Raw genomic sequence first — 115,343 nt, 5'->3', positions numbered from 1 at the left:
GATCGGCGTGGGCGTCACCCTCGCCAACTGGAGGCACGTGGACTTCGGCGTCAGCTACAACCTCGGTTTCGGCAGCGGCTACCATGCCAGCTCGGGTATCGCCCACGTCGACTGGAAGTTCTGAGCCCTGATGAAATCCGCCAAATCCGACAATCCGCCCAGTGCCAGGCGCCGTACACCACTGCAGGAGCGTTCGCAGCAAAAGGTGGCGCTTATCCTCGAGGCTGCGATTCAACTGATCGACAAAGGCTCGCTGGAAGCGTTGACGACCAACGCCATCGCCGAGCGTGCCGGGGTGAGCATCGGCACGCTGTACCAGTATTTCGGCAGCAAGCAGGCAGTGCTGAATGCCCTGGCGGACCGGGAGATGACGGCGCTGACCGAGCGTGTGCTTTCCATCATGCACGGCTCGCGGGAGCTGCTTCCCGGGGAGCGGGTGCGGCTCGTGGTGGCCGCAGCCATGAAGACCTATGGTGGCCGAACGCGGGTTTACCGGCTGGTGCTGGCCTATGCACTGGCGCAAGGCGGTAGCGGCGGCCTCGCGCCGCTTATGGCCGCCCTGACGAGCGAGTTGTCCAGGGAGCATCGGCCCAATGCGCCGCCGGTGCGCAAGCTGTCACCGGCGGAGGCCTTTGTCCTCGCCCACGCGGTGAGGGGCGTCTTGCGAGCCATGTTGCTTGGCGGCGCCGCACCAGCCACCCGGCAGGAGATCGAGGATGCCCTCGTCGCGCTGGTAGGAGGCTACGTCGCCCGCGGTACAGGCGACGGCACGGCCACGCCTACGCCGCGGCGGCGGCGTCGCGGATAGCCTGCGGCAGTGGCACCGGACGGCCCGTCTTCGTGTCGATCCAGACCATCGTGACGCTGCCATCCGCGTGGATGCGGGTAGCGTCTTCGCTGTCGACGATGCGGTGGCCGACCGTCATCGAGCTGCTGCCGATGCGGTTCACGTACAGCTCGATCTGGATATCCGCCGGCCATTCGATCGGCAGGCGGTAGTTGATCTCGCTGTGCGCCATGACCGGTGCGGCCTCCGGGCTGTACCACGGGTCCGGCAGGTTCATGAGCCACTTCAGGCGCGCTTCCTGCAGGTACACGAGGTAGTTCGCGTTGTTGACGTGGTTGTAGGCGTCAAGGTCCTGCCAGCGCACGTCCATCGGCGTAATGAAGATGGGGTTCGGCGCGGGCGTCTGTGCGGCTTCGGTGGTCATGCGGTCTTTTTCTTCTTCGCGGCCGGGGCCGCCTTCGTGGTGGCTTTCTTCGTGGCTGCCGGTGCCGCCTTCGCAGGCGCCTTGCCGGTTGCTTTCTTCGCTGCCGCAGCGGCCGGCGCCGCCGGAGCGGCCGTCGGCTTCAGGTGTGGCAGCAGGAAGCGGCCCGTATGGGATGCCTTGGTCGCGGCGACCTTTTCCGGGGTGCCGCTGACCAGGATCTGGCCACCGCCGGCACCGCCTTCCGGACCGAGGTCGACCAGCCAGTCGGCGGTCTTGATCACGTCGAGGTTGTGCTCGATCACGACCACGGTGTTGCCGTGCTCCACCAGCGTGTGCAGTACCTCGAGCAGCTGCTCGATGTCGTGGAAATGCAGGCCGGTCGTCGGCTCATCCAGGATGTACAGCGTGTTGCCCGTGTCGCGCTTGGAGAGCTCCTTGGAGAGCTTCACGCGCTGCGCTTCACCGCCCGAGAGCGTGGTCGCGCTCTGGCCGAGCTTGATGTAATCCAGGCCCACCGCACGCAGCGTTTCCAGCTTGCGCGCGATGACCGGCACGTTCTCGAACAGCTTGAACGCGTCTTCCACCGTCATGTCGAGCACGTCGGCGATGGTGTGGCCCTTGTAGAGCACTTCGAGCGTTTCGCGGTTGTAACGCTTGCCGTGGCACACATCGCAGGGCACGTACACATCCGGGAGGAAGTGCATCTCCACCTTGATCATGCCATCGCCTTCGCACGCCTCGCAGCGGCCGCCGCGAACGTTGAAGCTGAAACGGCCCGGTGTATAACCGCGCGAACGCGCCTCGGGAACCTGCGAGTACAGGTCGCGCAGCGGGGTGAACAGGCCGGTGTACGTGGCCGGGTTCGAACGCGGCGTGCGGCCGATCGGCGACTGGTCGATATCGACGACCTTGTCGAACAGGTTCAGGCCTTCGATGGATTCATACGGTGCCGGCTGCTCGCTCGCGCCATTCAGTTCCATGGCCGCGATGCGATAGAAGGTGTCGTTGACCAGCGTGGACTTGCCCGAGCCGGACACGCCGGTGACGCAGGTGAACGTGCCCACGGGCACGCGCAGGTCGACGTCCTTCAGGTTGTTGCCGGTGGCACCCTTCAGCTCGACCCACTGGCCATCCTTCGCCTCGCGACGCTTCGCCGGCACCTTGATGCCGCGCTCGCCGCTCAGGTACTTGGCGGTCACCGAGTTCGGTGACTTCATGACCTGGTCCAGCGTGCCTTCGCCGACGATGGCGCCACCATGGACGCCGGCCCCCGGGCCGATGTCCAGGATATGGTCGGCCGCGCGGATCGCATCCTCGTCGTGCTCGACCACGATCACCGTGTTGCCGAGGTCGCGCAGGCGGGTGAGGGTGCCGAGCAGGCGCTCGTTGTCGCGCTGGTGCAGGCCGATCGAGGGCTCGTCGAGCACGTACATGACACCGACCAGGCCGGCACCGATCTGGCTGGCCAGGCGGATACGCTGGGCTTCGCCGCCCGAGAGCGAATCGGCCTGTCGGTCGAGCGTCAGGTAGTTGAGGCCCACGTCGTTGAGGAACGTCAGGCGCTCGCGGATTTCCTTGATGATCTTCACCGCGATCTCGCCGCGCCAGCCGGTGAGCTTGAGCGTGGCAAAGAACTTCAGCGCGGTATCGATCGCGAGGCCGGTGATCTCCGGGATCGCCTTGTCGGCCACGAACACGTTGCGCGCCGACGGGTTCAGGCGCTGGCCGCCGCAATCGGGGCACGGGTGGTCCGCGATGTAGCGCGCCAGCTCTTCACGTACCGCGGTGGATTCGGTTTCGCGATAGCGACGCTCGAGGTTGTTGATGATGCCCTCGAACTTGTGTTCGCGGGTGACCTTGCCGCCGCGGTCCGTGATGTAACGGAACGGGATCAGCTCCTTGCCCGAGCCGTACAGCACGGCGTTCTGCTGGGCCTTGGTGAGCTGGCGCCATGAGGTCTCCGGGTCGAAGCCGTAGTGCTTGCCCAGCGAGATGATCATCTGGAAGTAGTACGCGTTGCGACGGTCCCAGCCACGGATGGCACCGCCCGCGAGGCTGAGCTCGGGGTGGCCGACGACGCGCAGGGGATCGAACACCTGGGTGACACCCAGGCCGTCACAGGTGGGGCAGGCGCCCACGGGCGAGTTGAACGAAAAGAGGCGCGGCTCGAGCTCGGGCAGCGAGTAGTCGCACATCGGGCAGGAGAACCGCGACGAGAACAGCTGCTCGGGGGCCTTCGCGTCATCCATGTCGACCAGGATGACGATGCCGTCGCCCAGGCGCAGGGCCGTTTCAAACGATTCGGCGAGACGCTGCTTGATGTCGTCGCGCGGACGGAACCGGTCGATCACCGCCTCGATGGTGTGCTTCTGGCGCAGCGTGAGCGGCGGTACGGCGTCGAGGTCGTACACCTCGCCGTCGACGCGGGCGCGCACGAAACCCTGCGCGCGCAGCTGCTCGAACACCTGGACGTGCTCGCCCTTGCGCTCGCGGATCACCGGTGCCAGGAGCATCCAGCGCTTGTCAGCATCCAGCGCCAGCGCCGTGTCGACCATCTGGCTGACGGTCTGGGCTTCCAGCGGGATACCGTGGTTCGGGCAGCGGGGCGTGCCGACACGCGCGTAAAGCAGGCGCAGGTAGTCGTACACCTCGGTGATCGTACCGACGGTGGAGCGGGGGTTATGGGACGTCGACTTCTGCTCGATCGAGATGGCCGGCGAGAGGCCTTCGATCGTATCCACGTCCGGCTTTTCCATCATCGAGAGGAACTGGCGGGCATAGGCCGACAGTGACTCGACGTAGCGACGCTGGCCTTCGGCGTAGATGGTGTCGAAAGCCAGGGACGATTTGCCGGAACCGGACAGCCCCGTAATGACAATCAGCTTGTCACGGGGCAGGTCGAGGTCGATATTCTTGAGATTGTGCGTGCGGGCGCCGCGGATGCGAATGCTGTCCATGTGCCGACGTAAATGGGGGAAGAGAACGACTATACCAAGGCCGTCAAGCCTTCATCCCGCCTGCACTTGTGACGGTTCATCACAGGCGTTGTGTCGGGATGGTCGCCGCCCGGCTACCATGGCCCGGCCCCGGGGAGGGGCAGGGCACTCCACCGTGAATGAGGACATATGCATGCGTAAGTGGAAAGGGATCGCCGCCGGCCTCGCGCTGGCTGTCTGTACCGGCCAGGCCATGGCCGCGCCGCCGACCGAGGCGCAGGTGCGCCAGCTGATGGATGCCGTGGGCATGGGGCGCATGCTCAGCCAGATGAACAGCCAGATGGCCGGTGTGATGGCCAGCGCGCTGCCCTGCGTGCCGGCCAGCTACTGGCAGGGCTTCGTGGATGCGAATGCCACCAACCAGCTGATCGGCCGCATGGTCCCGGTCTACCAGAAGCATTTCACGGCCGAGGATATCGACGGCCTGCTCAAGTTCTACAAGTCACCGCTGGGCCAGAAGGTCATCACCCAGATGCCGGCCACCATGGCCGAGGGCATGCAGGTGGGCAAGCAGTGGGGCCAGGAACGCGGCCAGCAGATGATCAGCCAGCTCCAGAGCCAGGGCACCCTGAACGCCCAGGGCCAGTGCCCGGCCACCGGCGCCGCCGCCAAGCCGGCCACGCCCGCCCCGGCCCCGGCGCCCGCCAAAAAGAAATAACCACTCCGTTGTGGGAGCGCGCTTGCGCGCGATGGGTCTTGCGGCACCCCCATCGCGCGCAAGCTCGCTCCCACAAGGGTTTTCCAAGTCATTGATTTGCAAGGAATGGTCTTGGATGGTCACGATTTGTCCAAAGCTTAACCACCTGATTGACCTTGGCTTTTCCCTGCCGCTATAATTCGCGGTTCGTAACACCCGCAACACCCTAAAAAGAACTACATAACCAGGAACAGTCATGAGCTACGCAGTCATTAAGACCGGTGGCAAGCAGTACCGCGTGATGCAGGGCGAAGTCCTGCGCGTGGAGCTGCTCCCCGCCGAAGTCGATTCGACCTTCACGTTCGAAGAGGTTCTCCTCGTCGGCGAGGGTGAGTCGATCACCGTTGGTGCCCCGCTCGTCGCCGGCGCCACTGTCAGCGCCAAGGTCCGTGCACACGGCCGCGCCGATAAGATCCGCATCATCAAGTTCCGTCGTCGCAAGCACTACAAGCGCACGCAGGGACACCGTCAGCATTACACCGAAATCGAGATCACGGGCATCAACGCCTGAGTCGCCGGAGGATATGAGTCATGGCACATAAAAAAGGCGTAGGTTCCAGCCGTAACGGTCGCGATTCGAACCCGAAGTATCTCGGTGTGAAGATCTACGGCGGCCAGGCTGTTGAAGCCGGCAACATCATCGTTCGTCAGCGCGGCACCAAGTTCCACGCTGGCGTGGGCGTCGGCCTCGGCCGCGACCACACCCTGTTCGCACTGGTCGACGGCACTGTGTCGTTCAAGACCCGCGGCGACAAGGGTCGCAAGTTCGTCGACGTCGTCCAGGCGTAATTCGCCACGACGCGATAGCGAAGGCCCCGCCCCACGGCGGGGCTTTTCGTTTGTAAGGCTCCCCGATTCACTGCCCAGGTTTTCCCCATGAAATTCGTCGACGAAGCACAGATTCGAGTCACGGCCGGTAGCGGCGGCAATGGCTGCGCCAGCTTTCGCCGCGAAAAATTCATTCCGTTCGGCGGCCCCGATGGTGGCGACGGCGGTGATGGTGGCTCCGTGTGGCTGGTGGCCGACGAAGGCCTGAACACCCTGGTCGATTTCCGCCACATGCGCCAGTTCAAGGCCCCGCGCGGCCAGAACGGCATGGGTAGCCAGATGTACGGCAAGGGCGGTGAGGACATCACCATCCGCGTGCCGGTGGGCACCGTGGTCACCAACGTCGATACTGACGAAGTGATCGGCGACCTCACCGCGAACGGCCAGCGCCTGAAGGTCGCCGAAGGCGGCCGCGGTGGCCTGGGTAACATCCATTTCAAGAGCTCGGTGAACCGTGCCCCGCGCAAGGCTACGCCGGGTACGCCGGGTGAAGTGCGCGACCTGAAGCTCGAGCTGCGCCTGCTCGCTGACGTCGGCCTGCTTGGCTTCCCCAATGCCGGCAAGAGCACCTTCATCCGTGCCGTGTCGGCGGCGACGCCGCGCGTGGCGGATTACCCGTTCACCACGCTGCACCCGAACCTGGGTGTCGTGCGTATCGGCACCGACCAGAGCTTCGTCATTGCCGATATCCCCGGCATCATCGAGGGCGCCGCCGAAGGCGCGGGCCTTGGTATCCAGTTCCTCCGCCACGTCTCGCGCACCAGCCTGCTGCTGCACGTGGTGGATATCCGCCCCATCGACGGTTCGGACCCGGTGGAGCAGGTGCAGACCATCGAGCGCGAGCTGGCCAACTTCGACAGTGAACTGGTCGAGCGTCCGCGCTGGCTGGTGATCAACAAGATGGACGTGTTCGACGACGAGGAAGAGCTCGAGGCAGCGGCAAACGACATCGTCAACCGCCTCGGCTGGACGGGTCCGTCGTTCCTGATCTCCGCCGCCGGCCAGCAGGGCGCGCGCGAAGTCTGCCTGCAGGTGCAGCAGTTCTTCGACGCCGAGCGCGCCGCCCGCAAGCTCGAGCAGGAAGCCACCGACGACGTGCGCATGCGTACCGAGTAACTCTCGGGTGTTGTGGGAGCGCGCTTGCGCGCGATGGGTGCTTGCCGCAAGGCCTATCGCGCGCAAGCGCGCTCCCACAACAGCATCGCCGTTCCGATCCTGGGCCAACAAAAAAGCCGGCTTGCGCCGGCTTTTTCGTGAACAGCGATGTCGCGCAGGCTTTAAGCCAGGTCGCGGATCTTCGCGTTCAGGCGGCTCTTGTGGCGAGCAGCCTTGTTCTTGTGGATCAGGCCGCGGGCAGCGTAGCGGTCCATGACCGGCACGGCGACAGCGTAAGCCGTGGTGGCGGCTGCCTTATCCTTGGCGTCGATCGCCTTGACGACCTTCTTCAGTGCGGAACGCACCATGGAACGCGCGCTGACGTTGCGCAGCCGGCGCTGCTCCGACTGACGCGCACGCTTCTTCGCGGACTTGATGTTGGCCAAGGTAAAGCTCCAGAGTTCGGTGGGTTTTAAAAAAGACGCCCATTGTGCGGCCAAACTGGGGCTGCGTCAATAGGTTAGGCCCCGCGCGGGAACCCCGGGCGGGAAGGGCCCCGGGGCGGTGCCCCGGAAAAGCCAGAACGGGGACTGTCCGCTGACCGGCCGGCTTTGTCAAACTAGGGGTTTACCGGTAATCCCAGGTACGGATGAAAACCCCCAGCCTCCTGCGCGGCGTGCTGTCCTTCAGCAGCATGACCATGGTTTCGCGTGTGCTCGGCCTCGTCCGTGACATGTCCATCGCCCACGTATTCGGCGCCAACGCGGCCACGGACGCTTTCTTCGTCGCCTTCCGCATCCCGAACTTCATGCGCCGGCTGTTCGCCGAAGGTTCGTTCTCCACCGCGTTCGTGCCCGTCTTTACGGAGGTGAAGGAGAAGCGCCCGCACGCCGACCTGAAGGAACTGATGGCGCGCACCTCGGGTACCCTCGGCGGTGTGCTGTTGCTGGTCACGGCCATCGGGATCATCTTCGCGCCCCAGGTCACGGCCCTGTTCTCGCCGGGCGCCGTCGACACCCCCGAGAAATTCGAGCTGACGGTGGACCTGCTCCGCCTGACTTTCCCGTTCCTTCTCTTCGTCTCGCTGACCGCCCTGAGTGGCGGGGCCCTGAACAGCTTCCACCGGTTCGGCCTGCCGGCCCTGACGCCGGTCATCCTCAACCTGTGCATGATCGCCGGCGCGCTCTGGCTGGCGCCGAAGCTGCACACGCCGATCATGGCCATGGGCTGGGCGATCCTCGTGGCCGGCGTCCTGCAGCTCGCCTTCCAGCTCCCGTCACTACGCCAGCTGGACCTGCTTACCCTGCCGCGCTGGGGCTGGAAGTCGCCCGACGTGCGCCGGATCATGCGGCTGATGGTGCCGACCCTGTTTGGCTCCTCGGTGGCCCAGATCAACCTGCTGCTGGATACGATCATCGCCTCGCTGCTGATCGCCGGCTCGCAGAGCTGGCTGTCCCAGGCCGATCGCTTCCTCGAGCTGCCGCTTGGCGTCTTTGGCGTCGCCCTCGGTACCGTGATCCTGCCGTCGCTCTCCCGCCACCACGTCAGCGACGACCGCGATGGCTTCTCCCGGGCGCTGGACTGGGGCCTGCGCACGACGCTGCTGATCGCGGTGCCGGCGATGTTCGCCCTCTTGATCCTTTCCTTCCCCCTGGTGGCCACGATCTTCCAGAACGGTCGCTTCACCGCGTTCGATACGAAGATGGCCTCGCTCTCGATCTCGGCGCTGAGCTTCGGCCTGCCGGCCTTCGCCATGGTGAAAGTCGTGCTGCCGGCGTTCTACGCTCGCAAGGACACCAAGACGCCCGTGCGCGCCGGCGTGGCGTCGCTGGTCACCAACATGCTGCTGAACGTGGTGTTCGTGGGCCTGCTGTTCTATCTCTGGGCCACGCCGGAGCAGAAGGCGGCCCCGTGGCTGCAGGGCATCGCCAGTGTCCCGGGCCTGCATATGGCACTCGGCATCGCCAGCGCCCTCGCCAGCTACATCAACCTGGGCCTGCTCTGGCGCTGGCTGGGCAAGGCGGGCGTCTACGAGCGCCAGCCGGGTTGGGCGCGGCACCTCGTGCGCCTGGCGGTGTCCTGCGGCGTGATGAGCGCCGTGCTGCTGCTGGGCCTGTACGTGTGGCCGGAGTGGAGCGATGTGAACCACACCCTGCGCGTGGTGCGGCTTGCCGTGCTGGTCTGCGCCGGCGGTGGCGCCTACGTGGCCACCCAGTTCGCCATGGGTTTCCGGCCGAGCCACCTGCGCGCCCGCTGAGCGGCCACCCCCTGTGGGAGCGTGCTTGCACGCGACGGGACTGGCGGCAGCCCCTATCGCGTGCAAGCACGCTCCCACAAGGGCTGAGCACGCATTGTGCGGCGCAATGGGGCCGCTATACTGGCCCGATGGCTTTTATTCCGCATCGACCCCAAGGCGGCCGCGCATGACGCTGCGACTCCATCGCGACGTTGACGGCGCGTGCCTGACCCCCCAGGGCAGCGTGGTGGCGATCGGCGCGTTCGACGGCCTGCACCTGGGCCACCAGGCGATCCTCGCCGAGGTGCGCCAGCGCGCTGCCGCGAAGGGCCTGGCCCCCGCCGTGATCACGTTCGACCCGCTGCCGCGCGCCTTCTTTTCGAAGGAGCCCGTGCCACGCCTCTCCGGTGTCCGTGAGAAGGCCGAGGGCATGGCGGCCGCGGGCATCGTCGAGCTGCTCTCGCTGCGCTTCGATGAAGCCCTGACGCAGATGTCCGCCGAGGATTTCGTGCGCAAGGTGATCGTCGGCCGGCTCGCCGCGCGCGAGGTGTGGGTGGGCGAGGATTTCCGCTTCGGCCACCGCCGTGGCGGCGATTTCGCGCTGCTCGAGAAGATGGGCGCGGAACTGGGCTTTACCGCCCATGCCGTGGCCGCGGTGCTGGTGGATGGCGAGCGCGTGTCCTCCTCGAAGGTACGCACCCTGCTCGCCGAAAGCCGCTTCGCCGACGCGACGGTGCTGCTCGGCCGCCCGTTCGTCATCGACGGCCACGTCGAGCACGGCAAGCAGCTGGGGCGCGAGCTTGGCTACCCGACCGCCAACGTGCATTTGCGCGAGCGCGTGAGTCCGATCCAGGGCATCTTCGCCGTGCGTATCGGTATCGGCGATGGCCCTTGCAGCTGGCCTGGCGTGGCGAGCCTCGGCTTCCGCCCGACGGTCAACGAGGTGCGTGAGCCGCTGCTCGAAGCACATCTGTTCGATTTCTCCGGCGATCTCTACGGCCAGCGCATCGGCGTGGAGTTCGTTCGCAAGCTCAGGGATGAGGAAAAATTCGACGGCCTGGAAGCCCTGGTCGCGCAGATGCGCCAGGACGAACGGGACGCCCGGCAGGCCCTGGGGATGAACCCCATCCTTGCCGATGCATGACACACCACGGTTGCCAGCGATGACCCAGGACTACAAGAACACCATCAACCTGCCGCAGACGGAATTCCCGATGCGCGGCGACCTGCCCAAGCGCGAGCCGAACTGGCTGGCGAACTGGGAGCGCGTGGGCCGCTACCAGCAGATCCAGGAAAAGACCGCCGGCCGTGACAAGGTGTTCGTGCTGCACGACGGCCCGCCGTACGCCAATGGCGCCATTCACCTTGGCCACGCGGTGAACAAGGTGCTGAAGGACGTCATCGTCAAGTCGAAGCTGATCGCCGGCTACCGCGCGCCTTACGTGCCGGGCTGGGATTGCCATGGCCTGCCGATCGAGATTGCGATCGAGAAGAAGTTCGGCAAGGCGGGCGACAAGCTCGACGCCGCGGCGTTCCGGCAGAAGTGCCGCGAATACGCGCTCGCGCAGATCGACCTGCAGCGCACCGACTTCAAGCGCCTCGGCGTCCTGGGTGACTGGGAGAAGCCGTACCGCACGCTCGATTTCACCTACGAAGCCGACATGATCCGCGCGCTCGCGCGCATCGTGGATAACGGCCACGTGGTGCGCGGTGCCAAGCCCGTGTACTGGTGCTTCGATTGCGGCTCGGCGCTGGCCGAAGCGGAAATCGAATACGCCGACAAGACCTCGCCCGCCGTGGACGTGGCGTACGACGCCGTCTATCCGAAGGAAATGGGTGCGGAGTTCGGCGTGGACGTGGGCGATGCGATCGTCGCCGTGCCGATCTGGACCACTACGCCGTGGACGCTACCGTCCAGCCAGGCCGTGTCGCTCGGTGGCGAGATCGAATACTCGCTGGTCGAAGGCCCGTCGCGCGGTGGCAAGCGCGTGCTCCTGGTGATCGCGTCGGCGCTGGCGGAGAAGGCCCTGGCTCGCTACGGCGTCGAGGGCGCGAACGTCCTGGCCCGCAAGCAGGGCGCCGCGCTGGAGAACCAGCAGCTCAAGCACCCGTTCTACGACAAGCACGTGCCCATCATCCTCGGTGACCACGTCTCCGACGAGGACGGTACCGGTGCCGTCCATACCGCGCCCGACCACGGCGCGGAAGACTTTGCGGTTGGCCAGCACTACGGCATCGGCACGCTCAACTACGTCGATGGCCGCGGCGTCTACCGCAGCGACCTGCCGCTCGCGGGCGACACCACGTTCGCCGGCATGCACATCTGGAAGGCCAACGACGCCATCGTCGACCTCCTGCGCTTCCGTGGCGTGCTGCTCGCCTCGGCGAAGCTGACCCACAGCTACCCGCATTGCTGGCGCCACAAGACCCCGGTGATCTACCGCGCCACGCCGCAGTGGTTCATCGGCATGGAAACCGCTGGCCTGCGCGATACCGCGCTCACCTCGATCAAGAGCGTGCGCTGGGTGCCGGCATGGGGCGAAGAGCGCATCCGCGGCATGGTCGAGGGCCGCCCGGACTGGTGCATCTCGCGCCAGCGCACCTGGGGCGTGCCGATCACCCTGTTCGTGGACAAGAACACCCACGAGCCGCACCCGGATTCCGTGCAGCTCATGGAGAAGGTGGCGCAGAAGGTCGCGCACGAAGGCATCGATTGCTGGTTCACCCTGGACCCGCGCGAGCTGCTGGGCGATGACGCCGACAGGTATGAGAAGGTCACCGACGTCCTCGATGTGTGGTTCGACTCGGGCGTGAGCCACTTCGCGGTCGTGGGCCAGCGCCCCGAACTGCAGGCCGGCAACGCCAGCGAGTACAAGGTCATGTACCTGGAAGGCTCCGACCAGCATCGCGGCTGGTTCCAGTCGTCGCTGCTCACCTCGGCGGCCATCCACGGCCGCGCGCCTTACGACCATGTGCTCACCCACGGCTTCACCGTGGATGCGCAGGGCCGCAAGATGTCGAAGTCGCTGGGCAACGGCATCGAGCCGCAGGACATCATGAAGACGCTGGGCGCGGACATCCTGCGCCTGTGGATCTCGTCGACCGATTACCGCAACGAAATGTCGCTGTCGGACGAGATCCTGAAGCGCGTGGCGGACACGTACCGCCGCATTCGCAATACGGCGCGCTTCCTGCTCGGCAACCTCGACGGGTTCAACCCGGACAAGGATCTGCTGGCCACGGCGGCATGCCTGCCGCTCGACCAGTGGGCCGTGCAGCAGGCCGCCGATACGCAGGCCGCGATCATCGCCGCGTACGAGCGTTACGACTTTCCGGAAATCGTCCAGCGCGTGCAGAACTTCTGCACCAACGAGCTGGGCGCGCTGTACCTGGACGTGACCAAGGACCGCCTGTACACCATGCCGACCGAAAGCCTCGGGCGGCGCAGTGCGCAGAGCGCGATGTACCGCATCGCGGAGGCCATGGTGCGCTGGATCGCGCCGATGCTGAGCTTCACCGCGGAAGAGATCTGGCAGCACCTGCCGGGCTCGCGCAGCGAATCGGTGCTGTTCGAGACCTTCTACGAGGGCCTGGACGTGCGCCAGGATGCCGAGACCCGCGCGTGGTGGAGCAAGCTGCTCACGATCCGCGAGACGGCGTCCCGCGTGCTCGAAGGCATGCGCAAGGCCGGCCAGATCGGCGCCTCGCTGGATGCCACGCTGACCCTGCACGCCGACCTGCCCACGCAGTCGGCCCTGGCGGAATCGGCGGATGAGCTGCGCTTCTTCTTCATCACCTCCGACGTGACCCTGGCGCCGCTGGAAGGCCGCCCGGCCAACGCCGAGAAAGTGGAGCTGGAGGAGGGCGAGGTGTATGTCTCGGCCGCGGTCACCGACTGGGCCAAGTGCATCCGTTGCTGGCAGCACCGCGCGGATGTGGGCCATGACCCGGCCCACCCGGAAATCTGCGGCCGCTGCGTGGAAAACGTGGCAGGGCCCGGCGAAGACCGCCGCTGGTTCTAAGCTACGAAACACCCGTGGGAGCGCGCTTGCGCGCGATCGGCTTGCCGCGAGCACCCATCGCGCGCAAGCACGCTCCCACAGTCTCGACATCACTACCGGCTTTTCGCATGACTGAACGCCCCCGCCCGAATGCGCTCGCCTGGCTCTGGCTCACCCTGGGCCTGATCGTGGCCGACCAGCTCACCAAGTGGTGGGCCCTGGTCGCGTTGCAGCCCGCGGAGACCCCGCACCCGGTGATCCCTGGGTTCCTGTACTGGACGCTGACGTTCAATACCGGTGCCGCATTCAGCTTCCTGGCCAACAGCGCCGGCTGGCAGCGCTGGTTCTTCGCCTTGCTCGCCGTGACCATCAGCGCTGTCCTGGCCACCTGGCTGGCCCGCACGCCGCGTCGCGACTGGCGTACCGCGGCACCGCTGGCGATGATCATCGCCGGGGCGCTCGGCAATCTCATCGACCGGCTGTACGCCGCGAAAGTCACGGATTTCATTTCCGTGTACTTCGGCAGCTACCCGTTCCCGGTGTTCAACGTGGCGGATTGCGCGATCTCCGTGGGCGCCGCCGGCCTGATCGTGTTCAGCCTGTTCCAGCCCAACCCCAAGAAGGCCTGACCCCGCCCATAAGCCCGTGGGAGCGCGCTTGCGCGCGATGCCCGGCATGGACCGCGAACACCCCCATCCCGTGCGATAATCCCCGGCATGGATATCATCCTCGCCAACCCCCGCGGCTTCTGTGCCGGCGTCGATCGCGCCATTGCCATCGTGGAGCGCGCGCTCGAATCGTACGGTGCGCCGATCTACGTCCGCCACGAAGTGGTACACAACCGCTACGTGGTCGAGCGCCTGCGCGCCGATGGCGCCGTGTTCGTCGAAGAGCTCGACGAGGTACCGGATAACTCCACGGTGATCTTCAGCGCGCATGGCGTGCCCAAGGCCGTGCGCGAGGAAGCCGACCGCCGCGGGCTGCGCGTGTTCGACGCCACCTGCCCGCTGGTCACCAAGGTGCATATGGAAGTCGCCCGCCTGGGTCGCGCCGGCCAGGACGTGATCCTGATTGGCCACGCCGGCCACCCGGAAGTTGAAGGCACGATGGGGCAGTGGAACCGGGCCAATCCGGGCAATATCTACCTGGTCGAGTCGGTCGAAGACGTCGCCGAGCTGGTGCCGGTACAGCCGGACAAGCTGGCCTTCGTTACCCAGACCACGCTTTCGGTGGATGACACCATCGCGATCATCAACGCGCTGCGCGCGAAGTTCGCTTCGATCGAAGGCCCGCGCAAGGACGATATCTGCTACGCCACGCAGAACCGCCAGGACGCGGTGCGCCGTCTCGCCGACGCGGTGGACCTGGTGCTCGTGGTGGGTTCGGTCAACAGCTCCAATTCCAACCGCCTGCGTGAGCTGGCGGAAAAGCAGGGCGTCCCGTCCTACCTGATCGATGGCGCGGAGCACATCGAGAAGGCCTGGATCGATGGCAAGGCCCGGATCGGCGTCACGGCGGGCGCCTCGGCCCCCGAGAAGCTGGTGAAGGAAGTCATCGCCCGCCTGCAGTCGTGGGGCGCTGGTGACGTGCGTGAGCTCGACGGCGAGGCCGAGAACATCACGTTTGCCCTGCCGAAGGAACTCCGCCTGGCCTCCTGAGGCCTTGCGCAGGGGGCTCGCGTCCCCTAGAATTCCGCGTCTCGCCGGAATAGCTCAGTTGGTAGAGCGCGTCATTCGTAATGATGAGGTCGTAGGTTCGATTCCTATTTCCGGCACCAAACACTTCCCCGATTGCCGTGGCGCGTTCGTGGAAGCAACGGAAAAACCCGCTGACGCGGGTTTTTTTTTGCCTGTCCGAAGTTCCCATGGAAAGGTGCGGCCAGTATCTTGGCCGCACGCGTATAACACTGCCCGACCTGGGCGGTTTTCGGGTAATGCCTGCGTAAAGACATTTGCGAGGGATGCATGCAAGCGACACGAGACATGGCGATCGATACGGCGCGCCTGCGCCTTGATCGGCTGGAACCGGGTGACGCGCCCGTATTGTTTGCTTATCGGGGCGACGATGCCGTCGCCCGCTACCAGGGCTGGAAACCGGCCAGCCTGGCCGAGGCGGAGGCGTTCATCGCCGGGCAGGCCGACCTGCCGTTCCCCGCCACGGATGCGTGGTGCCAGCTCGCCGTCCGCGACCGTGCCACCGGTGAACTCGTCGGCGACCTTGGCGTGCATTTCCCGGCATCCACCAGTGACGCCATCGAGTTCGGCGTCTCGCTGCGTCCCGACAGGCAGGGCAGGGGCTATGCCCGCGAAGCCTTGGCGGCCATGCTTGAGCTGGCCTTCGGCGAATGGGGCTACCGCCGTTCGGTAGGCTCGGTCGACCCGCGCAACGTGGCCAGCATCGCGCTGCTGCGGTCACTGGGCTTTCGCCAGGAGGCCCACCACGTGGAGAGCTATTTCTTCCGGGGCGAATGGGTGGACGACGTCATTTACGCCATGCTGGCGCGCGAATGGCGGCGGCCCGGCTGAACCGCGGCCGGTGTTTTGCCTGAAATGTGCAAGCCCCAGGCGCGCTGGAACACAGGGCATTCATCCGGGTGATCCCTACACTGGCTGCTACCGGTCGGACGGGCGGCGCCGGGTAACCCAACTCGAGTAAACGAACGCCATGGATCACCCAGTGCACCACTACAGGGGCTATGAAATCCTCTGCAGCCGCTCCGGCTACACCATCCTGCAAGGCGGCATCGAAGTGCTGAGCATGGGGACGGGCAATGCCGACACCCTACTCGCCGACTGCGAGTCCACCGACGACTTCCTGCCGCACGCCAGGCTGGCGATCGACAAGATGATCGGCGAAGAGGCCTGAGTTCAGGCGGCGCTGGCCAGCCGGGCCAGGGCGGCCGGCGTCGGCGGGGGCAGATGGGCGAGGGCGCCGGCGGGCAGGTAGCGCCAGTCGGCCAGGCGGCGGGGGAGCCGGGTGCCAGGCAGGCATTCACACAGCCCGCGCACGGCGTCCTCGGCGGTATCGAACCGGCCCAGTTCCGCATCGGCGCGCAATGCGCGCCAACGATGACCGTGGCTGACGATGCGGAACATGGCGTCGTGGGCGGTGTGGACGTACTGGGCTTGCACGGTCGGGCTCCTGCGTGACGGTGCTATTGTCCCGGCCAGGTCGTGACCGCTGTGTTATCCGTAAGCTACGGCCACATGGCAGCCTCAGGCACCCCCTACCGTTTGTCGGAAATCTCTGACCGCACGTCGGCGCGCGCTGGCATTGCGCCAGGCTTTAGCTGATTTTAAGGCCGTCAGAAAAGGGGTAGGGGAAATGCATCTGAGTAAGTCCAGGACGCCGCGCGGCGAGCGCGGTGCGTCCCTGATCGAGGTACTGATGGCCGTGCTGATCTTCAGCATCGGCCTCATCGGCGTGGCCGGGCTCCTGATCGTGGCGACCAAGTCAAACCATACGGCCTACGTCCGTACCCAGGTCGCGTTCCTGGCCAACAACATGGCCGACCGCATGCGGGCCAACCCCTACGGCCTGTGGGGCCTGAAATACAACGGCAGCTATCCGTTGTCGGCGGGAACCGATCCGAAGTGCGATGGTGCCCATCCCTGCACCCCTGACCAGGTGGCGCTCCGCGACCAGCTCCAGTGGGGCGACATGTTGAAGGACACGGTGCCTGGGCTGGGTACGACCAAGATCACCTGCTCCAACGACGGGCTTAGCTACAACCCCTCGAGCCAGATCGGCATGCGGCCGCCGTACGGTGGCTCCTGCAAGATGACCATCACCTGGGCGGAGCGCGGCATTACCGGCAACGACGACCGCACGGCGGATGCCACCGACGGCCTGCAATCCTTCACCTGGGTGTTCCAGCCATGAGCTCGATGTCCTTTTCCCGGTCCGCCCGTGGCGTGACCCTCGTCGAGCTGATGGTCGCGATGGTGCTTGGCCTGCTGGTCGCGGCCGGCATCATCAGCGTGTTCCTCTCGATGTCCAGCAGCAACAGCGCGCAGACGCAGATGGCTCGCCTGCAGGAAGAGGGCCGCTTTGCCGTGCAGCGGCTTACCGATGACCTGAACATGGTGAATGCGCAGTACTGCAGCAGCACGGGTGGCGTCGCCAATACCACCAGTAGCGGTGTCTACCTCGACGGCCTGCGTACGCCCATCGTGTACGCGAAGACGTTCTCGCCGCTGCACAACACCACACCGTGGGGCTCTCCCTATCCAGACACGCCCGCAGCGCCTTATCCACTGCCGTCTTTCTTCTTCATGCGTGGCTATGACTGCGACACGAGTACCTGTACGCCGACCGCCCCGGCAGAGATCCCGGAGATGGGTACGGATATCGGCAACCGCGTGGTAGGTGCCGCCGTGCTCACCGTGCGCTACCTCGACTCGGCACAAGGCTGGGCGCTCGGTGGTGCGAGCACCATGACGTCCGTGAATGGCGAAATCACCGATGTCAGCATCACGCCGGGAACTGGCGAACCGCCGCTCACCGATTTCAAGGCGGGCGACCTGGGCATGGTGGCCGACTGCTCGAACGCCACCGTGTTTGCCGTAACGGGCAATGGGAACTTCAAACCCGACGCGGATAACAATCTCGCGGTGCCGCGTGCCGTACGCCTGACCGACCAGGCTGCACCGAAGTTCTTCGATTTCTCACGCGCCTTCCGTACGGTGACGTACTACCTGCAGGTGGTCAGCAACGACGGTACCGCGACGGGTAAGAAGACCGGTGCGCTCATGCGCTGCGATAACGACAACACCGATCCTTGCCAGGAAATCGCGCGTGGCGTGGAGCGCATGGATTTCCGCTACGGGGTGGAGGATGCCAACGGCATGGTCCGCTACCTCACGGCCAACGAAGTCGATACGGCGACCGCTGGCGGCACGCTGGCGTGCCCACCCGGTGCCGCCAACCAGCTGACACCGGACGCCGGTTGCCTGTGGCGCGCGGTCAAGGCGGTGGAACTGCACCTGCTGATGGATGGCCAGAAGCCCTTGTACTCGCTCCTCGAGCCGGACCTGGCGCACTCGTACCGCCCGGATGGCATCGCCACCCCGGCAGCGCCTTCGTCCTCGGGCTTCGCCGTCAAACCGTCCGACCAGGGCTTCGACGATCACATGATGCGCCGCGAGTTCAACGTGCTCGTGATGATGCGTAACTACAACCCCTAAAGGTAACGCGCCATGGCTACGTCTCCTTCTTCGTTCCATCCCCGGCAGCAACGCGGCGTCGTACTGGTCGTTGCGCTGATCTTCCTGCTGCTGGTGACCCTGCTCGCCGTCGCCGCCTCGGGCACCTCGCTGATGCAGGAGCGCCTCGCCGGCGGTCTGCGCAACTCACAGCTGGCCGAGTGGTCGGCTGAGTCGGCCTTGCGTGGGGCGGAGTGGCGCCTGTGGCGCGCCAGCGGTGACCCGACGACGCTGATGAAGTGCACCCAGGGGGCGTTGAGCGACTGCATTTCCTACAACGCCGCGACGCCGAGCACGATTGCCGCGAAGTTCCGCTCTAATGCCGGTTGGTTCACCGACGGCGGCACGGAGTACGTATCGACGGGCGACAAGTTCACCGACGAATCGGCAGATAACAGCTTCAAGCTGGCGCATAACCCGTACTACCTCATTGAAGACCTGGGACGCGAAGTGCCGCAGGGTGCCGGCTTGCAGCGTGAATCAGGCTCCACCGGCGGCACGGGCACGGGCTACACCAGCACCAACCGCCACATCTATCGCGTGACCGCCCGCGGCGTCGGCAACAGCGAAAACGCCGTGCGTGTCCTCGAAACCACCTTCGCCGCAAAGTCGGACTGACGAACGGACCTCCTATGACCACGCATTCGTCCAAATTGAAGGCTCTCGGCGTCGCGCTGCTTCTCACGCTCTCGGGGGCGGTTGGCGCGCAAACCACGCCGAACACGGTCGACCTTAGCTCGACACCGCCTGACCTGACGCTGGCAGTCGCGCCTAACCTCATCCTGACGTACGACGACTCGGGCAGCATGATCGTGTCGTACGTGCCAGGCATCCTCGGTGACGGCGATCCGAAGTGGGGCGCAAACAAGGGTTTGATTACGGACCCGGCGACGAACACCAAGATGTGTTCGTGGTACGGCGTCGCCAACGATCCCGTGCCAGGCATACACCCGTGGGCCTTTTCTTCGGCGGTCAACACCCTGTACTACGATCCCACCGTCACCTATGTTCCTCCGAGGAAGGTTGATGGTACGCAGATGAGCAACTCAACGTTCACCGCGGCGTGGACCGACGGCATTGCGGGTACGGGTAGTACGAATCTCGCAAACGCGTACTACGTGACCTGGGCTGGTTCGTCTACGACCCCGAAGCCGAATAACATCAGGATGGCCACGCCCCTTACCAAGAATGGCAATAAGGTATCTACGACATGTAACCCTACGGACGGCTACATGGCGTTTCCGTTCGTCGATAAATTGGGGACGGCCAAGGACGACCCTGTTGGTCCGCACGCGTTTTATTATCAACTGAAATCAACAGTTGACACGACGAAGACAGCGGAGCTGTACAAGCCGACGAACTATACTGCCGTCGACGTCACGACGCTCTCAGATACTGAGAAGACGAACTTCGCGAACTGGTATTCGTATTATCGAAATCGCACGCTTGCGGCCCGGAGCAGCGTGTCCCGCGCCTTCCAGTCCATTCCGAGCAATATTCGCGTTCAGTGGCAACGTATCAACAATAATACGGGCTCGTTCACGACGGGGAAATCGGTGCTGAAGCCGCTGTCGGATGATGCGCAGCGCAAGTCTTTCTTCACCTTTCTCTATGCATCGGGCGCAAGTGGTGGTACCGCTACGCGAAGCACCACGGAGCGCGTCATGCGGTTCCTGGGTCCGACCAATAACTCGAATGATGAGAAGAATCCGTATTACGACACGTTCTATCAGAAGGAACTGACGTGCCGACGCAACTACCACCTGCTCGTAACTGATGGCGGCTGGAAAGACGATTATGACGACAAGACCAACGTGGGCTATTCGCTGACGACGGTCGACACCAAAGTAGCGGTCGATCCCCAGAATGTAGATCAGGCGTCTCATGATCTACCGGACGGCCGCAAGTACGATCCGTCGTCACCCTATACGCAGGTGTATTCGAACGGACCGGATCAGGAAGGTCATGCTGGTTTCGCTGACCAGGCGTTCTACTATTGGGCGACGCCGCTTCGCACCTTCGCGAAGAACAATGTCGTTCCCTATATCCCTGACAAGACCACCGGTAAACTGGGCGCTCCCGTGACGGGCGCGATCGGTAACGACCCAACCAAGTTGCCCGATGAAGTCTATTTCAATCCTTCCAACGATCCCGCGACCTGGCCTCACCTGGTGCAGTTTATCGTGGCTTTTGGGCTGGGCGGCAATCTGAGTTTCCCGGGAGATCTTCCGAATCTCCGGAATGGCACCAAGCAGTGGTCGGCATGGCGAGTTGCTGGTGGCACCAATAATGAGAACGTCGACGTGCCGGCGAAAGCCGACGATACGTGGCATGCGGCGATAAATAGCCGCGGCGCCATGTTCAGCGCGAACAATCCGCAGCAGTTGGTCGATCAGTTGCTGGCCGTGATCAACAGCATCGTCACCCGCGAAACGGCGCCCGTCGCCAGTGCACTCAATACTGCCGTGCTCGGTGTGAACGCGGTGACCTACGTGACGGGCTTCAACAGTACGGACTACTCCGGTTCGGTCGTCGCGAAGAGCGTGGATGGAAGCGGTAACGTAGGTGCGCTGCTCTGGGATGCCGCGGCGCTGCTCGATGCACGTGTGCCTAGCAATCGCGTGATCCTTACCTCCGCATTCAACAGCGACAAGAAGCTCGTGGGAACGGCGTTCACCTGGAGTGACTCGAGCGACCTCGGTGTCAACCTGAAGGCTGTCGATCCCCGCTATACGTCCGACAAAAATGCGCAAAAGCGTACGGATTACCTCCGCGGCGTGCGTACGGACGAGAACACGTTGTTCCGCGCGCGCGGTTCGGTCGTGGGCGCCATCATCGACTCGCAGGCCGTATATGTGGCATACCCGGCTGCCGGCTATTCCGATACCTGGCCGTCCGGCGATCCCGAGTCCCAGCTCGACTCGTCGAATAAGCTGATGTACAGCTACACGACCTTCGCCAACACGTGGGCGAAGCGTGCCCCGACCCTGTACGTCGGTGCCAACGACGGCATGCTCCACGCGTTTGATGCCACGCTCGCCAGCGACAAGTACTCGGGGACGCCCGCGGACACCGTGGATCGTGCGCCGTCGCCCGGCCAGGAGCGTTGGGCGTACATTCCCAACGCGGTCTTCAACCACCTTTACGACCAGACGGTGCTGACGAACTACAAGTTCATCCCCACCGTGGATGCTACCCCGGTGGTCCGTGATGTGTTCTTCTCCTCGGGCACCAAGGGTTGGCATTCGATCCTGATCGGCGGCCTGCGCATGGGTGGCCGTGGCGTCTACGCGCTCGATATCACCGATCCGGGGGCGACCGAGGCGGGAGCCGCGAGCAAGGTGCTCTGGGAATTCAACAGCTCCGTGGCGTCGACGACAGCGGGTAACCCGGCCAACCTGGGTTACACCTATGGCCGCCCGAACGTCGGTCGGCTCGCGAACAAGAAGTGGGTGGTCCTGATCCCGAGCGGCTACTTCCCGACGGGTACGGACTGCAAGGACATTCCCGCGGCATGCAACAAGACCAGCTCGCTGTTCGTCGTGGACGCGCAGACGGGCGAGCTGATCAAGGAGCTCACGACGCCGGCGGGCACCACGAGCTTTGGCCTGTCGTCCCCGGTGCTCGGCGATTACAACAGCGATCAGGTGGATGACGTCGCCTTTGCCGGCGACCTGCAGGGGCAGTTGTGGCGTTTCGACCTTAGCGATCCGGATCCGAAGAAGTGGGCGGTCGATCTGGCCTACAATCCTTCCTCGGACAACCTTGGCAAGCGTCCGATTACCGTCATGCCGCGCCTGTTCGCCGACCCGAACACGCAGAACTTCATCGTAGTCTTCGGTACGGGCAAGTACTTGGGTGGTAGCGACAACACCATCGATTCCACGACTCCGGTGCAGGGTGTGTACGGTATTCGCGAACCCGGCAAGCCTGGCCAGGCGGCGGTTCAGGAAGCCTCGTTGATCAAGCAGAAGATGACCGAGGTCGACCAGATCCGTGGCCTCAAGGCGGACCCAGTGCCACTCGTCGACAAGGACGGCCATGCGGTGGGTGGCTGGTACTTCGACCTGGTCGTGACCGATGCGGACAACAAAGTCACCGATGCCGGCGAGCGCGTCGTGGTCGATCCGACGGCCCTGTTCGATAGCGGCCGCGCGATCGTGACCACGCTGATCCCGACCGGTAGCGATCCGTGCGAGCCCGATCGCCAGGGTGCGGTGCTGGTCATCGATGCTGCCACCGGCGGCGCGGGTGCAGGAGTTGGCTTCGGCACGATCAAGAACTGGCCGGATGGCTACTCCCAGGCAGGTGCCCGCGTGACCAACGTGCCCACCAACGGCCAGTTGCCGGCGGCGACCCAGGTGGGCGGCGGCCAGATCTACCTGCCGGGCATCTCGCTCTCCAAGAGCGGTGCGACGTTCGGCTTCGGCGATGCGATCTGGCGCCGTCGTTCGTGGCGCGTGCTCAATAACGGGAACAATTGATCATGACGAAGCACAGGGGGCAACGCGGGCAGGGCGGCTTTACCCTGCTCGAACTGATGATCGTGGTCACGGTGATCGCGATCCTTACGGCAATCGCCGTATCGTCTTACAACCGATATGCCTTTCGCGCGCGCCGTACGGATGCGCAAGGCATGTTGATGCGGGTCGCTACGGCGCAGGAGCGTTACTACGCGACCTACAACAAGTACGCGACCTCGGTGACGGGGGATCTGAAGTTCGGCACGGATACCACGGACAATGGTTACTACCAGATCAGCCTGGCGGCCATAAAGGACATCACCACCGACTACATAGCGACGGCTACGCCGCAGGCCGGCCAGGCGAAGGACACGTGCGCGAAGTTGACGATCAACTCCCTCGGCGTCAAATCGCAGAGCGGACAAGACAACGCCAATGGGAGGTGCTGGTGAAATCCCGGATGCCCATGCATTCTCGCGAGATCGCCGGCTTGTCGCTGGTTGAGCTGATGATCACCATCCTCGTGCTTGCGATCTTGTTGGCCGTGGCCGTCCCGTCGTTGCGCACGGCGATGCGTCGCGGGTACGTTTCGAATACGACCAACGACCTTGCGGGTGACCTGGCCTACGCTCGAGCCGAAGCGGCCGGGCGGCACAAATATGTCTCGATCTGCCGTTCCACGGATGCGGAGACATGTGATACCGGCACATCCAGTTCGTACGCCACCGGCTGGCTTATCTACGCTTACGACGGGGGCAGCACGGGTCCGAACCAGGCCTACAGCACCACCGCCGACCCCGCGCATGCGCTCCTGCGTGCATCGAAAGGGGATGACCGGACCTCCATATCGGCCACTGATGAGAAGGTGCTGACGTTCAACCAGAGCGGCCTGCCCGTGACCAACAACGGGCGCACGGCCGAGAACTTCGTCATCTGTGTGCTCAACAAGTCGGGAGATGGCGCGGAGAGCACGGCGGAAGTCCCGGGCCGGCAGGTTTCCCTGAATCCATCCGGAGGGGTCTCGATCGCCGAATTGGCCCCGGCGGCGGCCTGCACCCTGTAGCCCGGGGCCGTTGACGTGCCGGTCGCTCCCCCGTAAAATGCGCGGCTCGATGGGCGGTTAGCTCAGCGGTAGAGCACTGCCTTCACACGGCAGGTGTCACAAGTTCGATCCTTGTACCGCCCACCATCGAATCCTTGAAAACCCGGCCTCGCGCCGGGTTTTTTTTGCCCCGCCGTTCCCTAAGCCCCGGGGAAGGCGCCAGCCCTTAGAATCGCCGGACGCACGCCCCAGGACATCGCCATGCACGAAGCCCTCACCGAGCTCCACCTGATCACCCTTACCCCGTGGAAGATCATCGGCCTTATCGGCACCTTGCTCTTCACCGCGCGCTGGTTCGTCCAGTTCTACGCCACGAAGAAGAACAAGAAGGTCACGGTACCCATGTCGTTCTGGTACCTGTCCGTCAGCGGCAGCGTCCTGACCCTGGCCTATTTCATCTGGGGCAAGAACGATTCCGTCGGCATCATCCAGACCGCCTTCCCGATGCTCGTGTCCTTCTACAACGTGTTCGCGCACCTGAAGAACAAGGACAACAAGGAAACGGTGAAGCCGGGCGGCCCGGAAGAGACCTGACCCGGCTGCTGTGGGAGCGCGCTTGCGCGCGATGGGCGCCGCGGCATCCCCATCGCGCGCAAGCGCGCTCCCACGGGTGAGACTCAATCCGGGTCGTAGTCCAGGTTGGTGGCCAGCCAGCGTTCGGCTTCCTGGCGGTCCCAGCCCTTGCGCTTCGCGTAGTCGTCCACCTGCTCGCGGGTGAGGCGGCCGACCACGAAGTACTGGCTGTCCGGGTGTGAGAAGTACCAGCCGGAAACGGCGGCCGTGGGGTACATGGCCATGCCTTCGGTGAGTTCGACGGTGGTGTGCTTCGTCGCATCGAGCAGCGCGAACAGCGTGCGCTTCTCGGTGTGCTCGGGGCAGGCCGGGTAGCCGGGGGCAGGGCGGATTCCGCGGTAGGATTCGTTGATCAGCGCCTCGTTATCCAGCGCCTCATCCGGCTCGTAACCCCAGAATTCCTTGCGCACGCGCTCGTGCATGCGCTCGGCAAAGGCCTCGGCCAGTCGGTCCGCCAATGCCTTCAGCAGGATCGCCGAATAATCATCGTAGGCGGCCTCGAACCGAGCTACATGGGCGTCGATGCCGATGCCGGCCGTGACCGCGAAGCCGCCGACCCAATCCTGCACGCCGCTGGCCTTGGGCGCGACGAAATCCGCAAGGCAGAAGTCGGGCCGTTCGACCGGCTTGTCCACCTGTTGGCGCAACTGGTGCAGCACGGCCATGGGTTTACGCTTTTCGCCGGTGCCAGGCTCCGCGTAGACCTCGATATCGTCACCCGACTGGGCGGCCGGCCAGAAGCCGATCACGCCCTTGGCCGTGAGCCATTTCTCGGCGATGACCTTGTCCAGCATCGCCTGCGCGTCGTTGAACAGGTCGGTCGCCTGCGTTCCCACGACCTCGTCGGAAAGGATCGCCGGGAACTTGCCCGCCAGTTCCCACGCGTTGAAGAACGGTGACCAGTCGATGTACTGGCGCAGCTCGGCAAGATCGTAGTCATCGAATACTGTGATCCCCGGCGTCTTCGGCACGGGCGGCGCATAGGCGCTCCAGTCACACGTGAAGCGTTGCGCACGGGCCTTGTCCAGCGCCACCAGGGTCTTGCCGGTGCCGCGGCCGCGGTGGCGCTCGCGCACCTCGGCGTACTCCGAACGCACCTTCGCCATGAACTCGTCCACCAGGTCCTTGCTGACCAGTGACTGGGCCACGCCTACGGCACGCGAGGCATCTTTCACCCAGACGGTGGGCGACTTGTAATGGGGCTCGATGCGCAGGGCGGTATGCGCGCGCGAGGTGGTGGCACCGCCGATGAGCAGCGGCACGTGGAAGTCCTGGCGCTGCATCTCGCGAGCCACCTGGCTCATTTCTTCGAGCGACGGCGTGATCAGGCCGGAAAGGCCGATGATGTCGGCGTTTTCGGCCCGCGCGGTGTCCAGGATCTTCTGCGTGGGCACCATCACGCCAAGGTCGATGACCTCGAAGTTGTTGCACTGGAGCACCACGCCGACGATGTTCTTGCCGATGTCGTGGACGTCACCCTTCACCGTCGCCAGCACGATCTTGCCGTTGCTGCGCACGGCTTCGCCGGAAAGCTTCTTTTCTTCCTCGATGAAGGGGATGAGGTGGGCCACGGCCTTCTTCATCACGCGGGCTGACTTCACCACCTGCGGGAGGAACATCTTGCCCGCGCCGAACAGGTCGCCGACGACATTCATGCCGGCCATGAGCGGGCCTTCGATGACATCCAGTGGCCGGGTCGCCTGCTGGCGGGCCTCCTCGGTGTCTTCAACCACGTACTGGTCGATGCCGTGGACGAGCGCATGGCTCAGGCGCTCCTGCACGCCTTTCTCGCGCCATGCGGCGGATTCCACGACCACGGCACCCTTGCCGCCCTTGTACTTGTCCGCGATATCGAGCAGGCGCTCGGTACCGTCGGGGCGGCGGTTCAGCACGACGTCTTCGACGCGCTCGCGCAGTTCCTCCGGCAGGTCGTCGTAGATCGACAGGCCGCCGGCATTCACGATGCCCATGTCCATGCCCGCCGCGATGGCGTGGTACAGGAACACGGAGTGGATCGCCTCGCGCACCGGGTTGTTGCCGCGGAACGAGAACGAGACGTTGGAGACGCCGCCGGAGATATGCGACGAGGGGAAGCGCTTCTTCAGCTCGCGCGTGGCCTCGATGAAGTCGACGGCGTAGTTGTTGTGTTCCTCGATGCCGGTCGCGATGGCAAAGATGTTCGGGTCGAAGATGATGTCTTCCGGCGGGAAGCCGAGTTCACCGGTGAGCAGTTCATACGCGCGCGAGCAGATCTCGACCTTCCGCTCTTTCGTATCGGCCTGGCCCGCCTCGTCGAAGGCCATGACGACCACGGCCGCGCCGTACTGGCGGACCTTGCGCGCATGCTCGAGGAACAGCGCTTCGCCTTCCTTCATCGAGATGGAGTTGACGATGCCCTTGCCCTGCATGCAGCGCAGGCCCGCCTCGATCACGCTCCATTTGGAGGAGTCCACCATGATCGGCACGCGCGCGATATCCGGCTCCGACGAGATCAGGTTCACGAAGCGCGTCATCGCGGCTTCGGAGTCGATCAGGCCTTCGTCCATGTTGATGTCGATGATCTGCGCGCCGTTCTCCACCTGCTGGCGGGCGACATCCACGGCCTCTTCGTAGCGGCCTTCCTTGATCAGCTTGCGGAACTGCGCCGAGCCCGTGACGTTGGTGCGTTCACCGACGTTGATGAAGTTGAGGTCCGGCGTGAGGACCAGCGGCTCGAGGCCGGAGAGTCGGGTGTAGCGAATGCTCATGCGGCTTCGACGGTGCTCTTGGGGGCGCGCGGGGCGTAGGGCGCGACGGCGGCCGCGATGGCCGCGATATGCGCCGGCGTGGTGCCACAACAGCCACCCACGATGTTGATCAGGCCATCCGCGGCGAAGCTGCGAATGGTTGCCGCCATGCTCTCGGGGCTTTCGTCGTACTCACCGAAGGCGTTGGGCAGGCCTGCGTTCGGGTGGGTGCTGACCGCAGCGTTGGCGATGCGCGCGAGCATGCCCACGTGCGGGCGCAGGTCCTCGGCGCCAAGCGCGCAGTTCAGCCCGACCGACAGCGGCTGGATGTGTTCCACCGAGTAGAAGAACGCCTCCGCCGTCTGCCCGGACAAGGTACGACCCGAGCGGTCGGTGATGGTGCCGGAGATCATGACGGGGACACGGGCGCCGAGCTCGTCGAACAGCTCGGAGAGTGCGAACAGAGCTGCCTTGGCGTTGAGCGTATCGAAAATGGTCTCCACCATGATCGTGTCGGCACCGCCTTCGATCAGCGCGCGCGCAGCTTCAACGTAGTTCGCCTTGAGCTCCTCGAACGTCACGTTGCGGAAGCCTGGGTCGTTCACGTCGGGCGAGATCGATGCGGTGCGGCTGGTCGGGCCGATGACGCCGATGACGAAGCGGGGCTTTTCCGGTGTCTTCAGCGTCATCGCGTCGCATACCTCGCGCGCGAGGCGGGCGCCTTCGCGGTTGAGTTCCGGCACGAGGTGTTCCAGGTGGTAATCGGCCTGGCTCACCCGCGTCGCGTTGAACGTGTTGGTCTCCACGAAGTCGGCACCTGCGTCGAGGTAGGCCTGGTGCACGCCCTGGATGATCTGCGGCTGCGTCAGCAGGAGCAGGTCGTTGTTGCCCTTCAGGTCGCACTCGCCCGGGTGGTCATGGCCGTGGTCGTGCGTGCTGTCGTGGCCGCCGGCGAAGCGTTCGCCACGGTAGCCATGCTCGTCCAGCTTATGGTTCTGCAGCATGGTGCCCATGCCGCCATCGAGGATCATGATGCGTTCGGCGAGGCCCTTCTGGATCAGGGCGACGCGCTCGGGGTGGAGCCAGGGAAGGCTGCTCATGGGTGCTCTCCTCAGGCCTTGCGTGCGAGCAGGCTGATGACTTCGAAATGGGGTGCGCGGCGCTCGCGGCTCAGGCGGTCGCAGCTGACCACGTCCAGCCCGGCGTCGCGTGCCATGGCAGTGAGCCCGTCGCGGCTGAAGCCCAGGTTGCGGTGGTCGAACGGCTCGACGACGGCGCGGTGGTCGTGTTCGCCCAGGGTCACGGCCAGCACGCGGCCGCCGGGCTTGAGCACGCCGGCAACCTGGCGGAAGACGTCACCCGGGCGCTCGGCGTAGGTCAGGGCGTGCATCATCAGCACGAGGTCGAAACGGCGCTCGCCCAGGTCCAGCTGCTGCATGTCGCCCTGCCGCACTTCTACGTTGGCGAAGTGGGCCAGGCGCTGCCGGGCGGCCTCGACCACCCGGTCGGAACTGTCGACGCAAAGGATCGAGTGAGCATGCGGTGCGAGCAGTTCGGCGGTGACGCCATCGCCCGAGGCGATATCGAGCACGTCGCCGGTCTCCAGCAGCTGCAGGAGTGAGCGAGCCAGGGTTTCCCAGGTGCGCCCGGGGGAATAGTGCCGCTCCATGTCGCCGGCAACGGTGTCCGCCCATCCCTCCGTGCTCGCCCGCTGGGCCAGTACGGCCGGGAGGCGCTCGGCGTCTTCGCGGAGCAGGGCGTCACTCAGGGTGTCGCGGAGCGTGCCGACGAGGGCGACCAGGGTGGGGTCGGCTTCGCTGTTGGCCCGGTAATAGGCCGACACCCCGGCGCGGCGATCGCGCACCAGCTCGGCCTCCTTGAGTTTCGCAAGGTGGGTTGAGACGCGGGGCTGCGCGAGGTGCAGGACGGCAGCCAGCTCGGCCACGGTCAGTTCTTCGCGATCGAGCAGCGCCAGCAGGCGCACCCGGGTGGGGTCGGCGAGCAGCCGCAACACCGTCGAGGCCGTCGTCAGATCCATCCCACATCCTTTCATCGCGATACAGAGATACTAAGGATGGGGCTGAACGGGCCCAACGTCAAGTTGGGATGTTGCGGTGCAGGGCGGGAAAACCTCGAACGACCGTTAGAATGGGCGGATCGCTTTCCCCAAAGACTAACCGAGCCGCCTGTCGGCCCGAGGTATGACCCATGGATTTCCGCTACACCGACGACCAGCTGTCGATCCAGTCCATCGCCCGCGATTTCGCCCAGAAGCGTATCGCCCCGGTGGCCGCCGAGTTCGACGCCAAGGGTGAATTCCCGCTCGAGAACATCCAGGAAATGGGCCAGATGGGCCTGATGGGCATCGAGGTGCCGGAAGAGTACGGCGGCGCCGGCATGGATCCGGTTGCCTACGTTCTGGCCATGGTCGAGATCGCCGCGGCGGATGTTGCTACCTCCACCATCATGTCGGTGAACAACTCGCTCTTCTGTAACGGCATCCTGAAGAACGGCACCGAAGAGCAGAAGCAGAAGTACGTGCGCGCCATCGCCTCGGGCGAAGCCATCGGTGCCTACGCGCTCACCGAGCCGCAGTCCGGCTCCGATGCGTCGAACATGCACACCCGCGCGGTGAAGAACGCCGACGGTGACTGGGTCATCAACGGCAAGAAGAGCTGGATCACCTCCGGCCCGGTGGCGCGTTACATCGTGCTGTTCGCCGTGACGACGCCGGGGATCGGTGCCAAGGGCGTCTCCGCGTTCATCATCGATACCAAGCGTCCGGGCTTCCTGGCCGGCAAGACCGAGCCGAAGCTCGGCATCCGCGCCTCGGCCACCTGCGAAATCGAGTTCCACGACTACGTCTGCCCGGCGGAAGACCTGCTCGGCGCGGAGGGCAAGGGCTTCGGTATCGCCATGGGCGTGCTCGACGCCGGCCGTATCGGCATTGCTTCGCAGGCCGTGGGCGTCGCCCGCGCGGCGTATGAAGCCACGCTGCAGTGGTCGCGCGACCGCAAGGCGTTCGGTACGCCGATCGGTACGTTCCAGATGACGCAGTCCAAGATCGCCGACATGAAGTGCAAGCTGGATTCGGCCCTGCTGCTGACCCTGCGTGCCGCGTGGACCAAGGGCCAGGTCGAGAAGACCGGCGGCCGCTTCGGCACCGAGGCCTCGATGGCCAAGCTCGTCGCCTCCGAAGCCGCCATGTGGATCACCCACCAGGCCGTGCAGATCCACGGCGGCATGGGCTACTCGAAGGAAATGCCGCTCGAGCGTTACTTCCGCGATGCGAAGATCACGGAAATCTACGAGGGCACGAGCGAGATCCAGCGCATGGTGATCGCCCGTGCGGAGACGGGGCTGCGCTAAGCGAACCGTTATAGCAATACACAAAGACCCCGGCCACGTGCCGGGGTTTTTGCTTCAGAGGATCGACATCTGTACGCAGTAGACGCTGGTTACTTGAGCGAACGCATTACCTTCCCCGATGCATCCAGCATATCGACGCTCGGTGTACCGTCGTTGCTCACGCCGAGGGTTAGCCTGGGCCGGCCTTGCGGATCGCTGAGGATGAGCGACACCTTGCCGTCGCGCGTTCGACCTAGCCATGCTCGCTGTGCAATCCCGACATTGGCTTTCCTGGCTGCTGCGATGGCCTCGTCGCGTGGCAACTTCGCCGCGTCCAGCACCCCTTGAATATCCATGAATCCGTCAGGGCGGTCGTTGATGGCGAGGCCGGCCTTGCGATCACTTCCGTCCTCCTCACTCACGAGTTCCAGCGTCTGATCCTGGCGGTAACGATCGAAAGTGAGGCCTCCGCTGTTAGTGGGCTTTCCATCCTTCATGCCGCCATCGAAGGAGAGGCCACCGTTTTCGATGCCCTCATCGTTGTAAAACAGCATGCCTGCCATGGAGCGATTCGGGTGGGGATACTCCTTATTCCCGACGATGATCCCCGGCAGGGCTCCGCGACTGGATAGCACCAACCGTAGGGTGCCATCCGGTTCGCGCACGTTGATGCGCTGGACGTCGATCGTCGTGAACTTCGATGCCGCCGGCTGCGGCGCCGGTGCTGCCATGGCCGATGTGCCCAGCCAGATGACCGCCAGGGTCATCACGGCCGCGTAGCCGCCGATTGCGTGGGAAAGGGTGACTCGCATGTACTACCTCCAGGTTGTAGTGATCCATAGCCGTGCCCGTGTGGCAGATGGTCGCAAAAAAAGGGCCGGTATACCCGGCCCCATGGAAGCTCGTACCCCAAACAGCGTCTGTTTGTCCGCGACTCCGATGGCGACATTGCGATGCTCGCTGTAATGGCGATCATTAGTAGCCTTAGTGATGTAGCCTTGGGCGAGACAGCCGACACGTCCGAGTTCGAGCACGTTCTTCGCAAGCTTCGGCGGGTTCGGTGACACCCAAAGGGGAGCAGGGATGAGTGGATTGACGGTGAAGTTCTGCGCGGCAGCGATGAGCATCGTGTCGGCTTTGATGCTGGGTTCCTGCGCCGCCCCGACGGCAAGGCAGGGTGCGAACAAGGGCGGTGTCGACTGGAAAGCTGTCGTCGACATGGGCCAGGCGCGCTACACGCTCAAGCCCGAGCAGGCCGCGACCGCGGTTGCCCCGATCGACCATGCATCCCCCATCTATCCTCCCGAGCTTCTCGAACGCGGGCTACCTCCGCGGGATATTCGCGTAAAGGTTATCGTGAGCGCCACCGGCGAGGTGACGGAAGTTCGCAGCGGTAATGTCGATAGCGTCAGGGACCGTGACTCCATCGTTCTTTTTGATGCGGTGGTCGCGGCTGTCGGTGCGTGGCGCTACAACCCCTTGCTCCTGACCGATTGGGTTGATGGCCCGGATGGAAGCACGCACCGTGTTGCGGCAAAAGCCGTACCGTTCTCGATGGATTACATCTTCCACTTCGAGGTGAAGCGGGGAATGCCGCAGGTCGGCGTGAGAAAGGCTGACAGTACCTGACGCGCAGTCCTTGTGTGTTCGCGAGCCCAGTGGCGAAGTGACGGTTTTCACTATAGTCATGTACATCAGGTTCTTCTACAACGCAGTGTCTCCATGCTGCAGCTTTTGTATGTGGCCACTAAGGGCTCGGTCGCCTAACGCCGAATGACGCTCCGCGAGTGCGAGCGCCCACTCGGGTCGGTGCCAGGTCTCGTCGACGACTTGTGGCGGAATGTCGCTGAAATCGATCGGCCGATCGTTCAGTGCGTCAAGTCGCGCAACGGCTTCCTCGCTCGGGGGAGCGTCAAGATCGAGCGTGTAGTAAACGGTTCTTCCAATAGCTTTCGGATTCATGGCGAGTTGCCTTGCGGGCTGAGATGATTCGGATGGCGTTGCGACGCGCCGTATAGACGACGAACAGGATCTGATGGCTTGCCGAGCCAATGGCGCGACGCCTTTCCTCTTTATGGTCACCATCATCTGCTTGCTCGGACGCCCACTTGTCCCGGAAGACGAGAGTCGCGTCGTCGAACGAAACCCCGTGTTTCGATTCGTTGCTTCGAGCCTTGTGGACGTCCCATTCGAACGCAGACCTGTTCACAGCAGGTCGCGACGCATGTGGCCACATAGCGGCGATAAAAGTAAACGATTGCGTGACGTGACCGGCATGGCATTCGGCTTTGGAGGCGAGATGCAAGCGTCTTCTAAGCGCGTTTTGCGATATGCCAGCGAGTGACGCGGCTCGGTGTAGGAGCCGCTCACGAGGTCGTGTCGGGTAAGTTGGCCTTACGAAGTGACTCAATTTGTGTGCGCGATCGTCCGGGCTAGCATCTACCACCGGTAAGCAACGCGCGTGTACAGGTAGCGGCCGCTGTAGCCGAACGGCGAGTAGTCAGGGTATGGCCACGTGCCCCCTACCGCGCCATCGCTACCTGCCTTGTACTTCTGCGGATAGACGTTGGTGAGGTTGTCGACGCCAGCGGTGAACGTCCAGCCGTCGACGTTGTAGTTCGCGGACAGGTCGAGCAGCCAGCGGGCCGGGAAGGTCTGGTCGTAGCCGGGGTTGCTTACCGGGTCCTGGTTTTGGGAGAACTGCCCATAGCGCGTCAGCGTCCCGTGGAAGGCCCAGCTGCCGAGTGTGTAGTCGCTACCTAGTGCGATCTTGTCGCGCGGTGCGCCGTTGGTGATGTACCCCTGCGCGATGTGGCCAACGCGTATCAGTTCGAGGCCATTCTGGGCTAGCTGCGGTGGATTCGGCGCAACTGAGAGAATGGACGTGTGGTTGCGGTTGTACGCTGCCGTGAACTGCCAGATACCCGACGCACCGAGATCCAGGCGATAGCCGCTGCTCAGGTCCACGCCGCGCGTGCGCGTCTTCAGCGCATTGGTGAAGTAACTGCCGCCCTGGATGTTCGCGTAGCCCTGGCTGGTGAGGTAGGCCTGTACGTCATCGCCCACGAGGTTCTCGGACGGGACGACGCGATCGCCGATCGTGATCTGGTACACGTCCAGTGAGAACGTCCACGCGCCCGGCAAGTACGTAGCGCCCAGTGTGTAGTTATGCGACTTCTCGGCCTTCAGTGGCTCGGCACCCAGGGCGCGCGCCACGGGGTCACTTACCGCGAAGTTGCGGATCTGGGTCGGGACGCCGCCAATCACATTTGTCGACGTGGTGGTGTAGAACTGCTGCGCGAGCGATGGAGCGCGGAAGCCGGTGCCCGCCGTCCCACGCAGGGCGAACGTGTCGGTGAAGTCGTAACGGGCAGATAGCGTGCCCGACGTGGTGTTGCCGAAGTCGCTGTAATCCTCATGGCGTACTGCCAGCGATCCGCTCAGCTTGTCGGTAATCTGGTTTTCGAGGCTGATGTATTCGGCGACGTCGTGACGCGAGTGATATCCCGCATCGCCCGGCGTGAAGCCCGGGAAGCCCTGCGAGCCCGTGCCGAAGTAAGAGGCCGGATCGCCGGCTTCGATCCCATAACGCTGGTAGAGGTACTCGACGCCAAACGCCAGCGTGACCGGATTCTCCAGCCACCCGACGGAAATATCCTTCGCGATATCAACGTCGAAAGCCTTCTGCGTCGATATCAGCCGCCCCGCGTTGAAACTCGTGGGGCTCGCCGCGCCGAGGTCGCGGTTCAAGGTGTGGATGGGATCGATGCTTACGTGGTCGCGGCCATAGTTGCCGCTGATATCCCAGCGCCACCCGCTTGCCGTGGTGCCGCGAACTCCGGCAACCAGCGCGCTATCGATCGAACGGACGTCATTGAGCGGCAGGAAGCCATTCGGATAGATCGCCGGGACGTTCCGCGTGCTGTTGTAGGCGCGGAACAGCGCGGGTGAGGTGCCTTCACGGCTGCTCGTGCTGGCGAACGCATAGAAATCAGCATGCGGTGTGAGTGCGTACTGGACGTTGAGCAACGCCTGATGATTGCTGATGTCGGGTTCACCAATGCGCTGGGTACGTGTGCCGTAGACCGGTGACGTGGGGTCGCGAAAATCGAGGCCGCCGCGGTTTGTCGCGTCGGCATGGCCCTGAACCACACTCAGTCGCGCCCAGCCCTTATCACCGCCGAGTGGCACGCCGATGCTGGCCTCACCCTGGTATTGCTTGCCATCACCCGCGCTGTAGCGGCCCGCGGTGATGCTCGCTTCATTGCTTCCGGGTTTCGCCGCACCTTTCAGCACGATGTTGATCACACCCGCGATCGCGTCTGAGCCGTATTGTGCCGAGGCGCCGTCGCGCAGCACTTCGATATGGTCGATCGCCGAGATCGGGATCGAGTTCAGGTCGGCGGGAGCCGAGCCACGACCCAGCGCCCCTTGCAGGTTGAGCAGCGCGGTCGTGTGCCAGCGCTTGCCGTTGACCAGCACGAGCGTCTCGTCGGGCGAAAGGCCGCGTAGAGCCGCCGGCCGCACGATGCCCGAACCATCGTTGCCCGGTGCGCGCGGGAAGTTCAGCGACGGCACCAGGCGGGAAAGCACGGCGGCGAGCTGCGTATCACCCGCCGACTGCAGGTCCTTCGCCGTGACGATGTCGATCGGCGACAGCGAGCTTTCCTGGCTGCGGTTCACCGAGCGCGTGCCGGTGACGACCACGGATTCGAGTTGGGTGGGCGATTTGCCCTGCGTGTCGGGCGGTGTCTCCTGCGCAGCCGCGACGGGCGTGGCAAGCGCTGCGGCGATCAGGAGGGGCAGGGCAAGGCGGCGGTTCGGGGCGTAAGGCATGGGGCGATCCTGGTGGTCGAGCGATGGGTAAGCGGCGCCATTCGCGTAAACACACGCGAACGACGCTAGCTCGCCGGTGAGGGCGATGGCTTGTAGAAACGGAGGGGGAGGGGGCGAAACCGGCGGCTAGGTAGCGCCGATCGCGCGCGAGCGCGCTCCTACGGGGAGCGGCGGGGGCTTAGGCCCGACAACAGCAACAACACGCCGCGACCAGCGAGGTGGTCGGCAGGGAGGGCGTGTTGATGGCGTGCTGCATGGTCGGGGTCACGTAAGCCTCGTGTGGTTGGCCCGGTGAGACGTCTGGATGGCCAGATCGTTATTTCATGCTGGGGGTGCGCGGGGCGGATGTCAACCGGGGCTATCGCGTGAACAAAAAAAGAGCCCGGCTTTCGCCGGGCTCCTGGTTTTGCGTGATGCGGCTTACGGCCGATCCGTCCCGCGTCGCGGATCCGAATCGAAGGCCCTGACGTCACCGATGTTCGGTGCGTGGGGCGCCGCGTTCACCGGCGGGGTACCGCCACCGTGCGGGTTGTTGCCGCCGCCATGCGGGTCGTGGCCGTCGTCGCCACCGTCACCGTGGTGACGGATCGTGTGCGAGACCTCGTCCAGCTTGTCGCCCAGCATGCGGCGCACGATCACGTAGAACACCGGGATCAGCAGCAGGCCGAGGATCGTGGCGAACAGCATGCCGCCGATCACGCCGGTACCGATCGCGTGGCGGGAGTTGGCGCCCGCACCGGTCGAGATCGCCAGCGGCAACACACCGAGGATGAACGCCATCGACGTCATCAGGATGGGGCGCAGTCGCAGGCGCGAGGCTTCGACGACCGATTCCTTCAGCGTCTTGCCGTGGCCCTGCTGCTCCACCGCGAACTCGACGATCAGGATCGCGTTCTTCGCGGCCAGGCCGATCACGGTGATCAGGCCGATCTTGAAGAAGATATCGTTCGGCAGGCCACGCAGCTGCGAGAACACCACCGTACCCAGCATGCCGAGCGGCACCACGAGGAGCACGGCCACCGGGATGGACCAGCTCTCGTACAGAGCGGCGAGGCAGAGGAACACGATGACGATGGACAGCACCATGAGCATGGTGGCCGAGTTACCCGCCAGGATTTCCTGGTAGGACTGGCCGGTCCAGTCATAGCCGAAGCCCTTCGGCAGCTTGTCATTCACGATGCCTTCGACGATACCCATGGCCTGGCCGGTCGAATAACCCGGGGCCTGGTTACCCACGATTTCCACCGCCGAGTAGCCGTTGTAGCGGGTCAGGCTCGGCGACACGTTCGTCCACGTCGTGTGCACCACGCTCGACAGCGGGATCATCGTGCTGTCGGTCGTGGTCGAGGCGCTGGAAACGCCCGACGAGGTCGACGTCGACGACGAGGCCAGCGTGCTCGGGGTGAAGATGTGGTTGAACGAGTCGGTGCCCATGCGGTACGGCGCATCGGCCTGCAGCATGACGCGCTTCACGCGGCCGCCGTACTGGAAGTCGTTGATGTACACCGGGGCCAGGGTGAGCTGGATCGCGGTGTAGATATCGCTGACCGACAGGCCGAGGGTCTGCGCCTGGGTACGGTCGACATCGAGCTTCAGGGTCGGCGAATCTTCCAGCGTGTTCGGGCGGATACCCACCAGGCGCTTGTCCTGCGCGGCGGCGCCGAGCAGCATGTTGCGGGCCTGGGTCAGTTCCGTTCGGGACTGGCCGGCACGGGCCTGCAGGTACATGTCGATACCGCCGAACTGCGACAGGCCGCGGATGGTCGGCAGGTTCACCACGAAGATCGTGGCATTGCGAACCGCCTGCATCTTGCCGTTCATCTGCGCGATGAAGTCGGTGGCCTTGATGTCACGATCCGACCAGTCCTTCAGGCGGATGAAGTTCATGCCGACGTTTTCACCCTGGCCCAGGAAGCTGAAGCCGGAGATCTGGAACACGCCATCGACCGCGGAATCCTTGAGCAGGATATCGCGCATGTTCTTCTGCACCGCCTGCGTACGCGCGATGCTGGCGCCCGGCGGGAGCTGCACGATCGCCAGTGCGTAACCCTGGTCTTCGTCGGGGACGAAGCTGCTGGGCAGGCGCGAGAACAGGAAGCCGCAAAGCACCGAGATCAGCACGAACACCACCATCCAGCGCGGCGCGTGACGCACGGCCGAGGTGATGTGGCCGGCGTAGGTGTGCGTCGTCCAGTCGAAGACCTCGTTGAACTTGCGGTAGACGATGTTCTTCTTCTGGCCGTGCTCGTTCTTGAGAATCGTGGCGCAGAGCGCCGGGGTGAACGAGAGGGCGAGGAAGGCCGAGAAGCCCATCGACACGGCGATGGTCAGCGCGAACTGCTTGTAGATGATGCCCGAGGCACCCGGCTGCAGCGCCGAGGGGATGAACACCGCCGCCAGCACCACGGTGATCGCGATGACGGCGCCGGTGATCTGGCCCATCGCCTTGCGCGTCGCTTCCTTCGGGGGAAGGTTCTCCTCCGACATGATGCGCTCGACGTTCTCGATCACGACGATCGCGTCATCCACCACGATACCGATCGCCAGCACCATGCCGAACAGGGTCAGCTGGTTGATGGTGAAGCCCAGTGGCGACAGGCCCAGGAACGTGCCGAGCAGGGCGACCGGGATGACCAGGGTGGGGATGATCGTGGCGCGGAAGTTCTGCAGGAACAGCAACATGACGAGGAAGACGAGGATGATCGCCTCGATGAGGGTGTGCACCACCTCCTCGATCGAGATCACCACGAACTTCGTGGAGTCATACGGCACGAACCAGGTCACGCCTTCCGGGAAGCTCTTGGCCAGGTCGGCCATCTTCGCGCGCACGGCGTTGGCCACGTCCAGGGCGTTCGCGCCCGGGAGCAGCTGCACGCCGAAGGCGCCCGTCGGGGTGCCGTTCCACTCGGTGGCGAAGCCATAGTTCTGCGGGCCCAGTTCCACGCGGGCCACGTCCTTCAGCTTCACCACGGTGCCATCGTTGTTGGCACGCAGGATGATGTTGGAGAACTCTTCCGGCGTCGTGAAGCGGCCTTCCGCGGAGACGGTGGCGTTGAAGCCGGTGCCGTCGACGGCCGGGTCGGAGCCGATGGCGCCGGCCGCGAACTGCACGTTCTGGCTCGCCAGGGCCTTCTGCAGGTCGGTGGCCGACAGGCCGTAACCGCGCAGCTTGTCCGGGTTCAGCCAGACGCGCATGCCGTACTCGGCACCGAGCTGGCGGGTGCTGCCCACGCCCGGGATACGGGCGACCTGGTCGAGCACCTGCGACGACACGATGTCGGTGAGGCGGTTGCTGTCGATCGCCGGGTTCGACGAGGTCAGCGCGATGAACGCGAGGAAGTCGGGGTTCGACTTGGCCACCACGACGCCCTGCTGGGTCACTTCCGAGGGCAGGCGCGGGGTCGCCAGCGACACCTTGTTCTGCACCTGCACCTGGGCGATGTCAGGGTCGGTACCGGTATCGAAGGTGAGCGTGACGGTCGCCTGGCCCGACGAGCTGGACGACGAGCTGAAGTACAGCAGGTGGTCGATACCCGTGAGCTGCTGCTCGATCACCTGCGTCACGGTCGACTCGGTCGTATCCGCGCTCGCACCCGGGTAGTTCGCCGTGACGACGACCTGCGGGGGCGCGATGTTCGGATACGACTCGATGCCCATGTTGAGCAGCGAGATCGTGCCGGTAAGGCAGATCAGGATCGCCACGACCCACGCGAAGATGGGGCGGTCGATGAAGAAACTCGGCATGACGGAACTCCCTTACTGCTTGCCGGCAGGGGCGGCCGCGGAGCCCGCCTGTGCCGGTGCCGCGCCAGCGGCAGGCTGCGGCTGGGCAGGCTGCGCGTTGACCGGCGAGTTTTCCTTGGCCTTGGGCACGCCTTCGACAATGATCTTGTCGCCCGGCTGCAGGCCACCCGTCACTACCCAGTTCGAGCCGCTGATGCGGTCGGTCTGCACAGGGCGGCGCACGGCGGCGGATTCGACGGTCTTCTCCTCACCCGACTGCGGGTCCTTGACCTTGGCGGTGCCTACGACCAGTACATAGGCCGAGTTGGCGTCGCGCAGGACGGCAACCTGCGGGATCAGGAACACGTTGTGCAGCTCGCCCAGCGTGGCCTTCACGGTCACGTACTGGCCGGGCAGCAGGCGCTGGTTGTCGTTCGGCAGCAGTGCGCGCAGGTCGGTCGTGCCGGTCTGCGGGTTCACCGTGGCCGACGAGAAGTCGAGCTGGCCGGATTCGCCGAAGTCGGAGCCGTCCGGCAACTGGATGCGGACCTTCGATTCATCCGTCGACGACAGCGTCGCGGCGCCCTTGGCGGCAGCGTTACGCAGCGTATCCAGGTCGGCGACCGACATGCTGAAGTTGATGTAGACCTTGTCCAGCTCATCCACCTGGGTGAGCAGGGTGGTGTCACCCTGGCCCACCAGGGCGCCCTCGGTGACCTGCTGCTTGCCGGCGCGGCCGCTGATCGGGGAGCGGACGTCGGTGAAGCCCAGGTTGATCCGGGCCGACTGCACGGCGGCTTCAGCCTGCTTGACCGAGGCGTTGGCGGTGCGCTCGGTGGCTTCGGCGGTGTCCAGGTCGGCGCGCGAGACGTAGTTCTTGCCGATCAGGCCACGGGCACGGTCGGCCTGGGCCTTGCTGTTCACGGCCGTGGCCTTCGCCGAGGCGAGGTTCGCGGTCTGTGCGTCGAGCTCGGCCTGCAGCGGCGCCGGGTCGATCTTGAACAGCGACTGGCCTTCCTTGACGTCGGTGCCTTCCGTGTACAGGCGCTTCAGCAGGATGCCGGGCACGCGGGCGCGGACATCCGCGGTCCGGAACGCCGACACACGGCCGACCTGGTCCTGGACCAGCGGCACATTGGTCGGCTGGGCAGTGATGACACCCACCTGCGGCGGGGGCGGTGCCGGTGGGGCTTCCTGCTTGTGGCAGGCAGCCAGGGCGGCGACGAGGCCGGCGGCCAGCAGGGTGGTGCGCAGGGGCAGGGGTTTCATGAGAACTCCGTTCCTTTTCCAGGTTTCTTGTTCGTTCGCGTCCGGCCATCCGGGAGGATGTCGTACGCATGCATAAATACGGTTACCGCGTGCCGGGCCCAGTCGTCCTGTGCCTTTGGTCCCCTCGCTCGCAGGCCGAACAGGCGGCGGTCCCCTTCGAGTCCATGCAGCATGGACAGGAACAGTTCCGCGGCCGTGTCCGGGTCTTCCCGGCGCATCTCGCCGTTTTCCATCGCTTCGGCCATGCAACTCGATAACCGGGCTGCCACCGTTTCAATGGCGGTGCGGAAAAAGGTCCGCGCCGCCGCAGGGAAACGGGGCGCCTCGGCGATAAGCATCCGCCCGAGCGCTACATTTTCCTGGTCCATCACGTGGGTCTGGTGCGCCTGCGCCAGGGCCATCAGCGTGGCGGACAACCCGCGGCGCTCCGGGGAGAGGCTCGCATGCAGGGGTAAGACGAGTTGTTCGACGGCCGCGTGGAACAGGGTGTCCTTGTTTTCGAAATGCGCGTACACGGTCTGCTTGGAAACCCCGGCCTCGCGGGCCACGGCACCCATGCTTACCCGGTAACCGTCGCGCAGGAACAGGGCGCACGCCGCCTGGAGCACCCGCTGCTGCCGGTCTGACGCCGGGCGGTTATCCAGGTGCGACATTACCTATACCTGCTGGACTATACCGTCCAGTTTAGAATCTCCCCGTCGCTATCGTCAACGGTCATGACGCCCATTCGCGTGCGAATTGTTGCGACGCACATGCCGTGCCAATCGGCCATGCGTGGTGGGTGCGTCGCCAGTTACCGATTAATTGCCGCGCTGCGGTGAAAATCACTTGAATCACATGCACGCGCGGTGTGGCTACATGACACGTGCGGGAGCTATCCTTTTACGGTTTTCTCAACTTCCCCACATCGATATCTGCCCATGAATGCGATTCGCGCGGCCGAAAACGGCCAGTTCCAGACGCTCGTTTTCGATGAACTGAAGAAACTCGACTTCCCCGCAGAGCGCCTGAACGAGGCGCGCTTTTTTATCGAGGCCTTCTTTGAACGCATGGCGCAGGCCGATCATGCCCTGCATACCGAGGCCCGCTGGGCCGCGCTGATCGCCGACCTGCTCGGGTTCGCCCGCGAGCGCACCCCCGGCAAGGCGAAGGTGCGCGTCTATAACCCCGGCGTCTCCGGCACCCGGGCCGTGATTGAAGTCGTCACCGACGACATGCCGTTCCTGGTGGACACGGTATCGATGGTCGCCGCGACCCATGCGGATATCCACGCCATCATCCACCCGGTGGTCCCGGTCATCCGCTCCGCTTCGGGCCAGCTCGAAGCCATGGGCACCGGTGAACACACCGAATCGATCATGCGCTTCGAGATCGATCGCATGGACGACACCGAGCTGGACACGGTCCGGGCCAACGTCGAAACGGCACTGGCGGATGTCCGCGAGGCCGTGGCCGACTGGAAGACCATGCGCGGCAAGATGCAGGAAGTGGCCGACGACCTCGGCAAGCGTTCCTTGCCCTACACCGCGGAAGAAGTCAGCGAGGCCTCGGCCTTCCTGCGCTGGGTGGCGGAGAACCACTTCACCTTCATGGGCTACCGCGAATACGAAGTGGCCGCCGATGCGGGCGATGAAGTGCTGCGGACGGTGGAAGGCTCCGGCCTCGGCATCCTGCGTGGCGCCGAGCGCTCGCTGGCGCCGCGTTCGCTGCGCACCCTGGTGGCGAGCGAGCTGCCGCGCTCCGGTTCCACGGATGCGATCATCCTGACCAAGACCAATGCGCGTTCGCCCATGCACCGCGCGGGTTACATGGATTACATCGGCGTCCTCAAGTTCGATGCCAATGGCCGCCCGGTCGCCGAACAGCGCTTCCTCGGCCTGTTCTCCTCGAACGCCTACATGGCCCACCCGCAGCAGGTGCCGCTGGTCCGTGAGAAGTGCGAGACCGTGATGGCCCGCTCGGGCCTGAAGCGCGATTCGCACTCGGGCAAGGCGCTCCGCCACATCCTCGATACCCTGCCGCGCGATGAGCTGTTCCAGTGCAGCACCGACGAGCTGTTCGCCCTGGCGACCGGCCTGCTCGAGCTGGCCCAGCGCACCCGCACCCGCCTGTTCATCCGCCGCGACAGCTACGGCCGCTTCTTCTCCTGCCTGGTGTACATCCCGCGCGATCGCTTCAACACCAGCGTGCGCGAGCGCGTGGAAGCCGTCCTGCGCGAGGCGTTCCATGGCGAGCACGTCGATTCGGCCGTGCTGATGGGCGAAGCCGCCCTCGTGCGCCTGCACGTGGTGGTGCGCCCGCGCATCGGCGACCACCCGGTTTACGATGCCGTTGAAGTGGAGGCGAAGATCGCCTCGATCGCCCGCAACTGGTACGACGAGCTCCGCGACCAGCTGGTCACGACCTCGGGTGAACAGCAGGGCATCATCCTCGCCAACCGCTACGGCAAGGCGCTGCCGGCGGGTTACGTGGACGAAGTGTCCCCCGCGGTCGCCGCGGCCGACGTGCGTGCGCTCGCTGGCCTCGACGGCCCCGACGCGATCAGCATGTCGTTCTACCACCCGGCACACCGCCCGGAAGAGCTGCGTTTCAAGGTCTATCGCTCGGGCTCGGACATCGCGCTTTCCGAAGTGCTGCCCCAGCTGGAAAACCTCGGCCTGCGCGTGCTCACCGAGCACATGTACGAGGTGAAGGTCGGCGAAGCGTCGCTCTACATCCAGGATTTCGAGGTGCAGCCGGTCGGCCGCCTCGCGTTCGATGTATCGCAGGTCGGTACGATCTTCGAGGACGCGTTCGAGCAGATCTGGCGCGGCAACGCCGAAAACGACGGCTTCAACCGCCTGGTGCTCGGCGCCAAGCTCAACTGGCGCCAGGTCGCCGTGCTGCGCGGTTACTGCAAGTACCTGCTGCAGACCGGTGTCGCCTTCTCCCAGGCGTACATGGAAGACGCGCTCAACCGTTACCCGGCCATCGCCGGTCTCATCATCGAGCTGTTCAACGTGCGCTTCGATCCGCGCCGCGAAAGCACGGATGAAAAGGAGCGCGCATACGCCGAGGGCATGCTCTCGCACGAGATGCACGCGCTGATCGACCAGGACACGCTCGCCGCCCACCCGGCGCTGATCGGCAACCTCGTCGCCGCGCTGGCACGCCCGCGTGCCGAGCAGGCGGTCGCGGTCGAGGAGGCCATCAACACGCTGCTCGATAACGTCTCCAGCCTCGATGAAGACCGCATCCTGCGCAGCTTCATCGCGCTGGTGCACGCCACGCTGCGCACGAGCTTCTTCCAGGCCTGGGACGGTGCGTTCCGTGCCTACATCGCCTTCAAGTTCGATTCGCACAAGGTGCCCGACCTGGCCAAGCCGGTCCCGTTCCGCGAGATCTTCGTCTACGCGCCGCGCGTTGAGGGTATCCACCTGCGCTTCGGCTCGGTGGCCCGCGGCGGCCTGCGCTGGTCCGATCGCCGCGAGGATTTCCGCACGGAAGTGCTGGGCCTCGTGAAGGCGCAGATGGTGAAGAACACCGTCATCGTGCCGGTCGGCTCGAAGGGCGGCTTCTTCGTGAAGCGTCCGCCGGTGGGCGGTGACCGCGACGCGCAGCTGGCCGAGGGCATCGCGTGCTATCGCATGTTCATCAACGGCCTGCTCGACATCACCGACAACCTCGTCGAGGGCAAGGTGGTGCCGCCGCATGACGTGGTTCGCCATGACAACGATGACCCGTACCTGGTCGTCGCGGCCGACAAGGGCACGGCGACGTTCTCCGATATCGCCAATGCCATTTCCACCGAGCACGGCTTCTGGCTGGACGACGCGTTCGCGTCGGGCGGCTCGAACGGTTATGACCACAAGGGCATGGGCATCACGGCCAAGGGTGCCTGGGAGTCGGTGAAGCGCCACTTCCGCGCCATGGGCCGCGACAGCCAGACCCAGGATTTCACCACGGTTGGCGTGGGCGACATGTCGGGCGACGTCTTCGGCAACGGCATGCTGCTCTCCGAGCATATCCGCCTGCTGGCCGCGTTCGACCACCGCCACATCTTCCTGGATCCGAACCCGGATGCGGCGAAGAGCTTCGTCGAGCGCCAGCGCATGTTCGCCCTGCCGCGTTCGTCGTGGGATGACTACGACAAGTCGCTGATCTCGGCGGGCGGCGGCGTGTATCCGCGCTCGGCCAAGTCGATCCCGGTCTCGGCCGAGATCAAGGCCGTGCTGGGCATCCGCTCGGAAGCCACGCACATGGCGCCGAACGACCTGCTTTCGGCGATCCTGAAGGCGCCTGTCGACCTGCTCTGGAACGGCGGCATCGGCACCTACGTGAAGGCGAGCAGCGAAACGCATGCTGACGTGGGCGACCGCGCGAACAACGCGCTGCGCGTGAACGGCAACGAGCTGCGCTGCAAGGTGATCGGCGAGGGCGGCAACCTGGGCATGACCCAGAAGGGCCGCATCGAAGCCTCGCAGGCCGGCGTGTTGATGAATACGGACTTCATCGATAACTCCGCCGGCGTGGACACCTCCGACCACGAGGTGAACATCAAGATCCTGCTGAACGATGCCGTCCAGCGCAACGAGCTGACCTTCGAAGGCCGTAACAAGCAGCTGGCCGAGATGACCGATGAAGTGGCCCGCCTGGTGCTGTGGGACAACTATCGCCAGAACCAGGCCATCACCCTGATGGAGCACCAGTCGGTGCGCCGCCTGGGTTCCATGGCCCACTTCATCACGACGCTCGAAGCGGAAGGCCTGCTCGATCGCGCGGTGGAATCGCTGCCGACCCAGGCCGAGTTGAGCGAGCGCAAGGCGAAGGGGCAGGGCTTGACCCGTCCCGAGCTCTCGGTGCTGCTCTCGTACGACAAGATCCGCCTGTTCCAGCAGCTGCTGGACTCGGATGTGCCGGAAGATCCGTACCTGTCGCGTGAGCTGGTGCGTTACTTCCCCGTGCCGCTGCACGAGAAGTACGCCGAGCACATGCAGCGCCACCGCCTGAAGCGCGAGATCATCGCCACCGCGGTGACCAACTCGACGATCAACCGCATGGGCGCCACCTTCATGATGCGCATGCAGGAAGACACGGGCCATGGCCCGGCGGCGATCGCGAAGGCATACACCGCCGCCCGCGAAATCCTCGACGCCCGTGATCTGTGGGCCGAGCTGGAAGCGCTGGATGGCAAGGTGGCGGAAGACACGCAGATCGATGCGATCCTGCAGATCTGGTCGCTGCTGCGCCACCTGACCCGCTGGCTGCTGAATCGTCCGGGCGGCTCGCTGGATATCGCCGCCAACGTCGACCGCTATGCGGCCGAGGTCACCAAGCTGCGCAAGGCCCTGCCGGATGTCCTCACCAGCACCGGCCACGGCGATTTCGAAGCGAGCCAGGAGAAGTGGGAAGGCTTCGGCATGCCCACCGAACTGGCCGTGCGCCTGGCCCGTGTCTCGGTACTCCGCGCCGCGCTCGACATGGTCGAAGTCTCCAAGGCCAGCGGCAAGGACATCGCCACGGTGGCCAAGGTGTTCTACGAGCTGGGTGAGGCACTGGACCTCGAGTGGCTGCGCGGCCAGATCGAAGCGTTGCCGGTGGAAGGCGCGTGGCATGCACAGGCCCGCGGTTCGCTGCTGGACGAGCTCAATGCCCAGCATCGCGCCCTGGCCGTGCAGGTGCTCTCCATCGCCGGCGATCGCACCGACGTGAGCCCGGTGCAGGCCTGGCTGGAACGCGACGACGCCACGCTGAAGTACACCCGCGCGATGCTCGCCGAGATCCTGACCCAGAACGCGGACTACCCGATCGCCTCGGTCGCCGTCCGCCGCCTGGCCCAGCTGGCGCAGATCCCGGTGTAACCCGGTGGGGCCGCTAAGGCGGCCCCACCCCTGTAGTGGGAGCGCGCTTGCGCGCGATGGGGGATCACGCTAGCACCCATCGCGTGCAAGCACGCTCCCACAGCACGCTCCTACAGTTTTTAACGGCCGTGGGCTAAGCTCCGGGCTGGTCCTCAAAACACCCGCCCATGCGCCTAGCCTTCGTCGCCAGCGAAACCGAAGTCGCCCAGCGCGCCCGCACGGCGCTTTCCAAGCGCTATGGCGGCGTCGAGCCGGGTGATGCGGAGATCATCGTCTCCCTGGGTGGCGATGGTTTCATGCTGCGGACGCTGCATGCCCACCGCACGCTGGGCATTCCCTTCTACGGGATGAAGCTGGGTCGCCTCGGCTTCCTCATGAACAAGCACGAGATGGATGGCCTGGTGGAGCGCGTCGAACGTGCGCACCCGGCCGTGCTCCATCCGCTGGAAATGCACAGCATCTGCTGCGATGGTGTCGAGCACCGCGCGCTGGCCTTCAACGAGGTGGCCCTGCTGCGCCAGAGCAACCAGGCCGCCCACCTGCAGGTGCGCCTCAATGGTGAGGTGAAGCTCGACGAGCTGGTCTGCGACGGCATCCTCGTCGCGACGCCCGCGGGATCCACCGCGTATAACCTTTCCGCCCACGGCCCCATCCTTCCACTGGACGCGAACGTGCTGGCGCTGACACCCATCAGCCCGTTTCGCCCGCGCCGCTGGCGTGGCGCCATCCTGCCGCACGCGGCCAAGGTCGGTTTCGACACGAAGGATCCGAACAAGCGCCCGATCAGCGCCACGGCCGATTTCCACGAAGTGCGCGATGTCCGCACCGTCGATATCCGCCAGTCCCGCCGCCACGCGGTGCGCCTGCTGTTCGATCCCGAGCACAACCTGCAGCAACGCATCCTGGACGAACAGTTCGCCCCCTGACATATCTGTTCTACGATAGGGCAGCCCAGACTGCGGACTCGCCCCCATGAACGCCCCCGAGGACCTTCCGTCCACCAACGCACACGCCGAATCCTCGGTGCGCGATAACCGCCTGGTGGTGGCCATTTCCTCGCGCGCGCTGTTCGATATGGGTAGCAGCCACGAGCTGTTCGAGCAGGAAGGGCTGGATGCCTACCGTGCCTTCCAGATCGAGCATGAGAACGAGCTGCTCAAGCCGGGCGTGGCGTTTCCCCTCGTGCAGAAGCTGCTCGACCTGAACAAGCTCTCCGGTGATGTGCCCGCGGTAGAAGTCATCCTGCTCTCGCGCAATTCAGGGGATACCGGGCTGCGCATCTTCAATGCCATCCAGCACTACGGGCTGGGCATCTCGCGTGCGGCGTTCACCAGCGGCGCGCCGACGTCGGATTACATCGCGCCGTTCAAGGCCGATCTGTTCCTCTCCGCCAACGCCGAAGACGTCGGTCGTGCGCTGCGCGCCGGTGTCGCCGCGGCGACGATCCTGCCGTCGGTCGCGCCGCCGCGTTCCACCGAGCAGCTGCGCGTCGCGTTCGATGGTGACGCGGTGATCTTCGGTGACGAAGGCGAGCGCGTCTCCCGCGAGCAGGGCCTGGAAGCGTTCCACCAGAACGAAACGGAAATGTGGGCCGAGCCGCTCTCGGGCGGCCCGTTCCGCGGCTTCCTCTCGGCGCTGCACCGGCTGCAGGCCGCGTTCCCGGCCGAGACCTCGCCGATCCGCACGGCGCTGGTCACGGCACGCTCCGCACCGGCCCACAAGCGGGTCATCCTCACGCTGCGCCGCTGGGGCGTCCGCATCGACGAGGCGCTGTTCCTGGGCGGCCGTGACAAGGGCCCGTTCCTCGACGCCTTCGGCGCCGACATCTTCTTCGACGACAGCCCGGCCAACGTGGAATCCGCCCGCCAGGTGGTCGCCACGGGCCATGTGCCGCATGGTGTAAGCAATTCATGAGTTGAGAATCTTCGAATTTACGTCAGGCAAGTGGCCTTGCTAGAATCTCGCCCAGACGCGAAAGCGGATGGCCTTGCCAGCGTCGCCTGCCACCGTGTGGCTCCGCCCGGCGCGGACGCAAGAGGTTTCCGATCTAAGAAGCCCCGCTTTGGCGGGGCTTCGCTTTTTCCTACCTGGGGATCTTCGGTCGTGTTTCGCGCAGAGCGTGGCCGACCAAGGCGTTGAATGAAATGCGTCCGGTGGACGGAAGGCGTTTTCCAGGGTCAAGGCGATACGCGCTCTGCACGACGACCAGTACGGACGATGGTCCGGCTTTCCGCCAGCGCTTTACCTGAAAGAACACCGCGTAGACCGCACCGGCTTGGCTCAGGTCCAGCGTGACGTAGTTTTCGTGCTTGCCGAACCCGCACCGCCTCTCACACAGTGTCCGTACAATGGTCGGCAGTTCCTTGGAAAGCTCATAACGCTCCTTGTCGAATGCGCGGATTTCTCGATCGTCGCGATATGGCTCCGCGTCGCATTCGCTGTCGAGATACTTGCGTGTGAAGCAGTGAATGCCGAAACCAACGTGTACCGTGACAGTGCGTGGGCAAGCAGCACCGCCGACATTCAGCTCAAGCGTGAAGCGAAATGGGTGAAGATGCTGCAGGCAATGGCTTCTGGCTGATCGGTCGATGTGGGGACGCCAGCGCATGAGGCCAGCGTTCCAGTGTGTGCCCATCCTTCGCGCCTACGTCGAGGCGCGCTGGATGCATGTGGGACTTTCGCGCAGCATGGCAGGCTCCGAGATGCGGAGCTGTCATGGTCCGGATGTGTCGCGGGTGGCTGAATCAGGGAAACCTGATAGTCATGTCACCCGAGAGCTCTGCGGCGCTAGACGATATTCGTCCAACGCCACCAGTCGGTCTTCTTCTCTTCGCGTACGAACGTAAACAGGCCGGCGCCGAGGATCAGGACGATGCCCACGAGCATCCACCAGTCGAGGTGGTCGTGGAAGATCAGGTAGCCGAACAGGATCGCCCAGAGCATCTGGCTGTACTGCGTCGGGGCGACGCGGTTCGCGGGCGCGTGCTGCGTGGCGAGCATCAGCAGCACCGCGCCGGCAGCGGCGAACAAGCCGTAGCCCAGTACCAGGAACCACTGGTGCAGGTCCGGCCAGACGAAGTGCGGCAGCATCATGATGAAGCCCGCGATCATCGGGCCGACCACGCCCGCGCCGTACAGGGTGATGCGCTTTTCGCTGGCGCCCGCCATGCGCAGGGCGATGATCGACAGCGCGCCGGTGATACCGCAGATGATGGCGGCCACATGGCCGACACCGAGATGGCGGAAACCGGGGCGCAGGACGACCAGCACACCGAGGAAGCCCACCACGACCGCCGACCAGCGCCGCCAGCCCACGTGCTCCCGCAGGAACACGACGGAAAGAATCGTCACGAAGATCGGCAGCAGGAAGATCAGGCAGAACGCCTCGGCCATGGGCAGGGCGGTGAAGGCCATGACCGCCGTGACGTTGCCGATGGCGCCGGCCATGGCCCGGAGCAGCCACAGGCCCGGCAGTTTCGAGATCACCACCTCGCTCCAGCGGTCGCCGGGCTTCTTCAGGAAGGGCAGGGCGGCCAGGGCCAGCACGGCGCCGAAGAACACCGCCTCGTACGCCGGCAGGGTGCCCTCCAGGGATTTCACGAAGGCGTCGCTCCACGCATAGGCGGCGTAACAGGCAAAGCCGAGGATGACGCCCTTGAACATGGGGAAGGCCTGGTGGCTGGGAGCCCGGCCATTATGTAATCGATTACGGCCGGGCACACCCTTCGCGGCCGCATGGAACGGGTGTATCGCACGGAAATCGCGCGCGAGCGCGCTCCCACACGTGATCGGACGGTTTGCTGCGGGCCGCCATGACCCGGCCTTCACACGGGTCTACAATCAGGGGCTTTCCGGCAGCCGCTTACGAGTCCCCGCATGGCCCACCGTCTTGACCCGCTCGACCTCTACGACGTCCGCTCGCTGCTCACCGAAGAAGAGCGCATGGTGCAGGACGCCGTCGGCCGCTTCGTTGATGAAAAAGTGCTGCCGATCATCGGCGATGCCTTCGACCAGGGGCGTTTCCCCGCGGAGCTGGTGCCCGAGATCGCCTCGCTCGGCCTGCTGGGCGCCACGCTGCCCGAGGAATACGGCTGCGCCGGCATGAACGGCGTTAGCTACGGCCTGATCTGCCAGGAGCTGGAGCGTGGCGATTCCGGCCTGCGCAGCTTTGCGTCGGTGCAGAGCTCGCTGTGCATGTACCCGATCTTCGCGTACGGCTCCGAGGAGCAGAAGCGCGAATACCTGCCGCGCATGGCCGCGGGCGAGGTCATCGGTTGCTTCGGCCTGACCGAGCCGCACGGCGGTTCCGACCCGGCGAACATGAAGACGGTCGCTCGCCGCGATGGCGGTGACTGGGTCATCAATGGCGCCAAGATGTGGATCACCAACGGCAACCTGGCGCACATCGCGATCGTCTGGGCGCAGACCGAGGACGGGATCCAGGGCTTCATCGTTCCGACCGACACCAAGGGTTTCGCGGCGCAGGAAGTCCACAAGAAGATGAGCCTGCGCGCCTCGGTGACCTCGGGCCTGTTCTTCGATGACGTACGCGTGCCGGACAGCGCGCGCCTGCCGAACGTCAAGGGCCTGAAGGGGCCGCTGGGCTGCCTGACCCAGGCCCGCTACGGCATCACCTGGGGCCCGATCGGTGCGGCCCAGGCCTGCCTGAAGGAAGTGCTGGACTACTCGGCGCAGCGCATCCTGTTCGGCCGCCCGCTCTCCGCCAACCAGGCCGTGCAGCTGAAGCTGGCCGACATGGCCCGCCGGATCACGACGGCCCAGTTGCTCTCGCTGCAGCTTGGCCGCCTGAAGGATGCCGGCCACATGCAGCCGACGCAGGTTTCCCTCGCGAAGTGGAACAACGTGCGCATGGCGCTGGATATCGCCCGTGAGTGCCGTGACATCCTCGGCGGCGCGGGCATCACCACCGAGCATTCGGCGATCCGTCACGCGCTCAACCTGGAATCGGTCATCACCTACGAAGGTACCGAGACCGTCCACCAGCTGGTGGTCGGTCGCGAGCTGACCGGCATCAACGCGTTCTGATCGCGGCGCCATGCAGGGTCCGTGCATAGAAACCGATCGCCTGATCCTGCGCCCCACCGCGGCGGAAGACTTCGACGCGTGGGCCGCGTGCATGGCCGATCCGGAAGTGAACCGCTTCATCGGTGGCCCGCAGCCGCGGGCCATCGCCTGGCGCAATTTCATGACCATGGCCGGCTCGTGGAGCATCCTTGGCTTCGGCATGTTCTCCGTGATCGAGCGCGCATCGGGCCGCTGGGTAGGGCGCCTCGGGCCGTGGGAGCCGGAAGGCTGGCCCGGCCACGAGATTGGCTGGGGCCTGCTTCGTGAGACCTGGGGCAAGGGCTATGCCACCGAAGGCGCCGCCGCCTCGATGGACTGGGCTTTCGAGCACCTCGGCTGGAACGAAGTGATCCACTCCATCAACCCGGAGAATCACGCGTCCATCAGCGTGGCGAAAAAGCTGGGTTCCACGTTGCTCGGTCCAGGCACGCTGCCCGCGCCGTTCGAAGGCGATGTGGTCGACCTGTGGGGCCAGTCGCGCGAACAGTGGCTCGCGCGCCGTCGTTGATTCGTCTCGCTACCGGAGCATCCTGTGAGCCAGGGCACTGCCATCCCCACCGTGTACGGCCTTCGCGCCTCGGGCAACTGCTACAAGGTGCAGTTGTTGCTCGACCTGCTGGGTCGGCCGTATCGCTGGATCGAGACCGACAGCGCGGCCGGCGCCACTCGCACGCCTGAATTCCTGGCACTCAACCCGAACGGCAAGGTGCCGCTGCTCGTGTTCGACGATGGCCGCAGGCTCGCTGAATCCAACGCGATCCTCTGTTACCTGGCCGAAGGTTCACCCTACCTGCCGGCGGATGCGTGGGAACGCGCGCGCACGCTGCAGTGGCTGTTCTTCGAACAGTACAGTCACGAACCTTGCATCGCCGTTGCGCGCTTCGTCCGCCGCTGGCTGCCAGCCGACCATGAGCGCCAGGCCGAAGTGCCGGGGCTGCTCGAGCGCGGCGCACGTGCCCTCGGCGTGATGGAACAGCATCTGGCGAACGAGCCATTTTTTAGTGGTGGCGTGTTTGGCATCGCCGACATCGCTCTGTTCGCCTATACCCACTGTGCCGCCGACGGCGGCTTCGACCTCTCCCAGTGGCCACTCGTCGGCGCCTGGCTGGAGCGTGTACGCGCCCAGTCCGGCTTCACGCCGATGGTGGCCTGATCCTTCCCCGCAGAGCACGCCATGTCCGTCCCGCATCCCATCGCCGCCCGCCACAAGGGCTTCAATCGCGCCGAGATCGTCGATCAGAACTTCGTCGAATTCGTGCAGTTCTGGCAGGGCGATGTCGCCCGCCCACCTCGTGACGACGAACCGGTCCTGCCGGGCAGCGCACTCGATGCGAAAGGGTTCCGCGAGCTGCTGGAATCGCAACTGATCAGCCGCCACCTGGACCTGATGGCGCGCGTGCTGCGCGTGCAGAACAAGGTGTTCTACACCATCGGTTCGTCCGGCCACGAGGGCAACGCCATGGTGGCGCGCGCCACCCGCCACACCGATCCGGCGTTCCTGCACTACCGCAGCGGCGGCTTCATGGCCGAGCGCTTCCGCAAGCTGCCAGGCATGGATCCGGTGATGGATTCTGCGCTCTCGTTCGCCGCCAGCAGCGAGGACCCGGCATCGGGCGGCCGGCACAAGGTGTGGGGCAGCAAGCCGTTGTGGGTGCTCCCGCAGACCTCGACGATCGCCTCGCACCTGCCCAAGGCGCTGGGCACGGCCATCGCGATCGAGCAGGGCAAGCGCATTCGCCATGCGTTGCCGATCCCCGATGATTCGATCACGGTGTGCTCGTTCGGCGACGCATCGTCCAACCATGCGACCGCGCAAACGGCGTTCAACGCGGCCGCCTGGACGGCGTACCAGAAGCTGCCCGCACCGGTGTTGTTCGTCTGCGAAGACAACGGCATCGGCATCTCGGTGAAAACGCCCAGCGGATGGGTCGCCAGCAATTTCGAGCGCCGCTCGAACCTGGATTATTTCTACGCCGACGGCCTCGACCTCGCCGGCGGTTACGCGGGCGTGCAGCGCGCGGTGGAACACTGCCGCAATACGCGCCGCCCGACGTTCCTGCACCTGAACACCACGCGTGTCATGGGCCACGCCGGCACCGACTTCGAGATCGAATGGCGTTCGGTGGAAGAGTTGGTGGCGCTCGAGGCGACCGATCCGCTGTTGCGCAGCGCGACGATCGCGCTGGCGTCGGGCCTCTACGATCGCGACAGCCTGCTCGGCCTTTACGACCGCATCCGCAAGCGCTGCTTCGAGGCAGCCGACGAAGCAGACCGCCGCCCGAAGATCACCAGCCTCGCGGAAGTCGTGCGGCCGCTGGCGCCGTATACGCCTGATGCGGTGCGCGCGGAGGCCATGCGCGCCGGCGATGCCGCGGAGCGCGAGCGCGTGTTCGGCAGCGCTGAAAAACTGCCCGAGAAGCAGCCGCCGCGACACCTGGCGATCCAGATTGGCCAGGCCCTGCACGACCTCATGGCGAAGTACCCGGAAAGCCTGTTGTTCGGTGAAGACGTTGCGCAGAAGGGCGGCGTTTACACGGTTACGAAGGGCTTGCACAAGGCATTCCGCAATACCCGCGTGTTCAACACGCTGCTGGATGAAACGATGATCCTCGGCCTTGCCCAGGGTTACGCCAACATGGGCATGCTGCCGCTGCCCGAGATCCAGTACCTCGCGTATTTCCACAATGCGTGTGACCAGATCCGTGGCGAAGCGGCATCGCTCCAGTTCTTCTCGAACGACCAGTATCGCAACCCGATGCTGATGCGCGTCGCGTCACTCGGCTACCAGCGTGGCTTCGGTGGCCATTTCCACAACGACAACTCGATCACGGCCCTGCGCGATATCCCGGGCCTCGTGGTCGGTTGCCCCAGCCGTGGCGATGATGCGGCGACCATGCTGCGGACGCTGGCCGCGCTCGCGAAGGTCGACGGGCGCGTCACGGCGTTCCTCGAGCCGATCGCGCTGTACATGACGAAGGACCTCTACGAGGCCGGCGACGGCCAGTGGCAGTTCGGCTACCCGGCACCGGGTGAAGCGATGCCGCTGGGCGAGGGTCGCGTGTACAACGACGCCGCCGACGACCTGGTGATCTTCACCTTCGGCAATGGCGTCCCGATGAGCCTTCGTGCCGCGCGCCGGATCGAAGCTGCACGGGGCTGGAAGGTGCGCGTCGTGGACCTGCGCTGGCTGGTACCGCTCAACGACGCTTTCATCGCCGAACAGGCCAGGGGCGCGAAGCGGATCATGGTGGTCGACGAGGGGCGCAAGAGCGCCGGCGTGGGCGAGGGCGTGATCACCGCGATCGTCGAGGCCGGGCTGGGCGCGACCCCGCTGCAGCGCGTCGTGGGCGTGGATACGTTCACGCCGCTGGCGGGCGCGGCGTTCCTGGTCCTCCCGGGCGACGACGACATCGTGGCCGCCGCCGACAAGCTGGCCTGAGACCAGCAGAAGCGCGCTGTAGAAGCGTGCTGTGGGAGCGTGCTGTGGGAGCGTGCTTGCACGCGATGGGTGCTCGCGGCACGGCCCATCGCGCGCAAGCGCGCTCCCACAAATGCGTTGAGGGCCGACGCGCCTATGAAGTAGTCGTCGCCTTGCTGCGAACGAGGACGGGGCCAGTGGGACCCGAGCAGATCACCCGGTTACGGCCGCCCAGTTTCGCGGCGTACATTGCCTGGTCCGCACGCTCGATCAGCGACTGGACCGTGTCCGCCGGCGTGCGGATCGCGACGCCGATGGATACGGTGAGCGCCTCTTTCTCGCCGATGTGCACATCCAGGCGGCTGACGCGGCGGCACAGGCGCGTAGCGATCTGCACCGCGTTCTCGCGCTCCGCGCCCTGGAGCAGGGCCACGAACTCCTCGCCACCGTAGCGGCCAAGCAGGTCGCTCGGCCGCAGCTCATGGCGCAACGCGCCCGCCACGGCGACCAGGGCGCGATCGCCGGCTGCGTGGCCGTGCCGGTCGTTCAGCGATTTGAAATGGTCGAGGTCCAGGAAGAGCAGGGCGATCGGCCGGTTCATGCCTTCCTCGAGCGTCGCCAGCGCCGCATCCGTCCACGCCCGGCGGTTCAGCACACCGGTGAGCGGATCGGCATCCGCGAGCTGGCGGGCCTTGTCGCGATCATGGCGAATCGTGAGGGCGCGGTCCGAGAGACCGATGGAGAGCACGATCGCCTCGAAAGCACCGATGGCGATGGCGGCATCCGGCAACCATGGCGCGTCGGCGAACATGCCCTGCAGTTGTGCCCCGCAGGCCGCCGTAAGCAGGAGCAGTGGCGTCCAGCCGACCAGGAAGAACCACGCGTGGCGTGAGCCGCGCGCCGCCGCGATCGCGCCTGCGACCAGGAGCAGCAACGCGCCAAGCAACAGCAGCGGCTGCAGCAACAGATGGGCCGTGCCCACCAGCAGGGCAACCCCAGTCATCTGGCAGAAGGCGATCATGGGCATCCCGACGGCGAACGCCAGCACGGGCATGCGCAACAGGGGCACGTAATCGTCGATCTTGCAGAAGCGCAGCATGAACAACGCAGCGAATGTGACCGACAGGGCGGTCGCGATCGTGGCGAGGGCATCGCCCATTCCCGCAAGGCTCTGCAGTTCCATCGGGTGGAAGATGAAGCCGGTCTTCACGCCCTGGATCAGCGCGTAGCAGACCAGGTAGGCGGCATACCAGCCGAAGGTCATGTCGCGCAGGATCAGGGCGAAGCACAACGCCATCAACGCCATGGCTACCATGACGGCGAAGCAGCTGCTGGCGAACATCAGCCAGCCGGCGTCGTCGCGCAGGTAATCGGGCCAGCTGTCGATGCCGATGGTGACCGCGCCCGGAGGCTTGGCCGTAGGCTCGAACTTCAGCAGCAGCGGGCGTGAGGCAGGCACGTTATCCGGGATGGCGAAAACGAGCCGGCCGTGGCCGTGCAGCGCTGGACTGAAATCATCGAGCGATGTGGTCAGCTTCTGGCCGGAGCCGAGGAACAGGCTCACCTTGCCGGGTCCGGGGTTGTGTATGCTCAGCACCCGGCCACCCTCGGTCCAGGGCGGCAGTGCGCGCAGGATCACCCAGGTGCCACCCTCGCCCGAGCGAAACACCTGCATGCGCGTGGGGTCGAACGACGGCAGGGACGTGGTCCATGCCTCGGTCAGGACCTTGGCGGGGTCATCGCCGGGGCGGACGTCGCGGTAGTTGCCCGTGAGGGTGGTCCCCGCCTGGGTGTGTCCAGCGACGGCCAGCAGCACGCAGCAGAGCACCGCCTGGAAAAGGCGGGTGATCGCCGTATGTCGCTGCCCCTGCTTACCCATGCCCGAATCCTGCGAAAGACACCGCGGCGCGCCTGTGGCACGCGGCCTGGATCCGATGCGATCAGAAGAAAGCGCCGTCTCCCCTCAACAGCGCCCTCATTGTGCACTGGTGCCGAAACTGTGTCGCGTCTGCCGTTTGGGCTAGGTGAAGGCCCCGGCGTCAGGGCGCCGGGACAGTGGCGGCCAGGCCGGCGTAGCGCTCCAGGAGCTGGGCCTGGGCGTTCCGGACGGGGGCGCCCGCGGTCGGCTGGACCAGCACGTAGGTGCCATCCGCCTGCTGCAGCCAGGCCGAGTGGTTGTCGGCCAGGTACAGGTCCAGTTCCTTCCTGACCCGCTGGCGCAGCTTCTTGCCCTCGATGGGGAAGCAGGTCTCGACACGGCGGTCGAGGTTGCGCTCCATCATGTCGGCGCTCGCAAGGTACAGGTCCGGCTCGCCGTCGTTATGGAACCAGTAAACGCGGCTGTGCTCCAGGAAGCGGCCCACTACCGAGCGCACGCGGATGTTGTCGGAAACACCCGGTATGCCTGCCCGCAGGCAGCACATGCCGCGCACGATCAGGTCGATCTTCACGCCGGCCTGGCTGGCGCGGTAGAGCGCACGGATCATCTTCGGGTCGGTGATGGCGTTGAGCTTGCAGACGATCTCCGCCTTCTTGCCGGCCGCCGCGTTGGTGGCCTCGCGCGCGATGAGTTCGATCAGGGTCTTCTTGAGGGTGAACGGCGCGTACAGCATCCGCTTCATCTTCAGCGCCTTGCCCATGCCGGTCAGCAGCCGGAACAGCTTGTGCACGTCATCGCACAGGGCTTCGTCGGAGGTCAGCAGGCTGTAGTCGGTGTAAAGGCGCGCGTTGCCCGAGTGGTAGTTACCCGTGCCAAGGTGCGCATAGCTCACCAGCTTGCCGTTCTCACGCCGCTGCACATAGGCCAGCTTGGCGTGCGTCTTCACGCCCACGACGCCGTAGGTCACCACGGCACCGGCCTGCTGCAGGCGCGAGGCGAGGCTCAGGTTGGATTCCTCGTCGAAGCGCGCACGCAGTTCCACCACGGCGGTGACTTCCTTGCCGGCACGGGCGGCTTCGACCAGCGCATCGACGATTTCGGAATTCGCGCCACTGCGGTAGAGGGTCTGCTTGATCGTCAGTACCTGCGGATCCTTCGCGGCCTGGCGCAGGAAATCCACCACCGGCGAGAACGACTCGAACGGGTGGTACAGCAGGATGTCCTGCTTGCCGATCACGGCGAACATATCCTCCGCATCCGCCAGCGCCTTGGGCAACGCGGGGACGAACGGGGGGTATTGCAGGCGCGCGTATTCCGGCTTCAGCGTCATCTCGAACAGGCGCGCGAGGTTCACCGGGCCGTTCACTTCGTAAAGCGAATCCGCATCCAGCGAGTACTGCTTCAGCAGGTAATCGACCAGCGGCTTCGGGCAGTTATCGGCGACCTCGAGGCGGACGGCGTCACCGTAACGGCGCGAGAACAGTTCGCCGCGCAGCGTGCGCGCCAGGTCTTCCACGTCCTCCGGGTCGATCGAAAGATCGGCGTTGCGCGTGAGGCGGAACTGGTAGGAACCAAGCACGCGCATGCCCGGGAACAGATCGTCCGCGTGCGCGTGGATGATCGACGACAGCAGCACGTAGTTGTCGCCGTCCTCGCACACTTCGGGCGGCAGGCGGATGATGCGCGGCAGGATGCGCGGCGCCGGCACGATCGCCAGGCCCGAATCGCGGCCAAACGCATCGGTGCCTTCGAGCTGCACGATGAAGTTCAGGCTCTTGTTGACCAGCCGCGGGAACGGGTGGGTCGGATCCAGGCCGATCGGCGTGATCAGCGGCGCGACCTCGTGGCGGAAATAGCGGCGCACCCACAGCTTCTGCTTCTGCGACCACTGGTTGCGGCGGACGATGCGGATGCCCTGGTCCGCCAGCGCGGGCAGGATTTTCTCATTGAGGATCGCGTACTGGCGCTCGATCTGCTTGTGCGCGATCTCAGAAATTTCGGATAGGACGCGGCGCGGCGGAATGCCGTCGGCGCCGATGACCTCATGGTCGAAGGCAATCTGCTGCTTCAGGCCCGCGACGCGGATCTCGAAGAACTCATCCATGTTCGACGAAAAGATGAGCAGGAACTTAAGCCTTTCAATCAGCGGCTTGGTTTCATCCAGCGCCTGGTCGAGCACGCGGATGTTGAACTGCAGCTGCGAAAGCTCGCGATGGATGTAGAACGACGGGTCGTTCAGGTCGATGGCAGGCACTTCCACCGGGGGCGGGGCCGGCTTCGTGGCGGCCACTTTCGCAAGCGCTGTGGGTTCGGTGGCGTTCGTCATCGTGTCCAAGCGTCAGTCCTCATCGCGGTTCGCGACGCCCTGATGGTACGCCGCCCGGGGAGGATATGACCGTGCCTTGACACACTCGTGACACCGATGGGCCGGTGTAGGGTTGTGGGAGCGCGCTTGCGCGCGATCGCGCGCAAGCGCGCTCCCACAGGGTCAGACCAGGACCGGCTCGGGCTCGAGCGTCACGCCAAACTTCGCCTGCACGCCCGCGATGACCTTCTGCGCGAACGCCCACAGCTGCGGGCCCGTGGCCTTGCCGTGGTTCACGAGCACGAGGGCGTGGCGGTTGGACATGCCGGCGTCGCCGTCGCGCTCGCCCTTGAAACCCGCCGTTTCGATGAGCCAGCCGGCGGAAATCTTCGCCGTGCCGCCGGCATGCGGCCACACCGGCAGGCCCGGGTGGGCGAGGGCAAGTGCATCGGCCTGGGCCTGGCTTACGACGGGATTCTTGAAGAAGCTGCCGGCATTGCCGATCACCGCAGGGTCGGGCAGCTTGCGCGAACGCAGGCGCACGACCGCCTCGGCCACGTGATACGGCGTTGGGCGCGTGATGCCCATCTTCTCCACTTCCTCGCGGATGCCCGCGTAATCGAGCGACAGCGGGCGCTCGCGCGGCAGTGCGAAGGTCACGGCGACCACGATCCAGCGCCCGGCCTGCTGCTTGAAGCTCGAGTCGCGGTACGAGAACGCGCACGCCGCCTTGTCCAGCACGACGAACTCGCCGGCATGCGTGTCGTAGGCCTCGACGGTATCGATGAACTCGGCCACTTCCACGCCGTACGCCCCGATGTTCTGGATCGGCGCCGCGCCCACCGTGCCCGGGATAAGAATGAGGTTTTCCAGCCCGGCATAGCCCTGGCCCAGCGACCAGCGGACGAAATCGTCCCAGCGCTCGCCGGCGGCCACGCGGATCAGCACCCGGTCGTCCCGCTGGAACGTCTCCACGCCGGCATTGGCCATCGCAAGCACGGTGCCGTCGAAGTCACCCGTGATGAGCATGTTGCTGCCTTCGCCAAGCACCAACACCTTTCCGCCCTTCACGGCGGGATAGGCGAGGATCTCCGGGATCTTCAGCGGGTCGCGCACTTCGGCCAGCAGGTGCGCGCGGGCATCGACGCGCAACGTATTGCGGTTGCCGAGGGTGGCGTGGGAGGTGAGGGTGAAGCCGCCCATGTCGACGGGCGCGTTGTTGAGGGTCATGCGAGGATTCCGCGACGGCGGATTTCCGCGACCGCTTCGTTGATCAGTTGGGGGCCGCGGTAGACGAGGCCCGAATACACCTGCACGAGCGAGGCCCCGGCCTCAAGCTTGGTCGCAGCGGAATCGCCGTCGAGGATGCCGCCGACGCCGATGATCGGGAGGCGGCCGCCCAGGCGCGTGGCCATGCCGCGCAACACGGCGGTCGATTTCTCGAACACGGGCCGGCCGGAAAGGCCGCCGGTTTCGTTGGCGAAGCGGTGGCCCGCCACCTTGTCACGATCGATCGTGGTGTTGGTGCAGATGACACCATCGATGCCGGAGGCAAGCAACACCTCGGCGATCGCATCGAGTTCGGTTTCGGTGAGGTCAGGCGCGATCTTCAGGAGCATCGGCTTGCGCTTGCCGTGCTGGCCGGAGAGACGCTCCTGCGCCTCGCGCAGCGTGCCGATGAAGCGGCGCAGGGTCTCTTCCTCCTGCAGGTCGCGCAGGCCCTGCGTGTTCGGCGAGGAGATGTTCACCGTGATGTAGCTGGCCAACGGATACGCGCGCTCGAGGCACAGCAGGTAATCGTCCGTGGCACGCTCGTTCGGCGTGTCCTTGTTCTTGCCGATGTTGATCCCGAGCACGCCGCGGAAGCTGGCTTTCTCGACGTTGCGCACAAGCGCGTCGATGCCGCCGTTGTTGAAGCCCAGGCGGTTGATGACGGCCTCGTGCTCGGGCAGGCGGAACATGCGTGGCTTGTCGTTGCCGGCCTGCGCGCGGGGCGTGACCGTGCCGATCTCGACGAAGCCAAAGCCCAGGGCGGCAAGACCGTCGAGATGCTCGCCGTTCTTGTCCAGGCCTGCCGCAAGACCGACGGGATTGGGGAACGTGATGCCGAACACCGTCACCGGCAGGTCAGCTGGCGGCTTGTTCACCAGGTGCGAGAAGCCGCTGCGCTGGGCCACGTCGCTGGCGTACAGCGTGAGGCCGTGGGCCGTCTCGGCATCCAGCATGAAAAGGAGGGGGCGGATCAGGTCGTACATCAGGCGTCCGGGCGTCCCGCGAACACGCGGGTGTCGAAGTCGTAATCCACCGTGCCGTCTTCCTGCGTCGATTCGAACAGCGTACGCAGGGCGGCCAGCAGGGGCTCGTGGTTGGGGTGGCCGGGCTTGGGCGCGTACGACGAGGACATCAGCCGGCCCTTGAGCGCATCGAAGTCCAGCTTCTGCCCGTGCGGGAACGAGGCCATGCCGCGATAACCGTGGCCGAACCAGCGGGCCATGGCGTCGTCATCGGCATAGCGTTCGGTAATGCTCACGTAGTCGACGCCGTACTCGTGCATCAGCGCCTCGAAGCCCTCGAGGAAGGGCGTGCCGACGAGCCGGCGCGTATTCCAGAAAATGGCGACCAGCCCGCGCGAGGACAGGATACGGCGGCATTCGGCGCGCATCCGGTCCTTGTCGAACCAGTGGAAGGCCTGGCCCGCGGTCACGAGGTCCACCGAGCCGTCTGGCAGCCCGGTGGCTTCGGCGCTGCCGGCCACGGTACGGAACCGTTCTTCATGGCCAAGCCAGCGCACGGCTGCGTCACGCATCGACGCGTTCGGTTCCACGGCGGTGACGCGGTGGCCGGCATCGAGGAACAACCTGCTCGATATCCCGGTTCCCGCGCCGATATCCGCCACGGCCCAGTCGGGCTTCACGCCCAGGCCATGCAGCCAGTCGACCAGCGCCCGCGGGTAATCCGGCCGGTAACGGACATAGTCCTCAACGCGGTCGGAGAAACGTTCCGTAGGGCGCAGGTCGGCCATGGCGTGGGCTCCCGAGGGGTCAGAACTCGAACTTGATGCCCTGGGCCAGCGGCAGCGCGTCCGAATAGTTGATCGTATTGGTCTGGCGGCGCATGTACACCTTCCAGGCATCCGAACCCGATTCGCGGCCGCCGCCGGTTTCCTTCTCGCCACCGAACGCGCCGCCGATCTCGGCGCCCGAGGTGCCGATGTTCACGTTGGCGATACCGCAATCCGAACCCGCCGCCGAGAGATACTGTTCGGCGCCCTTCAGGTCCTGCGTGAAGATCGCCGAGGACAGGCCCTGCGGCACGGCGTTCTGCATGTCGATGGCCTCATCCAGCGAGTCGAACGACATCACGTAGAGGATCGGGGCGAACGTCTCGGTCTGGACGACTTCGTCGGTGTTCTTGAGGCCGGTGATGATCGTCGGCTGGACGAAGTTGCCCTTGCGATCGGCCAGGGCCTTGCCACCCGTGCGGACGTTACCGCCGGTGGCGCGGGCCTTTTCGACCGCGGCCTCGAACGCCTTCACGGCCTCCGGGCTGTTCAGCGGGCCCATCAGCGTGGTCGCAAGGGTCGGGTCGCCGATCTTCTGCTCCACCTGGCCGTACGCCTTCACCAGCGTATCCACCACCGCATCGTGGATGGACGAATGCACGAGCAGGCGGCGGGTCGTGGTGCAGCGCTGGCCAGCCGTACCGACCGCGCCAAACACGATCGCCGGGATGGCCAGCTTCAGGTCAGCCGACTTGTCCAGGATGATGGCATTGTTGCCGCCGAGCTCGAGCAGGCTGCGGCCCATGCGGCGGGCGACGCGCTCGCCGACCATGCGGCCTACCTTGGTCGAACCGGTGAAGCTGATCAGCGGGATGCGCTTGTCGTCCACGAACTTCTCGGCCAGTTCCGTGCCGGCGTCGTTGAACAGGAAGAAGATGTCCGGGAAGCCGGCTTCCTTCAGCGCCTCGTTGCAGATCTTCAGGGTCGCGATGGCCGAGAGCGGGGTCTTCGGCGACGGCTTCCACAGGCAGATATCACCGCAGATGGCGGCGAGGAAGGCGTTCCACGCCCAGACGGCGACCGGGAAGTTGAAGGCGCTGACGATGCCGACCAGGCCGACCGGATGCCACTGCTCATACATGCGGTGGCCGGGGCGCTCCGAATGCATGGTGTTGCCATAGAGCATGCGGCTCTGGCCCACGGCGAAATCGGCGATGTCGATCATTTCCTGCACTTCGCCGTCGCCTTCCGGCTTGATCTTGCCCATTTCCAGGGCAACCAGCGAACCGAGGGCATCCTTGTGCTTGCGCAGGGCCTCGCCGCAGAGGCGCACGGCTTCGCCACGGCGCGGGGCAGGGGTGTTGCGCCAGATGGCGAACGCTTCCTGGGCGCGCTGCACGATCGTCTCGTAGTCCGCCGCGCTCGAGGCGTTAACCGTGGCGATCACCTCGCCCGTGGCCGGGTTGGTGGGCGACAGCGTACCGGCGCCCGTCGTGGCGGCCCATTCGCCGCGGCCGAGGTAGGTGCCGGACTCGGTCGCATTGAGACCGAGCGCTTGGAGGATCTTGGCGGACATGATGGCTCCTTTGACGAGATGCGGACACCGCGTCCGCGCCCCATGTGAAAACCGCGATTCTAGCAAACGACCCCTTCACCTCCCGTTGTGCGGCGCGGGACGGATGTCGCGGGCGCGTGGACACCGCACGTTCCTGCGCCGACCCTGCGATGACGAACGCAAGTGCATGCTTTAGCTGTGTTTGTTGGCTCCCGGAGGGCCGCTATGACGCAGGTATACGAGGTTCCCTACCATCCGGACGACGAGCTGGGGTGGGCGGTCCGGCTAAACGGGAGGATCCTGGCCCGCTGCAACTCGCGCTATGAAGCCCTGGCGACCGCCATGAACGAGGCGGCGTCGGCCGGTGGGAACGCGAGCATCGGCATCGAGGGCGCCGACGGGGTCTGGCGGCCGTTCGGGACGGATGCGAAGCGGCCGGGGAGGGTGCCGGAGATGCCGGGGAGGCGGTTCGCTACTCAGTGATCTTGTCGAGATTCTGCTCGAAGTTGTCACCGTTTCGCTCATCGGTGAGCGAGTACAAGTTGTAGCGGCGACCCAGGCGGGCGCCACCGTCGCGATAGAGCGGCTGCCAGGTGACACCCACGCGGCTGGGCGAGGATCGTTGCGACATCAGGTCGAACGGGATCTGGAAGTAGATGCCCTTGTCGAAACTGCCCTCACCGAACTGTTTGGCCGACACGTTCGTCTTTGTGGCCCAGGCGCCCATGCGGACCCCGTTGGCAAAGCTGCGAGAAATATCCACGGTGACGCCAAGGTCACCGGCAAGGTAGCGCCCGGCGCTCGCGGAAAGCGTTACGCCGTGATAGCCGGTGTCGAGATAGCCGGTGACATGTCCCGTTGCGACCGAGTAGTGGCGGAAGCTGAAGTTCTGCGAGAAGTCACGCTGCTTGACCCAGTTCGCGTCAACGCCGATCGCGAAGTGTTCGCCGGTCGGACGGTACATGAGTTCGCCACCTGCGCCGCCGTACATCGACTCCAGCATGCCTGCGTAGACCATGCCATACAGGTCTGTATCCAGGCGTTGCGCATGGGTGAGCTGGAACATCGGCATGGTGATGCGCGACGTGGTCATGTATCGACGGATGTCCGTGCGCACGCGCGGCAGGTTACTGGGCGCGTCGTACTTGAACTTGTCGTAGTTATTGACGATGTTCCCGTAGATTGCGCCGCTCCACCACGTATGTTTCGTGATCCGGAAATCAGCGTCGTAGTTCGCGTACACCTGGTAGAGAACAAACGCATCGGGGCCACCCACCATCTGGGCGTAGCCGAGACCGAACGCACCGTCGAATCGCTTCGGCGGATCGGTGAAGAGCACCTCTTCCTTCTGCTGCGCGGGCGCATCGCGCTCCGTGCCCCGGCGGAATGTCTCCAGGTCGATCCGGTGGGCAACAAGCGCATCGAAGTCCTTGCGGCTGATCGATGTCGCGACGATGGGCATCTCGTGGCGATCGGTGATCACCGTGTACCAGTCGATCGTGCCATCCAGCTGGTTATCGAGCACGCGAGCGGCCCGGCCCATGCCCTTGGCGCTGTAGAAGTACTTGCCTTGCGTGCCGGTCACCAGGAGCTCGCTTCCGCGCCTCGTGATCTTGGTGACGGTAAGGCCCGCGTTCTGCCGCAACTCGTCGCTCACGGCATGCCAATCCACCTGTTCAGGAGGCAGGTTTGCCGGGCGTGACGCGGGAATCGGTGGATCGAAGATCTTCACCGGTTCAGCGTGATTGGCCAGATTCGTGTGCAGCGTGATGCCCGCCATGATGGCGCGGCCGCGCTCAACGGCAAGGCTCAGATCGACGACCGGTGCCACGCGATAAACCACGCCGAGATTGACGGGGGTGCGCTGAGGCTGGTTGTTCTGCTTTGGTTCGTGTTTGTAATCGTTGCCTTCGTATTCAAGCTTGACCACCAGCGGCTTCCACGGGGTCTGCCAGGCGATGCCGCCAAAGAGGGCGGTGCGGCCCCTGAAATACGAGTTGCTGCTGAATTCGCCGCCCTGGCCGAAGTCCGATGGGCGGGTCTTGAATCGATCATCGAGCAAGGATAGCGGGTTCGTGACATCACCACGGTTACCCAGGTATCCCCAACCCATGCCCAGCGATGCGTCGAAAGGCCCGAACCGCTTGTTGGCCACGACGTACTCGCCAGAGAAGAGGCCAGTACCACCGATATCACGGAAGCCGAGCGACACGTCGGGCAGCCAGTGGCTCTCGCGCCACAGGTGCGCCTTGATGTCGATGGATTTGTCTTTGTACGACTGGTCGCCGCTCAGACCTGACGGGCCGTATTTCCGGTTACTCACCGACACATAGCGGAACGTCGCTTCGAACCAGTCCAGTGGCTGCAGGGTGATGTTGTAGCGACTGTAAGGGCTGGTACGCGTTGCCGTGAATGTCAGTTCCCCCTCCGGAGCCATGCGCGCGCTAGGGGTCTGCCAAAGACCCGCGCCACCAAAGTCCGAGGTGGTCGGCGGCTCGGCCGCGTGGAGGCTTGCGCAAACCAGAGCGGCGAGCGGCGATACGCGCAGCGCGAGGCGGCGAGCAGTGGTGCGGCCCTTCACGGGATCACCTGGGTCGCGATGTATGCCGCGGCTTCGCGATCCATCGTCGCATCCACATCAGCCGTGGCGGCGACCTTGATCGGGATGTAAATGACGGCCCCCGGTGCCAGAGACTGAGGTTCGTCGCGATTCCACAGTGCGCGGCCCAGCTCCAGCACGTGTCCGTCGGGCTGAATAACGAAATAGTTGTCCTTATCCGCGACCGGCGAGAGTGGGCAATCGGCCAGATACCGCCGCGCATCGCGCATGGGCTCAAAGGCGACGGTGCACGCAGCCGCCACCGCGCCAACGATGCGAACGGTATGCGGCCTCTGCGGATAGTGCAGCACGTCGCCGTTCTCAACGGGGACGTTGGCGTCCGGAGAAATTTCCACGCCACGCGGATCGAGATCCGCGACCATGCGGCCCGTGACTGGCAGGGAGTTCATCCACAAGGCCATACGAGTCGCAACATCGGCCACGTCGTTGTCGCCACGGTTGCTTGCCCGCCTTGCCACCTCGCCGAGGTCGTACACCAGGCCGGCCTTGAGGCCGGTCTGGCGAACCCGCAGTGACTCCCGGAGCAGGCTGGCACCGAGAACATAGGCATCGCCGGTGGGCCACGCGGCGATGGCGGCATCGGCTATCCGCGGATCGCCGGGGAGTTCGCGCCTACCTGGATGAGTCACCTGGCCCTCGAGCTTCACCTCGAGCGTGCGATCGGCGGCCGTGGTTTGAACCGCGACAGCGAGGGACAGGATGCATACGAAGCGGCGCATCAAGGGCCACCTTGCAAGCGTGGCTTGAGTTGCGTCAGTTCGATCGTCACGCCGGGTGCGACCTGCTGGACCGACTTCCAGATGAAGCCCGTCGCGGGGTCGACCCAGTACTGATTTCGTGCGGACCAGCGTCCGGCGCTACTGCGGCGCTCCTCGTCGATCCTGAGAAGTCGATGTGGCTTATCGAGGATGGTGACGTCCTCGGGCCCCACTGCCACCATGCGGCTGTGGACGGGGACGGCGTAACGGTAGCCGGGCGACCAGTCGTCCTCGCTGTCGAAGTCGTCGGATCCGGCGATATGGTTCAGCCCCAACTTGAAGGGATTGGCGCCCACCATCCGCGACCCGTCCAGGTTGGCGTCCAGGTTGATCGTCTGGACCACGCGCCCATACTCGAGGACGAGCGCCGTCTGCCGCGGGCCGTACCAGACCTCACGGTTGCCGTCGACGTTGCCCAGGATAAGCAGCGCATCGCCGTGTTCGGTCTTTGCGACCATCTGGAAGAGGGGACGTTGGGCAACCTCAGCCGGTGAAATGGGTAGCGCGTCGCCGCCGCTCACCGTCCCTCGCACGGTCTGGCCGATGCCCTTCGCCATTTCACCGCAGCCGGCCAACAAAAGTGCGACGCACAGCAACGTGGACGCGGTGCAACCGCGTCTCAAGAATCGGGTTGGTTCCGACATCCGGTCGGACAAACGAGCGGTGTGCAAACAAGTCCCCAGCAGGTCGACTGCATCGCAGCCTACCCACGTCTATTATTGGCTGCGATCGATGTTGTAGTTCGCGCTGGCAGCGTTGCTGATCAGGCCTGAAAGCGGCAGCAACTGGCTGAGCAAGCGATTCCAGCGGGTGACGCCGGCGGGGCCGACGAAGACCACGTCGCCGGGCAGCACACGGAACTCGTCAGCAAGCGAAAATGCCACGGGCGACCGGGCATCCAGGTTGAAGACACGCGCCGGTTCGCTGTCGAGGCCCTTCATGCCGCGGATCACGTACACGGCCTTGCCCTTGGCCGTGGTCTGGTTAAGACCACCCGCGCGGCCCAGAGCCTGACTGAGGGTGAGGTCTGCGATCTTGAAGGGCAGGGGGCCGGGCCGGTTTACCTCGCCGACGACATAGGCTTCCTGCCGGTCGTTGTAAGGCAGGAAAATCCGATCACCGTCTTTCAGGTAGATATCGCTCGCGAGGTGGCCACCATGCCGCATCGCGTCGAGATCGAGGTGGTAGTCGACGCCATCGCGCTTGAGGATCAGCCCCGAGATATTCGCCTGCTCGGTGTTGATCACTGCCGTACCCAGGGCTCGTGCCAAGGTGAGCGGCGTGACGTCGATGACCTGCGCATCGGTTTTCACGAACGCGCCTTCGAGCACCACGCGCTTGCTGGTGTAGCCAATGACGGTAACATCGACCTGCGGGTTCTCGACGTACTCGGCCAGCCGCTTTGCGATGGTCTGGCGCAGTTCGGCGATGGTCAGGCCCGCTGCCTTGACGTCACCCGCATACGGATAGAACAGCATGCCGTCAGGGCCAACGAGGCGCCCGTTGGCCAGCGTCTGCTGCTGAGGGCCTGCTGGCGCCGTCAGCTCCGGGTGTTCCCAGATCGTGATGTACAGCGTGTCGCCGGCACCGATCCGGTAGGCATCAGGCTTGTAATCGAGCAGCTCGTGCGGCACCTGGAACTGGCCGCGCATCGCGGTATCCATGGCGACGAGCTTCGGCGTAATCGCGACAAACTCGACGCGGCCCTCGGTTGCATCGTCCTGGCGCAAAAGCGTGGACGTGTCGAGATGCTGCCCCGGTGCGAAAGCGCAGCCGTGCAGAAAAGCGGCGCCGATGAACAGCGCGCATGCGTGTAAGACTTTCATTGGCCCCTGGCCCCTGTCGCCCGGAACGTCCCGTTACGAGCTTTCAAAACAAAGCGTGCCGGGGAGGCCCCCGGCACGCGAACTGCGAACTTCTAAAACAGCTTAGCGCGTGCCCGTGGTACCGGTGGTACCCGTCGTGCCCGTGGTGCCGCCCGGAGGAGTCGTGCCGCCGTTGCCACCGTTGCCGCTGTTGCCGTCGCCGTTATGGTTATGGCTGCCACCGCCATCAGCGGCGCCCACTGCCACCGCGGCAACTGCCACAGCTGCGCCAACGTAAAGGGCGGTCAGGGTGCCGGCCGTAGCCGTACCAGCGCCACCAGCGCCAGCGGCCACTTCCGGGGTCGCGTCGGCGGGCTGGCTGCCGGCGGTGGCCTGGGCGGCCTGCTGGGCGAATGCCGAGCCGACGAGCGAGACCGAGAGCAGCGCTGCGAGAACTTTCTTCATGTTTCCCCTCCATGAGTCAGAATTAAGGATAATGTGAGTATAGCCAGTAGTCTCGTGAAATTGCGAGAACGTTTGGCACCTAATTCTTGAAAGAGGAGCCCTGCCGGGTGTTTCAACGGATCCTGACGGTGTGCGTCGGTAATATCTGCCGTAGCCCCACCGCCGAATACCGCCTCAAGGCGGCGCTTCCCCCGACGATCAGCGTATCCAGCGCCGGCCTGTCGGCCCTGGTGGGCAAGGGTGCCGACGCGACGGCCCTTGACGTCATGGCGGAGCACGGCATTGATGGCAACCCACACGTGGCAAGGCAGCTGACCGCTTTGATGCTGCGCGAGGCCGATCTGGTCCTGGCCATGGAGAAGTCCCACATCGCTGCCATGGTCCGCATGGCGCCCGAGGCGAGCGGGAAGATCTTCATGCTCGACAAGTGGACCGGCGACCGGGATGTCCCCGATCCCTACCGCCAGCAGCGCGTCGCGTTCGAGCACGTTTACCAGCGCATCGACGAGGGCGTGGCCGCCTGGCTTCGTTACCTCTGATCGAAGGGACGACGCCCCGATGGACAAATCAGCGTCCTGGCGATGGCGGCGATGGGGTGCGGCGCTGGCCGCCCTGGTCGGTATATGTCTCGCCATGGCGATGACCCTGGCGCTACCCGATGTGTCGGAGCGCCTGAAGTCCGGACTCACGCGGCAATACCCCGCTCGAGAGGCCGAGACCTACCCCCAAGCGGACGCCATCGTCGTGCTGGGCGGAGGCGTGGCTCCCCGGGCTACCTTTGACTGGGGTGAAGACGATCCGCGGGTGCAGGAGACTCGCCTGGGATTCGGCGTGGAATTGCTTCGCGCGGGGAGAGCACCGCGCATCGTGCTTTCCGGTGGAAAGGGGGAGGCGCTTGCGATGGCCGCCTCGCTGCGCAAGCAGCGCATTTCGATGGACGAGGTCTCGCTGGAGACCGCCAGCCTGACGACCCATGAGAACGCGACCCACACGGCGGTACTGCTGCGATTGCTGGGTGTACATCGCATCCTGCTGGTTACGTCGACACAGCACATGCCACGCGCGTTACCGACCTTCCGCAGGCTGGGCCTCGACGTGGTGCCTGCCTCGGCGTTTGATCCGCCCGAGCGCGCACCGGTCACCCGCTGGCCGTCCAGGGCCAGCTTCAACCGGTCGATGCGTTACCTGCGCGAATACGTGGGGCTGTTGGCCTACCGAGCCCAGGGCTGGGCCTGACCGTCAGTTGGCCGTTGCGTGTACCTGCCGGAAGACTTCGAGCATGTCAGCGGCCAGACGGTCTCTTGAAAACCGCGGCGCCGAGGCGCGCGCGTCGTCAGCGAGCTTGCGCAGTGCCACGGGGTCGTCGGCGATCGATGCAATGGCGTAGGCCATCGCATCACTGTCTTCCGGTGGCACGCAAATGCCCGATGCGGTTTCGCGGATAATGCCGGTGGCCTCGCCCTCGGGCAGGCTCATGAGGATGGGTACGCCCATGCCCATGGATTCGAAGATCTTGGAGGGAATGACGGTCGCGAAAACCGGGGTGTCGCGTAGCGGAACGATGGACACGTCGCAAATGCTCCACAAGCCGGGCATACGCTCCTTCGGCTGGCGCGGCACCATGCGCACGTTGCTCAGGTTGCGTTCCTCCACCATGCGTTCGACGCGCTCGCGATCGGCGCCGGCCCCCGCGAACACGAACACGATGTCATCGCGATGCTTCAGTTTCTCTGCCGCCTCGACGACCTTGGGCAGCGCATGGGCCAGCCCGTGCGTGCCAAGGTAGCCGGCGACAAATTTCCCGTGGAGATCGAATTCCGACGACAGTTCGGGGTCCCTGTCGCGGGGCTCGTATTTGTCGAGGTCCACGCCGTTGATGACGACATGGATCTTCTCCGGACGGATCCCGCGTGACACGAGGTCTTCCTTGAATGAGCGGGTCACGGAGACGATCGCCGTCGCACGCCGGTAGAGGAACATCTCGATTTTCTCGAGGACCCGGATGACGAGGCTTTTCTTCATCGCGCCTACGGCGATGATCGACGCAGGCCACAAATCCCTCAGCTCGAAAACAAACGGACGACGGCGAATGACCGACAAGGCCCAGCCGCCAATCGCGGAGAAGAACTGGGGCGAGGTCGCCACGATGATGTCCGGCTTCGCTTCGAACAGGCCCATGATGAAGCCCATGACCATGAAGCTCATGTAGTCGAGGGTTCGCTTCAGAAAGCCTTCGTTCGCCGTGATGTAGGTCTTTACACGAACGACGCGGATGCCTTCGAGCGTTTCGACCTGACGCCAGCGGTTCTGATACCCCTTGAACAACCGACCTTCCGGGAAATTCGGTGCGCAGGTAATGACGGTAACGTCGTGGCCGGCCTTAACCCAGCGCGTCGCGTGCTCGAAGAGTCGCGTGGCGGGCGCGTTTCCTTCGGGCGGGAAGTTGTCGGACAGAAACAGGATGCGCATGGCGCGGTCAGCTCCAGGAAAAAGTCATCGTCAGGCGGCCGGACGTCAGGTCCGAACGGACGATGTGGGTGGCGACGACCTCCCCGAAACGGGGTGCCCAGTCGCCAGGTTCAGCATGGATAGGTTGCGTTGCTTCCCAACGGACGACGGTGCCGTTGGGATGTCGTGCGGAGTCGTTTTCACCTGGCGAGAGCGAGGGCGCCAGGCGGAATCGCGCCGTCGCGGACGCGTGCTTGCCCGCGACGGCGTCCTCGACCGTCAGGCGTCCGGGACGGAGTTCCCAACGACGTTTGTGCGTGGGCTTGCCTGCAAGGCGGTGGTAGCCATCGTGTGCGGCCTCGACCCACGAAACATCGCCCGTATGCCCGGCCTGGATCGCGATCGGGCGCGCGCGTCGTGCCACACGGAATCCGCCCCAGACCTCCGAGGAGTTCTCTCCGTCGACCACCACGGTGTTGTGGGCAGCGGTGCCTCGTTCCCAAAACCGGCGTTCGCCAGTCGCATACGTTGATGTGCCGCCGTTGACGATGGCGCGCACCCCGCCGAACGAAGCCTCGAAGCTCAGTGTGTCGGCGTGTGCGTGTCCCGGGAGGTAATCCGGGCCCACTGGAGCGACGTCGACGATGACCACCGCACCCCCTGCCTCGAGGCGGATGTACCCGGATGCGTCCAGCCTTACCAGCGACTCAGCCGGTGGCGGCAGTGCCTCAATGGCGAGAGCACTCGCGTAAGTAGCGAGTGCGGCGGGCTCAGGCGAGATGCCGAAAGCGGCGTCATTAAAAAACGCGATCTGGCCATCGGGATGGGTCATGACACGCAGCCACTGGCCCATCCTCTGGGCGAGACCGGACCAGCCTGCCTTCGCCCTCGCCAACGTCGCGGGGTAGCGGTCCGCGAGCTGCACCAGGTCCAGCATGTCCTCCAGCAGGATCGCGTGGTACATGGGGCTGCGTTCGAAATGACCGCCATCGGACAGGAACTGCTCTTTCATCTCGCGTGCGATGAGCGACAGCCCCCGTGCGAGCCAGCGATCGCCTTCCTTGCCACCGAAGAAGGCACCCGCGAAAGCGAGGGCTTTCGCGTTCGCCCAAAGGTGGTTGCCCAGCAGGTGGTGCTCCAGCCGGCCGGTCAGATATCGCGTCTGGATGGCGAGGCTGGTTAGCGCCTCGGACGATAGTTGATTACCCGCGAGGGACCACTTGATCCAGTTGGCGATACGTAGCGAGGTAGGGTAGGGCTCCCAGCCATTTCCTTCGCCAGGAGGGTTCTCACGTATCCATCGTTCGATCAGGTCAGCGTGCCATGTCGCGCGTGATGGCGCGCCATCGGCGACCAGGTCATCGAAGTAATGCGCGTTGTAGAGCCAGAGTTTCGGCCACGCCGGGTGGTTCCAGTCTCCCGCTGTCGCCATACGGCGAACGACATTGAGGAAGCGGAACTCGTCCGCCGATAGCATGCTGGGTGTTCTGGCGCACGCAAGCCACCGGCCTTGCGCCGTCCGCAAGGGCGGTGCAGGACGCAGGTCAGGCTTTGGGTGGGCCAGCCGGAACCAAACGCGCCCGTAGAATTGAACGGGGCGCAGGTATTTCAGCGTATGCCAATAGCGGGCCAGCCGGGCAATCGACATCGGGTCAGGCCAGGAGTTTCTCGAGTGCAGCGACGATGCGCTGCCCCGTCTTGCCGTCCCACATCGGGGGAATCGCACCCTGCTTCCACTGGCTGTCGAACAGGCGATCCAGCGCAGGCTTCAGCCTGGACGGGTCCGTGCCAATCAGCTCGTTGGTGCCCATGCTGACCGTCTCAGGGCGCTCCGTGTTGTCGCGCAGGGTCAGGCAGGGCACGCCCATTACCGTGGTTTCCTCGGTAATGCCGCCCGAGTCCGTGATCACGCCCTTGGCATGCTTCACGAGAAAGTTGAACTGCAGGTACGGCTGGGGATCAACCAGCAGGATATTTTCCGGGAAACCTGGGAGTGCCTTCAGTGTCTTGGCGGTACGGGGGTGCACAGGAAACACCACGGGCATCCCGCGCGTGCCTTCGCCGACGGCGGCGAGCAACCGCGCGAAACCGTCGGACGAATCCACGTTGGCCGGGCGGTGTAGGGTGGCGACGAAATATCCGCCTGCCTTCAGGTTGTGTTCGTCCCAGAACGAAGGGGGCGACAGACGATCCATGTTCGACAGCAGTGTATCGATCATCGTGTTGCCCACGAAGAAGATCCTGTCATCGTTGATTCCGCTGCGACGCAAGTTGTCGTTGGCTACGTCACTCGTGGTGAAGAACCAATTTGTAATGGCGTCCGTCACGAGCCGGTTGATCTCTTCCGGCATGGTCCAATCACCTGAGCGAATGCCGGCCTCGACGTGGGCTACGGGGATGCATAGCTTCTGCGCCGTGATCGCGCATGCCATCGTCGATGTGACATCGCCCACCACGAGGCAAGCACTGCTCCGTTCCTGGAGAAGCAGGGCTTCATACCGGGACATGATCGCGCCGGTCTGCTCAGCCTGAGTGCCGGATCCCGTCTCGAGATTCACGTGCGGCTCGGGGATGCCGAGCTGGGTGAAGAAGTCACCCGACATTTTGGCGTCGTAGTGCTGTCCGGTATGCACGAGGCGGAAGCGCAGCGGGCCACCCTCAGCCTCGCGGGCCTGAAGCGCCTTGATGATCGGCGCGATTTTCATGAAGTTGGGGCGGGCGCCCGCGATGATGTCGATCAGAAGCGGCATATTCATGCGTCAACCATTTCTTGCAGTTCAATACTTACGCGACTCACTTCCAAAATCTCATCCAGCGGGATCGGACATGGAGCGTCGTTGATCAGGGCCTGCACGAAGGCTAAAGCGCAAGCCTCCTGGCCCTTGTCTTGTTTCCATAGATTCATGCGCGAGAAGCCTTTCCAACCCCATCCGCGCAGCTTGCGGAAGTTGTCGAGTTGGAGCACCTTGCCGGCGCAAAAGACTTCAAGTCGTTCCTTAGGGAACGACTTATCGCCGTTGGCGAAGTAGTGAATCGTGCCGATCGAACCGTCTTCGAATGCGAGAGAGATAGTCGCTTTGTCGCCGGGGATGTCGATGGAGGGGTGGCGCCCAATGCTGACGGCATGCGCGGAGACAATGGGTGTACCGGCGAGGTGTCGAAGTAGGTCCACGAAATGGCAGCCCTCGCCGACGATGCGGCCGCCACCGGTGACCGGATCTTGCGTCCAATGTTCGGCGGGAATCGCACCCGCATTAACGGTCATCACGAAGCACTTTGGCTCCACGATTGGCGTAAGCAGTTGCTTTATCTTCTTGACTTGAGGGGCGAAACGTCGATTGAAGCCGATCATGAGCTTCTGCATCGGTCGATCAAGTGCCAATTCGCTAATTTCAGCAAGCTGACCGAGGGTGAGGCAGAGAGGCTTTTCGCAGAATACGTGTTTTCCTGAACTCATTGACTCGGTCACCTGCGTAGCGTGAGCGTTGTGTTGCGTGGCGATTACCACAGCGTCAATGGATGCGTCAGATAGCATGACTGACGCGTCAGTGGATGCCATCAGGAAGCCTTGCTTTTTCCCATGATGTATTGCGGTGACGCCACCGCTGCTAACTATGGTTCCCAGCCTGGCGCCGGCTTTTCGGAAGGCAGGGATAAGCACGCGTCCGGCGTAGTTGCCCGCACCGAGGAAGCCCAGTGTGATTCCGCTTCGCGGCTGAATGCTCTGGTCTAGATTTACTGCGCGCTCTGCGACAACCAACTCGGGTTCAGCTGCACGCGGATACTGTAGGAGAATTCCAAGGGATGGGTCACCCGATGAAAGAAGCTCATAAGCGTCGACTGCGTCAGTAAAGTCGAAGCGGTGCGATACGAGAGGTTCGACATCGAGCTGACCTGAGGAAAGCAAGTCGAGAACTGCTTCAAAATTGCGTTGCTCGGTCCAGCGGACGAATCCGACTGGATAGTCGTTGCCCTTCTCCTCATAACCAGGGTCATAACGACCGGGGCCGTAGCTACAGCTCACCTGGAATGTCAGCTCCTTTTCGAAGAAGTCGGCGCGCGATAGCTCCAGGCCCGTCACTCCGACGAGCACGATGCGTCCCCGCTTGCGACACATATGGGCAGCTTGAGCAACGGGTTCGTTGCTCTTCGTGGAAGCCGTGATTATGACGGCATCGACACCGCGGCCGCGGGAGAACGCCTTCGCAGCCGCTTCTACGTCTTCCCCTGATGCCGGATTTACCGTCTCCGCGCCGAACTGGCGAGCCAGGGCGAGTCGAACGGGATCGTAGTCAATGCCCAGAACGCGGCATCCTTGAGCGCGCAGCATCTGCACGGTGAGAAGACCGATGAGTCCGAGTCCGGTGACTACGACACACTCGCCGATTGTCGGTGCTACGAGGCGTATGCCTTGAAGGCCAATAGCGGCCAGGACGGTGAACGATGCCTGGTCATTCGTGACATTGTCCGGAATTCGGACAACGAGATTCTTCGGAACTGTAACGGCTTCAGCGTGCTTTCCGTTACTCACAACGCGGTCGCCAACGCGAAGATTTTGGATATCCGCGCCGACCTCGACTACCTTGCCGACGTTGCAATACCCCAGTGCAAGCGGCTGATCGAGCTTGCTCATTACGGCATCCATGGTCGCCGAAAGACCGTCGGTCCGAACTTTGTCCAGCACCATGCGTACTTTGTCGGGCTGCTGCTTCGCCTTCGAAAGCCAATTTGCTTTCCCAAAGTCAACAAGCATACGTTCGGTTCCGGCGGAAACGAGCGTGACGGCTGTCGCGATCAATACTTCCGAGCGCCGTGGGAGTGGTGTCGGCACATCGGCAAGCGTCGTACTGCCGTCCTTGAGGCTCTGTAGAACTTGTTTCACGGCGATATCCTTACCAAAACTAAATATAGATTGAGTGGATCAGTTAGATCCGGTGCTGGTGCTGGCCAGTCGGTCAAAGCATTCATCAACAATCCGTCGCATTGCGACATCCCACGCCTCGAAATGCAGTGCGCGAAGGCGCACCGCCTTGTCTCGTAAGAGCGAACGGTTGCTCGCTAGGTCGGCCAGGAGTGTCGAGAGACGCTCAGAGTCATCGAAGGGGACGACGAAGCAGGCGTCCTCCGACGTAAATGTGATGCTCGTCTCCAATCCCTGGTTGGTGATGAAGGGCACGCCTAGCGCGGCACAATCGAACCACTTGTTGGGCTCAGCGAGGCGGTTTATCTCGAGCTTTGGATCGTAAAACGCGAGCACGATGTCGGATTGAATTAGCATCGCTAGCGCTGCCTCATTCGTTACGATGCCTCGATATCCATCTCCAAGCTTCTCGGAAATGGAATGCGCGGAATCGCCCAGCAGCCTTCCCGCCCCGACGAACTCAACGGATGCCGGGTCGACGGCAGATATGACCGAGCTCATCATGCCCGCACCACGCTCGTCTGATATTAGTCCGCTGATCAGTACGCGAAGACGGCCATCCGGAGTTGGCAGGATGTCGTCTATTCGCTTCGCGAGCTCGATGACATCGGTGTGCGGGGTGTTTCGTATGATGCGCGTGTTTGGCGCAGTTCCTTCGCCATCAAGCCGCGAAACGCCCGGGACAACGTGTAGGAGTGCCCGGCGCCCGAGGTCACGCTCGATGCGTTCGATGACGCGCTTCAGTTTGGGGTTCCAGTTGTAGCTCTTTGAGAGCTTGTCTCGATCGAGAAATACGAAGTCGCATCGACGAAATCGCGCCGCGATTGCGCAGGGTAACGCGGCATCAAGACGTGAGCAGAAGTAAATGCGGTTTTTCGGAGCGAAGATTAGCCTGACGGTCAGGACCGCCATCCAGATGCCATAGCCAAGAAGGCCGCCAATGCCGCCGCCCCACGTCCCAAAGCGGAGGAGGACTCGGACGTTCGCGGGCACCTTCTCACGACGGTCGCGCATCCAAGTCCAGAACTCGAAGGGTATGGATGCGTCTCCAAGAACACGAGCAAGTTTGCTCAAGTACGGATTCTTGATGTATGGGTTGCCTTGGCCGAGGATTATGGCTTTCACGAAATTTTCCATCTGTTCTAGCGAGCAAGCCGAATGGTGCGATTACCGAGTTGCGCCACTACGACCAGAAAGACCATTGTGACAAGGTATCTGCTCCATCCGCCGAGAAGCTCCATGTAAAGAAATCCGAATGCGAACGTAAACACTGAAAATGCGTAGATGACCAGACCTAGCGGGGTCGTCACCTCGCGCCGCGCATACCAGTTGCGACAGAATGCGATGATTGCGCCGTCAATCAACCCAAAAAGGAGCACGCCGGCGAAGCCGAAGTTCATATAGCCTTCCGTGGGCAAGCCGGTCGTGTACGAAGTCAGGTTTTCTCCGTCGGCCGTATAGCTCCCTGGGTATATAAAGTTGCGTAGCGCTGGGCCGCCCCCAAAGGGTTTGTCGGGCCAAATCGCACGTGGCACCGGATTCACGGCCGCCGCGACCACCGTACTCCCGTAGAGTGGAGTCCATCGCGTGCTGTACTGGTCGAGCCAGACGAGGTTTTCGGCGTTGCCGAAGGCTCCGTTGAGGCCGTAGGTGAGCAACGACACCGCAGTCTGATTGGACACAGCAGTATAGTCTTTGTGGTCAAGGTGTGTTCGGATCTTCGCCCATGCTGACATCGCAAGCGCAAACGCAAGTAGCGCAGGAATGACCAATATTGCCTTTCGCATATCCGCCCTCGTTAGTATGCAGAGGGCCAGGAGCGTCACGACAATTAGGATGAATACAAAGTTTCGATTCCCCATTAGGGTGAATCCGATTGAAACACCAAGAAACATGCAAGCGATCACAACCAGGCGCGAGGCCCCTGGTGTTCCTCCTGCTCTGCGCTGTGCTACATAGTTCACAATGGAGACGGCGGTAAAGCAAACGGCGTTGAAAGACAGGACTACGGCCGGACCGAGGCCGCGCCGGAGCATAATTCGGTCCTTCATGTAGTCTGCGAGCGCGTAGGCACTTAGGGAATGAGCCAGGTAGGCGATTGCTGCCACTGATGGCGCACCGACGACCAGCGTTATGCGAAGTCGCTCTCGTCGGGTGAGAGGCCTGACGGTCGGGAACGTTCTAGCGGCAAGGCCACCTGAGGCGACGTAGCCAGCGATTCCCGCCATCATGAAGGTCAACGCATTCCAGAGCGATGTGGCTTCCGACGCAGAGGTGTACTTGAAATCGTAGCTCTGAACGTCGGTCAGCGACTTGATTAGAGGCATGAACCCGTAGATGAACGCCATTCCCAGGATGAAGACGTAGATTGGCGAGTGCAGCGTTCGGTCGAGCCTTCCTCCGATGCGGAAGAGCACGATGACAAACGGTATCGCGAAGAAGAGGAAGTATGCGACGTACACAATGAAATATTCAGGCGATAAGGGTGCGATGGGGTGATGCTTTTGCGTATGTGGCAGGACGGCGTGCCTGCAGGGGCGCGCGCAGAAATTCGTGCGAGACAGCCCGGCGCACAGTCGCTCGCGGTGCGGGAACGGCGAGCGCGCACGTCTCAGGCACGTCGTGTGTCAATTCACGTTGTTCGAGTCTCGGTACGGTGCTCGATCCCAAGTTTGTCAAGGTAGTCCGCCACCGTCCCGGCCACGAATGCAGGGTTGCCCATCACGATCGCGTGGTCCGGGATCTTCCCCCGCACCACGCTTCCTGCTGCGACGATACAGCCGGAGCCAATTTCAGCGCCCGGCATCACGATAGCCCCGGTTCCGATGAACGTATGCGCGCCGATCGCTATGGGCCGAACGCGGATCAACGGCTGGTCAAAGCGAACACCAAGGGCCTTAGCTGCGGTGTTTGCCGCAGCATCGTGCGTCAAGATGCGCACGTTGCTGGAGATTGTGCATCCATTCCCCAGTGTTATGAGTGAATAATCAGTGCTGTCGAACCAAATCTTAGCCGAGAGATAGTTTGGGGTGCCCTCGATCTTTGCGCCTTCCGAACGGAGAAACCAGGCATAAAGTCTGGTTACGAGGCCTGGCTTGAGATACCAGCCTAAGCGCACGGCGCTTAGGACGACTGCCTTCTTTATTATGCGAGTAGCACTCATGGCGTGACTCCAGCTGACGCGCGCTCTCGCGTCATTCGACGCTTGGTTAGAAGCGCATAAGTAATTAGTTGTAGGGAACAAGCGGCGACGTGCGCGATGGCGAGGCCGTCCGCGCCATGCCGGTCGATCAATAGCTGCGCTGCAGCGAGCAGCGAAGTGGAGTAGATTGCGTTTCCGACAACGAGTGTCCGTGCATCACCAGCGGCAGTTGAGCCCCTCATCAGGACGGCGGTTGGCGCCGTTAGGACAACTGACACGAGCAGGATTTGCAGTGGATGTATCGACTCGCTGTACTTCGGCATGAAGTGTGTGACGAAGTAGGGTGCAACGACCATCGCCGCCGCGGACCCCACGAGGGTTACGATTGTCAGCCACTTCACTGCATCCAGTACGTGGCGTTGGCCACCTGAATCGCCATGAGAAATCCGGGTCGATGCAAAGAGTGGCAGCAGGGCATTCGAAACGACGCCTACCCCGAAAAGTAGGAGCGTCCTAGCCTGATTCCCAAGCGCGAAGTTGCCGAGTTGCGACGGCCCATCGGGAGCCTGGGAGAGCATCACCATCGAGTACCACATGGCAGGAACGGTAAAGAGGCCTGCGACCGATGAAGGAAGTCCAAGCTTCCATACAATTGACCATTCGTTTCGCGCGATGTCGCGAACGCTGAGAGGCGCGGCGGTTCGCCTCCTATGGCGATAGAGAGGGATTTCTTGGCCGCCACAGATGATCAGCTGGGCTGCGATATATCCACCCATCGCCCAGTTCAGGGTGTTGGGTACCGAGCATGCGGCCATCACAAGCAATGCCAGCGGGGCCGATGCGAGATTCGCTACTGCCTGTTGCTTAAGCGTGCCCTGGGCGAGGGCGACGCCGTTCTGAATTGACGTAACAAAGCCGGTGAAGACCAGCAACGAAGACCACGCATACAAGCCGGCGAGATCACTTGTGCCGTTAATCCAGACAGCAAGGTGCTGAGCCATTCCGACCATTACGAGCGAAAAGACTATCGATATCGAGATGGCAGAAAAGTAGGCGACGGAAATGGCATGGCCAATTCGTCCGTCGTTCCTTGCAACGGCCTCAGCGACGATCTTTGTGGCCATCTGACCAAGGCTTAGTGCACAGAACGTGGTGAACAGCAGCGCAGTAGATTGGAGAAGGGACAATTGTCCAAATGCTGCCGGGCCGAGACGACTGGCAAAAATGAGGCTTCCTAGGAACGTGATTCCTCGTGACGCGATCGCGCTCGCGCCAGATAGTGCCGCGGTCGAAAGAAGCTTCTTCATATCTACGTGAGAACGGATGTCTTAAGAGTGCTACCTGCACTCAGAGACGCCCGTCAACCTCTTGCTTCGGAAGGATCCCCTTGATGTCGTAGACCACGGCCCGGCCATTCGCCAGAGCGCGCACGCCTTGCGCGCCACTAGCTCGAAACTCGTCATGGGCGACAGCTATTACAATGGCGTCGTATGAGCCAGGTTCCGGACGACGTTCAAGGAGATCAACCCCGTATTCGTGCTTTGCCTCAGCGGCATTCGCCCAGGGGTCGTAGATATCTACGTTTGCGCTGTAGCCTTGGAACTCCCGTACGAGGTCGATAACCCGCGTGTTGCGGAGGTCGGGGCAGTTCTCTTTGAATGTGAAGCCGAGGACCAGAATCCGGCTGTCCTTGATGGCATGACCCTTCCGGATCATGAGCTTTACGACCTCGCTTGCTACATGGCTACCCATCGCGTCGTTGATGCGGCGGCATGCGAGCAGAATATCGGGGAAGTACCCGACAGATTGAGCCTTTTGAATGAGGTAATAGGGGTCAACACCGATGCAGTGACCGCCGACCAAGCCCGGACGAAATGGGAGGAAGTTCCATTTAGTTCCTGCAGCCTCAAGCACATCGGTCGTGTCGATGCCTAGCCGTTGAAAGATCATCGAAAACTCGTTGATGAGAGCAATGTTTGCGTCTCGCTGCGTATTCTCTATGACTTTTGCAGCCTCAGCGACCTTAATTGATGGCGCCTTGTGGGTCCCCGCCAGGATGATTCGACGGTACAACGTGTCAACAAAGTCTGCTGCCTCGGGTGTCGAGCCAGAAGTGATCTTCGGAATGTTCGTTAGTCGACGTTGGTGATCGCCTGGATTGATACGCTCGGGGCTATAGCCGACGTAAAAGTTGACGTTGAAGGTGAGACCGGACACCCGTTCGAGTTCCGGTACGCAGATCTCTTCCGTTGCGCCCGGATAGACTGTGGACTCATAGATAACGACGTCGCCATCTGAGAGGACGCTGCCAATTGCTTGGCTGGCCTTGATGAGCGGGAGGAAGTCGGGTCGCTTATGTTCATCGATCGGCGTGGGTACCGTGACGATGTAAACGGTGCAACCGGCTGTATCACGAATATCCGTGGTGAAGCTGAGATTTGGCGAGCCTGAAAGCTCTTCGGACGTGGTCTCTTTCGTTCGGTCGGTACCCGCGCGTAGTTCGTCGACACGCAGATGGCTGATATCGAAACCGACTGTGGGTACGGCCTTTCCGAATTCCACGGCGAGCGGGAGCCCAACATATCCGAGGCCGACGATCGCGATCTTCGTGTTTTCTTGCGCGTGCATGATGTGTCCGTACGTCTAATTGGGTGATGTGCTGCTTGCGGTAGATCTGGATGATTTGCGCTAAGTCGCTGGTTTGTATTCGTAGTAGCCGTAGGAGTAATAGCCAGCGGAGCGCTTTTCTACAGCATTGAAGATTGCGCCTTTCAGTTCGACGCCATTTTGGTCGAAGCGCTGCTTCGCCAGTGCAATCTCCCGCGCTTGATTCAATCCGAATCTACAAACGAGGAGACTCGTACCGGCGTGGTGTCCAATAACCGCCGCATCGGTGACAGCGAGGATGGGGGGCGTGTCCACGAGTACGAGGTCATACTTTGTTTTCAGATCTTCTAACACCGCGGTGAACCGGGCATTCATGAGAAGCTCGGAAGGGTTGGGTGGGACTTTGCCGCGGGCAATGAACGAGAGACCTTCGACGCCCTGGACAGGGCGCAGAACATCTTCGAGGTTCGCTTGGCCGGAGATTAGCTCGGAGAGTCCGTTGTCGCTGCCGCCACCAAGGACCTTATGTAGCGCGCCCTTTCGCATATCACCATCGATCACAAGGACACGCTGTCCCCCTTGCGCGATTACGGCAGCCAAGTTCGCAGACACGAACGTTTTTCCGGCTTCTGGACTTGAGCCGGAGATCATGAGGATATTGTTCTTGGCTTCGAGCCGAGCGAAGTGCAGGCTGGTTCGAAGGCTACGAAGCGCTTCGGCGGCGAGGTCAGCCGGCTCATTTACCACGAGAAGCTTCTGCCGGCCATCGCCGCGAGTGTTCTTACCTCGAACCGAAGTGGTTTTCTCGATTGCGCTTACCGGGATTGAAGCGTAAACGGGAAGTCCAAGCTCTTCGATCGTAGCCGGGTCTTCAACACCACGACGGAGCATGTTGCGTAGCAGCACGATACCCACGGAGAGGCATCCGCCCAAGAATGTGACGCCTATAACTACCATTGCGCGCCTGGGCCTGACCGGTTGCGTCACGTCAACTGCGGCAGCATCGATAACGCGAACATTTCCGACGGTACCTGCGCGTGCGATATCCAGCTGCTGCGCCTGGTTCAACAGCCCGGTGTAGGTTTCGTTGCTGACTTGGACGTCACGAGTTAAGCGAAGGAGCTCTTGTTGAGTATCCGGCAGTGCTCCGACCTGCTTTTCCATTGCATTTTTCTGGGCCTGCAACTGATCGATTTGCTGCATGAGCGTCTTGTACGCCGGGTGTTGCTTGGTGTACCGCCGCTCCAAATCAGCCTGTTGCATACGGAGCTGCTGGATGCTTGACTCGACCGTTACCTCTTGGTCCAGCAGGCCTTTCGTCTGAAGGGTGATGTCAACAGATTTAGCTGTCGTCTGATAGGCATTAAGAGCGGCCGTTGCGCGCTCGAGTTGTTGCCGAATCTTCGGCAGTTGTTCCTTTACGAACTGCAGGCTTTGGGCAGCTTCAGCTGCGTTCCGATCCACATTTTGCCGAACGTAAAGGGTGCTTACTTGATCGAGGAGGCTGGTCGCCTGGTCTGGATCGGCGCTCTGATACGTTAGCTCGATAATTCCCGAGTCTTTCCCCTGTTCTGCGGCACCGATATCTGTTTGAAGCTGAGTAATGACGGTGAGCGGCCGATGCCTGATCACCAAGAACCTCGTGCCTTTGTTTGCACGAAGTTCCTGCACTTCGATAGTCACACCGTGACCCTTCGCCAATTTTCCGACTTCGCCGGCCACTAGAAGTACGCCGTCGTCGCTGAATAGCTTAAAGGTTCGGTCTCCGTCAGCCTGCAGCCATGTAGGCTGGTCGAGGAGCGTGCGGGGGACGTCAAGCTTGAATACCTTTAGCGTTGAGCCGCCCCAGTCGTAGCTGTTCATGCCCATAAGAGGCGACGCAGCCGCTCCGCCATCGTCAGGTATAAACCGACGCGCGACAAAGTTGCCGATTAGCGGAAAGCGGGCCGGAACAATCTCTATGTCCATTCCGAGATTCGATACCGACTGCCCGAGAACGGATCGCGATGTGAGCAGCGCAATTTCAGTGGTCGCTTCAGAACTGGATGCGCCAAGCGTCTGCGACAGCGCGCTGAGGCCCGGCAGCTGAGGGACCTTCTGCTCTACCTGAACAATTGCGCTGGCTTGATAGATCGGCGTCGCGAGAATTGCGTATGCGACGCTCACGACGAAAAAAACTGTCGTAAGTGCAACGATTAGCCACTTGTTATCGAGCAGCGTCCCGAGCAACTCGCCCAGGTCGATGTCGTTGTCGCCCTGCGACGCCTTCTGTATTTCAGCCATGAGTCAAGCTTGTCCAGTACTTAAGATGTTCGCCCGGCCGGCGGTGTTGCCGCCCGTGCGAGTGAGTTGCGCCGAGCGAAGTCCAATGCGGACAGGCGGCGCGTTGCCAATTCTAACGACGTGACAATGCGCTGCCGTGCCAACCGATGGATGGCTTGCTTCGGCTTCTTGGGGCCCCTTGCGCCGCCGTAGGGCGGGCGCCAGATTCGTGCAACACCCTTCCGAGCGCGGAAGGCGCGGGTCGCCGAATGGGCTGATGGTAGCTGATGCGACAGCTATTCGGGGGCTTGGCCGCCCGAATTCACCTTCGTTGTCCTGCATGTCCGGCTCAGTCGGCGATTGCCGGTTCGGGCACATGGGTAGGCGCGGACTGCGGGGGCGCTAGCGCCTGGGGGGCGGTGGATTCGAATTTGAGGGTCCGTGCCCTGCGGGTCTGTCGCCGGTATTCGCCCACGGCTAGCGTTGCGTAGGCCGATGCGACAGCAACAAATACCACCAGACGAGCCTCTCCTGGTAGGCCGTGCGTCGCGTACCCCAGCGCCGAAGTACAGCAGGCAAGTGCGACGAGAGCGAGAAGCGTTTGGCGTGCACTGAGCCCGCGCGCGAGCAGCATATGATGGATGTGCCCGCGGTCAGCCTTGAATGGCGACGTGCGCTCCAAAATGCGCCGGGTCATTACTGTAAGCGTATCCATGATCGGAAGAGCCACGCACCAGAGCACATCCGTTGGGCTAACGGGCGAAGTGTCAGCCTCGGCCAGACGAATAAGCGCCCAAGCCAACAGATACCCGACAACCATGCTTCCAGCATCGCCCAAGAATACTTTGCGTCCGGTAAGGCCTAAGTTCACAAGAAGATACGGTACGGCTGTTGAAGCTACGACTGCCAGCATGGCTACGATGCCAGGTACGGTGCCGCCCCTGTGGAACAATAGCAGCGTGCAAACGCTCACCAGCGCCTGCGAGCCGGCCAGGCCATCGATCCCGTCCATCATGTTGAATGCGTTGAGCAAGCCGATGACGGCTACGGCTGTGAAGACATAGCCGAAAGGACCGAGTTCAACCGGAGCGCCGAAGAGGTGCCCCAGGGAAGAAATATGCACACCCGTCGAAACCATGACGCAGGTAACGCAAGCGATCTGAGCCAGCACCCTCACGCGGACGCTCAGGTCATGGCGGTCGTCCAGCGCTCCGATAAACGCCATAACCGCGGCCGTCTCGATGACCACCGAACGGAACGGGCCCAGATGCCCGAAGTAGACGGTGCCTGCAACGATGCCGCCAAACATGGCAAGCCCACCAATGAGCGGCACAGCTCCCTGGTGATGCTTGCGATCATTAGGGTGGTCAACGAGACCAACGTAGCCAGCGATCGGCCGCAGCGCTGCGATAAGCAGGGCAGTAACAACGCCTGCGACGAGGCACGCCTGCCAGAAATGAGCATCTACCACTTCGACATCCCTATCAGTGATGAATAGGGGTTGGCGTGGTTCAGGCGCGACGCTGGCGCCGGGTGTGAAACCTCCGCACCAGCGGACGCTCCTCACACTTGTATCAACCATCCAGAATTCCCCTATGCAAATTTTTGCACGAATCGGGTGCGGTCGACAATAAACGTGTCGAGATTCACGCTTTCCGCCCTTCGGTTATCTGGACAAATGTGACGACCCTTCCGTCCAGTCAAAGTTTTGACGCGCCCTGGTTCGAGTGCGCTTGAAGTTGCCGCTGCCGACGCGAAGTCCTGCGGTGCTCATGATAGGGCGGCGATCATCTTGCGACTGGTCGTTGACGCCACCGCCTGCTGAGCGCCCCGGCCTCGGCCTATGTAGGCTTCGCTCATTCCCAGCCGCAGCGTCACCCAACCGCCCAGTCCGTTAGGCCAGTCCATGACCCATAGGCCCGTGCGGTAAAATGCCGATCCAGGCGAGCCGGTGGCCGGCTCCGCTGACAGAAGGCGTTTACCCATGAAAGTTCTGGTCACCGGCACCGCCGGCTTCATCGGCTCCCACGTCGCCATGAAGCTCCTCGAGCGCGGCGACGAAGTCATCGGCTTCGACAGCATGAATGACTACTACGACGTGACGTTGAAGCAGGCCCGCCTGGCCCGCTTCAGTGACCACCCGGGGTACACGCACGTCCAGGGTGACCTGGCTGACCGCCAGGCGGTGGAGCACCTGTTCGCCGAGCACAAGCCCGAGCGGGTCATCCACCTGGCCGCCCAGGCTGGCGTCCGGTATGCCGCCCAGAATCCCCACGTCTACGTGGCGAGCAACCTCACAGGCTTCCTCCATATCCTGGAAGGGTGCCGCCACCACGGGGTGCAGCATCTGGTGTTCGCGTCCACGAGTTCGGTCTATGGGGCCAACCGCCTCATGCCGTTCTCTGAGCACGAGTCGACCGAACACCCGTTAACCCTCTACGCGGCAACGAAAAAGGCCAACGAGCAGATGGCGCATAGCTATGCGCACCTCTATGGCATCCCCTGCACCGGCCTGCGCTTTTTCACCGTGTACGGCCCGTGGGGTCGCCCGGATATGGCCCTGTTCCTGTTCACCAAGAACATCATCGAGGGCAAGCCGATCGATGTGTTCAACCACGGCCACCACAAGCGCAGTTTCACCTACATCGACGATATCGTCGAAGGCGTGGTGCTGGCGATGGACCGCCCGGCGGAGAAGGACGCGGGCTGGGATGCGCTGACGCCCGATCCGGCCACGAGCGGGGTAGGGCCGTACCGCATTTTCAACATCGGCAACGAGCATCCGGTCGAGCTGCTGACCTACATCCAGACCATCGAGGAATCCGTGGGTCGCAAGGCAGTGATGAACCTGCTCCCGCTGCAGGCGGGCGACGTGCCCGACACCGAGGCTGACGTAACCGACCTGCGTGAGCAGCTGGGCTATAGCCCCAGGGTTTCCGTGGCCGAAGGGGTGGCGAACTTCGTGGACTGGTACCGCGCGTACTACAAGGCGTAGCCCGCCGTTCTGGCCGTCCCGCCCCTCAGCCGGTATCCTTAGCCCCCATTGGCCCCGTAGCTCAGCTGGATAGAGCGTCCCCCTCCTAAGGGGAAGGTCGCCCGTTCGAATCGGGCCGGGGTCACCAGCATCAGGCGGCGGCAGGTGGTCACCCACACGATTCCGAACACGCCCTTGCAAGCCACAACCCGCCTGGCCGTGTATCAAACACGATTCACCCGGCCCGTTGTGCCACCTGCAGGAGCCCGCCCATGCCCCGTTCTTTTGACGCGATCATCGTAGGTGCCGGTCAGGCCGGCCCGGCCCTCGCGGCCCGGCTCACCGCGGCGGGCAAGACGGTCGCCATCATCGAGCGCCACCTGGTCGGGGGCACCTGCGTCAACACGGGCTGCAAGCCGACCAAGACACTGGTGGCGAGCGCGTACGCGGCCCATGTGGCCCGGCGTGGCCAAGAATACGGCGTGCGCTATGCCAACGACCCCGGTCCGATCCAGTTCGACCTGCCCACGGCGGCGGCACGCGCCCGCCAGGTCATCCTGGACTCGCGCAAGGGTAACGAGGACTGGCTGGCGTCCATGCCCGGGCTCACCTTGATTCGCGGCCATGCCCGGTTCACCGGCCCACGCCGGATCGAGGTGAACGGCGAAGTGATCGAGGCGCCACAGGTGTTCCTCAATGTCGGCGGCAGGGCTAACGTGCCCGACTTCCCCGGTATCGACGAGGTCGATTACCTGACCAACAGCACCATCATCCCGCTGGAGCAGTTGCCGGAACACCTCGTGGTCGTCGGTGGCAGTTACATTGGCCTCGAATTCGCGCAGATGTATCGACGTTTCGGTTCGCGGGTCACCGTCGTCGAGATGGGGCCGCGCCTGGTCGGCAGGGAAGACGAGGACGTCTCCGCGGAGATACGTGCCTTCCTGGAAGCCGAAGGCATCGAGGTCCGGACCAGTGCGTGCTGCATCACGCTCGGGAAGAACGGGAAAAACGTGACCGTCGGCGTCGACTGCACGGAAGGCGCACCGGTCGTGGAGGGCTCGCATGTCCTGCTCGCCGTAGGCCGCCGTCCGAACACCGACGACCTTGGCCTCGACAAGGCCGGCATCGAGACCGACGAGCGTGGCTACATCAAGGTCGACGACCACTTGAAAACGACCGCGGAGGGCGTCTGGGCCATGGGCGATTGCAACGGCAAGGGTGCCTTTACCCACACGGCGTGGAATGACTACGAGATCGTAGCAGCCAACCTGCTCGATGGTGCCGACCGCAAGGTGAGCGCGCGGATCCTCGGCTATGCGCTTTACGTGGATCCGCCGCTGGGCCGTGTCGGCATGACCGAAACGCAGGCCCGCGCGTCGGGCCGTCCGCTGCTGCTGGCCAAGCGCCCGATGAAGCGCGTGGGCCGTGCGGTGGAGAAGGGCGAAACCTGGGGTTTCATGACCATGGTGGCCGATGCGGAAACCCGCAAGATCCTCGGCGCCGCGGTGCTGGGAACCGGCGGCGACGAGGTGATTCATGGCGTGCTCGACATGATGAATGCGGACGCGACGATCGATACCTACCAGTGGGCCGTGCCGATCCACCCGACCGTCTCGGAACTCATTCCCACGCTGATCGGCAGCCTCGCGCCGGCGGAGCCGAAGGCCTAGATATCCCGCATCACCATGAGCCGGATCTCGCTCATGTCGTCGATGGCGTAACGCACGCCCTCACGCCCGATGCCGGACGATTTCGCGCCGCCGTAGGGCATGTTGTCCACGCGGAAACTGGGTACGTCATTTACGATGACGCCGCCCTGCTCGAGGGCATCCCACGCATGCATCGCGTGCCGGAGGTCGTTCGTGAACACGCCCGCCTGGAGGCCGAAATCCGAATCGTTGGCGATCGCCACCGCTTCCTCGAAGGTCATGAAGCGCTCGAGGATGGCGACGGGACCGAACGCTTCCATGCGCTGCAGCTTTGCATCGTGCGGGACCTTCTCCAGCAGGGTGGCCTCAAGCATCGCGCCCTTGCGGCCGCCTCCGCAAAGCAGGCGCGCGCCACCTTTCTTCGCTTCCTCGATCCAGCCCTGCAGGCGTTGCGCGGCGCCCTCATCGATCATTGGGCCAAGGAACGTGCCCTTTTTCTTTGGATCGCCCGCTTTCAGGGTTTTCACCCTGGCCACGAGCTTGCGCTTCAGCGCATCGTAGACATCGTCATGGGCGAGGATTCGCTGGACGCTGATGCAGCTCTGCCCTGACTGGTAGAACGCGCCGAAAACGAGACGCTCGACCACCGCGTCGAGGCGATCCACCTGGTCGGCGTCGACGATGCAGGCGGCGTTACCGCCCAGTTCCAGAGTGACCTTCTTGTGGCCCGCCTGCGCCTTGAGGTCCCAGCCGATCAGGCCGCCAGTGAACGAAAGCAGCTTCAGGCGCGGATCGGTCACGAGCGGTGACGCCGACTTGCCGTCCAGCGGGAGGATCGAGAAAGCCCCCTTGGGCAGGTCGGTTTCGGCAAGGATCTCGCCGATGATCAGTGCTCCCAGTGGCGTCCGTTCCGAAGGCTTGAGGACGAACGGGCAGCCCGCCGCGATCGCCGGCGCCACCTTGTGGGCCACGAGGTTCAACGGGAAATTGAAGGGCGTGATGAACGCTACCGGGCCCAGCGGCACCTTGCGGGTGAACCCCTTGTAGCCGTTCGCGCGCTCGGAGATTTCGAGGTTTATCGTTTCCCCGTTGATGCGGACGGCTTCCTCGGCCGCGATCTTGAACGTCTCGATGAGGCGGGTGACTTCACCGTGCGAATCGTGGATTGGCTTTCCCGCCTCGACGCACAACGCGTAGGCGAGTTCATCCTTGCGTTCACGGAAGCGCGCCACGCAGTGCTCGAGTACCGCCTGGCGCTGCCAGGGGCGGAACGCCTTCATCGCGCCCGTGGCCGCCGCGGCCGCGGCGATCGCGCGTTCCAGCGCATCCGCGTCGGGGAGGGCGACCCGGGTTGCCACCTTGCCGGTGTACTTGTCGAGGACTTCCAGCTTCGCCCTGGCCTTCACGGGCTTGTTGGCGAGGTAGTAGGGGTAGCTCTTCTCGAGCATGGGCGGGCCCTCGTTGGCGGCAATGCCGGCCATGATCCAACCGCCGGCGTTCAGTTGTCGTGAGGCGGTTTGCCGCGCGGGCTCAGGCGTCGCGGAGAAGGCGCAGCTCGCCCTCGGCGAGCATGACGCGTACCCGCTCGCCGATGGCCACGTCGTTCGCCCGGCGAACGACGGCGTCGCGCTGGTCGAATACGATGGCGTAGCCACGCTCCAGTGTCGCCAACGGGCTCACCGCATGCAGGGTGCGGCCTTGCTGCTGCAGGCGCAGGCGGTCGCGCTCGAGCCTGCGGGCGATGCCGGCCGCAAGGCGCTGGTGGAGCGCCGCGACGCGCTGCTGGACGGGCATGAGGCGCAGGCGTGGATGCTGGGCACCGAGGCGAGCCTGGAGGCGATCGAGGCGGGCGCGGCGCAGGGTGGCCGACTGGTTCACCGCCGTCTGCAGGCGGCGGCGGAGCGCTTCAAGGCGTTGCGCATCGCGCGCGAGCCGCGCCTGCGGCCGCTGCCCGTTCAGGCGGGCATGCAGGTGGTCCACCCGTTGGGCGGCCGACTGGAGCCGGCGGTCGACGAGCGTGGCCATGCGCTGGCGCAGGCGCGCGAGGCTACGCGCAAGGTCCGCGCTGTCCGGCACCAGCAGTTCAGCCGCCGCGGAGGGCGTCGCCGCCCGCAGGTCCGCCACGAAATCCGCGATGGTGAAGTCCACCTCGTGACCCACGGCCGATACCACCGGCACGGCGCTCGCATGGATGGCGCGCGCCACCTGTTCGTCGTTGAACGCCCACAGGTCCTCCAGTGAACCGCCGCCACGCGTGACCAGCAGGACGTCGTAGCGCCCGCTGGCGGCGGCGCGCTTCACCATCGCAGCAATCGCAGGCGGTGCTTCGCGGCCCTGGACAGGCACCGGCAAGACCTCAACCTCGGCCAGGCCAAGCCGCCGCCCGAGCACGCTCAGCACGTCGCGAATGGCCGCGCCGGAAGGTGAAGTGATCACGCCGATGCGCCGGGGAAAGGCCGGCAGCGCACGCTTGCGATCGGCATCGAAGAGTCCCTCGGCTCCGAGCCGCGCCTTCAGTTGCTCGAATTCGCGCTGGAGGGCGCCTTCACCCGCCGGCTCCATGTGGTCGGCGACCAGCTGGAACTCGCCTCGCGCCTCGTACAGGCCGACCTTGGCCCGCATCAGCACGTGCATGCCGTCGGCCGGGCGGAAGCGCAGCCGCGACGCCGCCATGCGGAACATGGCGCAGCGGACCTGGGCGTTGGCGTCCTTCAGCGTGAAATAGATATGGCCAGAAGAGGGCCGGGCCACGTTGGAGAGTTCGCCCTCGATCCAGACGCCCATGGGCAGGGCATCTTCCAGCAGATCGCGCACCAGCCGGTTCAGGCCGGATGGCGTGAAAATCTCGGGTGCCGCGCGGTCGAAGGAATCGGACATGGACCGGCGAGGTTATCACGCCGGGAACCGTGGGAGCGCGCTTGCGCGCGATGGGGCTTGAGGCACGGCTAATCGCGCGCAAGCGCGCTCCCACGGGGATAGTTACATGCGGAACACGCCGAAGCGGCCTTGCTCGATCGGGGCGTTCATGGAGGCCGAGATAGCAAGGCCCAGCACGCGACGCGTATCGGCGGGATCGATGATGCCGTCATCCCACAGGCGGGCACTGGCGTAATACGGGTGGCCCTGCCGTTCGTATTGCTCGCGCACGGGCGCCTTGAACGCTTCTTCCTCGTCGGCGCTCCACGTGCCGCCGCCGGCCTCGATGCCATCGCGGCGGACGGTCGCCAGCACCGAGGCGGCCTGCTCGCCGCCCATCACGCTGATGCGCGCGTTCGGCCACATCCACAGGAAGCGTGCACCATAGGCGCGGCCGCACATGGCGTAGTTGCCGGCGCCGAACGAACCACCGATAACCACGGTGAACTTGGGTACGTGCGAACAGGCCACGGCGGTCACCATCTTCGCGCCATCCTTCGCGATACCCGCGTTCTCATACTTGCGACCCACCATGAAGCCGGTGATGTTCTGCAGGAACACGAGCGGGACATTGCGCTGGTTGCACAGCTCGATGAAATGCGCGCCCTTCTGCGCGCTCTCGCCGAACAGGATGCCGTTGTTCGCGATGATGCCCACGGGATAACCGTGGATATGCGCGAAACCGGTCACGAGGGTCTTGCCGTAGCGCGCCTTGAACTCGTGGAAGTCGGAGTCGTCGACGATGCGGGCGATCACTTCGCGGATATCGAACGGACGGCGCGTATCTTCGGGGATGACGCCGTAGAGCTCCTCCGCACTGAAGCGTGGCTCGAGCCGCGGGCGAACCGCGAGCGGCATGGGCTTGATGCGATTGAGCGAACCGACGATGTCGCGTGCGATGGACAGCGCATGCGCATCGTTTTCGGCAAAGTGGTCGGCCACGCCGGAGACAGCGGTGTGCACGTCCGCGCCACCCAGGGCTTCCGCATCGACTACTTCGCCCGTCGCCGCCTTCACCAGGGGCGGGCCACCCAGGAAGATGGTGCCCTGCTCGCGCACGATGATGGTTTCGTCACTCATCGCCGGCACGTACGCGCCACCCGCGGTGCATGAACCCATCACCACGGCGATCTGCGGGATGCCCTGCGCGCTCATGCGGGCCTGGTTGTAGAAGATGCGGCCGAAGTGTTCGCGGTCCGGGAAGACCTCGTCCTGGAGGGGCAGGAACGCGCCGCCGGAATCCACCAGGTAGATGCAGGGCAGGCGGTTCTCCATCGCCACTTCCTGGGCGCGGAGATGCTTCTTCACCGTCATCGGGAAATACGTGCCGCCCTTGACGGTGGCATCGTTGGCGAGCACCACGACCTCGGTGCCCATGACGCGGCCGATGCCGGCGATGACGCCGGCGGCGGGTGCCGCATCGTCATACATGCCGTGGGCGGCAAGCGGGGCGATCTCGAGGAAAGGCGAGCCCGGATCGAGCAGGGCGCGGATACGTTCGCGTGGCAGGAGCTTGCCACGCGCCACATGCTTCTCGCGTGCCTTGGCACCACCACCCTCGGCGGTGCGCTTCAGGGTATCGCGCAGGTCCTCGGTCAGCGCGCGCAGGCGCAGGCTGGCGGCCTGGAAATCCGGTGACCGGGTGTCGAGCTGCGAGGTAAGGATGGGCATGGCGGGCCGTCGTCGAGCGGGTCAAACCACCATGATAGCCGTCGGGCAGGGATGTAAAACGCTGCGCTGCGGCAGGCACCATGAAAAACGGCCACCGCGAGGGTGGCCGTTTCCAGGGACAGGAATCCAGGAAGGATTACTTCTTGGTGCTGTCGTCCTTGGCGCTATCGGCGTTGGAAGCAGCATCCTTGGCCTGGTCAGCCGACTTGTCGGCCTGGTCGGCTGCGTTGGAAGCGGCATCCTTGGCGGCCTCAGGAGTACCACCAGCCGTCGACGCCGAAGCGGCGTTCTGGGCCTGGGCGGCAGCATCCTTGGCCTGGTCAGCCGACTGCTGGGCCTGGTCCGCAGCCTGCGAGGTCGCGGCGTTCTGCGACTGGTCCGCGGCCTGCTGGGCCTTGTCAGCCTGCTGCTGGGCGTCGGAAGCGGACTTCTGGGCATCCTGCGCGGAATCCTGCGCGCCGTTGCTGCAAGCTGCCAGAAGCGCGACGAGCCCGGAGGCGAGAAGGGTACGCGTGAAATTCATTGTGGTTCTCCTTAGCCGTGGAATGCCGTTAGGCGGGCACATTAATAGCTCAGTTGTCTGGGCATCGCCAGCAAACCACCGGATCATCTTCAGGGCGCGTTAAACGCCATGCAAACCGCGTGATGCTGGCGCTAATAACGCCCGTTCTTTCGACGTGGGCTTCACACCAGTTCGATGGCGATAGCCGTTGCCTCGCCGCCACCGATGCAAAGCGAGGCGACGCCCCTTTTTGCCCCACGAACCGTCAACGCATTGAGAAGAGTCACCACGATGCGGGCGCCGCTGGCACCGATCGGGTGGCCCAGCGCGCAGGCGCCGCCATTGACGTTGAGCTTGTCGTGCGCCACGCCCAGCTCACGCATCACGGCCATCGGCACCACGGCGAACGCCTCGTTGATCTCGAAGAGATCCACGTCTTCCACCTTCCAGCCGGCCTTGTCCAGCACCTTCTGGATCGCACCCACGGGCGCCGTCGTGAACCATTCCGGCTCCTGCGAATGCGTGGCGTGCGCCACGACGCGCGCCAGCGGCTTCGCGCCCTTCGCCTTTGCATCGTCGGCGGACATCAGCACGAGCGCGGCGGCGCCATCGGAAATGCTCGACGAACTGGCGGCCGTGATCGTGCCGTTTTCCTTGCGGAACGCAGCGCGAAGGGTCGGGATCTTGGCGGTGTCGGAACGGCCCGGCTGTTCGTCTTCGGCGAAATCCTGCGCGCCCTTGCGGCCCTGTACGGTCACCGGGACGATCTCACCGGCGAATGCGCCGGCGGCCTGCGCGGCCTTCGCGCGGTCCACGGAGGCGATCGCGTAGGCGTCCTGCTCTTCGCGGGTGAAGTGGTACTTGTCGGCGCACTGCTCGCCAAACACGCCCATGGCCTTGCCATCGTACGGGTTGGTCAGGCCGTCCCACGCCATGTGGTCGACCAGCTGGCCATCGCCGTAACGGATGCCGGTGCGCGCGTTGACCATATGCGGCGCATTGGTCATCGATTCCATGCCGCCGGCGACGACGACGGAGGCGGAGCCCGCCTTGATCAGGTCGTGGGCGAGCATGATGGCTTTCATGCCGGAACCGCACACCTTGTTGATCGTCGTGCAACCGGTCGCCGTCGGCAGGCCCGCCTTGAGCGACGCCTGGCGCGCGGGTGCCTGGCCCAGGTTGGCCGGGAGCACGCAACCCATGATCACTTCGCTGACATCGGCCGCGGCGACACCAGCCTGCTCCAGGGCGGCCTTGATGGCGATGGCGCCGAGTTCCGGCGTGGGTACGCCAGTGAACTGGCCGAGGAAGGAACCGATGGCGGTGCGCTTGGCACCCGCGATGACGATGTCAGACATGGGAACTCCGTGGAACTTCAGATGGCCGACCCAGAGGGGACGGAAACCTGCCGAGTATCGCAGTGGCCCCCGGCGCGGGGCAATGCGCACCGCCGCATCCGTCACAGACTATCCGCAGTGTTCTGTGCCAAGATCCTGCCCGGCGCCGCGGCAAAGGGGCGGTGGCGCGACATTGATGTCGAATCCTGGGGAAAACTGAATATGGGTAGGAATCTCCTGCGTCAGCGCGATCTTGCGCTTGCGGTCTGCGTGAGCCTTGGCCTGGCCGCATGCGGCGGCGGCGGCGGGAGCCGGCCGACGAACGTCAGCAACGGCGGTGGCGGTGGTGGTGGCGGGGTGATCATTCCCCCGACGCAGCCGACCCAGCCTACCCAGCCGGCCCAGCCACCCGTGGATGCCCAGATCGGCCTTACCAACGTCGGGCCGGCCCATGCGGCCAATTTCAATGGCCAGGGCGAGACGATCGGCGTGATCGATACGGGCGTGAACCACCTGCACCCGGCGCTTGCCGGACGAGTCACGGCCAACCTGATCTATGTCGATCCGTCGACGAACAACATGGGCGTCGACGACGTGGTCGGCCATGGCACGGCGGTCGCGGAAATCGCCGCGGGCGTGCCGTTCGGCACCTTCGCCGGCGGTGTCGCGCCCCAGGCCAATATTGTTTCGGCGCGCATCATCAACGACAAGGCGCCGACGGATGACGGTTCGGGCCAGGGCAACCAGGCGACCTCCGCCGATCCGCTGGGCACCGTGAACGGCGACGTCGTCGCGAAGGGCGCGCGCATCATCAACAACTCCTGGGGCGGCATCTATTGGGGCGCTACCGATGCGGCCGCCAACAAGAGCTTCCACGACGCCTATGCACCGTTCACCGCGAATGGCGCCCATCTGTTCGTTTTCGCCGCCGGCAACGATGGCCGCGCCAATCCCTCGGATATCGCGGCGCTGCCTTCGCGCTCCCCGGATGTCGAGCAGGGCTGGCTGGCGGTCGTCGCGCTGGATAGCAATAACCCGACCCAGATCGCCTCGTATTCCAACCGTTGCGGCATCGCGATGGATTACTGCCTGGCGGCGCCGGGTGGTGTCATCGTCGCATCGGCCGACTCGACGGCCAGCAAGGCCAGCTACCAGGTCTGGGAAGGCACATCGCTTGCCGCGCCGCAGGTCTCGGGCGCCGCCGCCGTGGTGCACAGTGCGTTCCCCGGCCTTGATTACAACGCCGTACGCCAGATCATCCTTGGCACGGCCGATGACCTGGGCGATCCCGGCCCGGATGCGATTTATGGTTATGGCCGACTCAACGTGGGTCGCGCCGTACTCGGTCCGGCGCGATTCGATTGGGGCGATTTCAACGCCAATCTCGCCAACGACTCGACGTTCAGCAATGACATCACGGGTAGCGGCGGCCTGAACGTCACCGGCAGTGGCACGCTGACGCTCACCGGCGACAACACCTACACCGGGACGACGACGGTTTCCAGCAATGCGAAGCTCGCGGTCCGGAACGACCTGACCAGCCCGCTGAACGTGCTGAATGGCGGCACGGCCATTCTGGGCGCGACGCTGCACGGTGACCTCACGAGCCAGGGTGTGGTGCAGACGGGAGCCGTGGCGCAGCATGTCGATGGCAATGTGGTTCTCGGCGCCAACAGCACCCTGTCGGTCTACCTCGGCGCGCCGCTGATCGTCGGTGGAAACGCCACCGTAGCGGGCGTGCTCCAGCTAAGTGGCGCGGTCCCCAACTACACCAGGACAACGCACCAGCAACTGGTCTCGGCGACGAGCCTGCAGGGCACGTTCTCACAGACGGTCATGACCGGCGCGTTCCTGACGACCTCGCTGCAGTACACGCCGACGGAAGTGTGGGCCGATACGTCGTCGGCAAGTATTTCCGTCGTGGCCAGCAGCACCATGGCCCAGTCGCTCGCTGCCACGTCGTCTGCGCGGCGCGTGGACGGGGCAATGACCCAGATCAGCGACACCCTCGCCGCGGGCGCGGCCTCCGCCGGAGCCATCGATCCGTCGATGCTGATTGCCGCCGGCGGGATCCAGCAGTCACCCAACACCCGCGCCGCCCAGGCCTCGCTGGAATCGCTGTCCGGCCAGCTGTACGCGGCCGGCACGGCGGTGACCCTGGCGGGTATCGATGCCGGCAACGACGCGCTGATGCAGCACCTCGATGCGATGGGCAAGGGCGGTGCGTGGATGCAGTCGCTCGATTCACAGGGTGGCATGAGCCGCAGCGGTTACGGCAACGTCGGCTTCAATATCGGCGGCAACATGGTCGGTAACGATATTCGTCTCGGCACCAATGGCTTTGCTGGCCTGGCGGTGTCGCAGATGCGTAGCAACGGCCAGCTTTCGGGTAATTTCGATCGCCAGCGCAACCGCGCCACGGAAGGTTCGTTGTACGCGGGTACGCAGGGCGCCAACTGGTACAGCGTGGGCCGCGTCGCGTTCGGCAGCTATCGGGGCGATACGCAGCGCCTGCTGCGCTTTGGCGACATGGGTGCGGCGTTTACCGGTGGCGACTACAGCGGCCGTTACAACGTCGCGTACGGTGAACTGGGCTATCGCACGCACCTGGGTGCGTTCGATTTCACGCCGTATGCCGATGTGCAATACGCCAGCATCCGCCGCGATGGGTTCCAGGAACTGGGTGGCGACGGCTTCGGCCTCGCGGCCGACGGCCACACCACGTCGCGCTGGCAGGCCGGCCTTGGCCTGCGTGCCGGCAGCTCGTGGCTGACCTCGTACGGCAAGTTCCGCATGGACATGAAGCTGGGCTGGCAGAACGCGTTCGCCACGCGCGGCGAGGTGTTCTCGGCCCGTTACACGGGGCTGGCGCAGTGGGCACCGGTCGACGGTATCGGCCTCTCGCGGCAGGCCGCCACGCTCGGCTTGAATGCCGGCATGGACATCGGCGCGCGCACGCAGCTCGCCTTCGGCGTGGACCAGCGTTTCGCCAGCCGCGACCACTCGCGTTCGGCGACCGCCAGCGTCAAGGTGGCCTGGTAACCCAAAATCGCGCGCAAGCGCGCTCCCACATGGTGTGTGGGAGCGCGCTTGCGCGCGATGCCTTACGACTTGCCGTGGAACAGCTCGCGGCCGATCAGCATCCGGCGGATCTCGTTCGTACCCGCGCCGATCTCATACAGCTTCGCGTCGCGGAGCAGGCGGCCGGCGGGGAACTCGTTGATGTAGCCGTTGCCGCCGAGCGCCTGGATCGCCTCCAGCGCCACGGTGACCGCGTTGGTGGATGCATTGAGCAGGCATGCGGCCGGATCGATACGCGACTTCACGCCGTTATCGAACTGCTGGGCCACCATGTAGGCGAAGCCGCGTGACGACTGCAGCGCGGTGTACATATCCGCCACCTTGCCCTGCATGAGGCCGAACGTGCCGATCGGCGCGTTGAACTGCTTGCGCTCGCGCACGTAGGGAAGCACGAGGTCCACGGCCGCCTGCATGATGCCGATCGGACCACCGGAGAGCACGAGGCGCTCGGTATCCAGGCCGCTCATCAGCACGCGCACGCCTTCGTTCACCTCGCCCACGATATTCGCCGCGGGGATCTCGCAGTTGTCGAACACCAGCTCGCAGGTGTTCGAGCCGCGCATGCCGAGCTTGTCGAGCTTCTGCGCCGTGCTGAATCCCTTCATGCCCTTTTCGATGATGAACGCGGTCATGCAGCGGCTGCCCGCGGCGCGCGGCGCGGTGCGCATGTAGACCAGCAGTACGTCGGCATCCGGGCCGTTGGTGATCCACATCTTCGAACCATTCGCGACCCAGGTGTCGCCGACGAGTTCCGCCTTGCAGTTCATGGAACCGACCACGTCGGAGCCGGCGCCAGGCTCGCTCATCGCCAGCGCGCCGATCCACTCGCCGCTGGCGAGCTTCGGCAGGTACTTCCGGCGCTGCTCATCCGTACCGTTGTGGTAGATGTTCTGCACGCACAGGTTCGAGTGCGCGCCGTACGACAGGCCCACCGAGGCGGATGCGCGCGAGATTTCTTCCATGGCCACCATGTGGGCCAGGAAGCCGAGGTCGGAGCCGCCGAACTCGCCGGGGATCGTGATGCCCAGCAGGCCCATCTCGCCCAGCTTGGCCCACAGGTCGTCGGGGAACTGGTTTTCGCGGTCGATACGGTCGGCGCGCGGGGCGATCTCCTTCTCGGCAAACGCGCGGACGGTTTCGCGCAGGAGGTCGAGGTCTTCGCCAAGGGAAAACGGACGCATGGGTGCAACTCCGGGGAAAAGGCGGGGAAAACCCCACCATGCTAGCGTTTTGCGGCGCCGGAGCCACGGCGCGACGCAGCAATCAGGCCAGGGCGATGGCGGCGATGCGGTCGTGTACGCGGCGCAGGAGCAGGGCCTGGCGCTCAAAAAGGCGCAGTGTCCCTCCGTGGGCCGCGCCGGGAAGGGCGCTCCCCGTCTCCTCGCCTGGCGCGGCCAGCAGCGGCGCGGGCGTGCCGGCGCGCAAGTGCTCGGCGAGCGCGGCGAACGCCACCGCGAGTTCGTGGGCGTGGGCCTCCATGGCCGCGGCATCGGCCGGTGCCATGGCCTCGCGGTGCGTACCGAGCGTCGAGAGATGCGACAGGCCGGCCTGCAGGGCCGTAAGGAGGCGCAGGCCGCGTTCACCCTGGGCCGGTGCGTGCCCCGGTTCGCCGAGCAGCTCTGCGACGTTCCCGGCCACCACCGCCTGCGCGGCGTGGGCATCGCGGCGCGCGATTCGGTAGGGGAGGTCGTCCGCGCGCCCGCTGACATACTGGGCGGCAATCCGCTCGAGGTACCGGGCATAGGCGAGCAGGGCATCCGCGACGAGGTCATCCAGCCGGCGCACGCGCCAGTCGGGGAGGACATAGCGGATGACCACGGCAGCCACGGCGGCGCCGAGCAGGGTATCGAGCAGGCGCGGCCCGATCGCGTCAAAACCCGCGCCGACGCGATCGAAGCACAGCAGCACGAACAAGGTGATGGCGCCGGTGGCGAGCGCGTACCGGCGGAGGCGGAAGGCGAAGAATGCGGCGCCGGTGGCGACGAGTACCAGGAGCCGCCAGTCGCCGGCCGGGAGCGCACGCAACAGTGCCCACCCCACCAGAAGGCCCGCCGTCGTGCCCACGATGCGCTGGACGAACCGACGCCGGGTCGCGCCATAACCCGGCTGGCAGACGAACAGGGTGGTCAGCAGGATCCAGTAGCCGTGCTCGGGGTGCAGCGCGAGCATGACGAGATAGCCGGCGAGCATGCCGATGGAAAGGCGCATCGCGTGGCGGAAATGCATCGAGCGCCGGTTGAGGCGCAGGCGCACGCGGCGCATCGCGTCGGCGAAGGTGGACGGTTCGTTGCCCTGCAGGGCGATGTCACTGTCCTCGCGCAGGCTGCCCTCGTCCTCGATGAGCGCCTGCAGGCTCACCATGTTCTTCAGCAACGCCACCAGTGCGTCGTCCAGGGCCTCGTCCCGTTGCTGCGTGCGCTGGTGGAATGCAAGCGCCTGGCGCAGATCCTCGAGCGCGGCGCGGGGCAGTGCGATCGAACTCAGCGGGGCATTGCGACGCACGGCGTCGGCTCGCTCGCGGCATGCCTGCGCCTGCAGGCGCAGCAGCCGGCCGAAGCGGAACATCAAGTCGCTGTGGTACAGCGCCGCCGTGAGTTCATCGTAGGGATAATGCGACGAGGTGATCCGCTCGTGGATGTCCTGCGCCACGAAGAACATGGCCAGCCGTGACGCGGCGCGCCCCCGCGGCTGGCGGCGGCCGATCCGGTCGATCAGGGCCAGCCGGGCCTCGGTCAGTGCCTGCACGGTCACCTGGTTACGTCGCGAAAAGGCCAGCGCGAGCGCGTCGTGGTCGAGTCCGTGCACCGGTTCGAACTGCGCCGCCTTGGCGTCGATCAGTGCGGCCAGGGATTCGAACAGCCTGGCCAGCGCGTGCCGCAGCGCCCGCTGCGGCGCCAGGGCGCTCCAGAGCATCGACAGCACGCCGTACCATGCGGCACCCGCGACGAGCGCGACCGTGCCCTCGGTACCGCGTCCACCCGCCGCGTCCGAGGCGATCATCGTGTAGACCGCCAGGATCAACGTCGCCGTGGCGATCGTGGCGTAGCGGCCACTGGCCGCGCCGAGCATCACCAGCAGGAACGTCCCGACCGGGAGCAGCATGGCGAAGGCCAGCGGCGTACCGATCGCCGCTTTCACCGACATCGCCGCGAGCGCGAAGCACAGCAGGGTCACCACGAGGCCCCGGAGGCGTCCGCGCCATGCGTCGTCTGTCTCCGCCAGCGCGCAGGCAATGGCGCCCAGCAGGGCAGGGACGATCGCATCCGCCGGGCCGTGCCACGTACACCATGCGGCGATCCCGGCCAGCGCCAGGAATACGCGCAGCACATCGGCGAAGCGATCGGATTCGGCCAGGTGTCGTAAGGCGACCATCAGCCTAGGTTACCCCGGGGGGCGCGCTTCCCGCTCAGCAAAGCCCGCCGTTCACCGCGAGCACCTGCCGGGTGATGTAGCCGGCCTCCGGGCTGACGAGGAAGCGCACGGCGGCCGCGACTTCCTCCGGCGTACCGCTTCGCTCCATGGGGATGACCTTGAGAATCTGCTCGACCGGTACGTCGGGGTCGAGCATGTCGGTATCGATGAGGCCCGGAGCGACACAGTTCACGGTGATCTTGCGCTTGGCCAGCTCCACCGCGAGCGCCTTCGCCGCGCCGATGACGCCGGCCTTGGAGGCGCTGTAATTCACCTGGCCGCGGTTGCCGATGATGCCGGACACGGAGGTGATGCAGACGATGCGGCCCGCGGCGCGGCGGCGGATCATCGGCATCACCAGGGGATGCAGCACGTTATAGAAACCATCGAGGTTGGTGCGCAGCACCTGGTCCCAATCCTCGGAGGTGAGCCCGGGGAACGCGCCATCGCGGGTCAGCCCGGCGTTGCAAACCACACCGTAATAAGCGCCATGCGCGGCCACGTCGGCTTCCAGCGCGGCGGCGGTGGCGGCACGGTCGGCGACGTCGAACTGGAGCACGCGCGCGTCGCGGCCTTTCGCGACGATCTCGGCCTGCACGGCTTCCGCCTCGTCACGGCGCGAGCGGCAATGCACCACGATGTCATGCCCGGCGTCCGCCAGGTTGAGCGCAATGGCGCGGCCGATGCCACGGCTGGAGCCGGTGACGAGGATCGTGTCGGTCATGGAGCATTTCCGGTGGGGTCGAGCCGGGTGTTGCGCGGATCGAGGAAGGGGGTGGGGTCGACCGGGCTGAAGACGGTGAGCCGCGCTTCCGCCTCGATGCCGTGTGTCGTGATGCGGCAGGCGAACGACGCCATGCCGTCTTCGTCGTGGAACGTGCGGATGGCTTCGACCCGCAACGTGCTACCGACGGGAAACGCATCGGCATCGACGCGATAGGCGCGCGTGCCGAGCAGGAAGCCGGGCCGGACCTGGCCGCCGGCAGCGAGGACCTGGCAGCCGTTCCAGGTAGCGATGGCCTGGGCCATCAGCTCGATGCCGGCCCAGGCGGGCAGGCCATCGGCGGTCACTTCGAGATCACCGCGGCGGATCGTGCGCTCGCATACCACGCGCTCCGCATCCCATTCGACCAGGCGATCAAGCCAGACCATGCTGCCGGCGTGCGGAAGCAATTGCTCGATGGGCCATGTGCTCATGGCATGGCTCCGTGCGACAGGCGCCGTTCGACGTCGGCCATGAAGCACCCGGGCGATACCAGCTGCATCTCGCCATCGGCGAGGCGCACGGCCACCTGGATGGTGCTGGCGCGGGTCAGGCGTTCACCGGTCGCCACGTCGCTGATCGTGTAATGGATCTTCAGGCGGTTTTCCCATTCCACCAGCTCGGCCCGCACACGCAGCGCCTGGCCGAAACGGGCGGCGCGCGCGTAACGCAGCTGCAGGTCGATGATGGGCCAGGCGAAGCCGGTTTCCTTCATCCGAACGTAGTTGTGGCCGAGGTCGTCGAGTAACGCACAGCGCGCGATTTCCAGGTACTTCACGTAATGCCCGTGCCATACGACCTCGAGCGAATCCACGTCGAAGAACGGCACGACGATATCGACGTCGACGGCCAGCACGCCCTTACCGCGCATCGACGACTCCCGGCATGGCTTCGACGCGCAGGTGCGCGGATGAGCAGGTCGTATCGCCCATGCGGTACGCGAAGTGCAGGCGGCCACGCTCGGCGTCGTAGCGCAGGTGCAGGTCGACGCGGTCGCCCGGACGCAACAGGCGCTGGAACTTCAGCTGGTCCATGCCGCGGCAGGTGGTGGGCGTGCCGAACCGCGACGATGCGAATTCCAGTGCCCAGGCGATCTGCAGCACGCCGGGCAACACCGGTGCGGCCGGGAAGTGATCGACGAAGCAGGCGAGGTCCAGCGGCAGTGCGAGCGACAGCACATGGATATCGCCCTCCATGCGCTCGCTGACCACGCAGGCGATGCGCGGGAGCGGCGCCTGCAGCAGCAGGTCGATGCGCGCGGCTTCGGGCAGCGCATCGACGAAACGCCAGGCCATCGGCGTGGCGAGGGCGTCATCTCCCGCGCCATGCTGGCCCAGTTCGCCCACGACACCGGCACGGCCATGCCGCGATAGCGCGATGCGGCCGGAATCCGACAAGGCGACGACCATGCCCGGCACCTGCGGACCTGCATGGCCACCCGCGGCGGCCGCGACCCAGGGGTGCGAGGCAAGGCGCACGGCGGCCGTATTCATCGGTGAGGAACGCACGCGGCGGCGCATCCGCTGCCGGCACAGCCACTCGACGGCGAACAAGGCTCCCATCGCGGCGTAGGCGAGAATGCCGTTGTAAAAGGTCCACCACGACAACGGGCCCCATGCGGCGAGCAACGCGGAGCAGGTGCCGTTGATGGCGAAGAACCCCACCCAGACCCAGGTCACCTTGCGCGTATAGGCCACGGCCTCCGGTGGCAGGTCGGGCTCCATCAGGCGCGCCACGCGCTCGATGAGCGGCGGCCCGAACACGAGGCTGAGCGCGAACGCGCTGAGCAACAGCGCGCAGACCAGGCTGGGGTACCAGCGGAGCAGCTGCTCGTGCCCGCCGAACGCGAGGATGGCGCAGTAGGCCAGCGTGACGCCCAGCATCCACTTCCCGCCCGGCTGCTGCAGCAGGGCCGGGGCGCGCACCAGCCAGAGCGCACCGAGGATCAGCCCGAACGCGGGCGGCGATACACGGTCGCCGCCGAAGTAGACGATGAACGGGTAAAGCAGGCCCACGACGACCAGCAACAGGTTGGCGAGCTTGCGCGAACCGTTCGCGCTGCCGGCGGTGATCATGCGTGGAGCTCCCGGGCGTAGAGCTGGTGCAGGTGTTCGTTGATGCGGCGCGAGGCGATCGGCGCTGGCGCGGCGTCGCTGAAGCTCGCGACGTCGATATCGTCACCCACGCGCAGGTGCATGTGCACCCGGCGGTGCGGGATGCGGTACCACGGCTCGGCCTTGGTCAGCGTGGTGGGTTTGACGGTGATGAAGACCGGCGTGATGACCTCGGCGCCACGCACCGCGATGGCCGAGGCGCCACGGTGAAAGACGGGTGGCTGGCCCGGCGTGGTGCGGGTACCTTCGGGGAAGACGATGAGCGTCTGTCCCTCCTTCAGCACATCGGCGGCGCGGTCGAGCATGTCGGCGCTGCCGTCGTTGCTGATGTATTGGGCCACCATCACGGGCCCGCGCATGAACGGGTTCTTCCACAGGCCGTGCTTCACGATGCAGTTGGCGTCAGGCACGTGGCCGATCAGGAACACGACGTCGATGAGCGACGGGTGGTTCGCCACGATCATCTGGCCCGGGCGGCCCAGCCGCTCGAGGCCTTCGAACCGGTAGGTGAGCACGCCCGTACGCGCCATGAACTGCGAATGCAGCCAGAAGGCCCTGCCGACGGTGCGGCGCGCACGCCGGCGGCGGACCTCGATGGGGGCAGGCCAGTGCATCACCACCGGCAGGATGATGAGCCGAAGCACGAGGCCGCCCAGGCCGAAGAATGCGAAGGATAGGGCGGTGAAAACGAACCGGCACGCCCATGCATCGGCGCGGCGTTTCGTCGTGTCGGCTGCGAGATCCATGGGGCTAGGCCTGGAAGGGTTCGGGCTCATGGTAGCGCCGGATGACGAGCGCCGCGCAGCTGCCGCCAAAACCGAAGGTATTCGAGAGCACGGCATCGATGCGTGCCGCGCGCTCGCCATCCAGCAACGGCGCCTCGGCGAACGCTTCGTCGAGCGCCTGTGGCGGCGCCCCGGCGAGCAGCACGCCCTGTTCGATCATGCCGATGCACGCGATGGCATCCAGCGCCCCCGCCGCGGCGGGGGCATGGCCGACCTGGCCTTTGATGGATGACATCCATGGCACCGCATGGCCGCGGTCGGCGAATACACGGCGCAGGGCGTCCCACTCGGCGAGGTCGCCGTCGACCGTGGCGCAGGCATGGGTGTTGACGTAGTCCGGTATCACCCCGGCGAGGTCGATGGCCTGGTGCATGGCTTCGGCCATGCCTTCGCTGCGCGGGCTCACCATCCCCTCCGGATCCGAGGCCGCGCCGTAACCGGCCATTTCCGCCAGGATCGTGGCACCGCGCGCCTGCGCGTGCTCCAGCGATTCCAGGACGAGCACGCCCGCTCCACCGGCGAGCACGATCCCATCGCGGTCGCTTGCATACGGCGTCGATACGCGTTCGCCAGGCGTGCTGGTCGTGGTGAGCGCGTGCATCACGTCGAAGCACATGGATGCCTTGTCATGCAGCTCTTCCGCGCCGCCGCACACCACGATCTCCTGGCGGCCGAGCTGGATCAGCTCCATGGCGTGGCCGATCGCATGGGTGGCGCTGGAGCACGCAGAGCCGACCGTGAAAGCGCGTCCGCCAAAGCCGAAGGCATGGACCAGCGTCGCAGCGATCGCGCTGCCCATGGTGCGCGGGACGGTGAAGGGCGAGATGCGCGAGTAGCCCTTCGCGCGAAAGAGATTCAGTCCGGCTTCGTACTCGGAAAGCGCGGCGGCACCGCCCATGACGATGCCGACATCGCGCTCGCGGATGCGCGCGTCATCGAGGCCGGCCTCGGCCAGGGCTTCGCGCGTGGCATGCCAGGCGTATTCCGCCGCCTGCGGCAGGTACCGGCGCAACTTGCGCGGGGGTGGCTCCAGCGCGCCGAGGTCCACCGGCGCGGCGGTTCGGCAGCGCATGCCCAGGGCCGCGTAATCCGGCATGTCGCGAAACCCGTCGCGGCCCTCGCGCAGGCCGTCGAACAGGGCGGCGCGGCTTGGGCCGAGGCAGGACACGGCGCCCATGCCAGTGACGACGACACGCCGCATCAGGCGTGGGCCTTGAAGATCAGCGAGGTGTTGATGCCGCCGAACGCGAAGTTGTTGTTCATCACGTAGCTGGCGCGGATCTCACGGCCTTCGCCGGTGATGTAATCGAGCGCGGCGCACTCCGCGTCGGGCGTTTCCAGGTTGATCGTCGGGGCGAACCAGCCACCGCGCATCATCTCGATCGCCCACCAGGATTCGAGCGCACCGCACGCGCCGAGCGTATGGCCCACGTAGCTCTTCATCGAGCTGATCGGCACGTTGCCGCCCATGACGTCATGCGTCGCATGGCTTTCGGCCACATCACCACGATCGGTCGCGGTGCCGTGTGCGCTGATGTAGCCGATGGCCGCGGGTTCGAGCGCCGCATCGGCCAGCGCCATGCGCATGGCGGCCGCCATGGTTTCACGGGTGGGCTGGGTGATGTGCGCACCATCGGAATTGGTGCCGAAGCCCACGATCTCCGCGTAGATGCGGGCGCCACGGGCCAGCGCATGCTCGTATTCCTCGAGTACGAGGGTGACCGCGCCTTCACCGACGACCAGGCCATCGCGCTTGCCATCGAACGGGCGCGGCGTGAGTTCCGGCGTGTCGTTGCGCGTGCTCGTCGCGAACAGGGTGTCGAACACGGCGGCGCCCGGCCCGGAGAGCTCCTCGGCGCCGCCGCAGAGCATCAGCTGCTGCTTGCCCTGCTGGATGGCTTCGTAGCCGTAGCCGATGGCCTGGCTGCCGGACGTGCACGCGCTGGAGGTGGTGATGACGCGGCCCTTCAGTTCGAAGAACACGCCGACGTTCACCGCCGTGGTGTGCGCCATCATCTGGATGTAGCTGGTGGCCGTCACACCCTGCATGGATCCGGTTTCCAGCATGCGGCCGACGGTGCGCGCGGGCTCGATGCTCCCGCCCGACGAGCCGTAGGCGACACCCATGCGCCCGTCGCGGATGCGTTCGTCATCCAGCAGACCGGCGTCGGCGAGCGCGCGTTCGCTGGCGGCGGTCGCCAGCAGTGACACGCGGCCCATCGAGCGCATCTGCTTGCGCGACCAGTGCGGGGGCGGGGCGAAATCATCGACGGGCACGCCCAGGCGACCGTTCAGCGCATCGAAGTAGTCCCATTCGCCCATGCGGCGGACGACGTTGCGGAACGCGCGCAGGCGCGGCTCGATCGTGGCCCAGTCGTGGCCCAGGGGCGTAATGCCGCCGATTCCGGTGACGACGACGCGTTTCATCGCGCGATCTCCCATGGCGTTTGCCGACGTGTTCATGCGTGCTTCTTCACGGGTGCGGGGGCGCTCACCGGTGCCAGGAGCGCGGTGAAACCGATCCCGAGCAAGAGGGTGAGCCCGAAATGTTGCAGGGCGGGCATCGTGCTCAGCGCGAGCAGGCCGAAGGAGAGCAGGGCGGTGACGGCCGAAAGCAGCACGCCCGCATAGGCGGCGCCGGGCGTATGCGCGGAATGCGGTTCACCTTCGCGCAGGAATACGGCGTAATTCGCACCCACGCCCAGGACCAGCATGAGCGCCATGAGGTGGAACAGCGTGAGCGGCTGGCCCAGGTAGCCGAGGGCGCCGACGCTCAGCACGATGCCGGCGAGCGGCGGCAGCAGCACGCGCAGCGCACCGCGCGGGCCATAACGCCAGGCGAAGGCGCCGGCGACCAGCAGCATGGCGGCGCCAAGCCAGAGGCTCGCGAAGCCGCGGTATTCCCCGAACAACGTGGAGATGCTGGCGGGCTTGTCGATGACGGATACACCGGGCAAACCGGCTACGGCGGCACGCATCCGCGCGACGTCGACATCGCCCTGCGGCACCACGATGCTGCCCTTGTCCATCCACAGGTACTGGAACGGCATGTACGCCGGGATTTTCTTCCAGTCCTCAAGCGTGAACGCCTTGCCCGGCATCGCCGCGGCAAACGCATCCGCCGTAGCCGCCTTGAACCCCGCCTCAACCATGTAGGAGCGCGCTTGCGCGCGATCCATGTTTCCGCAAGAGCCATCGCGCGCGAGCGCGCTCCCACAGAAGGTGTGGGTGATGGTGGCGAGGTTTTCAGCCTGGCGCTTCTGCGAGGGCAACATGCCGCTCACGCCCGTCCAGGCGATGCCTTCCTTCGTCAGCCGGTCGGTCAACGCTTCTTCATGCTCGAGCACCGCCTCGGTGTTATCGCCTTCGACCAGCCAGAACTGGCTGCCGCCGCCGAAACCGGCGATATCACGGATCTCGTTGGTCTGCGCTTCGAGCGAGGCGGGCGGCGAGATCAGCAGGTGGATGTCGTCGTCGTGGCCGAGCTTCACCCAGCCCGGGATGGCGAGCAGCGCGAGGATGCCGATGACCGCGAAGGCGCGGCGCCCGGAGGCGATGCGCTGCCAGGCCAGCGCCACGCGGACGAACGGCGTGGCGAGCGGCGCGACCACGGGCTTGCGCAGCAGAGCGGGCAGCAGCCAGAACACGCTGGCGCAGGCCACGGCCATGCCCGCGATCGCGAACACCGCCATCTGCCGGAGCGCGGGGAAGGGCACCAGGGCGAGCAGGGCATAGCCCAGCAACGAGGTCGCCAGGGCGAGCAGCAGCGCGGGGCGGACCTGGCGGACGCCGCGCATGGGTTCCCACGTGGGGCCGGCGTTCGCGCGTGCGCAGAGGTACTGGATCGAATAGTCGACGGCCTCGCCAAGCAACGCCGCACCGAACACCAGGGTGAGCAGGTGGAGCTGGCCGAAGACCAGGATCGTCGCGACCACCGCGCCGATCACACCGAGCGCGGTGGAAAGGAAGGCGATGGCGAGCGGCCGCATCGAGCGGAAGACGAACAGCAGCAGCACGGCGATGCCGATGGTCGAGGTGATGCCGACCACATGCGTGTCGCGCTCGGCGCCGGCACGCGCGGCCGCCGCGTAGAAGATCGCACCTGTACGCAGGATGCGCGTGCCGGGATGCTTCGCGAGCACCTCGTGCTCGGCATGCTCCAGCGCGCCGATAGCGCGGCGCTGCACGCTGTCGTCGTAGGACGAACCGTCCAGCGTGGCAATGACCAGCACGTAACTACCGTCGTCACGATGCGCCGTCAGCAGGTCGTCCTCCGGCACCAGCGTGGAGCGGTTCCAGGGTTGCCGGTCGAGCCAGTGCTGCAGCCAGCCGAAGGGATCGTCACCAAGCTTCGGGCCGATCGTGGCGCCGAAAGGTTCGTTCAGCCGGCGCTTCAGGGCCGCGACCGCGTCGAATCCGGGTGCGGCCAATGCCTCGCGGTCATCCTGTGTGAGCAGGTGGAAGCGATACGGCAGGAAGGGGTTGACCAGCTGCTCCATGTCGAACGGGGGCAGCTCGGCGAGGACGTGGGCGAACACCTTGTCCTTCGACAGGCTGGCACCCAGCTCGCGCGCGGCATCCTTTGCCGCTTCGTCGTCCTTGTTGGCGACGAGCAGGATCATGCGATCGCCGCTGGCACGGGCCAGGCGCTCCACCGCATCCTCCGCGGTCGCATTGCGTTCGGTGGCCGGGAGCATCGCGAGGAGATCGGTCTGTAGTGGCGACGTGGCGCGGCCGAACAGCAGCCACGCGCCAAGCGCGCACACCAGCAGGGACGCGACGGCGAACGCCGCCGCGCGGAGCGTGGTCGGCGAACGCTTCATTTGACGCCGAGTACCTGGGCTTCCTGCTCGGTCAGTTCACCGGCGTCGCGCGTGTTGGCGAAGGTGATCGCGGTCTTCTCGCCGCTGGCGAGGTTCACGTCGATGCCCTCGAGGAAGGCATCGCCCTGGAGGGTGATGCCGGCGAGGACGCGCGCGACGCGGGCCTGCTTCGGCACGAAATGCAGCGTCCAGTGTTCGAGCGTGCCTTCGGCAGTGATCGTGAACTGGCGCGCGGCTTCATTGGCCTTACCGGCCAGCATGCCCTGCAGCATGCCGGAGACCTGGCTGACGCCGCGGTTGCCGTCGCGCACGCGCTCGAGCTTGCCCTGCGCATTCAGCCGGCGCGCATCGCCCGAGGTGAACACGAGGGTGTCGTCGAACGGCTCACGGGTGTGCCAGACCATGCCCTTGCCGACCACGAACAACAGGTCGCCCTTGCTGACCTGCGGCTCCGCGAGGTCCGGGTTTTCGCGGCGCTGGGTGAACTCGGCGCGCACCTGCTGGTGCTTGCCCAGGTGGTTCAGGATCTCGTCGACCGACGGCGGCGCCGCCTGGGCGTGGGCGAGCGGGGCGAGGCAGAGCAGGGCGAACAGGGCGATCAGGTGGCGCATCAGGCGGATTTCCGTGTGAGCTTGCGAAGGACCAGGCGCGGCGCGCGCGGCAGCATGCCCAGCAGGAGCCGGGTATGCATGGCCGTGATGCGGGCGTTGTCACGCCACAGGCGGAAATGGGAGAGGCCATTCTCCGGGTAGATCACCCGGGTGGCGACGTTACGCACAGGCACCCCGCGCCAGAACAGGCGCACGGCGACCTCGGTGTCGAAATCCATGCGGGGTGGGAACGGCTTGCGGGTCATTTCCTCGCATGTCGCGGCCAGCGGGTAGAGGCGGTACCCGAGCATCGAATCCTTGATGTCGAAGGAGAGTGTTTCCAGCCACACGCAGGCATGCGTGAGGTAGCGCCCGTAGTAGCGCGCTTTCGGGATCGAGGCATCGTAGACCGGGCAGCCGCAGACCATGGCCTCCGGCGTGGCCTGCGCTTCGGCAAGGAAACGAGGCACATCGGCCGTATCGTGCTGGCCATCGGCATCGATCTGCAGCACGTGGGTGTAGCCGGCCTCGTAGGCGGCCTGGAACCCCGCGGACAGCGCCACGCCCTTGCCGCCGTTACACGGCTGGCGGATCAGGCGCAGGTCGTCGCGCCCGGCGACCAGGTCGTCGAGGATGCGGCGGGTTTCATCGTTGGAGCCATCGTCCACGATGAGGACGGGCAGGCCGTGTGCGGCAAGCGCATTGGCCGTGGCCGCAATGGTGCGGCCATGGTTGTAGATGGGCACGACCGCGCAGGGCGCGAAACGACGATCCGCGTTGGCGCGCGGTCCGGCCGGGCCCAGCATGCCGCCTCAGCGCGCGAGAACGAGCTGCTGCACGGTGGCGACCACGTCGCCCACGGTGCGCACGCTCTTGAAGTCTTCGGGCTTGATGCGGGTGCCGGTCATGTCCTGCACCTGGATGGCGAGATCGATCGCGTCGATGCTGTCCAGTTCCAGGTCGGTGAACAGGTTGGCGTCCGGGGTCACCTTCGCCGGATCGATCTCGAAGGTCTCGTGCAGGACCGATCGCAGGCGAGCCAGGATGTCGTCGTGGGTGAAGGTTTCGGCTGGGATCGCGCTCATAAGCTCGGTAAGTCCATTTCAGCCCCACCGCGCGCCTTGGCTGTCCACACGGGACAAGAGCTTGGCAGCGCCGCCAGGGCGACGAAGGTCGTGATCTTGGATTGGTGGTCCCGCCCACGCGGCGGGGATTTCCCCATGCACCCAAAAGCCTCGTAAAGGCAAAGCCTTACAAGAGCCCAAGGTGCGGCGAAGTGTAACAGATCACGGACCATGGCAACCGGGGTCGGTGGATTCCTGCGCAGCTTCCTCGGGCGGGTCGTTCACAATTCCCGCAAACGGCTCTACAGCGCCATTTCCGGTGCGGGTGGCCGGCTCGTGGCCTCCGACCAAGAAAAAAGCCACCGGCGAACCGGTGGCTTCGTTCACGACCCGGCAGGGCAGCGCTTACTGGCCGCGCATGCGGCCCTGGAAGCGGGGTGCACCGTTGCCCATGTGCGGCAGGCGGATCTTGCCGATGGCGCTGATGCGCTCTTCGGCCATGCGGTCCGCGGCCTTGTAGGTCGGGATGTTGTCGCGGCCGGAGATTTCGAAGATGCGACCGACGTTGTAGTAGATCGTGCGCATCATGCGCATGGCGCGCTCGCGGTTGTAGCCGTCGATTTCCAGCGAGACGTTCATGACGCCGCCGGCGTTCACGGCGTAGTCCGGTGCGTAAAGCACGCCACGGCGGGCCAGCTCGTCGCCGATCGCGTCGGTGGCCAGCTGGTTGTTCGCGGCGCCGCAGATGATCTTCGCCTTGATGCGGTCGATCGTCTGCTCGTTGACCGTGCCACCCAGGGCGCACGGGCTGTAGACGTCGGCGTCGACGTCGTAGATCTCGTCGAGCCCCACGGCTTCGCAGCCCAGCTCATCGACGCAGCGCTGCACGGCATCCTTGTTGATGTCGGTGACGAACACCTTGGCGCCCTGCTCGCGGAGCAGCTTGATGAACTCGCTGCCCACATGGCCGCAGCCCTGCACGGCGTAGCTGTACTTGCCCACGTCTTCGTTGCCGTGCTTGGCCTGCAGCGCGGCCATCAGGCCCTGCAGCGTGCCGAACGCGGTGAACGGCGACGGGTCGCCCGAACCACCGTGCACCTGGTGCACGCCGGTCACGAATTCGGTTTCGCGGTAGACATATTCCATGTCGTTCACGTCGATACCCACGTCTTCCGCCGTGATGTAACGGCCGTTGAGCGAGTTGACGAAGCGGCCGAAGGCGCGGAACAGCGCTTCGGACTTGTCCTTGGAGGGATCGCCGATGATCACGGCCTTGCCGCCGCCGAGGTTGAGGCCGGCCACCGCGTTCTTGTACGTCATGCCGCGCGACAGGCGCAGCACATCGTTCACGGCGTCCTGCTCGGACTTGTACGGCCACATGCGCAGGCCGCCCAGCGACGGGCCAAGCACGGTGTTGTGGATCGCGATGATGGCCTTGAGGCCCGCGTCCTTGTTATGGCAGAAGACGACTTCTTCGTGGCCCGTGTTGGCGATGGTTTCGAAAATCATCGAACGCAAACTCCAGTTTTCATGATTAGCAGCCCGCCCCCCTCAGGGGCGTACCGGCAGCCGGGGCTGCCGGTGGGGAAATGACCGTCCAAAAAAATCGCCCCAACCTTGAAGGAGGGGGCGAGATGTCGTGTCAGCTGCGTAGTCTAAACCGTTATTCGCGAGTTGGTAGATGCGGCGCAGCACGCAAATGTTAAGAATTTAGCGGTGCCAGTGCGGGTCACGCACCCAGACCTCGCGTTCGTAGTGGTATCCGCCACGGTACGGACGCCAGCCCGGGCCACGGTAGACATAGCCCGGCCGGGCGGTCGCCCAGCGGCCACCCACCCACACGTAGCGCCCGCCGTACCAGTTCCAGTAGCCCGGCGCCCAGACATAGCCGGCGCGCGGCGGCGGCACCCGTTCAAAGCGGGGCGGCGGCGGTGCGTTGCGGATGACGACCACTTCCCGCGCGGCGGCCGGCGGGGTGTAGATGGCGGCGCCCGCCGCCAGGCCCAGGGCGGCCACGGCAGCAAAAGTGCGGGTAAGGTTGCGCATGCGCTGTCTCCTTCGGTCTCCGCGGGAGTGCGGACTCGTGAGGAAAAACGGAGTGGCTGTCATCGGGTTGACCCTGCCGGTGTGAGATGTTCAGCTTCGTGAAAGCTATTCCAAAGGGAACCTTGGCAGCCTGAGGCTGCACAAACCCCGTGATGCCGACCTACCAGAACCGCGCCGCCACCATGAAACCCGCCCGCCGCTTTGGCGCCCGCACCGTCGCGACGCTGCTCGGCCTCCGCTTCGCCTACCGCTTCGGCAGCCGGCTCGCGCCGGGCCGCACCGTGGCGCACGCAGCGCGCGTGTTCCAGACGCCCTTGCCCAGCAGTCGTGAACGCGCCACCCAGGCCCTGGCCTCGATGACCGCGCGACGCGAAAGCGTCGATGTCGATGGCGAGCAGATCGCGACGTACGTGTGGGGCGATCCCACGACCCAGCCTTACGTCTTGCTGGCCCACGGCTGGTCCAGCCTGGGGCTGCGCTGGGAAAGCTGGGCGCCGCATCTTCTTGCGAAGGGTTGGGCGGCCGTGGCGTTCGACCAGCCGGCCCACGGCCACAGCGGCGGCGATCTCTGCACCTTGCCCGACTTCGTGCGAACGGTGACGGCGATCGGCCGGCACTACGGCGATGCGGAGGGCGTCATCGCCCATTCGCTCGGCGGCGCCGCCGTCACCTTGTCGCTGGATGATGGCTGGACGGCGAAGCGCGTGGTGCTGATCGCACCGGCGGCTGATCCAGAAGCCGCCAAGTCGCGTTTCGCCCGCTTTGTCCGGCTTGCGCAGCACCTGCGTCCCTCGTTGCACACCACCCTTGCCCGGCGTACAGGCGTCGCGATCGACGAGCTGCACATCCGCCACCATGCGCCGAAACGGACGCAACCGGCGCTGATCGTCCACGATTTCTTCGACCGCGACGTACCGGTGGAAGAGGGCGAGCTTTACGCAAGCCTGTGGCCGAACAGCACGCTGCTGAAGACCCGCCGCCTCGGCCACCGCCGCATCGTCGACGACGAGTGCGTCCAGACCGCCGCCCTGGCCTTCCTCTCCGGCACGGATTTCAGCTAACCGGCATCTCCCGTGGGAGCGCGCTTGCGCGCGATGGAATTGCCGCGAGCACCCATCGCGCGCAAGCGCGCACCCCCCGGGGGGGGGTGGGGGGCCGTTTCCCTGCACCCCCGCCCAGCCCCCCCCAGCCCCGGCGG

Annotated in this window: 94 protein-coding genes and 3 tRNA genes (1 of these 97 only partly in view); 40 read left to right on the top strand and 57 right to left on the bottom strand. The window is 64.8% G+C overall.

What is annotated here, in order from left to right:
• Both ACZ6YI_RS00745 and ACZ6YI_RS00740 read left to right on the top strand, forming a co-directional pair.
• Positions 1–124, top strand: partial view of a hypothetical protein gene (locus ACZ6YI_RS00745; RefSeq protein ID WP_465777013.1) — the final stretch only. The gene continues 5,600 nt to the left of window position 1, outside the view; the window shows 124 of its 5,724 coding nt (coding positions 5,601–5,724); its start codon lies beyond the left edge, outside the window; its stop codon occupies positions 122–124.
• A 6-nt stretch (positions 125–130) separates the two neighbouring features.
• Positions 131–808, top strand: a complete 678-nt coding sequence (locus ACZ6YI_RS00740; RefSeq protein ID WP_465777012.1) for a TetR/AcrR family transcriptional regulator — start codon at positions 131–133, stop codon at positions 806–808.
• Here ACZ6YI_RS00740 and ACZ6YI_RS00735 read toward each other — a convergent pair.
• The gene (locus ACZ6YI_RS00735; RefSeq protein ID WP_465777011.1) at positions 780–1,211 is read right to left on the bottom strand and encodes an acyl-CoA thioesterase; all 432 of its coding nucleotides are present in this window, start codon (positions 1,209–1,211) and stop codon (positions 780–782) included. The genes ACZ6YI_RS00740 and ACZ6YI_RS00735 overlap by 29 nt on opposite strands.
• Complete coding sequence (gene uvrA, locus ACZ6YI_RS00730) at positions 1,208–4,168, bottom strand: excinuclease ABC subunit UvrA (RefSeq protein ID WP_465777010.1); 2,961 nt, start codon at positions 4,166–4,168, stop codon at positions 1,208–1,210. The genes ACZ6YI_RS00735 and uvrA overlap by 4 nt, the downstream gene beginning before the upstream one ends.
• 172 nt (positions 4,169–4,340) lie before the next feature.
• On the opposite strand from uvrA, the gene ACZ6YI_RS00725 reads away from it, so the two are divergent.
• The 4 genes from ACZ6YI_RS00725 to cgtA all read left to right on the top strand — a co-directional run bounded on the left by ACZ6YI_RS00725 (position 4,341) and on the right by cgtA (position 6,848).
• Positions 4,341–4,865, top strand: a complete 525-nt coding sequence (locus ACZ6YI_RS00725; RefSeq protein ID WP_465777009.1) for a DUF2059 domain-containing protein — start codon at positions 4,341–4,343, stop codon at positions 4,863–4,865.
• Positions 4,866–5,100: 235 nt separating this feature from the next.
• A complete protein-coding gene (rplU, locus tag ACZ6YI_RS00720) occupies positions 5,101–5,415 on the top strand; it encodes a 50S ribosomal protein L21 (protein ID WP_465777008.1) in 315 nt (104 codons plus the stop codon).
• Between the two features lie 20 nt (positions 5,416–5,435).
• The gene (gene rpmA, locus ACZ6YI_RS00715) at positions 5,436–5,693 is read left to right on the top strand and encodes a 50S ribosomal protein L27 (protein WP_072321611.1); all 258 of its coding nucleotides are present in this window, start codon (positions 5,436–5,438) and stop codon (positions 5,691–5,693) included.
• Between the two features lie 87 nt (positions 5,694–5,780).
• Positions 5,781–6,848: an Obg family GTPase CgtA gene (gene cgtA / locus ACZ6YI_RS00710; RefSeq protein ID WP_465777007.1), complete on the top strand. Its 1,068-nt coding sequence runs from the start codon at positions 5,781–5,783 to the stop codon at positions 6,846–6,848.
• Positions 6,849–7,009: 161 nt separating this feature from the next.
• Here the strand turns inward: cgtA and rpsT are convergent, their stop codons facing one another.
• Positions 7,010–7,273, bottom strand: a complete 264-nt coding sequence (gene rpsT, locus ACZ6YI_RS00705; protein WP_331646514.1) for a 30S ribosomal protein S20 — start codon at positions 7,271–7,273, stop codon at positions 7,010–7,012.
• A 203-nt stretch (positions 7,274–7,476) separates the two neighbouring features.
• Here rpsT and murJ point away from each other — a divergent pair, with 203 nt between their 5' ends.
• From murJ to ACZ6YI_RS00665, 8 genes are all read left to right on the top strand, one after another.
• Positions 7,477–9,084 carry a murein biosynthesis integral membrane protein MurJ gene (gene murJ / locus ACZ6YI_RS00700; RefSeq protein ID WP_465777006.1) on the top strand — a complete coding sequence of 536 codons (1,608 nt, stop codon included), beginning with the start codon at positions 7,477–7,479 and terminating at the stop codon, positions 9,082–9,084.
• 166 nt (positions 9,085–9,250) lie between these two features.
• Positions 9,251–10,207, top strand: coding sequence for a bifunctional riboflavin kinase/FAD synthetase (locus ACZ6YI_RS00695; protein WP_440325610.1), 957 nt, complete (start codon positions 9,251–9,253; stop codon positions 10,205–10,207).
• A gap of 19 nt (positions 10,208–10,226) precedes the next feature.
• Positions 10,227–13,085 carry an isoleucine--tRNA ligase gene (gene ileS, locus ACZ6YI_RS00690; protein ID WP_465777005.1) on the top strand — a complete coding sequence of 953 codons (2,859 nt, stop codon included), beginning with the start codon at positions 10,227–10,229 and terminating at the stop codon, positions 13,083–13,085.
• 107 nt (positions 13,086–13,192) lie between these two features.
• Positions 13,193–13,693, top strand: coding sequence for a signal peptidase II (gene lspA / locus ACZ6YI_RS00685; RefSeq protein WP_440328004.1), 501 nt, complete (start codon positions 13,193–13,195; stop codon positions 13,691–13,693).
• 87 nt (positions 13,694–13,780) lie between these two features.
• Positions 13,781–14,722: a 4-hydroxy-3-methylbut-2-enyl diphosphate reductase gene (gene ispH / locus ACZ6YI_RS00680; protein WP_465777004.1), complete on the top strand. Its 942-nt coding sequence runs from the start codon at positions 13,781–13,783 to the stop codon at positions 14,720–14,722.
• Between the two features lie 43 nt (positions 14,723–14,765).
• Positions 14,766–14,841 (top strand) — tRNA-Thr (locus tag ACZ6YI_RS00675).
• A 187-nt stretch (positions 14,842–15,028) separates the two neighbouring features.
• Positions 15,029–15,589, top strand: coding sequence for a GNAT family N-acetyltransferase (locus ACZ6YI_RS00670; RefSeq protein WP_465777003.1), 561 nt, complete (start codon positions 15,029–15,031; stop codon positions 15,587–15,589).
• A 139-nt stretch (positions 15,590–15,728) separates the two neighbouring features.
• A complete protein-coding gene (locus ACZ6YI_RS00665) occupies positions 15,729–15,929 on the top strand; it encodes a hypothetical protein (protein WP_465777002.1) in 201 nt (66 codons plus the stop codon).
• Positions 15,930–15,931: 2 nt separating this feature from the next.
• Here ACZ6YI_RS00665 and ACZ6YI_RS00660 read toward each other — a convergent pair whose 3' ends face one another.
• Positions 15,932–16,195: a hypothetical protein gene (locus ACZ6YI_RS00660; RefSeq protein ID WP_465777001.1), complete on the bottom strand. Its 264-nt coding sequence runs from the start codon at positions 16,193–16,195 to the stop codon at positions 15,932–15,934.
• Between the two features lie 193 nt (positions 16,196–16,388).
• On the opposite strand from ACZ6YI_RS00660, the gene pilV reads away from it, so the two are divergent.
• The 8 genes from pilV (at position 16,389) to ACZ6YI_RS00620 (ending at position 24,367) form a co-directional block, all read left to right on the top strand.
• Entirely contained in the window at positions 16,389–16,946 is a 558-nt protein-coding gene (gene pilV, locus ACZ6YI_RS00655; RefSeq protein WP_465777000.1) for a type IV pilus modification protein PilV, read from the top strand.
• Positions 16,943–18,250: a PilW family protein gene (locus tag ACZ6YI_RS00650; protein WP_465776999.1), complete on the top strand. Its 1,308-nt coding sequence runs from the start codon at positions 16,943–16,945 to the stop codon at positions 18,248–18,250. Before pilV ends, ACZ6YI_RS00650 begins: the two co-directional genes overlap by 4 nt.
• A 12-nt stretch (positions 18,251–18,262) precedes the next feature.
• Positions 18,263–18,886: a pilus assembly PilX family protein gene (locus tag ACZ6YI_RS00645; RefSeq protein WP_465776998.1), complete on the top strand. Its 624-nt coding sequence runs from the start codon at positions 18,263–18,265 to the stop codon at positions 18,884–18,886.
• A 14-nt stretch (positions 18,887–18,900) separates the two neighbouring features.
• Entirely contained in the window at positions 18,901–22,752 is a 3,852-nt protein-coding gene (locus ACZ6YI_RS00640) for a pilus assembly protein (protein ID WP_465776997.1), read from the top strand.
• Between the two features lie 2 nt (positions 22,753–22,754).
• On the top strand, positions 22,755–23,183 hold the full coding sequence (locus ACZ6YI_RS00635) for a type IV pilin protein (RefSeq protein ID WP_465776996.1): 429 nt from the start codon (positions 22,755–22,757) through the stop codon (positions 23,181–23,183).
• 14 nt (positions 23,184–23,197) lie between these two features.
• Positions 23,198–23,794, top strand: a complete 597-nt coding sequence (locus tag ACZ6YI_RS00630) for a GspH/FimT family pseudopilin (RefSeq protein ID WP_465776995.1) — start codon at positions 23,198–23,200, stop codon at positions 23,792–23,794.
• A 51-nt stretch (positions 23,795–23,845) separates the two neighbouring features.
• Positions 23,846–23,920 (top strand) — tRNA-Val (locus ACZ6YI_RS00625).
• Positions 23,921–24,034: 114 nt separating this feature from the next.
• A complete protein-coding gene (locus ACZ6YI_RS00620; RefSeq protein WP_465776994.1) occupies positions 24,035–24,367 on the top strand; it encodes a lipid-A-disaccharide synthase N-terminal domain-containing protein in 333 nt (110 codons plus the stop codon).
• 83 nt (positions 24,368–24,450) lie between these two features.
• On the opposite strand, the gene metH is transcribed toward ACZ6YI_RS00620, so the two are convergent.
• Genes metH through ACZ6YI_RS00605 form a run of 3 tightly spaced genes read right to left on the bottom strand, consistent with a single transcriptional unit; the run spans position 24,451 to position 29,170 of the window.
• On the bottom strand, positions 24,451–27,153 hold the full coding sequence (metH, locus tag ACZ6YI_RS00615; RefSeq protein ID WP_465776993.1) for a methionine synthase: 2,703 nt from the start codon (positions 27,151–27,153) through the stop codon (positions 24,451–24,453).
• Positions 27,150–28,232: a homocysteine S-methyltransferase family protein gene (locus tag ACZ6YI_RS00610; RefSeq protein WP_465776992.1), complete on the bottom strand. Its 1,083-nt coding sequence runs from the start codon at positions 28,230–28,232 to the stop codon at positions 27,150–27,152. The genes metH and ACZ6YI_RS00610 overlap by 4 nt, the downstream gene beginning before the upstream one ends.
• 11 nt (positions 28,233–28,243) lie before the next feature.
• Positions 28,244–29,170 carry a metalloregulator ArsR/SmtB family transcription factor gene (locus ACZ6YI_RS00605; protein ID WP_465776991.1) on the bottom strand — a complete coding sequence of 309 codons (927 nt, stop codon included), beginning with the start codon at positions 29,168–29,170 and terminating at the stop codon, positions 28,244–28,246.
• Positions 29,171–29,340: 170 nt separating this feature from the next.
• Between ACZ6YI_RS00605 and ACZ6YI_RS00600 the strand changes: the two genes are divergently transcribed.
• Complete coding sequence (locus ACZ6YI_RS00600) at positions 29,341–30,501, top strand: acyl-CoA dehydrogenase family protein (protein ID WP_440328020.1); 1,161 nt, start codon at positions 29,341–29,343, stop codon at positions 30,499–30,501.
• A gap of 89 nt (positions 30,502–30,590) precedes the next feature.
• Here the strand turns inward: ACZ6YI_RS00600 and ACZ6YI_RS00595 are convergent, their stop codons facing one another.
• Entirely contained in the window at positions 30,591–31,292 is a 702-nt protein-coding gene (locus tag ACZ6YI_RS00595) for a hypothetical protein (protein WP_465776990.1), read from the bottom strand.
• 280 nt (positions 31,293–31,572) lie between these two features.
• On the opposite strand from ACZ6YI_RS00595, the gene ACZ6YI_RS00590 reads away from it, so the two are divergent.
• Positions 31,573–32,109, top strand: coding sequence for an energy transducer TonB (locus ACZ6YI_RS00590; RefSeq protein WP_465776989.1), 537 nt, complete (start codon positions 31,573–31,575; stop codon positions 32,107–32,109).
• Positions 32,110–32,392: 283 nt separating this feature from the next.
• Here the strand turns inward: ACZ6YI_RS00590 and ACZ6YI_RS00585 are convergent, their stop codons facing one another.
• The 5 genes from ACZ6YI_RS00585 to ACZ6YI_RS00565 all read right to left on the bottom strand — a co-directional run bounded on the left by ACZ6YI_RS00585 (position 32,393) and on the right by ACZ6YI_RS00565 (position 40,961).
• Complete coding sequence (locus ACZ6YI_RS00585; RefSeq protein ID WP_465776988.1) at positions 32,393–32,785, bottom strand: BrnT family toxin; 393 nt, start codon at positions 32,783–32,785, stop codon at positions 32,393–32,395.
• A 134-nt stretch (positions 32,786–32,919) separates the two neighbouring features.
• Positions 32,920–35,316 (bottom strand): TonB-dependent receptor plug domain-containing protein, encoded by a 2,397-nt coding sequence (locus ACZ6YI_RS00580; RefSeq protein WP_465776987.1) that lies wholly within the window; start codon positions 35,314–35,316, stop codon positions 32,920–32,922.
• 420 nt (positions 35,317–35,736) lie between these two features.
• Complete coding sequence (locus ACZ6YI_RS00575; protein WP_440327085.1) at positions 35,737–39,060, bottom strand: multidrug efflux RND transporter permease subunit; 3,324 nt, start codon at positions 39,058–39,060, stop codon at positions 35,737–35,739.
• Between the two features lie 12 nt (positions 39,061–39,072).
• A complete protein-coding gene (locus ACZ6YI_RS00570; RefSeq protein WP_465776986.1) occupies positions 39,073–40,308 on the bottom strand; it encodes an efflux RND transporter periplasmic adaptor subunit in 1,236 nt (411 codons plus the stop codon).
• Positions 40,305–40,961 (bottom strand): TetR/AcrR family transcriptional regulator, encoded by a 657-nt coding sequence (locus ACZ6YI_RS00565; RefSeq protein WP_465776985.1) that lies wholly within the window; start codon positions 40,959–40,961, stop codon positions 40,305–40,307. Before ACZ6YI_RS00565 ends, ACZ6YI_RS00570 begins: the two co-directional genes overlap by 4 nt.
• A gap of 267 nt (positions 40,962–41,228) precedes the next feature.
• Between ACZ6YI_RS00565 and ACZ6YI_RS00560 the strand changes: the two genes are divergently transcribed.
• From ACZ6YI_RS00560 to ACZ6YI_RS00550, 3 genes are all read left to right on the top strand, one after another.
• On the top strand, positions 41,229–46,148 hold the full coding sequence (locus tag ACZ6YI_RS00560) for an NAD-glutamate dehydrogenase (RefSeq protein WP_465776984.1): 4,920 nt from the start codon (positions 41,229–41,231) through the stop codon (positions 46,146–46,148).
• A 167-nt stretch (positions 46,149–46,315) separates the two neighbouring features.
• The gene (locus ACZ6YI_RS00555; RefSeq protein ID WP_465776983.1) at positions 46,316–47,074 is read left to right on the top strand and encodes an NAD kinase; all 759 of its coding nucleotides are present in this window, start codon (positions 46,316–46,318) and stop codon (positions 47,072–47,074) included.
• A 46-nt stretch (positions 47,075–47,120) separates the two neighbouring features.
• Positions 47,121–48,062: a 5'-nucleotidase gene (locus tag ACZ6YI_RS00550; protein ID WP_440329928.1), complete on the top strand. Its 942-nt coding sequence runs from the start codon at positions 47,121–47,123 to the stop codon at positions 48,060–48,062.
• 169 nt (positions 48,063–48,231) lie between these two features.
• Here ACZ6YI_RS00550 and ACZ6YI_RS00545 read toward each other — a convergent pair whose 3' ends face one another.
• Positions 48,232–48,756: a hypothetical protein gene (locus ACZ6YI_RS00545; protein WP_465776982.1), complete on the bottom strand. Its 525-nt coding sequence runs from the start codon at positions 48,754–48,756 to the stop codon at positions 48,232–48,234.
• A 179-nt stretch (positions 48,757–48,935) separates the two neighbouring features.
• Positions 48,936–49,811, bottom strand: a complete 876-nt coding sequence (locus ACZ6YI_RS00540; RefSeq protein ID WP_440329924.1) for a DMT family transporter — start codon at positions 49,809–49,811, stop codon at positions 48,936–48,938.
• Between the two features lie 213 nt (positions 49,812–50,024).
• Between ACZ6YI_RS00540 and ACZ6YI_RS00535 the strand changes: the two genes are divergently transcribed.
• Genes ACZ6YI_RS00535 through ACZ6YI_RS00520 form a run of 4 tightly spaced genes read left to right on the top strand, consistent with a single transcriptional unit; the run spans position 50,025 to position 54,672 of the window.
• The gene (locus ACZ6YI_RS00535; RefSeq protein WP_465776981.1) at positions 50,025–51,194 is read left to right on the top strand and encodes an acyl-CoA dehydrogenase family protein; all 1,170 of its coding nucleotides are present in this window, start codon (positions 50,025–50,027) and stop codon (positions 51,192–51,194) included.
• A 10-nt stretch (positions 51,195–51,204) separates the two neighbouring features.
• Positions 51,205–51,741: a GNAT family N-acetyltransferase gene (locus ACZ6YI_RS00530; protein ID WP_465776980.1), complete on the top strand. Its 537-nt coding sequence runs from the start codon at positions 51,205–51,207 to the stop codon at positions 51,739–51,741.
• 24 nt (positions 51,742–51,765) lie between these two features.
• Positions 51,766–52,386, top strand: coding sequence for a glutathione S-transferase family protein (locus ACZ6YI_RS00525; protein ID WP_465776979.1), 621 nt, complete (start codon positions 51,766–51,768; stop codon positions 52,384–52,386).
• 21 nt (positions 52,387–52,407) lie between these two features.
• The gene (locus ACZ6YI_RS00520; RefSeq protein WP_465776978.1) at positions 52,408–54,672 is read left to right on the top strand and encodes a thiamine pyrophosphate-dependent enzyme; all 2,265 of its coding nucleotides are present in this window, start codon (positions 52,408–52,410) and stop codon (positions 54,670–54,672) included.
• 133 nt (positions 54,673–54,805) lie between these two features.
• On the opposite strand, the gene ACZ6YI_RS00515 is transcribed toward ACZ6YI_RS00520, so the two are convergent.
• The 6 genes from ACZ6YI_RS00515 to amaB all read right to left on the bottom strand — a co-directional run bounded on the left by ACZ6YI_RS00515 (position 54,806) and on the right by amaB (position 63,412).
• A complete protein-coding gene (locus tag ACZ6YI_RS00515; protein ID WP_465776977.1) occupies positions 54,806–56,530 on the bottom strand; it encodes a sensor domain-containing diguanylate cyclase in 1,725 nt (574 codons plus the stop codon).
• Between the two features lie 160 nt (positions 56,531–56,690).
• Positions 56,691–58,856 (bottom strand): polyphosphate kinase 1, encoded by a 2,166-nt coding sequence (gene ppk1, locus ACZ6YI_RS00510; RefSeq protein WP_465777363.1) that lies wholly within the window; start codon positions 58,854–58,856, stop codon positions 56,691–56,693.
• 162 nt (positions 58,857–59,018) lie between these two features.
• Positions 59,019–60,038: a UDP-N-acetylmuramate dehydrogenase gene (gene murB / locus ACZ6YI_RS00505; protein WP_465777362.1), complete on the bottom strand. Its 1,020-nt coding sequence runs from the start codon at positions 60,036–60,038 to the stop codon at positions 59,019–59,021.
• Positions 60,039–60,061: 23 nt separating this feature from the next.
• A complete protein-coding gene (locus ACZ6YI_RS00500) occupies positions 60,062–61,090 on the bottom strand; it encodes a quinone-dependent dihydroorotate dehydrogenase (RefSeq protein ID WP_465776976.1) in 1,029 nt (342 codons plus the stop codon).
• On the bottom strand, positions 61,090–61,857 hold the full coding sequence (locus ACZ6YI_RS00495) for a class I SAM-dependent methyltransferase (protein WP_465776975.1): 768 nt from the start codon (positions 61,855–61,857) through the stop codon (positions 61,090–61,092). The genes ACZ6YI_RS00500 and ACZ6YI_RS00495 overlap by 1 nt, the downstream gene beginning before the upstream one ends.
• Positions 61,858–61,876: 19 nt before the next feature.
• Positions 61,877–63,412, bottom strand: coding sequence for an L-piperidine-6-carboxylate dehydrogenase (amaB, locus tag ACZ6YI_RS00490; protein ID WP_465776974.1), 1,536 nt, complete (start codon positions 63,410–63,412; stop codon positions 61,877–61,879).
• A gap of 204 nt (positions 63,413–63,616) precedes the next feature.
• On the opposite strand from amaB, the gene ACZ6YI_RS00485 reads away from it, so the two are divergent.
• Positions 63,617–63,874 (top strand): DUF2188 domain-containing protein, encoded by a 258-nt coding sequence (locus tag ACZ6YI_RS00485; protein ID WP_465776973.1) that lies wholly within the window; start codon positions 63,617–63,619, stop codon positions 63,872–63,874.
• On the opposite strand, the gene ACZ6YI_RS00480 is transcribed toward ACZ6YI_RS00485, so the two are convergent.
• The 5 genes from ACZ6YI_RS00480 to ACZ6YI_RS00460 form a co-directional block, all read right to left on the bottom strand.
• A complete protein-coding gene (locus ACZ6YI_RS00480) occupies positions 63,864–65,972 on the bottom strand; it encodes a YjbH domain-containing protein (RefSeq protein ID WP_465776972.1) in 2,109 nt (702 codons plus the stop codon). The two genes, ACZ6YI_RS00485 and ACZ6YI_RS00480, sit on opposite strands and share 11 nt — an antisense overlap.
• On the bottom strand, positions 65,969–66,730 hold the full coding sequence (locus tag ACZ6YI_RS00475; protein WP_465776971.1) for a capsule biosynthesis GfcC family protein: 762 nt from the start codon (positions 66,728–66,730) through the stop codon (positions 65,969–65,971). Before ACZ6YI_RS00475 ends, ACZ6YI_RS00480 begins: the two co-directional genes overlap by 4 nt.
• Positions 66,730–67,326 (bottom strand): YjbF family lipoprotein, encoded by a 597-nt coding sequence (locus ACZ6YI_RS00470; RefSeq protein ID WP_465776970.1) that lies wholly within the window; start codon positions 67,324–67,326, stop codon positions 66,730–66,732. Before ACZ6YI_RS00470 ends, ACZ6YI_RS00475 begins: the two co-directional genes overlap by 1 nt.
• A gap of 159 nt (positions 67,327–67,485) precedes the next feature.
• On the bottom strand, positions 67,486–68,595 hold the full coding sequence (locus ACZ6YI_RS00465; protein ID WP_465776969.1) for a polysaccharide biosynthesis/export family protein: 1,110 nt from the start codon (positions 68,593–68,595) through the stop codon (positions 67,486–67,488).
• A 102-nt stretch (positions 68,596–68,697) separates the two neighbouring features.
• The gene (locus tag ACZ6YI_RS00460; protein ID WP_465776968.1) at positions 68,698–69,039 is read right to left on the bottom strand and encodes a hypothetical protein; all 342 of its coding nucleotides are present in this window, start codon (positions 69,037–69,039) and stop codon (positions 68,698–68,700) included.
• Positions 69,040–69,146: 107 nt separating this feature from the next.
• Here ACZ6YI_RS00460 and ACZ6YI_RS00455 point away from each other — a divergent pair, with 107 nt between their 5' ends.
• Complete coding sequence (locus ACZ6YI_RS00455) at positions 69,147–69,578, top strand: low molecular weight protein-tyrosine-phosphatase (protein ID WP_465776967.1); 432 nt, start codon at positions 69,147–69,149, stop codon at positions 69,576–69,578.
• A gap of 19 nt (positions 69,579–69,597) precedes the next feature.
• Positions 69,598–70,275, top strand: a complete 678-nt coding sequence (locus tag ACZ6YI_RS00450; protein WP_465776966.1) for a YdcF family protein — start codon at positions 69,598–69,600, stop codon at positions 70,273–70,275.
• A 3-nt stretch (positions 70,276–70,278) separates the two neighbouring features.
• Here ACZ6YI_RS00450 and ACZ6YI_RS00445 read toward each other — a convergent pair whose 3' ends face one another.
• From ACZ6YI_RS00445 to ACZ6YI_RS00395, 11 genes are all read right to left on the bottom strand, one after another.
• On the bottom strand, positions 70,279–71,508 hold the full coding sequence (locus ACZ6YI_RS00445) for a glycosyltransferase family 4 protein (protein WP_465776965.1): 1,230 nt from the start codon (positions 71,506–71,508) through the stop codon (positions 70,279–70,281).
• Between the two features lie 7 nt (positions 71,509–71,515).
• A complete protein-coding gene (locus tag ACZ6YI_RS00440; RefSeq protein ID WP_465776964.1) occupies positions 71,516–72,964 on the bottom strand; it encodes a heparinase II/III family protein in 1,449 nt (482 codons plus the stop codon).
• A gap of 175 nt (positions 72,965–73,139) precedes the next feature.
• The gene (gene wecB, locus ACZ6YI_RS00435; RefSeq protein ID WP_465776963.1) at positions 73,140–74,237 is read right to left on the bottom strand and encodes a non-hydrolyzing UDP-N-acetylglucosamine 2-epimerase; all 1,098 of its coding nucleotides are present in this window, start codon (positions 74,235–74,237) and stop codon (positions 73,140–73,142) included.
• 2 nt (positions 74,238–74,239) lie between these two features.
• Positions 74,240–76,369: a bi-domain-containing oxidoreductase gene (locus ACZ6YI_RS00430; RefSeq protein WP_465776962.1), complete on the bottom strand. Its 2,130-nt coding sequence runs from the start codon at positions 76,367–76,369 to the stop codon at positions 74,240–74,242.
• Positions 76,370–76,408: 39 nt separating this feature from the next.
• A complete protein-coding gene (locus tag ACZ6YI_RS00425; protein ID WP_465776961.1) occupies positions 76,409–77,533 on the bottom strand; it encodes a glycosyltransferase family protein in 1,125 nt (374 codons plus the stop codon).
• Positions 77,534–77,550: 17 nt separating this feature from the next.
• Complete coding sequence (locus ACZ6YI_RS00420) at positions 77,551–78,870, bottom strand: O-antigen polymerase (RefSeq protein ID WP_465776960.1); 1,320 nt, start codon at positions 78,868–78,870, stop codon at positions 77,551–77,553.
• A 170-nt stretch (positions 78,871–79,040) separates the two neighbouring features.
• Positions 79,041–79,571 carry an acyltransferase gene (locus tag ACZ6YI_RS00415; protein ID WP_465776959.1) on the bottom strand — a complete coding sequence of 177 codons (531 nt, stop codon included), beginning with the start codon at positions 79,569–79,571 and terminating at the stop codon, positions 79,041–79,043.
• Complete coding sequence (locus ACZ6YI_RS00410; protein ID WP_465776958.1) at positions 79,568–80,857, bottom strand: oligosaccharide flippase family protein; 1,290 nt, start codon at positions 80,855–80,857, stop codon at positions 79,568–79,570. Before ACZ6YI_RS00410 ends, ACZ6YI_RS00415 begins: the two co-directional genes overlap by 4 nt.
• Positions 80,858–80,897: 40 nt before the next feature.
• On the bottom strand, positions 80,898–82,178 hold the full coding sequence (tviB, locus tag ACZ6YI_RS00405) for a Vi polysaccharide biosynthesis UDP-N-acetylglucosamine C-6 dehydrogenase TviB (protein ID WP_465776957.1): 1,281 nt from the start codon (positions 82,176–82,178) through the stop codon (positions 80,898–80,900).
• A 60-nt stretch (positions 82,179–82,238) separates the two neighbouring features.
• Positions 82,239–84,440, bottom strand: coding sequence for a polysaccharide biosynthesis tyrosine autokinase (locus tag ACZ6YI_RS00400; protein ID WP_465776956.1), 2,202 nt, complete (start codon positions 84,438–84,440; stop codon positions 82,239–82,241).
• Positions 84,441–84,768: 328 nt separating this feature from the next.
• Positions 84,769–85,728, bottom strand: a complete 960-nt coding sequence (locus ACZ6YI_RS00395; RefSeq protein ID WP_465776955.1) for an MraY family glycosyltransferase — start codon at positions 85,726–85,728, stop codon at positions 84,769–84,771.
• Here ACZ6YI_RS00395 and ACZ6YI_RS00390 point away from each other — a divergent pair.
• The 4 genes from ACZ6YI_RS00390 to ACZ6YI_RS00375 all read left to right on the top strand — a co-directional run bounded on the left by ACZ6YI_RS00390 (position 85,687) and on the right by ACZ6YI_RS00375 (position 89,063).
• Complete coding sequence (locus ACZ6YI_RS00390; protein WP_465776954.1) at positions 85,687–85,917, top strand: hypothetical protein; 231 nt, start codon at positions 85,687–85,689, stop codon at positions 85,915–85,917. The genes ACZ6YI_RS00395 and ACZ6YI_RS00390 overlap by 42 nt on opposite strands.
• A gap of 486 nt (positions 85,918–86,403) precedes the next feature.
• On the top strand, positions 86,404–87,414 hold the full coding sequence (locus tag ACZ6YI_RS00385; protein WP_465776953.1) for an NAD-dependent epimerase: 1,011 nt from the start codon (positions 86,404–86,406) through the stop codon (positions 87,412–87,414).
• A gap of 50 nt (positions 87,415–87,464) precedes the next feature.
• Positions 87,465–87,541, top strand: a tRNA-Arg gene (locus ACZ6YI_RS00380).
• A 124-nt stretch (positions 87,542–87,665) separates the two neighbouring features.
• Positions 87,666–89,063: an FAD-containing oxidoreductase gene (locus ACZ6YI_RS00375; protein ID WP_465776952.1), complete on the top strand. Its 1,398-nt coding sequence runs from the start codon at positions 87,666–87,668 to the stop codon at positions 89,061–89,063.
• On the opposite strand, the gene ACZ6YI_RS00370 is transcribed toward ACZ6YI_RS00375, so the two are convergent.
• From ACZ6YI_RS00370 to ACZ6YI_RS00350, 5 genes are all read right to left on the bottom strand, one after another.
• Complete coding sequence (locus ACZ6YI_RS00370; protein ID WP_465777361.1) at positions 89,060–90,490, bottom strand: aldehyde dehydrogenase family protein; 1,431 nt, start codon at positions 90,488–90,490, stop codon at positions 89,060–89,062. The genes ACZ6YI_RS00375 and ACZ6YI_RS00370 overlap by 4 nt on opposite strands.
• Positions 90,491–90,572: 82 nt before the next feature.
• Positions 90,573–91,919 (bottom strand): exodeoxyribonuclease VII large subunit, encoded by a 1,347-nt coding sequence (gene xseA, locus ACZ6YI_RS00365; RefSeq protein ID WP_465776951.1) that lies wholly within the window; start codon positions 91,917–91,919, stop codon positions 90,573–90,575.
• 102 nt (positions 91,920–92,021) lie between these two features.
• Positions 92,022–93,629: a carboxyl transferase domain-containing protein gene (locus ACZ6YI_RS00360; protein WP_465776950.1), complete on the bottom strand. Its 1,608-nt coding sequence runs from the start codon at positions 93,627–93,629 to the stop codon at positions 92,022–92,024.
• 136 nt (positions 93,630–93,765) lie between these two features.
• On the bottom strand, positions 93,766–94,152 hold the full coding sequence (locus ACZ6YI_RS00355) for a hypothetical protein (RefSeq protein WP_465776949.1): 387 nt from the start codon (positions 94,150–94,152) through the stop codon (positions 93,766–93,768).
• A 161-nt stretch (positions 94,153–94,313) separates the two neighbouring features.
• Positions 94,314–95,489 (bottom strand): thiolase family protein, encoded by a 1,176-nt coding sequence (locus ACZ6YI_RS00350; RefSeq protein WP_465776948.1) that lies wholly within the window; start codon positions 95,487–95,489, stop codon positions 94,314–94,316.
• Positions 95,490–95,690: 201 nt separating this feature from the next.
• Between ACZ6YI_RS00350 and ACZ6YI_RS00345 the strand changes: the two genes are divergently transcribed.
• Positions 95,691–98,510 carry a S8 family peptidase gene (locus ACZ6YI_RS00345; protein ID WP_465776947.1) on the top strand — a complete coding sequence of 940 codons (2,820 nt, stop codon included), beginning with the start codon at positions 95,691–95,693 and terminating at the stop codon, positions 98,508–98,510.
• A gap of 62 nt (positions 98,511–98,572) precedes the next feature.
• Here the strand turns inward: ACZ6YI_RS00345 and ACZ6YI_RS00340 are convergent, their stop codons facing one another.
• The 15 genes from ACZ6YI_RS00340 to ACZ6YI_RS00270 all read right to left on the bottom strand — a co-directional run bounded on the left by ACZ6YI_RS00340 (position 98,573) and on the right by ACZ6YI_RS00270 (position 114,145).
• The gene (locus tag ACZ6YI_RS00340) at positions 98,573–99,730 is read right to left on the bottom strand and encodes an isovaleryl-CoA dehydrogenase (protein WP_440324670.1); all 1,158 of its coding nucleotides are present in this window, start codon (positions 99,728–99,730) and stop codon (positions 98,573–98,575) included.
• 82 nt (positions 99,731–99,812) lie between these two features.
• The gene (gene yccS / locus ACZ6YI_RS00335; RefSeq protein ID WP_465776946.1) at positions 99,813–101,921 is read right to left on the bottom strand and encodes a YccS family putative transporter; all 2,109 of its coding nucleotides are present in this window, start codon (positions 101,919–101,921) and stop codon (positions 99,813–99,815) included.
• 34 nt (positions 101,922–101,955) lie between these two features.
• The gene (gene fabG / locus ACZ6YI_RS00330; RefSeq protein ID WP_465776945.1) at positions 101,956–102,684 is read right to left on the bottom strand and encodes a 3-oxoacyl-ACP reductase FabG; all 729 of its coding nucleotides are present in this window, start codon (positions 102,682–102,684) and stop codon (positions 101,956–101,958) included.
• On the bottom strand, positions 102,681–103,157 hold the full coding sequence (locus ACZ6YI_RS00325) for a hotdog family protein (RefSeq protein WP_465776944.1): 477 nt from the start codon (positions 103,155–103,157) through the stop codon (positions 102,681–102,683). The genes fabG and ACZ6YI_RS00325 overlap by 4 nt, the downstream gene beginning before the upstream one ends.
• Positions 103,154–103,594: an acyl-CoA thioesterase gene (locus ACZ6YI_RS00320; protein ID WP_440324677.1), complete on the bottom strand. Its 441-nt coding sequence runs from the start codon at positions 103,592–103,594 to the stop codon at positions 103,154–103,156. Before ACZ6YI_RS00320 ends, ACZ6YI_RS00325 begins: the two co-directional genes overlap by 4 nt.
• Complete coding sequence (locus tag ACZ6YI_RS00315) at positions 103,584–104,798, bottom strand: ApeI family dehydratase (RefSeq protein WP_465776943.1); 1,215 nt, start codon at positions 104,796–104,798, stop codon at positions 103,584–103,586. Before ACZ6YI_RS00315 ends, ACZ6YI_RS00320 begins: the two co-directional genes overlap by 11 nt.
• Complete coding sequence (locus tag ACZ6YI_RS00310) at positions 104,795–105,583, bottom strand: lysophospholipid acyltransferase family protein (protein WP_465776942.1); 789 nt, start codon at positions 105,581–105,583, stop codon at positions 104,795–104,797. The genes ACZ6YI_RS00315 and ACZ6YI_RS00310 overlap by 4 nt, the downstream gene beginning before the upstream one ends.
• A gap of 4 nt (positions 105,584–105,587) precedes the next feature.
• Positions 105,588–106,823: a beta-ketoacyl-[acyl-carrier-protein] synthase family protein gene (locus ACZ6YI_RS00305; RefSeq protein WP_465776941.1), complete on the bottom strand. Its 1,236-nt coding sequence runs from the start codon at positions 106,821–106,823 to the stop codon at positions 105,588–105,590.
• Positions 106,823–108,049 (bottom strand): beta-ketoacyl-ACP synthase, encoded by a 1,227-nt coding sequence (locus ACZ6YI_RS00300; RefSeq protein WP_465777360.1) that lies wholly within the window; start codon positions 108,047–108,049, stop codon positions 106,823–106,825. The genes ACZ6YI_RS00305 and ACZ6YI_RS00300 overlap by 1 nt, the downstream gene beginning before the upstream one ends.
• A gap of 32 nt (positions 108,050–108,081) precedes the next feature.
• The gene (locus ACZ6YI_RS00295) at positions 108,082–110,445 is read right to left on the bottom strand and encodes an MMPL family transporter (RefSeq protein WP_465776940.1); all 2,364 of its coding nucleotides are present in this window, start codon (positions 110,443–110,445) and stop codon (positions 108,082–108,084) included.
• Positions 110,442–111,056, bottom strand: a complete 615-nt coding sequence (locus ACZ6YI_RS00290; RefSeq protein ID WP_465776939.1) for a LolA family protein — start codon at positions 111,054–111,056, stop codon at positions 110,442–110,444. Before ACZ6YI_RS00290 ends, ACZ6YI_RS00295 begins: the two co-directional genes overlap by 4 nt.
• Positions 111,056–111,841 (bottom strand): glycosyltransferase family 2 protein, encoded by a 786-nt coding sequence (locus ACZ6YI_RS00285; RefSeq protein ID WP_465776938.1) that lies wholly within the window; start codon positions 111,839–111,841, stop codon positions 111,056–111,058. The genes ACZ6YI_RS00290 and ACZ6YI_RS00285 overlap by 1 nt, the downstream gene beginning before the upstream one ends.
• A gap of 6 nt (positions 111,842–111,847) precedes the next feature.
• Positions 111,848–112,120 (bottom strand): acyl carrier protein, encoded by a 273-nt coding sequence (locus ACZ6YI_RS00280; protein WP_440325018.1) that lies wholly within the window; start codon positions 112,118–112,120, stop codon positions 111,848–111,850.
• Between the two features lie 384 nt (positions 112,121–112,504).
• Positions 112,505–113,608, bottom strand: a complete 1,104-nt coding sequence (locus ACZ6YI_RS00275; protein WP_331645376.1) for a Glu/Leu/Phe/Val dehydrogenase dimerization domain-containing protein — start codon at positions 113,606–113,608, stop codon at positions 112,505–112,507.
• 201 nt (positions 113,609–113,809) lie between these two features.
• The gene (locus ACZ6YI_RS00270; RefSeq protein WP_440325016.1) at positions 113,810–114,145 is read right to left on the bottom strand and encodes a YXWGXW repeat-containing protein; all 336 of its coding nucleotides are present in this window, start codon (positions 114,143–114,145) and stop codon (positions 113,810–113,812) included.
• Between the two features lie 152 nt (positions 114,146–114,297).
• On the opposite strand from ACZ6YI_RS00270, the gene ACZ6YI_RS00265 reads away from it, so the two are divergent.
• On the top strand, positions 114,298–115,206 hold the full coding sequence (locus ACZ6YI_RS00265; protein WP_465776937.1) for an alpha/beta hydrolase: 909 nt from the start codon (positions 114,298–114,300) through the stop codon (positions 115,204–115,206).
• Positions 115,207–115,343 lie beyond the last annotated feature (137 nt).

This window comes from Luteibacter sp. NPDC104163 (assembly GCF_055584245.1).
This window is presented reverse-complemented; position numbering and strand designations above follow the sequence as displayed.

Coding starts and splice junctions, on each gene's coding strand:
- ACZ6YI_RS00345 (WP_465776947.1), top strand. CDS start 95,691: ATGGGTAGGAATCTCCTGCGTCAGCGCGATCTTGCGCTTGCGGTCTGC.
- ACZ6YI_RS00725 (WP_465777009.1), top strand. CDS start 4,341: ATGCGTAAGTGGAAAGGGATCGCCGCCGGCCTCGCGCTGGCTGTCTGT.
- ispH (WP_465777004.1), top strand. CDS start 13,781: ATGGATATCATCCTCGCCAACCCCCGCGGCTTCTGTGCCGGCGTCGAT.
- ACZ6YI_RS00410 (WP_465776958.1), bottom strand. CDS start 80,857: ATGAAGAAGCTTCTTTCGACCGCGGCACTATCTGGCGCGAGCGCGATC.
- ACZ6YI_RS00540 (WP_440329924.1), bottom strand. CDS start 49,811: ATGTTCAAGGGCGTCATCCTCGGCTTTGCCTGTTACGCCGCCTATGCG.
- ACZ6YI_RS00285 (WP_465776938.1), bottom strand. CDS start 111,841: ATGCTGGGCCCGGCCGGACCGCGCGCCAACGCGGATCGTCGTTTCGCG.
- pilV (WP_465777000.1), top strand. CDS start 16,389: ATGCATCTGAGTAAGTCCAGGACGCCGCGCGGCGAGCGCGGTGCGTCC.
- ACZ6YI_RS00500 (WP_465776976.1), bottom strand. CDS start 61,090: ATGTACGACCTGATCCGCCCCCTCCTTTTCATGCTGGATGCCGAGACG.
- ACZ6YI_RS00340 (WP_440324670.1), bottom strand. CDS start 99,730: ATGCGTCCGTTTTCCCTTGGCGAAGACCTCGACCTCCTGCGCGAAACC.
- ACZ6YI_RS00295 (WP_465776940.1), bottom strand. CDS start 110,445: ATGAAGCGTTCGCCGACCACGCTCCGCGCGGCGGCGTTCGCCGTCGCG.
- yccS (WP_465776946.1), bottom strand. CDS start 101,921: ATGGTCGCCTTACGACACCTGGCCGAATCCGATCGCTTCGCCGATGTG.
- uvrA (WP_465777010.1), bottom strand. CDS start 4,168: ATGGACAGCATTCGCATCCGCGGCGCCCGCACGCACAATCTCAAGAAT.
- ACZ6YI_RS00370 (WP_465777361.1), bottom strand. CDS start 90,490: ATGCTCGAGAAGAGCTACCCCTACTACCTCGCCAACAAGCCCGTGAAG.
- ACZ6YI_RS00620 (WP_465776994.1), top strand. CDS start 24,035: ATGCACGAAGCCCTCACCGAGCTCCACCTGATCACCCTTACCCCGTGG.
- ACZ6YI_RS00545 (WP_465776982.1), bottom strand. CDS start 48,756: ATGCGCTGGCGTCCCCACATCGACCGATCAGCCAGAAGCCATTGCCTG.
- ACZ6YI_RS00600 (WP_440328020.1), top strand. CDS start 29,341: ATGGATTTCCGCTACACCGACGACCAGCTGTCGATCCAGTCCATCGCC.
- ACZ6YI_RS00580 (WP_465776987.1), bottom strand. CDS start 35,316: ATGCCTTACGCCCCGAACCGCCGCCTTGCCCTGCCCCTCCTGATCGCC.
- ACZ6YI_RS00650 (WP_465776999.1), top strand. CDS start 16,943: ATGAGCTCGATGTCCTTTTCCCGGTCCGCCCGTGGCGTGACCCTCGTC.
- ACZ6YI_RS00645 (WP_465776998.1), top strand. CDS start 18,263: ATGGCTACGTCTCCTTCTTCGTTCCATCCCCGGCAGCAACGCGGCGTC.
- wecB (WP_465776963.1), bottom strand. CDS start 74,237: ATGCCGCTTCTGATCGACATCATCGCGGGCGCCCGCCCCAACTTCATG.
- tviB (WP_465776957.1), bottom strand. CDS start 82,178: ATGCACGCGCAAGAAAACACGAAGATCGCGATCGTCGGCCTCGGATAT.
- rplU (WP_465777008.1), top strand. CDS start 5,101: ATGAGCTACGCAGTCATTAAGACCGGTGGCAAGCAGTACCGCGTGATG.
- ACZ6YI_RS00325 (WP_465776944.1), bottom strand. CDS start 103,157: ATGAGCACATGGCCCATCGAGCAATTGCTTCCGCACGCCGGCAGCATG.
- rpmA (WP_072321611.1), top strand. CDS start 5,436: ATGGCACATAAAAAAGGCGTAGGTTCCAGCCGTAACGGTCGCGATTCG.
- ACZ6YI_RS00515 (WP_465776977.1), bottom strand. CDS start 56,530: ATGGGTAAGCAGGGGCAGCGACATACGGCGATCACCCGCCTTTTCCAG.
- fabG (WP_465776945.1), bottom strand. CDS start 102,684: ATGACCGACACGATCCTCGTCACCGGCTCCAGCCGTGGCATCGGCCGC.
- ACZ6YI_RS00635 (WP_465776996.1), top strand. CDS start 22,755: ATGACGAAGCACAGGGGGCAACGCGGGCAGGGCGGCTTTACCCTGCTC.
- ACZ6YI_RS00475 (WP_465776971.1), bottom strand. CDS start 66,730: ATGCGCCGCTTCGTATGCATCCTGTCCCTCGCTGTCGCGGTTCAAACC.
- ACZ6YI_RS00610 (WP_465776992.1), bottom strand. CDS start 28,232: ATGAGCAGCCTTCCCTGGCTCCACCCCGAGCGCGTCGCCCTGATCCAG.
- lspA (WP_440328004.1), top strand. CDS start 13,193: ATGACTGAACGCCCCCGCCCGAATGCGCTCGCCTGGCTCTGGCTCACC.
- ACZ6YI_RS00465 (WP_465776969.1), bottom strand. CDS start 68,595: ATGAAAGTCTTACACGCATGCGCGCTGTTCATCGGCGCCGCTTTTCTG.
- ACZ6YI_RS00315 (WP_465776943.1), bottom strand. CDS start 104,798: ATGATCACCGCCGGCAGCGCGAACGGTTCGCGCAAGCTCGCCAACCTG.
- ACZ6YI_RS00390 (WP_465776954.1), top strand. CDS start 85,687: ATGCCCGAAGTAGACGGTGCCTGCAACGATGCCGCCAAACATGGCAAG.
- murJ (WP_465777006.1), top strand. CDS start 7,477: ATGAAAACCCCCAGCCTCCTGCGCGGCGTGCTGTCCTTCAGCAGCATG.
- ACZ6YI_RS00565 (WP_465776985.1), bottom strand. CDS start 40,961: ATGTCGCACCTGGATAACCGCCCGGCGTCAGACCGGCAGCAGCGGGTG.
- ACZ6YI_RS00375 (WP_465776952.1), top strand. CDS start 87,666: ATGCCCCGTTCTTTTGACGCGATCATCGTAGGTGCCGGTCAGGCCGGC.
- ACZ6YI_RS00605 (WP_465776991.1), bottom strand. CDS start 29,170: ATGGATCTGACGACGGCCTCGACGGTGTTGCGGCTGCTCGCCGACCCC.
- ACZ6YI_RS00395 (WP_465776955.1), bottom strand. CDS start 85,728: ATGTTTGGCGGCATCGTTGCAGGCACCGTCTACTTCGGGCATCTGGGC.
- ACZ6YI_RS00630 (WP_465776995.1), top strand. CDS start 23,198: ATGCATTCTCGCGAGATCGCCGGCTTGTCGCTGGTTGAGCTGATGATC.
- ACZ6YI_RS00670 (WP_465777003.1), top strand. CDS start 15,029: ATGCAAGCGACACGAGACATGGCGATCGATACGGCGCGCCTGCGCCTT.
- ACZ6YI_RS00560 (WP_465776984.1), top strand. CDS start 41,229: ATGAATGCGATTCGCGCGGCCGAAAACGGCCAGTTCCAGACGCTCGTT.
- xseA (WP_465776951.1), bottom strand. CDS start 91,919: ATGTCCGATTCCTTCGACCGCGCGGCACCCGAGATTTTCACGCCATCC.
- murB (WP_465777362.1), bottom strand. CDS start 60,038: ATGGGCGGCTTCACCCTCACCTCCCACGCCACCCTCGGCAACCGCAAT.
- ACZ6YI_RS00300 (WP_465777360.1), bottom strand. CDS start 108,049: ATGAAACGCGTCGTCGTCACCGGAATCGGCGGCATTACGCCCCTGGGC.
- amaB (WP_465776974.1), bottom strand. CDS start 63,412: ATGTCCGCCAAGATCCTCCAAGCGCTCGGTCTCAATGCGACCGAGTCC.
- ACZ6YI_RS00485 (WP_465776973.1), top strand. CDS start 63,617: ATGACGCAGGTATACGAGGTTCCCTACCATCCGGACGACGAGCTGGGG.
- ACZ6YI_RS00740 (WP_465777012.1), top strand. CDS start 131: ATGAAATCCGCCAAATCCGACAATCCGCCCAGTGCCAGGCGCCGTACA.
- metH (WP_465776993.1), bottom strand. CDS start 27,153: ATGAGCATTCGCTACACCCGACTCTCCGGCCTCGAGCCGCTGGTCCTC.
- ACZ6YI_RS00460 (WP_465776968.1), bottom strand. CDS start 69,039: ATGAAGAAAGTTCTCGCAGCGCTGCTCTCGGTCTCGCTCGTCGGCTCG.
- ACZ6YI_RS00415 (WP_465776959.1), bottom strand. CDS start 79,571: ATGAGTGCTACTCGCATAATAAAGAAGGCAGTCGTCCTAAGCGCCGTG.
- ACZ6YI_RS00530 (WP_465776980.1), top strand. CDS start 51,205: ATGCAGGGTCCGTGCATAGAAACCGATCGCCTGATCCTGCGCCCCACC.
- ACZ6YI_RS00400 (WP_465776956.1), bottom strand. CDS start 84,440: ATGGCTGAAATACAGAAGGCGTCGCAGGGCGACAACGACATCGACCTG.
- ACZ6YI_RS00570 (WP_465776986.1), bottom strand. CDS start 40,308: ATGAAACCCCTGCCCCTGCGCACCACCCTGCTGGCCGCCGGCCTCGTC.
- ACZ6YI_RS00445 (WP_465776965.1), bottom strand. CDS start 71,508: ATGCGCATCCTGTTTCTGTCCGACAACTTCCCGCCCGAAGGAAACGCG.
- ACZ6YI_RS00320 (WP_440324677.1), bottom strand. CDS start 103,594: ATGCGCGGTAAGGGCGTGCTGGCCGTCGACGTCGATATCGTCGTGCCG.
- ACZ6YI_RS00595 (WP_465776990.1), bottom strand. CDS start 31,292: ATGCGAGTCACCCTTTCCCACGCAATCGGCGGCTACGCGGCCGTGATG.
- ppk1 (WP_465777363.1), bottom strand. CDS start 58,856: ATGACGAACGCCACCGAACCCACAGCGCTTGCGAAAGTGGCCGCCACG.
- ACZ6YI_RS00290 (WP_465776939.1), bottom strand. CDS start 111,056: ATGCGCCACCTGATCGCCCTGTTCGCCCTGCTCTGCCTCGCCCCGCTC.
- ACZ6YI_RS00550 (WP_440329928.1), top strand. CDS start 47,121: ATGAACGCCCCCGAGGACCTTCCGTCCACCAACGCACACGCCGAATCC.
- ileS (WP_465777005.1), top strand. CDS start 10,227: ATGACCCAGGACTACAAGAACACCATCAACCTGCCGCAGACGGAATTC.
- ACZ6YI_RS00735 (WP_465777011.1), bottom strand. CDS start 1,211: ATGACCACCGAAGCCGCACAGACGCCCGCGCCGAACCCCATCTTCATT.
- ACZ6YI_RS00275 (WP_331645376.1), bottom strand. CDS start 113,608: ATGATTTTCGAAACCATCGCCAACACGGGCCACGAAGAAGTCGTCTTC.
- ACZ6YI_RS00520 (WP_465776978.1), top strand. CDS start 52,408: ATGTCCGTCCCGCATCCCATCGCCGCCCGCCACAAGGGCTTCAATCGC.
- ACZ6YI_RS00495 (WP_465776975.1), bottom strand. CDS start 61,857: ATGGCCGACCTGCGCCCTACGGAACGTTTCTCCGACCGCGTTGAGGAC.
- ACZ6YI_RS00265 (WP_465776937.1), top strand. CDS start 114,298: ATGCCGACCTACCAGAACCGCGCCGCCACCATGAAACCCGCCCGCCGC.
- ACZ6YI_RS00535 (WP_465776981.1), top strand. CDS start 50,025: ATGGCCCACCGTCTTGACCCGCTCGACCTCTACGACGTCCGCTCGCTG.
- cgtA (WP_465777007.1), top strand. CDS start 5,781: ATGAAATTCGTCGACGAAGCACAGATTCGAGTCACGGCCGGTAGCGGC.
- ACZ6YI_RS00555 (WP_465776983.1), top strand. CDS start 46,316: ATGCGCCTAGCCTTCGTCGCCAGCGAAACCGAAGTCGCCCAGCGCGCC.
- ACZ6YI_RS00695 (WP_440325610.1), top strand. CDS start 9,251: ATGACGCTGCGACTCCATCGCGACGTTGACGGCGCGTGCCTGACCCCC.
- ACZ6YI_RS00305 (WP_465776941.1), bottom strand. CDS start 106,823: ATGCGGCGTGTCGTCGTCACTGGCATGGGCGCCGTGTCCTGCCTCGGC.
- ACZ6YI_RS00355 (WP_465776949.1), bottom strand. CDS start 94,152: ATGAATTTCACGCGTACCCTTCTCGCCTCCGGGCTCGTCGCGCTTCTG.
- ACZ6YI_RS00270 (WP_440325016.1), bottom strand. CDS start 114,145: ATGCGCAACCTTACCCGCACTTTTGCTGCCGTGGCCGCCCTGGGCCTG.
- ACZ6YI_RS00575 (WP_440327085.1), bottom strand. CDS start 39,060: ATGCCGAGTTTCTTCATCGACCGCCCCATCTTCGCGTGGGTCGTGGCG.
- ACZ6YI_RS00440 (WP_465776964.1), bottom strand. CDS start 72,964: ATGCTATCGGCGGACGAGTTCCGCTTCCTCAATGTCGTTCGCCGTATG.
- ACZ6YI_RS00640 (WP_465776997.1), top strand. CDS start 18,901: ATGACCACGCATTCGTCCAAATTGAAGGCTCTCGGCGTCGCGCTGCTT.
- ACZ6YI_RS00450 (WP_465776966.1), top strand. CDS start 69,598: ATGGACAAATCAGCGTCCTGGCGATGGCGGCGATGGGGTGCGGCGCTG.
- ACZ6YI_RS00310 (WP_465776942.1), bottom strand. CDS start 105,583: ATGGATCTCGCAGCCGACACGACGAAACGCCGCGCCGATGCATGGGCG.
- ACZ6YI_RS00665 (WP_465777002.1), top strand. CDS start 15,729: ATGGATCACCCAGTGCACCACTACAGGGGCTATGAAATCCTCTGCAGC.
- ACZ6YI_RS00360 (WP_465776950.1), bottom strand. CDS start 93,629: ATGCCCATCCTTACCTCGCAGCTCGACACCCGGTCACCGGATTTCCAG.
- ACZ6YI_RS00385 (WP_465776953.1), top strand. CDS start 86,404: ATGAAAGTTCTGGTCACCGGCACCGCCGGCTTCATCGGCTCCCACGTC.
- ACZ6YI_RS00470 (WP_465776970.1), bottom strand. CDS start 67,326: ATGGCGAAGGGCATCGGCCAGACCGTGCGAGGGACGGTGAGCGGCGGC.
- ACZ6YI_RS00280 (WP_440325018.1), bottom strand. CDS start 112,120: ATGAGCGCGATCCCAGCCGAAACCTTCACCCACGACGACATCCTGGCT.
- ACZ6YI_RS00350 (WP_465776948.1), bottom strand. CDS start 95,489: ATGTCTGACATCGTCATCGCGGGTGCCAAGCGCACCGCCATCGGTTCC.